Genomic DNA, 112,164 nt, shown 5'->3' with positions numbered 1-112,164 from the left:
AGGAGGCCATCGTGGCTGCTCAATCCAATCTGCTCCCTCAGGGCGTCGCTACTGACGACACCCCGCACCAGACCTTCAACTTTGACCACTTGCCAGTTCGCACGGTCAACCGTGATGGCGAAATCTGGTTTGTTGCCGCTGATGTGTGCGCGGCACTTGCACACACCAACCCACGGATGGCAGTGTCAAGGCTGGATGATGACGAAAAGGGTGTAAGTAATGTTTACACCCCTGGAGGCTCACAGGAAGTGATGATCGTCAGCGAATCGGGCCTGTACAGCCTGATTCTGACCAGCCGCAAGGAAGAGGCCAAGCGGTTCAAGCGGTGGATCACCCACGAAGTTCTTCCAGCCATCCGTAAGACAGGGGGTTACCAGAAATTCGAAGCCGCGCCCGCTTTGGACGTGACAGACGCCCCGTCCATGAAAGTTATGCGTGAGGTAGCCGACGACTACCTCAATGCCTACTACGAGGCGATCAAGGCAGGCAAAACACGCCACCACATTGATGGCGTGCAGACCGAAGTACTCCAGGCCATCTTGGCCCATGCGCTGATGAGTCAGCGCATGTTGGTGTCCTTCAATTCCATCGGTCAAATGAACTGCCGCCTGATTCCTGGTGATGCATCTGTTGTGAGCTTTGCCAAGGATGACTACTTCGACATTGCCCAGCATGTCCCGATGGAGCGACTGCCTGACATGTTGGATGCGCTGAACAAGCGCGTAGCCTGCCATCTTGGCGCTTTTAGCGAGCGCTTGCGCCGCGACTCTTCGAGGAAACTGGCGTGAGTGATCTGGCCATCCCGCAAACGCTTTTGCACCCGCTCAAAGCTACGGTAGTGGGCTTCCATGAGGAAGAGAACGAATACAGCTTCCAGGTGGAATATCCCGACCCCGAGGTTTGCCCTAACTGCGGGACGTGCGGCGAGGTGGTCAGATTCGGCAAGAAGCAGGTGAAGTTCCGTGACCTGCCGCTGCACGGGCGGTGGGTCACGCTCTGGCTGGTTCGCCGCCGCTTCATGTGCCGGGCCTGCAACACCACGTTCAGCCCGGCGCTGCCGGAGATGGCCGAGAGCAACCGGATGACCCGGCGGCTGGCCGACTACATCATCAAGGCCACGGTGGGCCGCACCAATAGTGACGTGGGCCGTGAAGTGGGTGTGAATGAGTCGGTCATCCGTACCTTGTTCCGCGACCACTTCGAGGCGCAGAAAGACCGCTACAAGCCTACCGCACCCCGCGTGCTGGGCATTGATGAGCTGTACCTGCAGCGCACCTATCGCTGCGTGCTTACCAACATCGAGGAGGAGACCATCATCGACCTGCTGGAATCACGCACCAAGCCACAGGTGACGGCCTACCTGTCGCGTCTCAAAGACCGCAAGGACATTGAGATTGTGTGCATGGACATGTGGAACCCCTACCGCGAGGTGACAAAGGCACTGATGCCACAGGCCACCATCGTGGTGGACAAGTTCCACATTCAGCGCATGGCCAATGAAGCCATGGAGAAGATCAGGAAAAGCCTGAAGGCCGGGCTGTCACAGCATCGCCGCAGGGCGCTCAAGGGCGACCGAAAGCTGATGCTAATGCGCGAGCACGACCTGAACCCGATGAACAGGATGGTGGTCGATACCTGGCTCAACCAATTCCCGGAGCTGGGCGCGGCCTACCGTCTCAAGGAGGAGTTCCTGAACATCTGGAATTTGGAAAATGAGTCTGACGCCAAAGAAGAATACCGGCGCTGGCATTCCAGCCTAACGCCGGAGGAGCGTCCGCAGTGGGCACCACTGACCACAGCAATGAGCAATTGGGAGGCGGAAATCTTCGCCTACTTCGGTAACGGGCAGCGCAACACCAATGCCTTCACCGAATCGATGAACCGGCAAATGAAAGACCTGAATAGGCTCACGCGCAGCATGTCCTTCGAGATGTTCCGCGCCAAGATTCTGTTCTCGGTCGAGCACAAGATGAAGCGCAAGGAAAAGCCCCGCCGGGAATCGCCATTCACTATGGGCTACGGCCTCCCGACAGATGCCAACCTTGCAGGGCGGGCGCCCTCTATGCGCGACATGGGGGCGCCCATTCGTCCTCTGCTGGAGTTCCTGCTGGAGCCTCCCATCAACATCAACCCGATGCCTTCGGCTGAGGGTTAGGAAGCTCCTGCATCAACAGGCTTTTATGAATACCCTGAAAGAATTACTCAAGGACAAGAAATTTGAGCTGCCGACCGCGCCCAAGGTAATCCTGTTCGAGCTGCTATTGGTCGCCCTTCGCGACGGCACGATCACCAGCGTTGAATGGGCACTCCTCAAGGAGTTTCAGCTTCACCATCAATTGGAAGACTTCATTTTCGATGATCTCTTGGAGCGTGCAGAAACGCTGAATCAGGAAGTCAGCAAAACCATTTCGATTATTCTCGAGTAAGGAAACGATCATGCCCATTCCTCTGATCATTGGTGCTGTTGCAGCCGCTGCCGGTATATATGGTGCGGCCAAGGGCGTCAGCGGTGCGATAGACCACAGCAACGCCAAAGACATCAATAACGATGCACGCTCCATGGTCGACAGCGCCAATCGAAAGGTTGAAGAGCAACGCAAGGCCACTAACGCCATACTGGAGGATTATGGCCAGCGTAAGCTGCGCGCGTTCAACGGGGTGGTTGCCGAATTTATCGAAACCTTCGAGCGCCTGAAAAATATCGAACTCAGTCAGAGTCCAGAGCTGGATAAACTGAACGCTGGCGATTTTTCCAACAAAACCCTTACTGGTCTGCGGCAGGACTACCAGGCGCTCAAGGACGCGGGTCTCGGTCTAGGCGCAGGCATGGGCGGTGGTGCAGCGCTGGCCTTTGGTGCCTACAACGGCACAATGCTGCTGGCCACCGCCAGCACGGGTACGGCCATCTCCTCGCTCGGCGGCGTGGCAGCCACCAACGCCACGCTTGCCTGGTTGGGCGGCGGTTCGTTGGCAGCCGGTGGCTACGGTATGGCCGGGGGCATGATGGTGCTGGGTGGCATCGTCGCTGGACCGGCGTTGGCCATCTTCGGCCACGTTCTGGGTAACAAGGGCGAAGAAGCCCTGAACACTGCCCGCAGCAACCAGGAACAGGCCCGCACCATTCACGATCAAGCCGAGCTGATGACCGGTAAGCTGCGGGCCATTGAGCAGGTTACCTCCCTGGCGAACGCCACGTTCTCCAAGATCAGCTCGCAACTGCGCCGCACCGTGAGCGAGTTGAAGAAAGTCATCGAGAATAATGGCGTGGATTACCGGACCTTCTCGGATGAAAGCAAGGAGGTCGTTTTCCGCTCGGTCAAGTTTGCTCAGTTACTCAAGGCCATGATCGACACTGCGATCCTGGATCAAGACGGCAATCTGGTTCTGGCAACGGAGAAGCGCATCCAAGACGTCGCAGCTGTGGCTAGCGGACAGAAAGCGGGCCTGGACGCGCCCTCAGCATAGAACAGTGCCCGCGCCCCCGCGCGGGCCTTCCTCAAATGTCCCAGTCGCAACCGGCACCGCTTCAAGGCGGTGATACTTTTATATGTCCAGCCATACCACGCCACCCTCCGCCTTCCCCTGTACCCAATGCGGCTTGTGCTGCCAGCACGTTCATCTGGCTGCCGAAACCCAATTTCTGGATCGTGGCGACGGTACTTGCATGCATTACGATGCACTTCGCAAGCGCTGCACCATTTATGCAGAGCGCCCGAACATCTGCAGGGTGGATCGACAATACACCATGCGCTACGCCCAGCAATACACCTGGGACGAGTACGTCACTCTGAATCTGCAGGTCTGCGTGATTTTACAGACGCAAGAAGAGCAAGCCGTCCTTCTTACGATCAAAACGTAAGCAAGGCGTCTACCAATACGTTGATGACAATAACTCATGCATAAACTGCCTCCGCGCGAAGCTGAACAGGTCATGTCAGCATCGGAAAGTTATCACATTGAGCCACTGACCGAAGACAGGGCCAAACCTCCGATGAAGGTACGAACAACTCGATGACGTCACCTAAAGATAAGGCTTCCTGTGTAACCGAGAAGTCCTCGCATCAACCCTCTCAATTACCGGGATATACCCGCTCGATCTGTTGATCGAACTCTCCGCCATACCCACAGTACTCAAGCGGAATGCGCTCAATATCCTCGGCAATTTGCACGATCACCTCGCGTAACTCCAATTGTTCGAACCACCTCGCAGGAATTGCCGCAGCACCATACTGAGCCCCCAACAGGTGCCCGGCGATCAGTCCAGTGCTGTCACTGTCGCCACCGTGATTCACCGCCGTAATCACGCCCTCCTCGAACGAGCGCGCCGCCAGGGCGCACCACAGGCCAATAGCCAACGCTTCTTCGGCGACCCAACCGCCACCGAGTTCGCCGATGCGTTGCGGGGTGGGCTCGTAGCCTTCGTAAAAGAAGAACAGCACGCGCTCGATGAGACTACGTGTTTCTTCCATACCGGGATTTTGCCCATAATTGGCCAAGCTTTGAGTGACTGCGTGCTCCAGGCTGTCTTGCCGATCGACAATGCGCTGGAGAATATCGGCAAACAGCCCAGCCGCCAGGTAGCCCGTAGGGTGCCCGTGGGTCAGGCGCCCTGACTGGGCAGCGTAGTCAAAGGCGTTAGCAAAGAATGCGCAGGGCGCAACGCGCATTAAGGCGCCACAACCTTTGCTGTTGTTCTCAGCAACAGCGCCCAGCCGCGGACTGGCCTTGAGTGCACCGAGGCAGGTAGTGCCAGGGGCGCGGCGAGACCAGAGCGCCAGTTGCTCGATCAGCCACCCGTCCCTGCTGACAGGCGTCGCCGCAGGGTAATCCTGGGTCATCAGCCAGCGCAGCAACGCATGATGGATAATGCTGGGAACGTGGCAAATCCCTCGCGAACTGCCGCGAACATAAGCCCGCAGCAAGCCTTCTGCGGTGAAAAGCATCATCTGCGTGTCGTCGGTGATGGCGCCGGTGATACCGAAAGCAGGGGCAAAATCAACGATACCTTGTGGACCGAATTTAGCTTCGATTGCAGGCCATTCGAGGAACTCCACCGGGGCGCCCAACGCATCGCCGACGGCACCGCCCAGCAGACAGCCTTTGATCCGTTCAAGTCTGTTCATGTCCTTTCCCTTATCCCTCTGCTGGGATCAATTCCTGCAAAATCACCAGCTTTCTTTGCAACTGCTCGATGTCCGCTTTCTCAGCTCGCAGCGCCGAACGCAGTTCCCGGTTTTCCATTTCCCAAATCCGCGCCCAGCGCACGTCCTTTTGGAAGCCTAGAGCCATTTGCCAGAGTTCACGCAACCTCAGGCACTGCAGCAGAAGCACCAGCAGGATTGCCCCCATCATCACCAATGCACCCGTCGAAACTGCTTCCGACATACTCATGCCCACCTCCTTCCGTGAATTCAATTCATCTAAAAGACAAACACACGATATGTAGTGATTAGCGACAGGTCTAGAATGTAGACTTATACAGGTAAAGTATTCGCGCACATGGAGAGGTTATGAAACGCAAGCAGTCGATCGAACAAGTCCGCTGGGATCTGGCACTTCGCTATCGTTTGATTGAGACCGTTGCCTGGTGGGAGGGCCGGCTGACCACGGGACACTTGATCCAGAGCTTCGGCATCAGCCGCCAGCAGGCGTCGAAAGACATCAATACCTACATCACCGAACATGCGCCCCGAAACTTGACATATGACAAGCAGCTCAAGGGCTACGTCCCGAGCACGCAGTTCAAGCCGCTGTTCATCGACGACAGCGCCAGTGCCTATCTGCACCTGCTTTATCAGAACAACGAGCGAGCCCCGCACATCGAAGGCCTGGCGCTGGCCTATGCCCACACCAAGGTGCTGGAGGTGCCAGATCGCTCAATCAAGCCGGAGATTCTTAGACCGCTGCTCAAGGCTTGCCGCGACCACCTACGCCTGGATATCGACTATGTGTCACTAAACAACCCCGCCCCAGAAGGCCGGCTCATCGCACCACACACCTTGGTCTATACCGGTATGCGTTGGCATGCACGCGCCTATTGCGAGAAGAACGGCCAGTATCGCGACTTTGTACTTAGTCGATTGCGCGGAGCCCCCATCCTGGAAGGAAAATCCAAGAATGTGATTGAAGAGGATGAGGCCTGGAATGCCGAAGTAACATTGGTCATCGAGCCCGATTCGCGACTAACAGATGAGCAGAAGGCGATCATTGAAGCCGATTTCGGCATGCTGAATGGCCAATTACTGATACCTACTCGCAGGGCGCTGGTGAAATATGTATTGCAGCGTTATCAGATCGACCCAACAAAAATGGAGCCCCGGCCAGAAGCGCAGCAAATTGTGGTGAAGAACCTGGGTGAGTTGGAGCCCTGGCTGTACAACTGAAGTGAACTGGTGGCGACCTGTCGCGCAGACAGCACCCATCTTGAATTTGAGACGCAACACCTCTCGAGTTTTAGGCTTGGAGAAGTGCTCCACTGCGAGTGACTTGTTCAAGGACGCGACGCACAGCTTCAAGGGGCAGAAACGGTTTACGGCCCCGACCTGGCTTATTGAGTAAACCGTCCAGCCGCTGAGTTTGAAAGCGCTGACACCAGCAAGCAATAACGGGGAGTGAGAACCCATGCGAGGTGACCTGTGCTTTCAGCAGGCAGCTAGGATTCTTGGACGCAGGACGCGCGATTGAGGGTAAAGCAGCGGTTGCGACAGTCTGGGGCACATAAATGCCAACCCCGTTGCCCCCTGTAAGCCCAGTGTCGTTGGCCGATAGTCGTTTGGCGTAGACCCACCATTCCCCGTTCGTTTTATCGTCAATCCATTGCAGAAAGCTTGTAATGAGCAAATTGCTTATCAACTGAATTTGAAGCGAGATTGTATATCGCAGTCTTCCAGAAATCTGTATGTCATCTGGGAATAGACACCCTACTCGATACCGAGACCTAACCGGCTATCGACGAGGGACGCGGACGTTCAGTCCAATCCGCATCCAAGCTTCGTCCTTCCATGCGCAGTTCCTTACGCAATGTCAGTGTGGGGGATAAATGGGGGGACAAAAATAGTAAATTATAAAATATCTTTATAAATCAATATTTTAAATAAATGATAAAGCCGGCCACAAGCCGGCTTTTTAATGCCCGCCTGTTTTCAATCCCCCTCGAACACCACCGCCTTCATCGCCGCCGTATTCACCTTCAGCGTGAACACATCCGGCCGTGCATAGTGCCCACACACATCAAAATCAAGGTTGCTGGCCTGCCCCACGGTCAGGTCGATCTCGGCGTACAGAATGGCTTCCTGATCAAACACCGGCCCCGCCAGCACCTGTCCAGTGGCACTGACGATCATGCTGCCGCCGTGCATGATGTAGTCCCCTTCCCCGGCTGTAAGGCCGAAGTCTTCCCGATAGGCTGCCGGGTACTCGCCCAGGGTGATCGCCTGGCAGGCTGACAGCACCGGTACGCGTCCTTCGAGCGCGATGTGGACCATGGATGAAGCCCAGGTGGGGCGGTCATCTGCCGTGGGGGCGCAGTAGATCTCGGTGCCCTGGGCGTACATCGCCTGGCGCAAGGCCGGCATGTAGTTTTCCCAGCAGATGACAGTGCCCAACCGGCCAAACGGGGTATCCACCGGGGCAATGCTTGAACCATCGCCGAAACCCCAGATGATGCGTTCCTGGCCGGTGGGCATGAGTTTGCGGTGATAGCCCGCAACGCCCTTGCCCGGTGCCAGGGTTACCGCGGTGCAATACAAGGTGCGCCCCAGGCGTTCGATGATGCCCATCACCACGTGCACACCGGTTTCATTGACTACATCGCAGAGTCCGGCCAGTTCGGGGCCGTCCAGGTTGACGGCGCCCTGTACATAACGCAGGTACTGGGCCCGGCCTACATCGCTGCGGCTGCCAACCACTGTGCCGAACGCCGCGCCCTTGGGGTATCCGCCGAGAAACGCCTCGGGAAACACGGCAAGTTCGACGCCTTGCGCTGCAGACTCGCGTATCAGCCCCGCAGCTTTCTCGGCACTCAGTTGGGGTTCGAACGGAATGGATGAAGCTTGAACAACAGCAACCTTGGTCATGGGTCTTTCCTTGAAGGGTAATGAGAGTCGGCATCAACCGCGCGTGATGTCGCGGTCCTTGGTTTCCGGCAACAGGAACCACAACACGATGAAGCAGATCAGCGAGACGCCGGCCAGATACGCAGCGGGGATGTTCGGGTTGTGGGTAGCCTGGATAAGAGCCACGGCAATGAACGGTCCTGGCCCGGCGAGCAGCGCCAGCGCGACGTTGTGCCCCACCGCGGCGCCAGTAGAGCGAATCGAAGCCGGGAACACTTCCACCAGCAGCACCACATCCATCACTGCGGTAATGGCCACCAGCACGGCCATGATCACCAGCCCGAGCAGGATCGCGGCGAAACTGCCGGTGTTCATCAGCAGGAATACCGGATAGGCCAGTAGCGTCAGCCCCGCCGCCGATGCCAGCACGAACGGGCGACGGCCAAAACGATCACTCAGGCGCCCCACGATGGGGTTGAACAGGGTGTAGAGCACCAGCGCCACACTGCACAACCACAGGGCGGTGGACTTGCCCAGGCCTACGGTTTGGGTCAGGTGGGTGTTGGCGTAGGTGATGAAGTAGTACAGCGACACGCCGAACAGCGCCGAGAAGGCGAAAGAAATCACGAAGGCTCGCTGCTTGGCCTGACGCGACACCGGCTCGAGGGCGTTGGTGGCACGCTTGTGCTCGAGCGCTTCATACACCGGCGTGTCGCCCAGCTTGCGGCGGATGTACATGGCCACACCGGCCATGACAATGGAGGCGACAAAAGGCACGCGCCAGCCCCACGCCATCAGGTCGGCATCCGACAGGCTCGCCGTGATGATCGCGGCGATAGCCGTACCACACAAAAATGCAGCCCCTGCGGTGCCCGTGATCACGCTCGCAGCCGTGGCACGGCGATTGGCCGGGGCGCTTTCTACGATGTAGATCCCGGCGCTGGACCACTCGCCCCCCACCATCATCCCCTGCAAGAAGCGCAAGGCCACCAACAGGATCGGTGCGGCGATACCAATGCTCGCGTAGTCGGGCAGCAGGCCGATCAGGGTGGTGGCCAGCCCCATGCCGAACACGGTGATGATCAACACGGCGCGACGCCCCAGCTTGTCACCTATCGGTCCGAGCACAACGGCGCCCAAGGGGCGTGAGAGGAAACCCACGGCGAAAACCGCCAGGGAGGACAGCAAGGAGACACCCGGTGCCGTGGAAGGAAAGAACAACTGCCCGATCACGGCGGCAAAGTAGCCGTAAATGGCAAAGTCGAACCATTCCATGAAGTTGCCAATGCCAACGGCAATGGCCCGCTTGCGCAGCTCTGCTGCGTCGCTTGATGAGACGGCGCGCTCACCTTTTACCGATTGCACTATTGAATCTTGCATCCCGAGCCACCTGTTTATTGTTGTGTTTACGCAGCTTGAGATTAAGAATGCGCAGGCAAATTAATCAAACGAATACTAGAGATAGCCATGATTAGTGTTGCTAATATCAGCAGGATCGACCTCAACCTGCTTATCGTTTTTCAGTGCCTGATGAACGAGCGCAGCGTGACCCGAACGGCGGCGGTGCTGCATGTCACCCAAGGGGCTGTAAGCTCCTCGCTGAAGCGCCTGCGCGAGCAGTTTCACGATGAGCTGTTCATCCGAACCGGGGCCGGCATGGTGCCCACGCGAAGGGCGTTGGAGATCGCCCCGAAAGTGACCGAAGCGCTGACTGCGGTGGCCGCCATCGTGGACAAACGCCCGCAGTTTTCTGCCGAATCGTCCACGCGGGTGTTCAACATCGCACTGTCGGATGACATTGAAAGCTACCTGTCACCCAGGCTGGTCAATGAAGCAAAGGCCCGCGGGCTCTCGGTGAAATTCGCCTTTCACCAAAGCAACAGCTCGCTGTGGAAAGCATCGCTGGCAGACCCGGACATCGACCTGGTGCTGTGCTCCGAACCCAAGGAACTCACCTCGCACTACAGCTCGCAGGTATTGTTCTCGTCGTCCTATTCCTGCTTGTACGACGGCCCCCGGCTCAACTTGAAAAGCCCGCTCACCCGGGATGAATACCTCATGCACGAGCATGTGAGGATTTCCTTCGATGGCCGCCGCGGCTTCGTGGACGACCTACTGGAAAGCGAAGGCGTCGCCCGCCGCGTATCGGCGTCGTTCACCCATTTCAGTGGTGCCTTGGCAACCCTGGTGCACAGTGACGTGATCGCCACCCTGCCTACCTTCGCGGCGCTGTCTTATGCGCGAATCGCACGCTTGACCGTAAGCCCGGTACCCATTTTCGTCCCGGCGTTCCGGGTGTTCATGGTCTGGGACGTGGAACACAATGACGACCCGCACAACCGCTGGCTACGCAGCTTCATCATCGATACCACCCAGGAGCTACAGCGCGGCTCACTCACTCCGAGCTGAATGACCGGTTACAGGCGCCATTACATTGACATCACTCGTCGTAGCCTCGAAACTTCCCGGCTCCTCAAGATGCTCATCGATATGGAATACAACATGAGAAATCTACTTGTAGCCGCTTTAAGTGCCGTTGTGCTCACTGGCTGTACTGCCGAAATCGACAACGCCGAAGTGATGACCAGAAACGGCCTGATCTACAAGTACGCAGACACTGATCCCTTCAGTGGCCGAGTCATCAATATGCCAATCGGCCTGCCAGGCATTCCAGCCCTCTGTAACACTCAAATAGAAAAGGGACGCTACAGCGGCAAAAGCGAATGTTTCTATAACGCTCAGAAGGTTTACGAAGTCGAGTACGCGGCAGGCAATAAGAACGGCACGGAAACTGTCTACGACGCCAAGTCAGGTACCAGACTATCGGTCAAGAACTGGAAGAACGGTCGCCAGGACGGCGTTGCCGAGGAGTACCAGAACGGCGTAATGACGCATCAACAAACGTTCGCAGAGGGCAAGCCTGATGGCAAGGAAACCCGCTGGAGCACCGATGGAAGCAAGGTGCTTACCGAACTCAGCTGGAACGATGGCAAGAAATTCAGCGGCTACGAGACCGACTCAGGAGGCAAGCACAGCTACGCCAACGGCCAACTGCACGGCGCACAGATTAAATACGGCTACTTTGTCGGCAGCCTGAAGACCTACGTAGAAGCAGAACAGAACTACAAAGACGGCCAGCTGGATGGTGTACAGAAGGCTTATAAAAACACGCTGCACACCGAACTTGTCCAGCAGGCCTCCGAAGTAGTCTACGAAAATGGTACCGCTGTTTCTGGATGGGTCAGGCAGTTCAGTCCGCTGGATGGAACGTTGCTCCAGGAAATAAAGCTCGTGCGTACCGAGCAAGCCGAGGATGAGGACTTCTACAGCGATTATCCGGGCAACCTCGTTCCTGACGGGCACATCCAGTCGTACAGCCCGCAAACCGGCCAGCTTGAAGGCGACGAACGCTGGGTCAATGGCGTGAAGGAGACCGCATCGCCTGGGCTCGCCACGGTTGCAGCGGTCTCTACCGAGACCTGCCAGGATGCCTGGATGAGCGCTTATCGCGCGGAAGTCGGTGAAGACGCGATGATCAACAACGAGCAACTTGGTGAATGGGAACAATGGTGCGCCGAAGGCAAGTTGCCTTGACGGCCACGGCTGAACGGGCATTGAACGAGGGCAGCTCCAGCGCTGCCCTCATTGCCTAACCCTTGACGCACACCACCTGCCGCAACGTATGCACCACCTCCACCAGATCACGCTGCGCCTGCATCACCGCATCAATATCCTTGTAGGCCATGGGAATCTCATCGATCACGTCCTTGTCTTTCCGACACTCGACGTGAGCAGTGGCGCGCACCTGATCCTGCACCGTGAACTGCTGCCTGGCCCTGGTGCGGCTCATCACGCGCCCCGCCCCATGGCTGCAGGAACAGAACGATTCCGGATTGCCCAGGCCGCGAACGATGAAGCTTTTCGCGCCCATCGAGCCTGGAATGATGCCCATCTGCCCCTTTTGCGCTGACACCGCGCCCTTGCGGGTCACCAGGATGTCCTCGCCGAAGTGCCGTTCGCGCTGCACATAGTTGTGATGGCAGTTCACCGCCTCAAGGCTGGCATCAAAAGGTTTGCCCAGTACCTGGCGCGCGGCACCGATCACCGCGTGCATCATCAGGGCGCGGTTCTGGCGGGCAAAGTCCTGGGCCCATTCGACGGCTTCGACATAGTCGGCAAAATGCCGGCTGCCTTCTTTGAAGTAGGCCAGGTCTTTATCCGGGAGATTGGCGATGTGCTGGCGCATGTCGGCCTGGGCCAGTTGGATAAACAGGTTGCCAATGGCATTGCCCACGCCGCGCGAGCCACTGTGGAGCATGAACCAGACGCGCTCGGCTTCATCCAGGCAGACCTCGATGAAGTGATTGCCGCCGCCCAGGGTGCCCAGGTGCGCACGGTTGTTGGTGCGTTCCAGCGTGGGGTATTTGTCGGTAATGGACTTGAAGCGCGTGGCGAGATCCTGCCAGGCACGATCGGCGTGCGCCGGCACCTTGTCCCAGGCACCCTGGTCGCGGCGGCCGAAGGTCTTGCCGTGGGGGACGGCCTGCTCGATGGCGCTGCGCAAGCGGTGCAGGTTGTCTGGCAAGTCGCGGGCATGCAGCGAGGTGCACGCGGCGATCATGCCGCAGCCGATGTCCACACCCACGGCCGCAGGGATGATCGCGCCCAGGGTGGGGATCACACTGCCGATGGTCGAGCCTTTGCCCAGATGCACATCGGGCATCACCGCCAGATGCTTGAAGATAAACGGCATTCTGGCGGTGTTGAACAGTTGCTGGCGGGCTTCGGCTTCCACCGGCACGCCTTGGGTCCAGAGCTTGATCGGTTTGCCGTCAGCCACTTCCAGCAGGTTCATGTCATACCCCTGAGCTCGTCCCGAAGACACGCTCGCTACCTCGGTTGAACGGATTGCGTTGCAAAAAATTTACAGTACAACAGACAGCGTCTAAGGTGTATTTCAGAGGACCGAATCGCGGCTGGCAAAACGCCAGCCGGCACATGCTGAGCAGGTGCCTTCCGGCATCTGGATTTGCCTCTTTTCGAGGGCCGGGATGACGACTCCATGGGGCGCCGCAAGCCAACCCGGAGTCGTCCCCGCCTCTCCTTTTCCCCTGTCGATTTGCTCCCCCCGCCCTGCTCTGCTAGTGTCGCGCCGTTTATACCGCCACCGAGACAGCCGCCATGGCCCGAAAAAAAGCCTCTATTGATTTCGAGCAATCCCTCGCCGATCTGCAAACCCTGGTCGAGCGCCTGGAGAACGGTGAGCTGTCGCTGGAAGATTCGCTGGCCGCGTTCGAGCAAGGAATCAGCCTGACCCGCGATTGCCAGAGTGCACTGGCCCAGGCCGAGCAGAAGGTCCAGGTGCTGCTGGAGCGCGATGGTGAACTGGCTGCAGAACCTTTCGATGCGGACCAGGCAGAATGATTGCTCAGTACCAGGCCAACAGCCAGGCCCGCGTCGACGCGGCACTCGAACAACTGTTCGTGGCACCCTCGCCCGAACTGGATCGCCTGTACGCGGCCATGCGCTACAGCGTCATGAACGGCGGCAAGCGGGTGCGCCCGCTGCTTGCCTACGCCGCCTGCGAGGCCCTTGGCATAGCGCCTGAGCACGCCAACGGCGCCGCCTGCGCCGTGGAGCTGATTCACGCCTACTCGCTGGTACATGACGACCTGCCGGCCATGGACGATGACGACTTGCGCCGCGGCCAGCCAACCACCCACAAAGCCTTCGACGAAGCCTGCGCGATCCTCGCCGGTGACGGCCTGCAGAGCCTGGCCTTCCATGCCTTGCTCGACCCGCAGTTGAGCCCGCAAACCGACACGATCCGCCTGGCCATGGTCCAGACCCTGGCCCTGGCCGCAGGCCCGGCCGGCATGGTCGGCGGCCAGGCCATCGACCTCGGCTCTGTAGGGCTCAAGCTTGACCAGACCGCCCTTGAGTTCATGCACCGGCACAAGACCGGCGCTCTGATCGAGGCCAGCGTCCGTCTCGGCGCCCTGGCCAGTGCCCGCGCCGACCAGCTCCAGTTGCAAGCCCTGCAGACCTACGCCCGGGCCATCGGCCTGGCCTTCCAGGTGCAGGACGATATTCTCGATGTCGAAAGCGATACCGAAACCCTGGGCAAACGCCAGGGCGCCGATATCGCCCGGGACAAGCCGACCTACCCCGCGCTGCTCGGGCTGGACGCCGCCAAGGCCTACGCCCTGGAATTGCGCGACCAGGCCTTGCATGCCCTGCGGCCATTTGACGCGGCAGCTGAACCGCTGCGCGAATTGGCGCGGTATATCGTCGAGCGCCGTAATTAAGGCCTGTTGCGCGGCAAGCTCGCCCCCACACACTCTGTAGGAGCGGGCTTGCCCCGCGAAGCGCCCAAACGGGCAGCCATTACCGCAATAAGGTAAACTGCCGCCTCTTCACACCTATAACGATTCGCCTGATGCCCACGACGTTTCAAGAGATCCCCCGCGAACGCCCGGTCACGCCGCTGCTTGACCGTGCCGATACGCCCGCCGGCCTGCGCCGTCTGGCCGAAGCCGATCTGGAGAGCCTGGCCGACGAACTGCGCCAGGAACTGCTCTATACCGTTGGTCAGACCGGCGGGCATTTCGGTGCCGGCCTGGGCGTCATCGAGCTGACGATTGCCCTGCACTACGTCTTCGATACCCCGGACGACCGCCTGGTGTGGGACGTCGGCCATCAGGCATACCCGCACAAGATCCTCACCGGTCGCCGCCAGCGCATGAACACCCTGCGCCAGAAGGACGGCCTGGCCGCCTTCCCGCGCCGCGCCGAAAGCGAGTACGACACCTTTGGCGTCGGTCACTCCAGCACCTCGATCAGTGCAGCGCTGGGCATGGCCATAGCCGCCCGCCTGCAGAATGATCCGCGCAAGTCCATTGCTGTGATCGGTGACGGTGCGCTGACCGCGGGCATGGCGTTCGAGGCGTTGAACCACGCCCAGGAAGTCGACGCCGACATGCTGGTGATCCTCAACGACAACGACATGTCGATCTCACGCAATGTCGGTGGCCTGTCCAACTACCTGGCCAAGATCCTTTCCAGCCGTACTTATTCGAGCATGCGCGAAGGCAGCAAGAAGGTGCTCTCGCGCCTGCCCGGCGCCTGGGAAATTGCCCGCCGCACCGAAGAGTACGCCAAGGGCATGCTGGTCCCTGGCACCCTGTTCGAAGAGCTGGGCTGGAACTACATCGGCCCAATCGACGGCCACGACCTGCCAACCCTGATCACCACCCTGCGCAACATGCGCGACCTCAAGGGGCCGCAGTTCCTGCACGTGGTGACCAAGAAGGGCAAGGGTTTCGCCCCGGCCGAAGTCGATCCGATCGGCTATCACGCCATCACCAAGCTCGAGCCTGTGGATGCACCGGCGGCGGCACCGAAAAAATCCGCTGGTCCAAAGTATTCCGCGGTGTTCGGCCAGTGGCTGTGTGACATGGCCGCAGCCGATGAGCGCCTGGTCGGCATCACCCCCGCCATGAAGGAAGGCTCGGACCTGGTCGCCTTCAGCGAACGCTACCCGGACCGCTACTTCGACGTCGCCATTGCCGAGCAGCACGCCGTGACCCTGGCAGCCGGCATGGCCTGCGAAGGTGCCAAGCCGGTGGTGGCGATCTACTCGACCTTCCTGCAGCGCGCCTACGATCAATTGATCCATGACGTTGCCGTACAGAACCTCGACGTACTGTTCGCCATCGACCGTGCCGGCCTGGTGGGCGAAGACGGCCCGACCCATGCGGGCAGCTTCGATTTGTCGTTCCTGCGCTGCATCCCCGGCATGCTGGTGATGACCCCAAGCGACGAGAACGAACTGCGCAAGATGCTCAGCACCGGCCACCTGTACAACGGCCCGGCGGCCGTTCGCTACCCGCGCGGCACCGGCCCGAACGCGGCCATCGAGAGCAACCTCGAGCCGCTGGAAATCGGCAAGGGTGTGTTACGCCGCCAAGGCAGCAAGGTTGCCTTGCTGGTCTTCGGTGTACAGCTGGCAGAGGCGCTGAAAGTGGCCGAAGGCCTGGACGCCACCGTGGTCGACATGCGCTTCGTCAAACCGCTGGATGAAGCCCTGGTACGTGAAATCGCCGCCAGCCATGAGCTGCTGGTGACCATCGAAGAGAACGCCATCATGGGTGGCGCCGGCGCTGCGGTCAGCGAGTTCCTCGCCCGCGAAGCCGTGCTCAAGCCGGTGCTTCACCTGGGCTTGCCGGACGTGTATGTCGAGCACGCCAAGCCTGCGCAGATGCTGGCCGAATGCGGGCTGGATGTAGCCGGTATCGACGCCGCGGTACGCGAGCGTATGCAACTGCTTGGTCTTTGAGACCTGATCGCGGGGCAAGCCCGCTCCTACGGCAGAATGTAGGAGCGGGCTTGCCCCGCGATAGTTTTGGAACTGCCATGAAGCTCCTTCGCCTTTCTCTCCTGCTGTGCCTGCCCCCCCCCCTCCTGGCAGACCCCATCGACCGCGACAGCGCCCTGAAGCTGCCCAACACACTGATCAGCGCCAACCGCCAGGTCGAGGACCGCACGCAAACCAGTGCCGCCAACACGGTATTCACCCGCGACGACATCGACCGCCTGCAACCCTCCAGCGTCACTGATCTGCTGAGCCGGGTGCCGGGTGTACAGGTCGCGCCAACAGGCGGACGCGGCAGCGTACCGGGCATCTACATCCGTGGCAGCAAGACGGCCCAAAGCCTGGTGTTGGTGGACGGCGTACGCATCGCCAATGCCACCTCCGGCGATAGCGGCCTGCAGTTTCTCAACGTCGACCAGATAGAGCGGGTGGAAGTACTGCGTGGTTCTCGTTCGGCGGTCTATGGCAGCGACGCCATTGGCGGGGTGATCCAGATCTTCACCCGGCGTAGTGCCCAGCAAGGTCTACAACCGCGCCTGCGCTTGGCCGCCGGCAGCAACCAGAGCTGGGAGCGCGGCCTGGGGCTTTCCGGTGGCGATCGGAACACCCGCTTCAACCTCGGCGCCAGTGTGGATGAAAGCGCCGGTATTGACTGGAGCCACACCTCCTACCCTAGCGATGGCGACCATGATGCGTACCGCAACAAGTCGTTCAACCTGAGCCTGAGCCACAGTTTCAACGACAACGTCGAGGCCGGCCTGAACCTGCTCGACAGCCGTGGCCGCAGTGAATACGACAACCCGTACGGCCGCTTCGACATGGACACATTCCAGAGCTTTGGCCAGGCCCCCTATACCGACTACACCGTCAGCAGCCTGGGTACCTACCTCGGTGCCCAGCTCAACGAACACTGGTACTCGCGCCTGGAACTGGGCCACAGCGAGAACCGCGATAAAAAGCGCGACAAACTCAGCAACGACGCCAGCGAGTTCAATACCTACCGTGACTCGGCCAGTTGGCAGAACGACCTGACGTTCGACGAGCAGAACAGCCTGATGATCGGTGCCGACTGGTATCAGGACCGCGTCCACGGCAGTACCGATTTTGATGAAGACAGCCGCTGGAACCGGGCGGCCTTCGTCCAGCACCGTTTCAAGGGCGAGTGGTTCTCCACAGAGCTTGGCTTGCGCCGCGACCAGAACCAGCAGTTCGGCGGACAGAACACCTGGAGCGGCAGCCTGACCCTGCCGCTCGATGCGGACAACGACCTGCTGATGTCCTACAGCGAAGGGTTCCGCGCCCCGACCTTCAACGACCTTTACTATCCCCAGTACAGCAATCCGAACCTCAAGCCCGAACGCTCGAAAAGCTACGAGTTGCAATGGCGCAGCCAGCTGACTGAAGAAAGCCGCCTTGAAGCCTCGATCTACCGCACCGACCTGCGTGACGCGATCATCTTCGGCGCCGACTCGATTCCCCGCAATGTGGCGTCGGCCCGGGTCAATGGCTTCGAAGCAGCCTTGCATCAAACCTGGTTGGGTTGGCAGAGCAACCTCGGCCTGGCACTGATCGATCCCCGCGACCGCGACAGTGGCCATACCCTGGCCCGTCGCGCCCGCCGCACCTTGAGCCTTGATCTGGACCGCCAGTATGACCAGTTCGGCCTCGGTGCCAGCTGGCAAGCGGTCAGCAGCAGTTTTGACGACGAAGCCAATCGCAACAGGATTGGCGGTTACGGCCTGCTCGGCCTGCGCAGCAGTTGGGCGCTGAATCCTGAGGTAAAGCTGGAGCTCAAGGTCGACAATCTGTTGGACAAGGCCTATTCGCGCGCGTTGTATAGCTATGAAGGCACGCAGTATGGCTACCGCGAAGAAGGCCGCACCTGGCTGCTCGGCGTTACCTGGACACCGGCGCTTTAGTCGCGATCAACTGACACAATCGCGCCGTCGCTTCGATCATCTGCCCGCTGGGTCGCTCCAGGCCCTTGTCCGGCACTTGCAACAGGCGCCCGTTGCGCACGGCATCGACCTGCGGCCAGGCCTTCCAGGCGTCGAGCTGGGCCTGGTCGCCGGCCAGAATCACCTGCGGATCTTGCAACAAAACTGACTCCACACTGACCTGTGGCGCAGGCAGCGTCTGCTCGGCGAACACATTGCGAGCGCCGCACACCGCCAATGCGTCGCTGACGATCTGCCCGCCACCGACGGTGTACAACGGTTTGTCCCAGACCTGATAGAACACCCGCAACGGCTGCTCGCGGTGATAACGCTCGCGCAATCCCTGCACCTGTTCACGCAGCTGCTGCGCACGCCTTTGTCCCTGCTCAGCCCTTCCGAGCTGCGCGCCAATCGCCTCGATCTGCTCGATCAATTCATCGATGCCATGGGGCTCGGCGCTATAGGTGGCGATGCCCAGGCGCTTGAGCTGGTCACGCTGGGCCGCTGGCACGCTGTCGGGCCAGAGCAGCAACAGGTCCGGCTTGAGGCTGAGCAGACGCTCCATGTCGATCTGGCCATAGCGCCCCACCGACGGCAGCGCTGCCAGGGCGGCCGGGCGCTCGCCGCCGTCGAGCACACCCACCAGCAGATCCGTGGCATGCAGCTCGACAACGATTTCCGACAGGGAGGGGGCCAGGCTGACCACCCGAGGGGCGGCCGCCAGCGGCAGGGCCAGTGCCAGCAATGCCAGCAGCAGAGCGCCGCGCATCAGCCGAGCTGACGCGGGATACGGTAGAGGTACAGCAGCACCGCGCTGGAAATGGCCAGGAGGATCTGCGGCACAGCTTCCAGGCCGACGAATACCGACAGGGCCGAGACCCAGGCCGGCAGGCAGGCGAACAGCATGCTCAGGCGCCGGACACGGGCCAGTTCGACCCAGGCCGCCGGTTCTTCAGGGCTATTGAGGGCTTTCTGGGTGGCGATCAGCGCCCGCTTGTAGGCACCGAAACGAGGCAGGCTCAGAAACATCGAAGCCACACCGGCGATGAACACCGGCATGGCCAGGATAGGGATCAGCGCCTGGATGCCACCGAAAGCCCAGGCAAACACCAGCAAAGGTGCCAGCGCCACTACCAGGTACTGCCACCAGGCCAGTTCCAGACGGCGTTTAACCTGCCCCCGGGTCACGCCCGACCGGCCTCACCCTGGTGCTCGTTGCCCATCATGTGGCCGAGCTTGCCGGCCTTGGTGGCCAGGTAGTGCTTGTTGTGCGGGTTATGGCCGGTGTGCAGTGGCACACGCTCGGCCACCGGGATGCCCATACCGGTCAGCGCCTTGACCTTGCGCGGATTGTTGGTCATCAGTCGCAGCGACTTGACGCCCAGGTGCTCGAGCATCGGCTGGCACATGCCATAGTCGCGCTGGTCGGCAGCAAAGCCCAGGCGCTCGTTGGCCTCGACGGTATCGGCGCCGCCATCTTGCAGCTCATAGGCACGGATCTTGTTCAAAAGGCCGATGCCACGACCTTCCTGGCGCAGGTACAACAGCACGCCACGGCCTTCGCGGGCGATGGCCTGCAGGGCGGCTTCAAGCTGGGAGCCACAGTCGCAACGCTGGCTGAACAAGGCATCGCCGGTCAGGCATTCGGAATGCAGGCGCCCCAGTACCGGTTGCCCGTCGGCCACATCACCCAGGCTGAGCACAACGTGCTCGCGGCCGGTGGCTTCATCGAGAAAACCGTGCATGGTGAAAGTCGCAAAGGGGGTAGGCAGCTTGGAAGCGGCAACAAAGACGACGGGCACGTTGTGCTCCTGATCAGTAACTTGAAAATTGACGTGGGCGATTGTATCAGCAGCGCCGCCGTGCTGCTTAGGCTGAATTATTGGCCATACCGATCCAGAAGTTTGATAACACCTACCGTGAGGTACTGGCCTCATCGAACGGATAGGGTTGCTGCCAGTGTTTGAAGATCGCCCGCAACTCGCCACTGGCCACCAGTTTGTCCATGCGCTGGTCGAACAAGGCGCGCAGCGCTTCGCCTTTGCCGGTGTGCGAAAAAGCCAGGAACAACGGCAGCTCGACCAGGTGCGTACGGCGAAACTCCCCGGGCTCGCTCGCCTGGTTGAGCACATAGTCGACTTCGGTCAGGGCATCGATGTAGAAGTCCACCCGGTCATGCTCAAGCATCGGCAGGATGCCTTCGCGGCGCTGGATTTCACGGAAATGATCGACGTTGGGCAGGTAGTTCTGATAGTCATAGCCCCGCACCCAGGCCAGGCGATACTGGCCAAGGTTGCTCAAGGTGGGTAGCGGTTTGCTCGCCAGCCCCAGGGCATAGATGTGATCCAGGTCGAAGTGCCAGCGCGGGTAGAGGTTTTCAGGCTCTTCCTCTTTATAGGAACCGACCCAGGCATCGGCCTCGCCACGCTTGACCAGGCCGACCGCTCGACTATAGGGAACGCTCTGGATACGGACGCTGACACCCGCAGGCTCGAACACCTTGCGCAGGACGTCCCAGGCCAGGCCCGAGCCATCGGCGTTGGTGTAGTCGAGCCACTCCTCGCTGACCAGATGGATCTGTGCAGGTGTCGCAGGTGACGACTCCGCCGCCCGCACCACGCCTGCCACCAGGACCAACAGCAACAGCCCCAATCGCCATCCAGTCATCGCCTTACTCCCTTAAGTAAAACTCCATACCAGAACTTGCATGCCCAACCAGGCGAACACCCCCGCCAGCACATCGTCGAGCATGATACCGACGCCGCCATGCACATGCCGGTCAACCCAGCGAATCGGCCAGGGCTTGAGGATGTCGAAGAAACGGAACATCAAAAAGCCCGCCAACAACCATTGCCACCCTTCGGGCACCAGCCACAGGGTGATCCACATGCCGACCATCTCGTCCCAGACAATGCCTTCGTGGTCATGCACACGCAAGTCATCGGCAACCTTGCCGCACAGCCAGAAGCCGAACAGCATGGTCAGGCCGAGCATCAGCCAATAGCCCCAGTCGGGCAACATCTGCCACAACGGGATGAAGGGTAGAGCGACCAGTGAACCCCAGGTTCCCGGTGCCTTGGGCAAGGTCCCGGAGCCGAAGCCAAAGGCCAGAAAATGCCACGGATTACGCCAGACCGACGGCGGAACGTTCTCCGCAGGCACCTGATTGGGGTGATCGGTCACAGTTGCTCCCTAAAATGTTGATAACCCCGTGTTGTAGGGGTGATGTCTTGCCCTTGGCCATCCACCAGGCTGACGCCAGAACCAGTGATTGCACGGCCCACCACCCGGATCGACCAGCCAGCCGCCAGCAAAGGTGCAAGCTCGGCTTCGGGCAGGGTGAAGGCCAGGACGTAGTCGTCGCCACCGGTCAGCGCGGCATGCTGGGCACCTTCACGCCCCAACAGCGCCTGCAACGCAGCAGACAACGGTAGTCGATCCAGCTCGACCTGCAGGGCCAGTTGCGACGCCTTGGCGATATGCCCGCAATCGGCCAGCAGGCCATCGGAGATATCCAGCGCCGCTGTCGCCTTGCCGCGCAGCGCCTGCCCCAGCGCGAACTGAGGCTTGGGCGACCAGTAATGGGCGAGCAGCGGGTCGGCAATGGCTGCATCGGCCTGACGCTCACCCAACACCAGCGGCAAGGCTCCGGCGGCATTGCCCAGCTCGCCGCCGACACACAGCAGGTCACCGGCACGAGCAGCGCCGCGGGTCAGGGCCTGGCCTGCCGGCACCCGGCCGAACACGGTCATGGTCAGGCTCAAGGGGCCACGGGTAGTGTCGCCCCCGATCAGGCTGAGCCGGCAGGCCTGGGCCATCTGGTTCAAGCCCCGGGCATAGGCTTGCAGCCAGTCGGCGCGCACCTCTGGCAGGGTCAGGGCAAGGGTAAAGCCGATTGGGGTGGCCCCCATGGCAGCCAGGTCACTGGCGGCTACAGCCAGCGAACGCTGACCGAGCAGAAAAGGATCGCAGACAGCCGGGAAATGCACCCCGGCCACCAGCGTGTCGGTGGAGATCGCCACCTGTTCGCCAGGCGGCAGGCTGAGCAAGGCGCAATCGTCGCCAATGCCCAGTGCGACCGCTTCGCCGCCTTGCGCACAGGGCGCGGCAGCGAAGTAGTGGCGAATCAGCTCGAACTCACCCATCAGCAGCAAGCGCCAGGATCAGCGCTTGAACGCCTTGACTTCGGCTTCACGAAGCCGTGGAGCCAGCTTGTCGAGCACACCGTTGACGAACTTGTGTCCGTCAGTGGCACCGAACACCTTGGCCAGCTCGACGCCTTCGTTGATAACGACGCGATACGGTACATCGGCGCGCATCATGAACTCCCAGGTGGACAGGCGCAGAACCGCCAGTTCAACCGGGTCGAGCTCTTCGAGCGCCAGGTCCAGGCACGGCTTGAGCGCTTCGTCGATCTCCGCCTTTTTCACCGGAACCCCATGAAGGATTTCGCGGAAGTAGGCACCGTCGACATCGGTGAAATCGTTATCGACCCGGAACTGCGCTTCGATCTCGTTCAGCGACTGCTTGGCCATGTGCCACTGATACAGGGCCTGAGTCGCGAGCTGACGGGCTTCGCGACGCTTGGCGCTCTTCGATGGTTTGCCAGCATCCGCAGGTTTTGGATCGCGCGGGTTGAAACGATCGCTTTCGTCGCTAATCACTTGGCCTCCAACTGCGCCAGCAGGCTGACCATTTCCAGAGCGGACAGGGCAGCTTCGGCGCCTTTGTTGCCGGCTTTGGTGCCGGAACGCTCAATGGCCTGTTCGATCGAGTCGACTGTCAGGACACCGAAGGCAACCGGTACGCCGAACTCCATGGACACCTGGGCCAGGCCCTTGGTGCACTCGCCCGCCACGTATTCGAAATGCGGGGTACCGCCACGGATCACGGCGCCCAGGGCGATGATCGCGGCGTATTCGCTTTGCTGGGCGACTTTCTGTGCCACCAGCGGGATTTCAAAGGCACCCGGGGCACGGATGATGGTGATGTCGCTTTCGCTGACACCGTGGCGAACCAGGGCGTCAACTGCACCGCTCACCAGGCTTTCGACGACGAAGCTGTTGAAGCGGCCAACCACCAAAGCATAGCGACCTTTGGGGGCAATGAAGGTACCTTCGATGGTCTTCAGGGTCATTGCGGAGTTCTCATCTTAAAGAGCCAGGCCGCAAATAGGCGGCCTGTGAGGGTTTGGGACACGAATGGCAGCGCGACAAACCGCCTGCTTTATTCGGAGGGCACGTATTCTACAACTTCCAGATCGAATCCGGATATCGCATTGAACTTCATTGGCGAACTCATCAGGCGCATTTTGCGTACGCCCAGGTCGCGCAGAATCTGCGAACCGGCACCGACAGTGCTGTAGGTGGTCGGGGTTTTGGCCTGGGAAGCCTCGGCGCTTTCCCGGATATGCGCCAGCAGCACATCGCCGTCGAGCGGATGACCGAGCAGCAGCACGACACCGCTGCCGGCCTCTGCAACCGCGCTCATGGCGGCGCGCAGGCTCCAGCGCCCCGGTTGCTTGACCATCAGCAGGTCGCGCAGCGGGTCCATGTTGTGAACCCGTACCAGGGTCGGTTCTTCGGCGCAGATGTCGCCCAGGGTCAGGGCCATGTGCACGTCGCCTTCGACCGAGTCACGGTAGGTGACCAGGTTGAAATGACCCAGCTCGCTGTCCAGCGGCTGCTCGGAAACCCGCTGAACGGTACGTTCGTGGATCATCCGGTAGTGGATCAGGTCGGCAATGGTGCCGATCTTGATGTTGTGCTCGGCGGCGAAGGCTTCGAGTTCCGGGCGACGGGACATGGTGCCGTCGTCGTTCATCACCTCGCAGATCACCCCGCTCGGCTCAAAGCCGGCCATGCGCGCCAGGTCGCAGGCCGCTTCGGTGTGGCCGGCGCGGGCCAGGGTACCGCCAGGCTGGGCCATCAGCGGGAAGATGTGGCCAGGGCTGACGATGTCTTCGGCCTTGGCATCGCGCGCAGCGGCCGCTTGCACGGTGCGCGCGCGGTCAGCGGCGGAGATGCCGGTGGTCACGCCTTCGGCGGCTTCGATCGAGACGGTGAACTTGGTGCCGAAGCCCGATCCGTTACGCGGTGCCATCAGCGGCAGCTTGAGCGTTTCGCAACGCTCGCGCGACATCGGCATGCAGATCAGGCCACGGGCGTGCTTGGCCATGAAGTTGATGTGCTCGGCCTTGCAGCACTCGGCGGCCATGATCAGGTCGCCTTCGTTCTCGCGGTCTTCGTCATCCATGAGGATGACCATTTTGCCCTGGCGGATGTCTTCTACCAGTTCTTCGATGCTGTTGAGCGCCACGCGGCACCCCCTTTCAAATCAGGATTTCAGGTAGCCGTTGGCGGCCAGGAAACTTTCGGTGATGCCGCCGGTGCTCGGCTCGGCGGCCTTGTCACCCAGCAGCAAGCGCTCCAGGTAACGGGCCAGCAGGTCGACCTCAAGGTTTACCCGACGACCTGGACGGTAGTCGGCCATGATGGTTTCGGCCAGGGTGTGCGGGACGATGGTCAGTTCGAACTCGGCGCCATCGACAACGTTGACGGTCAGGCTGGTGCCATCGACCGTGATCGAGCCCTTGTGGGCGATGTACTTGGCCAGTTCCTTGGGGGCTCGAATGCGGAACTGGATGGCGCGGGCGTTATCGCTGCGCGAAACCACTTCGCCGACGCCGTCGACGTGACCGCTGACCAGGTGCCCACCCAGGCGGGTGGTCGGTGTCAGGGCTTTTTCCAGGTTGACCCGGCTGCCGCTTTTCAGGTCGTCGAACGCGGTGCAATCCAGCGTTTCGCGGCTGACGTCAGCCCAGAAGCCATCGCCTGGCAGCTCGACCGCGGTCAGGCAGACACCGTTGACGGCGATGCTGTCGCCAAGTTTGACGTCGCCCAGATCGAGCTTGCCGGTTTCGACATACACCCGCACATCACCGCCTTTGGGGGTGAGCGAACGGATGCTGCCAATCGATTCGATGATGCCGGTGAACATGAAGTCCTCCTGGGGAACGGGGCTGCGCAGGGCGCTAGCCGCAAATTATACGCCGGCCGCGGGGTTCGGCACTGCAGTGACTCGCCAGTCATCGCCTACTGCGCGCATTTCGGTAATTTTCAAGGGTACTGCTTCGTTCATGTGGTTCAGCGGCAAGTCCAGCAAAGGCCGGGCACTGGAGCCCAGGAACTTGGCGGCGACAAAAATCTGGTATTGATCGATCAGGCCGCGCTGGGCAAAAGCCCCGACCAGGCCGGCACCGGCCTCAAGCAACACTTCATTGACGCCCCGGCCGGCCAGCTCATGCAGCAGCGCAGGCAGATCGACCTTGCCGCCCTCGCCCGGCAGGCTCAGCAGCTCGTGGCCGGCATCGGCGTAGCGCGGATCGACGGCACATGCCGTCACCACCAGCGCAGGGCCTGCCTTGAAGAAGGGTGCATCCAGCGGCAGGCGCAGGCGCCCGTCGATCAGTACGCGCAACGGCGGGCGCGCCAGGGCCAGGGCGGTGGTCTGTTCATCCAGGCCCAGCTCATCGCCGCGCACGGTCATCCGTGCGTTGTCGGCCAGCACGCTTTGGGCACTGGTCAGCACCACGCTCGAGCGGGCACGCAGGCGCTGGACTGCAGAGCGGGCAGCAGGCCCGGTGATCCACTGGCTCTCGCCATTGGCCATGGCCGTACGACCATCCAGGCTCATCGCCAGCTTGGCGCGAACAAATGGCAGGCCGAACTCCATACGCTTCAGAAAGCCCGGGTTCAGCGCCCGCGCCTCGGCTTCCAGCACACCGCTGGCCACCTCGATACCCACTTCGGCCAGACGCTTGAGCCCCTGCCCCGCCACTTGCGGGTTGGGGTCCTGCATGGCGGCAACCACCCGCGCCACACCGGCCTTGACCAGCGCCTCGGCACAAGGCGGCGTGCGCCCGTGGTGGCTGCAGGGTTCAAGGGTCACGTAGGCGCAGGCGCCGCGGGCCAGTTCACCGGCCTGGCGCAGGGCATGGACTTCGGCATGGGGTTCGCCAGCGCGCACATGCCAGCCTTCGCCGACGATCTGGCCGTCGCGGGCAATCACGCAGCCTACGCGCGGATTCGGGTGAGTCGAGTACAGGCCCTTGCGGGCCAACTCCAGGGCCCGGGACATATAGTAGGCGTCGAGTACCGCGCGTTCGCTGGACATGCTCACTCTTTAGCCGGCACACGGGCCAGGCGGTCGATTTCTTCACGGAACTCGTTGAGGTCCTGGAAGCGCCGGTAGACAGAGGCAAAGCGGATATAGGCCACTTCATCGAGCTTTTGCAGCTCGGCCATGACCAACTCACCGACAACCAGCGACTTGATCTCGCGCTCGCCAGTGGCTCGCAGCTTGTGCTTGATGTGCGCCAGCGCCGCTTCCAGGCGCTCGACGCTGACCGGACGTTTTTCCAGGGCGCGCTGCATTCCGGCGCGCAGCTTTTCTTCGTCGAAGGGCTGGCGGCTGCCGTCTTGCTTGATCAGACGGGGCAGCACCAGTTCGGCGGTCTCGAAGGTGGTGAAGCGCTCACCGCAGGCTACGCATTCGCGCCGACGGCGCACTTGCTCGCCCTCGGCGACCAGTCGCGAGTCGATGACCTTGGTGTCGTTGGCACCGCAGAAGGGACAGTGCATGGTGGCAGGCAACAAAAAAAGGGAGGGCCATGGTAGCGCATCCCACTGGCAAGACAAGCCAAAGGGGTTACCATCCACTGAGGAAATACACCGCGAAGGAATTCCCCATGCCATTTCGAGCGCTCGTTGTGCTCAGTTGTGCCGCCTTGCTGGTGGCCTGCAGCAGTGACAAATCCCAACCTGCACCCGCACCGAAAGCCCCGGTCGCCAGCAAGACCAAGGAGCTGGGCCCCTTGCCTGCCTATCAGCGCGAACTGAGCGGCACCCTGCTCAACATCCCTGCTGGCGCCGAAGTCGAACTGGCCCTGCTGGTCATCGATGACCGCGGTCGGCCACAACGCCTGCTCGCCAATAGCACGCTGAACGGCAACGGCCTGGACCTGCCCTATCAATTGCGCTTCAACCCCGAGGCCTTTCCCGCCGGCGCCCGGGTCGAGTTGCGTGGCCGCGCCAGCAAATCCGGGCAACTGATCCTGCACCTGCCGCCGGTACGTATCTCCCAGGCCCAGTCCCAGGCCACCGGCCCGCTGCGCTTTGAAAAGGCGCCATGATGGCCCCTGCCCCCCTGCAACTAGCCCTTGGCGAGCTGCTCGGCGACGCCCGCCTGGTGGTCAGCGAGCTGCCTGAGTGCGCGCTCAAACTGTGGCTGATCGACGCGCAGAACATGGACCGCGAGTTCAGCCCCGAAGAAACCCGGCGCATCCTCCACGAGCCACCTTACTGGAGTTTTTGCTGGGCCAGCGGCCTGGCGATGGCGCGCTACCTGGCCAAGCACCCCGAGTGGGTGGCCGGTAAGCGGGTGCTGGATTTTGGCGCGGGCTCCGGCATCGCCGGCATTGCCGCCGCACGGGCCGGCGCGCTGGAGGTAGTGGCCTGCGACCTGGACCCGCTGGCGCTGGATGCCTGCCGGGCCAACGCTGCACTCAATGGCGTGGAGCTGAGCTACTCCAGCGACTTTTTTCAGGAGGCCGACCGCTTCGACCTGATTCTGGTGGCGGATGTGCTGTATGACCGGGCCAACCTGCCGCTGCTCGATGCGTTCCTCAGCCGAGGCCGCCAGGCACTGGTGGCCGACTCGCGCGTCCGGGACTTCAGTCACCCGTTGTACCAGCCGCTGGGCGTGCTTGAAGCCCTGACCTTGCCAGACCTGGCCGAGCCCCACGAATTCCGCCGGGTCAGCCTGTACCACGCCAGCCGCTGAGCTTTATAGTGATGCCATTCACCGATTTTCGAGAGTTGTGATGAGCCAAGACACCCCCTACGTTTTCGATACCACCGTTGCCGATTTCGATCAGTTGGTGATCGCCAACTCCCACCACAAACCGGTACTGGTGGATTTCTGGGCCGAGTGGTGCGCGCCGTGCAAAGCGCTGATGCCGCTGCTTGCGCAGATCACCGAGAGCTACCAGGGCGAGCTGTTGCTGGCCAAGGTCAACTGCGACATCGAGCAGGACATCGTCGCCCGCTTTGGCATCCGCAGCCTGCCCACCGTGGTGCTGTTCAAGGATGGCCAGCCGGTGGACGGCTTTGCCGGCGCCCAGCCTGAGTCGGCCATCCGCGCCCTGCTCGAGCCCCATGTGCAAATGCCCCCGCCTGCCGCTGCCGACCCTCTGGAGCTGGCCCAGGGACTGTTCGCCGATGGTCGATTCAGCGAAGCCGAAGCCACCCTCAAGGCCTTGCTCGGTGAAGACAACAGCAACGCCGGCGCGCTGATCCTGTATGCCCGTTGCCTGGCCGAACGCGGCGAACTGGGTGAAGCGCAGACCGTACTGGACGCGGTCAAGAGTGATGAGCACAAGGCCGCCCTTGCAGGTGCCAAGGCCCAGCTGACCTTCCTGCGCCAGGCTGCCAATCTGCCGGAAGTCGCTGACTTGAAGGCGCGTCTGGCGCAGAACGGCGAAGACGATGAAGCAGCTTATCAGCTGTGCATCAAGCAGCTGTCGCGTCAGCAGTACGAAGCGGCGCTGGACGGCTTGCTGAAGCTGTTCAGCCGTAACCGGGGCTACGAGGGCGGACTGCCGCACAAGACACTGCTGCAGGTGTTCGAGCTGTTGGGCAACGATCATCCGCTGGTGGGGACGTACCGCCGCAAGTTGTTTGCTGCCTTGTATTGATTCTGCAGGCGCATCGCGGGGCGAGCCCGCTCCTACACCCCGCGATGACGGGTCACCCCACCCAGTGATATACCGGCGCATCTGCGCCGCTTTCCACCTTCACTTCGGCACTGTGGCGCAAGCGCACCAGCAGGCGCTTGCCCGCCGCGGTGTTACCTGCCAGCCCTTCCAGCTGTTCAAGCAACGCGGGGCCATTGAGCTGCCCCGCCTTGCGCAGCACGTCCCGTGCGGCCTGCCACAGCGCATCGTCCGGGCGCGTGTTGGGTAATGACGCGGCTGCAGCGGCAGTGGCAACCGGCGCCACAGCCGTGAGTTGGCCACCCAGTTGCGCCCATTCCGCGGGGTCCAGTTCCAGGGTCAGGTCCACCGGCCAGTCGCCGATATGTCCACGAATTCGCACGGTCTTTTCCTCTGCTCAGTGACGGGCTCCATGCTCCCACGCTGACGATCTGCCGCCAAGCACGCTGGCATGCACGGAACAAGTTGTTATAACATCACAAAATCATACTCGTGCCCTCGTGGAGTTTGCCCATGCGTCGTCTGCTGCTTGCCTTGCCGTTCGCGTTGTTACCCCTGGCCATCGCTCATGCCCATGAAGATCACGACCATGACCACGATCATGCCCACGGCAGCCTCGCCGCACATGAGCACGGGGTTGCCCGTCTCAATGTAGCCCTCGATGGCAAGGCGTTGGAACTGGAGCTGGAAAGCCCGGCGATGAACCTGGTTGGCTTCGAGCACACCGCCAGCAGCGATGCCGACAAGGCCAAGGTCGCCGCCGCACGCGCCCAGCTGGAAAAGCCCCTGGCCCTGTTCGCCCTGGCCAAGGCGGCCAACTGCAGCGAGTCTGACCAGGCGCTTGAAAGCCCGCTGTTTGGTGACAAGCCGGCAGCCGATGACGACGGCCATGCACACGAAGCCGGCCACAGCGAGGTCCATGCGCATTACCGGCTCGTCTGCGCGAAGCCCGAGCATCTCACCACCCTGGACCTGGGCCCACTGTTCAAAGCCTTTCCCGCTACCCAGAAAATTCAGCTACAACTGATCGGGCCCAATGGCCAGCAGGGTGTCGAAGCGACCCCGGCCAACGCCTCGATCACCTTCTGACCGCCCTTTTGCAGCGAAGCGCCCGGGGTAACCCGGGCGTTCATTTATGAGCCAGGCACTGATTGAACTGACCGACCTGGGCTTTGCCTGGCCGGGCCAAGCCCCCTTGCTGGATATCCCCACCTTGCGCCTTGAGGCCGGTGAATCACTGTTTCTCAAAGGTCCCAGCGGCAGCGGCAAGACCACCCTGCTCGGTCTGCTGGGCGGGGTTCAAAAACCCGACCGCGGCAGCGTCCGCCTGCTCGGCCAGGACCTGAGCGAGTTGAAACTGGCCGCCCGCGATCGCTTTCGGGTCGACCACACCGGCTACATCTTCCAGCAGTTCAACCTGCTGCCGTTTCTCTCGGTACGAGAAAACGTCGAATTGCCCTGCCGCTTCTCACGCAGCCGCGCGCACCGCGCATGCGAACGCCATGGCAGCATCGACCAGGCCGCCGCCACACTCCTTGCCCACCTGGGCCTGAAAGACCCGGCCCTGCTCGCTCGCCGCGCCGACAGTTTGTCTATCGGCCAGCAGCAGCGCGTTGCCGCCGCTCGTGCGCTGATCGGCCAGCCGGAGCTGGTGATCGCCGACGAGCCTACTTCGGCCCTCGATGCCGACACCCGCGAAGCCTTCATTCGCCTGTTGTTCGCCGAATGCCGGGACGCCGGCTCCAGCCTGTTGTTCGTCAGTCACGATCAGAGCCTGGCCCCGCTGTTCGATCGCCAGCTGTCACTGGCCGAACTCAACCGCGCGGCCGTTGCGGCCAATGACCTGGAGGCCTGATGTACCTGCTTCGTCTTGCCCTGGCGAGCCTCGCCAATCGCCGCTTTACCGCCTTCCTGACCGCCTTCGCCATCGCCCTCTCGGTGTGCCTGCTGCTGGCCGTGGAACGCGTGCGTACCGAAGCCCGCGCCAGCTTTGCCAGCACCATCAGCGGCACCGACCTGATTGTCGGCGCCCGTTCCGGCTCGGTGAATCTGCTGCTGTATTCGGTGTTCCGTATCGGCAATGCCACCAACAACATTCGTTGGGACAGCTATGAGCACTACGCCAATGACAAACGCGTGAAATGGGCCATTCCCATCTCGCTCGGTGATTCCCATCGCGGCTATCGGGTGATGGGTACCACCGCCAGTTACTTCGAGCATTACCAGTACGGTCGCAAACAGAATTTGCAACTGGCCCAGGGCCGACCTTTCGCCACCGATCCGTTCGAAGTGGTATTGGGTGCCGAAGTCGCCGATGCCTTGCACTACAAGCTGGGCGACAAACTGGTACTGGCCCACGGCGTGGCCGCCATCAGCCTGGTCAAGCACGACGATAAGCCCTTCACCGTGGTCGGTGTGCTGCAACGTACCGGCACGCCGGTGGACCGCACCCTGCATATCAGCCTGGGCGGCATGGAGGCGATCCACATCGACTGGCACAACGGCGTTCCCGCTCGTGGTGCCGGCAAGGTCAGCGCCGAGCAGGCGCGCAACATGGACCTTGCACCTGCGGCCATCACCGCGTTCATGCTGGGCCTGAACAACAAGATCGCCACCTTCAGCCTACAGCGCGAGATCAATGAGTTTCGTGGCGAACCGTTATTGGCGATTCTCCCAGGCGTCGCCCTGCAGGAGTTGTGGAGCCTGATGGGCACGGCCGAGCAGGCCTTGTTCGTGGTTTCGTTGTTTGTGGTGCTGACCGGCCTGATCGGCATGCTCACGGCCATTCTCACCAGCCTGAACGAGCGGCGACGAGAGATGGCCATCCTGCGCTCGGTCGGCGCTCGCCCGTGGCACATTGCCGGGCTGCTGGTGCTCGAGGCGCTGGCCCTGGCCCTGGCCGGTATCGCCGCTGGCCTGGGCCTGCTGTACCTGGGCATCGCCCTGGCCCAAGGCTATGTACAAGCCAACTACGGACTGTTCCTGCCGCTGGCCTGGCCCAGCGCGCACGAATGGAGCCTGTTGGCGATTATTCTGGGCGCCGCGCTGCTGATGGGTAGCGTGCCGGCCTGGCGTGCCTACCGGCAATCCTTGGCCGATGGCCTGTCCATACACCTGTGAGAATTTCGATGCCGCGCCTTTTGCCGTTGATCCTGCTGCTGGTGGCCACTTCTTCATGGGCGGGCGAGCCACGTACGTTGGAATGGTCGCAACTGATTCCCAGTGGCGCGCCGGTAATCCAGGCGCAGTTGGCGCCGATGCATGACCTCGCGCAACTGAGCGACGCGTTGGCCTCGGAGTCAGCGCCAGCGGCTCAGCAGCAAGTGCCGAACGCCCCTGTGGTCAAGGCCCTGGATGGCCAACACGTGAAGTTGCCGGGCTACATCGTGCCCCTGGAAGTCAGTGAAGAGGGGCGCACCACCGAGTTCCTGCTGGTGCCCTACTACGGCGCCTGCATCCATGTGCCGCCACCACCGTCGAACCAGATCGTGCATATCGTCAGCGAAATGGGGGTCAGGGTCGAGGACCTGTATCAACCCTACTGGATCGAAGGGCAGTTGCAGGTGAAGAACACCAGCAGCGAACTGGCCGATGCCGGCTACCAGATGGATGCCGAGAAAATCTACGCGTATGAACTGGAGTGAGTGCTCTGTAGCACGGCGTTGACGCTTTCATTGAGCTACGTCAAATCGCCGTTCCTGCGGGCCTTTACCATTGGACGCATTCAATTCTAAACGTCCTTTGGGAGCTTCCATGAACAAGTCCTTGCTCAGCGCCTCGCTCATTGCCCTGGCGCTCGCAGCCCCTGTTGCCCACGCCCACCAGGCTGGCGACTTCATCCTGCGTGCCGGCGCCATCACCACCGCTCCCAACGAGAACAGCGGTGATATCAAGCTCGACGGCACCAAGATGTCCGGCACCAAGGCAACCCTGGACAGCGACACCCAACTGGGCCTGGCATTCGCCTACATGCTGACCGACCACATCGGCCTGGAGCTGCTGGCGGCCACGCCGTTCCAGCACACGGTTGGCGTCAAGGGCCTGGGCGCAGGCCTGGACGGCAAGCTGGGTGACATCAAACAACTGCCACCGACCCTGTCGCTGCAGTACTACCCACTGGAGCCAACCTCCAAGTTCCAGCCATACGCCGGTATCGGTCTGAACTACACCATGTTCTTCGACGAAGACCTGAGCAGCAACCGCAAGGCCCAGGGCTTCAGCAACATGAAGCTCAAGGATTCGGTTGGCCTGGCCGGTCAACTGGGCATGGACTACATGATCACCGACAACATCCTGGTCAACGCTGCGGTCTGGTACATCGACATCGACACCAAGGCCAGCATCGACGGCCCGAGCGCCCTGGGCGTGGGCAAGACCAAGGTCGACGTGGATGTCGATCCGTGGGTCTATATGGTGGGTGTGGGTTACAAGTTCTGAGTCAGCGCTAATGTAAATCGCGGGGCAAGCCCGCTCCTACCGGACAGGTAGGAGCGGGCTTGCCCCGCGATGCATTCAACGCTCCAACAAGCGCGCCAGCCCTTGGACAAAGGGTGTCGGCTCGGCAAACTCGAATCGCGCCAGCAGGCGCTGATTGTTCGCCCGCGAATGACGGATATCCCCCGAGCGCGCCGGCCCGTGGCTGATCGCCGGCAGGTCGCCCAGTACCGACTTCAATGCTGCCAGCAGTTGGTTCAGCGAAGTGGCCTGGCTCAGGCCGATATTCACCGCCCCTTCTTCGACCTGCGCCAGTTCCAGCGCCTGGACCATCACGTTGACCAGGTCACCGACATAGACAAAGTCGCGGGTCTGCTCGCCATCTCCGAACAGGGTGATCGGCTGCCCGCCCAGGGCGCGCTCGCAGAAGATGCTGATCACCCCCGAGTACGGTGAAGACGGATCCTGGCGTGGACCGAAGATGTTGAAAAAGCGAAACACCACCGGCTCCAGGCCATGCTGGCGGCGGTAGAAGTCCAGGTATTGCTCGCTGGCCAGCTTGTCGACGGCATAGGGCGTCAGCGGGGCCTTGGGCGTGTCTTCATCAATCGCCAGGCCTTCGCCATTGTTGCCATACACGGCTGCACTGGAGGCAAACAGCACCCGCTTGATGCCATTGATGCGCATGGCCTCGCAGACATTCAGGGTGCCAATGAAATTGCTCTGGTGGGTTTTGACCGGGTCATCGACCGAGGCTTGCACCGATGCCACCGCCGCCAGGTGAACCACTGCCTGGCAACCCGCCGCCACGCGCTTGACCAGTTCGGCATCGGCCACATCGCCTTCGATCAGCTCAAGCTGGGAGTGATCCATTTGCAGGTTGGCCGGCTTGCCGGTGGACAGATCATCGAGGATTCGCACCGCGTAACCTTTTTCCAGCAACGCGTCGCTCAGGTGGGAGCCGATAAAACCGGCGCCACCGGTGATCAGAATGGGGGCATCAGCCATGACGGTAGAAACGGTCCAGTAAGGGCGGCAAGCCGGCGCGCCAGGCGCGGGGCTTGATACCGAAAGTGTGCAGGATTTTCTTGCAGGCCAGCACTGCATGCTGCGGTTCTTCGCTGGCATCGGGGCGCGCGGCATGGGCCTGCGCGGTCGGCTCGGTGACGGCCAGCTTGTGCAGCAACGACGCCTCGCTGAGGATTGCCTGCCCCAGCGCCAGCGGCGTGGTGGCCTCGTTGCCGGCGTAATGGTAGGTGCCCCACAGCGGCGCGGCACAATCGAGCTGCTTGAGCACCGAAAGGATCACCCGCGCAGCGTCGTCCACCGGGGTCGGGTTGCCGCGACGGTCGTCGGCCAACAGCAGCTCCTGGGGCTGCTCGGCGCGAGTCAGGAAGCGCCCGAGCACACCATCGATACTCTCGTCGAGCAGCCAGCCGAAGCGCAGCAGCACATGCTGCGGACAGGTCGCACGCACGCTCTGCTCGATCCGCCACAGCGCCTGGCCACGCTGGCCCAGGGGTATCGGTTCGTCTTTTTCGCTGTAGGCGGTGGCGCGCGAGCCATCGAACACCCGGTAGCTCGATGGCTGCACCAGAATGATGTTGTGGTGCTGACACAGCTCGGCCAGGCGTTCCACCGAGCGCTCCTGCTGGGCCAGGCGCTGTTCGCTGACCGACTCTGCCTGGAACCAGTCGAAGTAGTAGGCCAGGTTCACCAGGGCGTCGGGGCGTGTGTCGTCCAGCAGCTGGGTCAGGCTGGCCGGGTCCCAGCCCTGGTCGGGCGGGCGCGGTGCCAGAAAGCCGATATCTTCCTCGGCCCCGAGTCGAATCAGCGCTTGCCCGAGGGCATTTCCACCACCCAACAGCATCAGGCGCATTCGCATAGAGTCAGCAGGTCCGATCAGATAAATGAGGTGAATGGCACATTTTGCGTTTTCCGGCAGGGAAAGTCTAACGCTGGCCCGTCACGGCGCTGCGTTGTGGATAAAGATCAAGCATTCGGTATGCGGTGCATTTCGGTCCTAGACTGATCAGGCCATCGTTCCCTGCCGGCAACCTGCGGGGGTGAATGGCTGCATCTTCAGGTCAACTAGGCGGTGCCCATGCAACTCGACACGATGTCAACCATACGCTCCACCTGGCAATACGATGAACCCAGCCCCGGAGTAGAACACTTCATCACCGAAACCTTCGACACTTATCAACAGCAGGCCCGGCTGCTGGTGCCCGACGCGGAACGGGCGCCGCCCTTGTTCGTGGTGGGCGGGGCTCGCTCGGACTTCACCCGTCTCAACCCCCTGCTCTATAGGCTGCAGGCGCTGGGCATTGGCTCGCTGACGGCCAATCTGTCGGGACACAGCCTTGCCAGCGAACCAGGTGCGATCGCGCCTTCGCTCACCACCAACCGTGAAGAAGCCTTGCGCTTTCAGCGGCACATCGCACCGCGCTGCCGGACCCTGGTCGGCCACAGCCTGGGCGCGTCAATTGCCCTGAAACTGGCGGCCCGGCAGCCGGCTGTGGACAAGTTGATTCTCATCTGTCCTGCCGTGTATCCGGACAACGCTCACGATGCCCCCTTCGGGCCGGCCTTCAAGGCAGCGATCAGCAAGCCCTACGGCTTTCTGGACTGCGACAGCTTCGAGTTCCTGCGCAAGTTTCCCGGCCGTGTGTTGTTGGTGATGGGCGAGTTCGACGGGCTTAATTCCCAAGCCTACGGGCAAGGTGCCGGCACGTCGGCCGGTACGCTCTGGCTGGCGGGCGCCCAGCGCTACAGCCCCATCCCCGAAGAGGTCACCCGCGCGTTGCTCGCCTCGGTACCTCCGCCGCACCTGGAGTGTTTGTTGCTTTCGGACTGCGATCACGGCATCGCCGCCCACTTGCGTGAAACGCCTGGGGTGGCGGATCAGGTGGCACAAACGGTCGCAGAGTTCGTCCTCGACGGAAGGTGATCACTCGATTCAGGCGGATGCTCAGGGGAATATGGCGGAAGGCAGCGGGAGTCGAACCTGCCCGGGAACGGTTGCCGTCCCCAACCGGGTTTGAAGCCCGGCCGCGCCACCGGGCGCGATTGCCTTCCTTGAACTCAGGGCCCTGGCGATTGTGCCAGGGCGTTGTCTGCACGAATCTGACGCCGATCACCCATCCGCCGCGTCAGGCCGATACGATCAAAGTACTCCAGCACCTGAATGCTGCGTTTGCGGCCGATTCCCAGCACATCACGAAAGGCCGTCACCTGCACTACCGGATCGTCGCTGGCCAGCTGCAAGAGCATAGACGCCATTTGTCGGATAGTGGCCTCAGGATAGAACAGATCGCGCACCACCTGGTGCACCTGCCCCAAACGCGCCAGTTTTCGCAGCAATAAACGAACCTCGGCCTCATCCACCGACACGGCCTTGGCCAGGTCCCGCACCCAGGGTGGGTTGAATTGGCCCTGCTCGAGCAGCGGCTGCAGCTGTTGCCACAGTGCCGTGTCGGTGTCGCTCAGGCGCACCTGGTGCTCGGGCAGGTGCAGCCAGGGCCCGTTGCCGACCATTGACCCACTGGCGAGCAATTCGTCGAGCAGGCTGATGAAGGCCGGACGCTCCAAGGGGAGTGCGGCAAAGCGGCGTAGACGATCACGGTCAGGGCCGAGCTGGTCCGGCTCCTGCTCATGAAACCGCGCCAGTTGTTCCAGTACCGTGCGCTTTAGGCATTGCCAGCGCACCGTGGTGAACAGCAACGGCCCCTGGCGGGTGGCGATGACCTGCACCTGCGCCGGCAATTTCCAGCTACTGCGCAGGCGGTTGAACTGCCGTTCCAGGTGCTGCGGGTCAAGCCCTGTCTCGTCGTTGGCAAGCAGCGCCGGCAAGGCCTGCTCCAGGCCATCGACGCCAGCCAGCGCCTGCAACTGCGCCAGGCGTGCCTCGCTACGACGCTGGCGCGCCGGGGCGAAGGGGTCAAGCACCTTGCCACCGCCAAGGGTACGTTGTGCACTGTGGTCGCGCAGCACCAGGCGATCACCATGCACCGCCTGCAATGGTGCATTGAGCTGCAACTGGGCAAACATGCGCCCACCGGGCAGCAACAGTTCGCCTTGCAACAGGGCTACCCGGGCCGTGACGTCCTGGGTGCCCAGGTGCACATGCACCGGGCTGAAGTGCGTGAAGTTGCGGATTTCACCGGGTAGCAACTGCATCTCGATGTCCACCCGCTGGGTCGGCCCGTGCAGCCATTGTGCAAGCAACCAGTCACCCCGGTGGATATGCTCGAGTTCCAGGCGTTCGGCGCTGATGTTGAGCGCCACCCGTTGCCCGGCCCAGGCCTCGCTCACCGCCTGGTTCTGGGCATGCAGCCCACGAACCCGAACCGGTTTGCCGGCCTTGCCCAGCGCCAGGGTATCGCCCAATTGCACCTGGCCCGCCAGCGCCGTGCCGGTGACTACGATGCCAGCCCCGGACACGGCAAAAGCGCGGTCGATGGCCAAGCGAAAACCGCCCCGTCGACCGCGCTCACGTACCTCTCCCTGGGCCCTGAGCAACGCCAGACGCAAGGCATCGACGCCATCACCGGTCACGCTGGACAACGCAAACTGTGCAGCACCCGCATACGGCCCGGCTGCGAGCAGGACAGCGACTTGCGCCTGGACCTCCTTGACCCGCTGCGGCTCGACCCGGTCGCACTTGCTGATCGCGACCAGCGCCCTGGGTATGCCCAGCAGCTCGACAATGGCCAGGTGCTCGCGTGTCTGCGGCATCACGCCGTCATCGGCGGCCACCACCAGCAGCACCAGGTCGATGCCTTGGGCGCCCGCCAGCATGTTGTGGATAAATCGCTCATGGCCCGGCACATCGATAAAGCCGGTCAACGGTGCCCCGGGCTCGAGCGACGCGTAGCGGTAGCCCAGGTCGATGGTCATGCCCCGCTCGCGCTCTTCTCGACGGTGGTCGCCTGCCTCCCCGGTCAGGGCTTCGAGCAAGGATGTCTTGCCGTGGTCGATGTGCCCGGCGGTACCCACGATCACCCGCAGACCTCCGACCATTGCAACGTGGGCAACTGCGCCAGCCAACCCGCCTCATCGTCGAGCTGGCGCAGGTCGAGCCACAGCGCATCGTCATCGATGCGTCCGAGCACCGGGATCGACAGCAGGCGCAGGGCTTGCTCCAGGCCCTGCAGGCAACGACCGCGCAAGCGCCTGGACACCTGCGGGCGCAGGCACAGGGCGGCGCTGGGCAGGCGTGCGACCGGCTGGCTGCCGCTACCGATCATGCTCAGGGCCGGCACAGCCATGACCTGCCATTGCTCGCCCAGCTGCTGCGCCAGCACCGGCGCCAGGCGCTCGGCCTGGGCGAGGATTTCGTTCTGGGGACGTGTCAGCAAGCGCAGGCTGGGCAGTCGTTGGGCCAATAGATCAGGGTTGCGGTACAAGCCCAGCACCGCCTCCAGGGCAGCCAGGGTCATCTTGTCGACGCGCAGGGCACGCTTGAGCGGGTTCTTCTTGATGCGGGCGATCAGTGCCTTGCTGCCCACGATGATCCCGGCCTGGGGCCCACCGAGCAGTTTGTCACCGCTGAAGGTGACGATATCCGCCCCGTCGGCCAGGGCCTGGCGAACCGTGGGTTCGGCAGGCAATCCCCAACGGGTCAGGTCGAGCAGGCTGCCACTGCCCAGGTCTTCGAGCAACGGCAATTCGTGCTGATGAGCCAACTGGGCAAGCGTGGCGGTCGGCACCTGGGTGGTAAAACCCTGGATGCTGTAGTTGCTGCAGTGCACCCGCATCAACAGGCCGCTGCGTGGGCCAATGGCCGCTTCATAGTCACGGGCATGGGTGCGGTTGGTGGTACCGACCTCGTGCAGCTTTACCCCGGCCCGGGCCATGATGTCGGGAATGCGGAAGGCGCCACCGATCTCGATCAGCTCCCCGCGAGAAATGATGCCCTCCTTGCGGGCGCCCAGGCTGTTGAGCGCCAGCAGTACGGCTGCCGCGTTGTTGTTGACCACAGTGACGGCCTCGGCGCCGGTCATTTCGCGAATCAGGCCCTCGATGAGATCGTCGCGGTCGCCCCGCTTGCCGGTGTTCAGGTCGAACTCGAGGTTCAGCGGATAACGCGCGGCCATCCGCACGGCCTCGATGGCTTCATCGGGCAGCAGCGCCCGGCCCAGGTTGGTGTGCAAGACCGTACCGGTAAGGTTGAACACCCTGCGCACCTGGCTGCGGTGCTGGGTGGCCAGGCGTTCGCCGGCACGTCCTGCCAGCACCGGCATGGCCAGCTCGGCGGCTTCCAGCTGCCCCTGCCGGGCGGGCTCACGCAGGTCATCGAGCAGTTGGCGAAGTGTAGCCAGCACGGCATCGCGGCCGTAGCGATCCAGCAGAGGCTGGCAGGCGGGGTGGCGTAGCAAGGTGTCGATGGAGGGTAAGCGGGCGGGAAGCTTGGCAAGATTGGAGGGCATTCGGGGGACTACCTTCAACAATTTTCTTTGGCTGGGGAGCGGCTATCGCGGGGCAAGCCCGCCCATACCGCTGGAACGGGCTTGCCCCGCGATGAGTGTAGACGCTGGCCTCACTCCCCTCCTGGCGCCAGCATCAGGTTCGGAGCCATGCGTTGATAACCCTCCTCGTCCAGGCGTATGTCCAGGGCCAGGCTGGCGAGGTCCGCCGACAACGCTTCTGCCCCGGCGTCGTTCTCCAGGTAGATCTGCTTGAGGTAGCACTTGCAGCCTGGACAACACTCGGCACGCAAGGGCGCCTTGCCGGCAGCGTAGCGATCATCCTCCAGGTTGAAGTACTCCAGCCCCTTGCTCTGCTCGCAATACACGCACTTGACCCGCACCACATGCCACTCGCAGGCACAGAGCGAACACACCAGGTAGCGAAGCCCATTGTGCTTGCCCCGGTGGCGGATGACCCCGGCCATGGCCGGCGAGCCACAGCCCGGGCACTGGCAGAGGCTGTCGCCCGCCTTGAGCTCGGCGCCTGGCAGGTTCAACAGCCAGTGGCTCCAGGCCGCTTGCAGTGCCGCGCCAAGAAACGGCACCAGTGCTGGCGGAACAACGCTGTACTGTCCTGTCAGCAAGGCGATACCCCAGAGTTTGCGTTGCTCGTCACGGGCGTCGCGCAGGCTGTTGACGGCAGCCGCCAATTCGGCGGCCGCCGGCATGGGGTAGCGTTCGAGCAAGGCGCTCAGATACGCCAGCCAATGTCCTTCGCGAACCAGGCTGTCGGCTGCCAGCGGCGGCAGGCCGTGCTCCAGGCATAAGCGCTGGCGTTCGCTGTGTTCCGGTGCCGGCAACGGGGGATCGTCGAGCAGGCCTTGCTGAACGCGGCAAAGGCTGGCGATCAGCTGCAGGTAGTCGCCCAGCGCATTGCCCTGGGCCAGGGCCTCCAGGCGCTCGGCGCGCAACGCGAACAGGTTTGCGGGGGGCAGGTAGAGAAACGGCGGCGCGCTGGCCGCCGCTTCGATTTGCCCAGGTTCCAGAATAGTGCTCAAGAGGTCATCCTTTTTTGCTGGTCCGCGGGCCCGGCGGATCCTCGCGGGTCACTTCCCGATACCAGAGTTCATGGTGTTTTTTCGCCCAGGCACGGCTGACCCAACCATGCAACATCGCGCTGACCGAACCCTTGATCCAGATCCCGGCATAGATATGCACGATGATGCTCAGCACCAGCACGAACGCCGCCAGTGCATGCAGCAGGGTCGCCAGACGAATCGCACCGATATCGAAGTACTGGCTGAACCAGGCGCGCCAGATCACGATACCGCTCAACAACAGAATCAACATGCAGATCAGCAAGGTCCAGAACAGCAGCTTCTGCCCCGGGTTGTACTTGCCGATTGGCGGCACACCCTCCTCTTCGTTACGCATCACCCGGTCAATGCGCCGCAACCACAAGCGGTCGTTGCCGCTGATGAAGTTGGCGCGCCAGAAGCGAAACACCAGGCCGAGGAAAAACACGAACATGGCCACACCCAGGAACGGGTGCAGGATTCGCGTCCAGGGCCCGCCGCCGAACAAGTGACTGAGCCAGAACAACGCCGGATGAAACAGCGCCAGCCCCGACAACCCGGCAAAGATGAACAGGATCGCCACGATCCAGTGATTGGTCCGTTCGTTGGCGTTGTAGCGCAGGATGGGTTTGTCGTTCATGGTCGCTCCTCCCCTTGCGCACCTGGCTGGCCCGGGTCAAACACATGGACCGCCGGATCGACCACATGCACGCTGGTATCCGGCGGGGCTGGGTGTTCATCCTCCTCCACCCGCTGTGGACCGATCCGTACATAGTGGAAGAACCCGGCCAGCACCGCCGCCCCCATCGCCAGAAGCGCCAGCGGCTTGCTCACGCCCTTCCACAGCCCCACCAGCGGGCTGATCACCGGCTGGTCCGGCAAACCGGCGTACAATTTCGGTGAGTCGGCGTGGTGCAGCACGTACATCACATGGGTGCCGCCGACTCCATCGGGGTCGTACAGACCGGCGTTGTCGAAACCACGCGATTTGAGGTCAACGATACGCTCGGCAGCATGCTCCTTCATGTCTTCCTTGCTGCCGAACACGATCGCCCCGGTCGGGCAGGTTTTCACGCACGCAGGCTCTAGCCCCACCGCAACGCGGTCGGAGCACAAGGTGCACTTGTAGGCCTTGTGGTCCTTCTGCGAAATCCGCGGGATGTTGAACGGGCAGCCGGTGATGCAGTAGCCGCAACCGATGCAATGGTCCTGGTTGAAATCGACGATGCCATTGGCGTGCTTGATGATTGCCCCAGGGCTGGGACAGGCCTTCAGGCAGCCAGGATCGGCGCAGTGCATGCAGCCATCCTTGCGGATCAACCACTCCAGGTTACCGTCGGTGTTTTCATGCTCGGTGAAGCGCATCAAGGTCCAGGTTTCAGCGCTCAGGTCGTGGGGGTTGTCGTAGGTGCCATAGCTGTGACCTACCTCGTCGCGCAGCTCGTTCCACTCCGAGCACGCCACCTGGCAGGCCTTGCAGCCGATGCACTTGGTGGTGTCGATCAGCTTGGCCACTTCCTCCTGCTGGCGGATCGACGGCGGCGGTGTGGTGGTGGCCGAACGGGCAATGATGTCTTGGCTGGCCATCAGATTTTCTCCACGTTGACCAAGAACGACTTCGATTCCGGCGTCTGGGTATTACCGTCACCGAGGAACGGCACCAAGGTGTTGGTCAGGTAGCCGTGTCGCGTCACCCCGGTGAAGCCCCAGTGCAGCGGAATGCCGATCTGGTGCACGGTCTGGTTGTTGACCTGCAGCGGTCGAATCCGCTTGGTCACCACCGCCACGGCCTCGATATGCCCGCGCTTGCAGGTGACACGCACTCGGTCGCCTGCGGCAATGCCCTTCTCCTTGGCCAGTACTTCGCCGATCTCGACGAACTGTTCCGGCTGGGTCACGGCGTTGATCGGACAGTGCTTGGTCCAGAAGTGGAAGTGCTCGGTCAGTCGGTACGTGGTAGCGGCATACGGGAAGTCCTTGGCTTGCCCCAGGGAATCCCATACCGAATCGAATACCCGGCCCGCCGGGTTGCTGGTCGCCTTCTTGTTGTTGGGGTGCAACGGGTTGACCCCGATAGGTGTTTCGAACGGCTCGTAGTGCTCCGGGAACGGCCCTTCGTTCATCTTGTCCAGGGCAAAGAAACGCGCCACGCCTTCGGGGTTCATGATGAACGGGTTCATGCCCGCTTCCGGCGGCACGTCGACCTTGTAGTCCGGCACGTCGGTGCCACCCCAGGCCTTGCCGTTCCACCACACCAGGCGCTTGTTCGGCGACCAGGGCTTGCCCTGCACATCCGCCGATGCGCGGTTGTAGAGAATCCGCCGGTTCGCTGGCCATGCCCAGGCCCAGCCCAGGTTCTGCTTCATGCCGAACGGGTCGGCATTGTCACGCCGGGCCATCTGATTACCCTGCTCGGTCCAACTGCCGCAGAAGATCCAGCAGCCCGACGCGGTACTGCCATCGTCCTTGAGCTGGGCAAAACCGGCCAGTTGCTGCCCGGCCTTGAGGGTCGCGCCGGTGGCATCGGTGACATCGGCCACCGCATAGCCGTTGAACTCCTTGGCGATCTCTTCCGGCGTCGGCTCGTCGGGTACTTTGTACGGCCAACTAAGCTTGAGGATCGACTCGGCCCAGGCCCCGCCTTCCTTCTGGTAGCGTTCGCGCAGGCGCAGGAACAGCGCACTCATGATCCACACGTCGGTCCGGGCCTGGCCCGGTCCGTCGGCGCCTTTCCAGTGCCATTGCAACCAGCGGCTGCTGTTGACCAGCGAACCGTCTTCCTCGGCAAAACAGGTGGTGGGCAGGCGGAACACTTCGGTTTGCACGTTCGTCGAGTCGACATCGTTGTACGGCCCGGCATTGCGCCAGAACTCCGAAGTCTCGGTGGCCAGCGGGTCCATCACCACCAACCACTTGAGCTTGCTCAATGCAGCGGTGACACGGTTCTTGTCCGGCAAGGCGGCAATCGGATTGAAGCCCTGGCAGAAGTAACCGTTGACCTGCTCCTTGGCCATCATGTCGAACATCTTCAACACGTCGTAGCCGGGAATATCCAGCTTGGGCAGGTAGTCGTAGCCCCAGTTGTTCTCGACCGTGGCATTGGCGCCGTACCAGGCCTTCATCAGGCTGACATGGAACTTGCCGTAGTTCTGCCAGTAGGACATCTGTCCCGGTCGCAACGGCTTGGAGGCACGCTTGGCGATGTAGGCGTTGTAGTCCTGTTCGGCATCCGACGGCAGGGTCAGGTAGCCCGGCAACAGGTTGGACAACAAGCCAAGGTCGGTCAGACCCTGGATATTGGAGTGCCCGCGCAAGGCGTTGACCCCACCGCCCGGCATGCCGACGTTACCCAGCAGCAACTGCACCATGGCCGCACTGCGGATGATCTGCGAGCCGATCGAATGCTGGGTCCAGCCCAGGGCATAGAGGATCGTCATGGTCTTGCCCGGTTGCGAGCAGGTGGCGATCTCTTCCCAGATCTTGCGCATGCTGTCCACCGGCATGCCGCAGATCTGGCTGGCCAGTTCCGGGGTGTAGCGGCTGTAATGCTGCTTCATCAACTGGAACACGCAGCGCGGGTCTTGCAGGGTCGGGTCGACCTTGGCAAAACCGTCCTCTCCGATTTCATAGCTCCAGCCGGATTTGTCGGTGTAGCTGCGCTTGTCGGCGTCATAGCCGCTGAACAAGCCGTCCTCGAAGGTGAAGCCTTCTTTGACGATGAACGAGACGTCGGTGTAGTTGTGGACGTACTCGTGCTGGATCTTGTCATTGCTGATCAGGTAGTTGATCAGCCCGCCCATGAACGCGATATCCGTGCCGGTACGAATCGGCGCGTAATAGTCGGCCACCGAAGCGGTTCGGGTAAAACGCGGGTCGACCACGATCAACCGGGCCTTGTTATGGGCCTTGGCCTCGGTCACCCATTTGAAGCCGCATGGATGGGCTTCTGCAGCGTTGCCACCCATCACCAGGATCAGGTTCGCGTTAGCGATATCTGTCCAGTGGTTGGTCATGGCTCCACGGCCGTACGTCGGGGCAAGACTTGCCACCGTCGGGCCATGTCAGACACGTGCCTGGTTATCGAACCCCAGCATGCCAAGACTGCGAATGACTTTATGGGTCATGTAGCCCGCTTCGTTGGAGGACGCCGAAGCGGCCAGGAAGCCTACGCTTAGCCAGCGATTGACGGTCTGGCCCTGGGCGTTCTTCTCGATGAAGTTGGCATCGCGGTCGGCCTTCATCAGCTCAGCGATACGGTCCAACGCCTCATCCCAGGAAACTCGCGTCCACTCCGTGCTGCCCGCCTTGCGTACCTGCGGGTACTGCAGGCGGTTGGGGCTGTGGATAAAGTCGAGCAAGCCCGCGCCTTTGGGGCACAGGGTGCCGCGGTTTACCGGGTGGTCGGCATCACCCTCGATGTGGATGATATTCTGGGCGACGTTCTTGGCCCCATCACCCTGGCTGTACATGATCAAGCCGCAACCCACCGAGCAGTACGGGCAGGTGTTGCGGGTTTCTTTGGTATGCGCCAACTTGAAGTGACGCACCTGCTCGGCGAAGGCCGCGGTCGGGGCCATCCCCAACGCAGCCAGGCTCGAGCCTCCAAGGCCGATTGCGGCGACCTTGAAGAACTGCCGACGGTTGAGATCCATCGTGCACTCCTGATCAGGTGGTGGACGCGCGGGACGTTGCCGGCGTCTCTTGAACGATCACGGTGGCGACATTTACAGCAGTCACCAGTTGATACTCTAGTCAAGATTTCAGGAGAGGGCGCGAGGACAACCAGAAAGTTCTGACACCAAGCAGGGAAATAGGACTACTTATCACTGCGAAACGGCCTGCTACGTTGGCAAAACGTAATCAAGGATCGCAACGCACCATGAAAACAGCACGTAAGCTCGCAGCGCTCATTGCAGTGATTGCACCATTGATGCTCGCAGGCCCCGCACAGGCTGCACCGCCTTCCATCACCGCGCAGATGGCGCAGTCGATGGCCGAAGCCGCAGCGCAGGCCGCCCAGGAAAAAGGGTTCTCGATCGTTGTCAGCGTTGTCGACAACCATGGCAACCTCAAGCACTTCCATCGCATGGACAACACCAGCGTCGGCAGCATCGAAGTGTCCCGGCTCAAGGCATCGACCTCCGCCCAATTCCCGGTATCAACCAAAGTGCTGGCAGAACGAAGTGCCGCGATGCCGGCAAATCCTTACACCGCTATCCCAGGCTTCCTGCTACTGGAAGGTGGATTGCCGATCATGTCCAAAAGTGGCGTGCACATCGGCGGTATTGGTATCAGCGGTGCAACGCCAGAGCTGGACGGCCAATTTGCCCAAGCGGCAATTGATCAACTGGGCCACTGAATTAACGCCTTGGGATAAAAAAAGCCCGGGGCACAAGGCCACGGGCTTTTGGGACAGCAGAATCAGGCAACTGATCAGAACGGGATATCGTCATCAAAGCTGTCGAAATCCGGAGCCGGCTGCGGTGCGGCCTGCTGAGGCGCCGGGCGCTGCTGGGGTGCCGACTGCTGCGGGCGCGGAGCCTGCTGGCGCGGCGCCTGGTTGTAGTTGTTGCCGCCCTGCTGCTGGGAACCGTCCTGGTTCTGCGGACGACCGCCGAGCAGCTGCATGGTGCCCTGCATGTCGACGATGATTTCGGTGGTGTAACGCTTGATGCCGTCTTTTTCCCACTCGCGGGTCTGCAGCTTGCCTTCGATGTAGACCTGCGAACCTTTACGCAGGTACTCGCCGGCGATCTCGGCAACTTTGCCGAACATCGAGACGCGGTGCCACTCGGTGCGCTCGACCTTCTGGCCGGTCTGCTTGTCGGTCCACTGCTCGCTGGTGGCCAGGCTCAGGTTGGTCACGGCGTTACCGTTGGGCAGGTAGCGGACTTCGGGATCCTGACCGCAGGTACCGACCAGAATGACTTTGTTAACCCCACGGGCCATAACGTTCTCCTAGGCTTCACACGCTTCGGAGGCCGGGTTTACCAGGCGCTCCAGGGTCGTGCGATCCAAAATTTGTGTATCAAGTTTGATATAGATGGCGGCTTCATCGGCCACCACCACTGCGTCGGTCACACCCGGCACGGCCAGCAACCGCTCGGTCAGTCCGGCTTCACGGACCGCCTCGGCTGACAACGGCATGCGCAGGCTGGTGACATACGGCGGTTCACGCATGCTCAGGGCCACGATCCACCACAGTGCACACAAGGCTGCACAACCCAGGAACACCGTACTCAGGCCACCGTGCTGGAACAACCAGCCACCGAGAATTCCTCCCAGCGCGGCGCCAAGGAACTGGCTGGTGGAGTAAACCCCCATGGCCGTACCCTTGCCGCCGGCGGGCGACACCTTGCTCACCAGCGAAGGCAAAGATGCCTCCAGCAGGTTGAAGGCAGTAAAGAATATCACGGTGCCGATCACCAGTTCGTGCAAGTTGTCTGCTGACAGCCAGAAGAACAGCTCGGTGAGCATCAACACACTGACCGCGCCCAGCAGGACACGTTTCATCTTGCGCTTTTTCTCGCCGTAGATGATGAACGGGATCATTGCAAAAAATGAGACCAGCAAGGCGGTCAGATATACCCACCAGTGCTCTTCCTTGGGCAGGCCGCCCCGCTCGACGAGCGCCAGGGGCAAGGCAACGAAGCTGGCCATCAGGATGGCGTGCAGGACGAAGATCCCCACATCCAGGCGCAGCAGGTCGGGATGTCGCAAGGTCGGTCCCAACGCCTGTTTGGCGACACCTGACTCACGGTGCTGAAGGGCGCCATGGGACGCCGGCACGATGAATGCGATGATGGCGATTCCCACCAGCGCCAGGGCGGCCGTGGCCAGGAACAAGCCAGACAGACCGAAGGCACGGGTCAGCAAAGGCCCGACCACCATGGCCACAGCAAAGGACAAGCCGATGCTCATGCCGATCATGGCCATGGCCTTGGTCCGGTGCTGCTCACGGGTAAGGTCCGACAGCAACGCCATCACCGCGGCAGAAATCGCACCAGCCCCCTGCAGGATTCGTCCGGCGATCACACCCCAGATCGAGTCGGCCTGAGCCGCGAGCACACTGCCCAGTGCAAAGATGACCAGGCCCAGGTAAATCACCGGGCGACGGCCAATGCGGTCGGAAATGACCCCGAATGGAATCTGCAGGAATGCCTGGGTCAGGCCATAGGCACCTATGGCCAGGCCGATCAGTGCCGGCGTGGCGCCAGCCAGGTCCATGCCATAAGTCGCCAGCACCGGCAGGACCATGAACATGCCCAGCATGCGGAAGGCGAACACCATGGCCAGGCCGCCTGCGGCGCGGGTTTCGCTGCCACTCATGCGTTCGCTGTGGGTATCGTGCATGGATAAACCTCGTGTGAACCGGCGGCGATTCTACCAGTCCCATCGCTTAACGGCATATACGCGACGCTTTGCCGCGTAATGGCAGTGAGCCGTATACTCAACCGTTTATGCCCGCCGAGCGAGGCCGCAGTGGACAAGATCCTGATTCGTGGGGCAAGAACCCACAACCTGAAGAACATTGACCTGACCCTGCCCCGGGACAAGCTGATCGTCATTACCGGCCTGTCCGGTTCCGGCAAGTCGTCATTGGCCTTCGACACCCTCTACGCAGAAGGCCAGCGTCGCTACGTCGAATCGCTGTCGGCCTATGCCCGGCAGTTCCTGTCGATGATGGAAAAGCCCGACGTCGACACCATCGAGGGCCTGTCACCGGCCATTTCGATCGAGCAGAAATCGACTTCGCACAACCCCCGCTCTACCGTCGGCACCATTACCGAGATCTACGACTACCTGCGCTTGCTCTATGCCCGCGTCGGCACCCCACGCTGCCCGGATCACGACATTCCGCTGGAAGCCCAGACCGTCAGCCAGATGGTCGACCTGGTGCTGGCCCAGCCCGAAGGCAGTAAGCTGATGCTGCTGGCCCCGGTGATTCGCGAGCGCAAGGGCGAGCACCTGGCCGTGTTCGACGAACTGCGCGCCCAAGGTTTTGTGCGGGCCCGGGTCAATGGCAAGCTCTACGAGCTCGATGAACTGCCGAAACTGGACAAGCAGAAAAAGCACACCATCGACGTAGTGGTCGATCGCTTCAAGGTGCGTGAAGACCTGCAACAGCGCCTGGCCGAGTCCTTCGAAACCGCACTGAAGCTGGCCGATGGCATCGCCCTGGTTGCCTCGATGGACGACGAACCGTTCGAAGAGATGATCTTTTCGGCGCGCTTTGCCTGCCCGATCTGCGGTCATGCCATCAGCGAACTCGAACCCAAGCTGTTCTCCTTCAACAACCCGGCAGGCGCCTGCCCGACCTGTGACGGCCTGGGGGTCAAGCAGTTCTTCGACACCAAGCGACTGGTCAATAGCGAGCTGACCCTGGCCGAAGGCGCCATACGCGGCTGGGACAGGCGCAACGTCTACTACTTCCAGATGCTCGGTTCGCTGGCCGCGCACTATGGCTTCAGCCTCGAAGTACCCTTCGGCGAGCTGCCTGCCGAGCAGCAGAAAGTCATCCTGCACGGTAGCGGCAAGCAGAACGTCGACTTCAAGTACCTCAACGACCGTGGCGACATCGTCAAGCGCTCGCACCCCTTCGAAGGCATCGTGCCGAATCTGGAGCGCCGCTATCGCGAGACGGAATCGGCCACCGTCCGTGAAGAACTGGCCAAGTTTCTCAGCACTCAACCCTGCCCGGACTGCCGCGGCACGCGCCTGCGCCGTGAGGCGCGACACGTCTGGGTGGGCGAAAAGACGCTGCCGGCGGTCACCGGGCTGCCGATTGGCGATGCCAGCGACTACTTCGGCGGCCTTAAACTGACCGGACGCCGCGGCGAGATCGCCGACAAGATCCTCAAGGAAATCTGTGAACGCCTGCAGTTCCTGGTCAACGTCGGCCTCGACTACCTGACCCTGGATCGCAGCGCCGATACGCTTTCCGGTGGCGAAGCGCAGCGTATTCGCCTGGCCAGCCAGATCGGCGCAGGCCTCGTCGGGGTGATGTACATCCTCGACGAGCCCTCCATCGGCCTCCACCAGCGCGATAACGACAGGCTGCTGGCAACCCTCAATCACCTGCGCGACATCGGCAACACGGTGATCGTGGTCGAGCACGACGAAGATGCCATTCGCCTGGCCGACTATGTCGTGGACATCGGCCCGGGCGCTGGCGTCCACGGCGGCCAGATCGTCGCCGAAGGCTCGCCGGCCGAGGTGATGGCACACCCCGACTCGCTCACCGGCAAGTACCTGTCCGGGCGAGTCAAGATTGCCGTACCGGCCAAACGCACCCCGCGCAACAAGAAGCTTTCACTCAAGCTCAAGGGCGCACGGGGCAACAACCTGCAGAATGTAGACCTGGAAATCCCGATTGGCCTGCTGACCTGTGTCACCGGCGTCTCCGGCTCGGGGAAGTCGACGCTGATCAACAACACCCTGTTCCCGCTGAGTGCGACCGCCCTCAATGGCGCCAGCACGCTGGAGGCGGCCCCGCATGACAGCTGCGACGGCCTGCAGCACCTGGACAAGGTAGTCGACATCGACCAGAGCCCGATCGGCCGTACACCGCGCTCGAACCCGGCGACCTACACCGGGTTGTTCACCCCCATTCGTGAACTGTTCTCCGGCGTGCCGGAATCACGCTCCCGCGGCTATGGCCCGGGGCGTTTCTCGTTCAACGTCAAGGGCGGTCGCTGCGAAGCCTGTCAGGGCGACGGCCTGATCAAGGTTGAAATGCACTTTTTGCCGGACATCTATGTGCCCTGCGACGTGTGCAAGAGCAAGCGCTACAACCGCGAAACCCTGGAGATCAAGTACAAGGGCAAGAACATCCACGAGGTCCTGGAAATGACTATCGAGGAGGCCCGTGAGTTCTTCGATGCCGTACCGGCCCTGGCGCGCAAGCTGCAGACCCTGATGGATGTCGGCCTGTCCTATATCAAACTGGGGCAATCGGCGACCACCCTGTCTGGTGGCGAGGCGCAGCGGGTAAAACTGTCGCGCGAGCTGTCCAAGCGAGATACCGGCAAGACGCTGTACATCCTCGACGAACCGACCACCGGCCTGCACTTCGCCGACATCCAGCAACTGCTCGATGTGTTGCATCGCCTGCGTGATCACGGCAATACCGTGGTGGTGATCGAACACAATCTGGACGTGATCAAGACCGCCGACTGGATTGTCGACCTCGGCCCTGAGGGCGGCTCCAAAGGAGGCCAGATCATTGGGTACGGCACGCCAGAAGAGGTTGCCGAAATGAAGCAGTCCTATACCGGCTACTACCTCAAACCGCTGCTGTTGCGCGACCGCGCGTAGGAGCAGGCTTGCCCAGTGACGTTCGTAATGAGGTAAGCCCGCCCCAGCGAAATCGAGTAGGAGGCGGATTCACACCCGCCGTCCTCTCACACCACCGTGCGTACGGTTCCGTACACGGCGGTTCAGGTTACGCGGCTAAGCCGGTTAATCGTATCCAGTATCGAGACCAGCCCGAGCCGGTCCCACAGTTTCTTTGGCAGCGCGTAGTTCATATGTTGCGCTCCCGAATTCCACCATGGACCTCGGCCATTGAAGGCTGACTTGTTGGCACGCTCCTCGCTCAACCCCAGGCGCATCAAGTTTCTCAGCCTCGTGGGAGGCTGCTTCCATTGACGCCAGATGACGCAGCGGAGTTTGTGCCTGACCCAACCATCCAGTTCCTCAAGCGGCCGCTTGCTCTGGCTGAGCTTGAAGTAGCTAGCCCAGCCTCTCAGGACGGGGTTGATCCGCTCGATGACAGTCGCCATTTTGCGAGCCCGTACGCTGCGCAGCAGCATTCTGAGCCGGTCGCGTAAGCGGTCTAGGCTCATCCTTGCCACGCGCAGCCTTGGCTGCTGGTGCCAGCTTATCCCATAGCCTAGGTAGTCGCACTTCCACGCCCTTGCCACTTGGCTTTTCTTCCTGTTCACCGTCAGCTTCAGACGTTCTCTCAGGAAGCGCTCGACGCTGACCAACACCCGTTCGCCGGCCCGGGGACTGCGTACATAGATGTTCGCATCATCGGCATAACGTACGAAGCGATGGCCCCGTCGCTCCAGCTCGCGGTCGAGTTCGTCGAGCAGGATGTTCGACAGCAACGGCGAAAGCGGGCCGCCTTGCGGCGTCCCCTCCTGCCGTGGGCTGACGACACCGCCCGACATGATCCCGGCTTCAAGGTAGCGGCGGATAAGCCTGAGTACGCACTTGTCTTTGATCCGACGTTCGATGCAGGCCATGAGGATGTCGTGATTGACCCGATCGAAAAACTTCTCCAGATCGAGTTCCACGCACCAGCGGTGTCCCGCTGTCACATGAGCACGAGCCATCTCGATGGCTTGATGCGTACTTCTGCCCGGACGAAAACCATAGCTGTAGTCCGAGAACAGTGGGTCGAAGATAGGTGTGAGCTGCTGCTGCAGTGCTTGCTGGATCAGGCGATCCACGACGCTGGGGATTCCCAGTTGCCGTGTGCCGCCCTGCGGCTTGGGAATTTCAACCGCTCGCACTGCTTGGGGCTGGTATTCACCGGCCAGTAACCTGGCCTTGAGGGTTGGCCAATACTGTCTCACGTAGCCCGCCAAGTCAGCAACCGTCATGCCATCGGCACCCGGTGCTCCCTTGTTGCTGACCACGCGTTGATACGCACGTCTGAGGTTGGCCGGTGCAAGCACCCGCTCCATCAGCGTGTCCGGCTCCGCGTTCGTCCACGTCACGGACGCCGTCGATACCTTTGCACTGTCAGGCGTCACCCTCGGCTTCTGGCCGGAGCTCGGGATGACAGTTTCCGCTGTGGGAAATTTCTGCATTACGGTTACCAACGAGACGGCGACGCCTACTGGCGGCATAACCTGTTCGGCCCTTGGTGGCGCGGTTAACCGCCACTTACTACGGCTTCGGCTGACTTCTGCACGCTCATCCCGTCGCCTTTCGACGCGCGGTAGCACAATGGCAAACGTACAGATCTCCCAGGGTAATTCGCGCGACCTTCCTGCTTATGCCTGTCGGATCTACGTCACAGCGTTCCGTGCAAGTATTGGGCTTTGGCGATTTGTGCCACCTCACCCCGCTGTGCCGCCTCTATCCGCTTCCTGTTCGTCAGGCCAGCATTTTGCCTCGGGCTTCCTTCAGATTCGCGGTCACCCGCGACACCCTTGCCTCCGGCTAACACTTCCCCTTGCCGGGTGTGTAGAGGACTTTCACCTCCAAGTCACCCGCTTGGCCACCACAGCCAAGCGGGTTGCGCTTACGCGCAACGCGCCATGCCTGGCGCACACAAAAAAGCCCCGCACTGGCGGGGCTTCTTTTTGTTCCAAGAAAATTACATCTGCGATTGCAGGTAATTCTCCAAGCCAATCGACTTGATCAGGCCCTGCTGCTTTTCCAGCCAGTAGGTGTGATCTTCTTCGGTGTCGGCCAACTGCAGGCGCAGGATGTCGCGACTGATGTAATCCTTGTGCAGCTCGCACAGCTCGATCCCTTTGCACAACGCAGCGCGGACCTTGTACTCCAGGCGCAGGTCGGCAGCGATCATGTCGGGTACGGTAGCGCCGACATCGAGATCGTCAGGACGCATACGCGGGGTACCTTCAAGCATGAGGATGCGACGCATCAGGGCATCGGCGTGTTGCGCCTCTTCTTCCATCTCGTGGTTGATACGCTCGTAGAGCTTGCTCAAGCCCCAGTCTTCGTACATCCGCGAATGAATGAAGTATTGGTCGCGTGCCGCCAGTTCGCCCGTCAGCAACGTGTTGAGATAATCGATTACGTCCGGGTGACCTTGCATCGCCCTGCCTCTCCCTGTTTGAAAGTCTTAGTTTGAACCAGGATGATCGCGGGGTCACTGAGATTTACGCAATAAAGTGGAAAAAAGTCGGTAAACGGTAGTGATATTCATTGAAAAACCGCCCAAATGAGGGCGGTTCTGTTTATCACTTCGACTTAGGCGAGTTTTATGCCCAATGCGTTGGCAATCCCGTCGCCATAGGCCGGATCAGCCTTGAAGAAGTGTTGCAACTGGCGCTGAACTACATCCTCGGATACGCCTGCCATGGCGCCGGCAATGTTGCTGATCAGAAGAGCCTTCTGATCGTCGTTCATCAACCGGAACAGTGCACCGGCATGGCTGTAGTAGTCGGTGTCTTCACGGTGATCGTAGCGATCGGCAACGCCGTTGAGCGCAAGTGGGGGCTCCGCGAACTGCGGTGCTTGTTTCGGGGCGTTGGCGTAGCTGTTTGGCTCATAGTTCGGCGCCGCGCCACCATTGCTGCCAAATGCCATGGCTCCATCGCGCTGGTAGCTGTTGACCGGACTACGTGGGGCGTTTACCGGCAGTTGCTGATGGTTGGTACCAACCCGGTAGCGATGAGCGTCTGCATAGGCGAATACGCGCCCCTGGAGCATGCGGTCTGGTGAAAGGCCGACACCTGGCACCATGTTGCTTGGGCCGAACGCTGCCTGCTCGACCTCTGCAAAGTAGTTGAGCGGGTTGCGGTTGAGCTCCAGCTCACCGATTTCGATCAGCGGGTAATCCTTCTGCGACCAGGTCTTGGTAACGTCGAAAGGGTTCTCATCGCGGGAAGCTGCTTCTTCTTCACTCATGACCTGGATGCAGACCGCCCACTTGGGGAAGTCACCGCGCTCGATGGCTTCGAACAGATCGCGTTGAGCGTAGTCAGGGTCGGTGCCTGCCAGGCGTGCAGCCTCAGCCGGAGCCAGGTTCTTGATCCCCTGCTTGGTCTTGAAATGCCACTTGACCCACGTGCGCTCACCCTGAGCATTAATCAGGCTGTAAGTGTGGCTGCCAAAGCCGTGCATGTGACGGTAACCATCCGGAATACCACGGTCGGAGAACAGAATGGTGACCTGGTGCAGGGCTTCAGGCGAATGCGACCAGAAATCCCACATCATCTGTGCGCTCTTCAGGTTGCTTTGTGGCAGGCGCTTCTGGGTATGGATAAAGTCTGGAAACTTGAGCGGGTCACGAATGAAGAATACGGGGGTGTTGTTGCCAACAATGTCCCAGTTACCTTCTTCGGTGTAGAACTTCAGGGCGAAACCGCGCGGATCTCGCTCAGTGTCGGCCGAGCCACGCTCACCGCCGACGGTGGAAAAACGCAGGAAGGTCTCGGTCTGCTTGCCGACAGTGCTGAACAGTTTGGCGCAACTGTACTGGGTGATGTCACGGGTTACCGTGAAGGTGCCGTAAGCCCCCGAACCTTTGGCATGCACGCGACGCTCAGGAATGTTCTCGCGGTTGAAATGCGCGAGCTTCTCGATCAGGTGGAAATCGTCCAGCAACAACGGGCCTCTCGGGCCTGCCGAGCGCGAATTCTGGTTGTCGGCGACTGGCGCTCCGCTAGCGGTGGTCAGTATTGTCTTCTGGCTCATGCTCTATCTCCCTATCGGTCTTGAACGGCCGGCTAATCGGCTTGGGATTGAGTATCGACCAGTACTATGACAACACCAAATTCATTACATGACTCAGATCAATAGATTAATACAATACGTGCAGATCGAGTAGGAGGCGGATTCACACCCGCCGTCCTCTCACACCACCGTGCGTACGGTTCCGTACACGGCGGTTCAGGTTACGCGGCTAAGCCGGTTAATCGTATCCAGTATCGAGACCAGCCCGAGCCGGTCCCACAGTTTCTTTGGCAGCGCGTAGTTCATATGTTGCGCTCCCGAATTCCACCATGGACCTCGGCCATTGAAGGCTGACTTGTTGGCACGCTCCTCGCTCAACCCCAGGCGCATCAAGTTTCTCAGCCTCGTGGGAGGCTGCTTCCATTGACGCCAGATGACGCAGCGGAGTTTGTGCCTGACCCAACCATCCAGTTCCTCAAGCGGCCGCTTGCTCTGGCTGAGCTTGAAGTAGCTAGCCCAGCCTCTCAGGACGGGGTTGATCCGCTCGATGACAGTCGCCATTTTGCGAGCCCGTACGCTGCGCAGCAGCATTCTGAGCCGGTCGCGTAAGCGGTCTAGGCTCATCCTTGCCACGCGCAGCCTTGGCTGCTGGTGCCAGCTTATCCCATAGCCTAGGTAGTCGCACTTCCACGCCCTTGCCACTTGGCTTTTCTTCCTGTTCACCGTCAGCTTCAGACGTTCTCTCAGGAAGCGCTCGACGCTGACCAACACCCGTTCGCCGGCCCGGGGACTGCGTACATAGATGTTCGCATCATCGGCATAACGTACGAAGCGATGGCCCCGTCGCTCCAGCTCGCGGTCGAGTTCGTCGAGCAGGATGTTCGACAGCAACGGCGAAAGCGGGCCGCCTTGCGGCGTCCCCTCCTGCCGTGGGCTGACGACACCGCCCGACATGATCCCGGCTTCAAGGTAGCGGCGGATAAGCCTGAGTACGCACTTGTCTTTGATCCGACGTTCGATGCAGGCCATGAGGATGTCGTGATTGACCCGATCGAAAAACTTCTCCAGATCGAGTTCCACGCACCAGCGGTGTCCCGCTGTCACATGAGCACGAGCCATCTCGATGGCTTGATGCGTACTTCTGCCCGGACGAAAACCATAGCTGTAGTCCGAGAACAGTGGGTCGAAGATAGGTGTGAGCTGCTGCTGCAGTGCTTGCTGGATCAGGCGATCCACGACGCTGGGGATTCCCAGTTGCCGTGTGCCGCCCTGCGGCTTGGGAATTTCAACCGCTCGCACTGCTTGGGGCTGGTATTCACCGGCCAGTAACCTGGCCTTGAGGGTTGGCCAATACTGTCTCACGTAGCCCGCCAAGTCAGCAACCGTCATGCCATCGGCACCCGGTGCTCCCTTGTTGCTGACCACGCGTTGATACGCACGTCTGAGGTTGGCCGGTGCAAGCACCCGCTCCATCAGCGTGTCCGGCTCCGCGTTCGTCCACGTCACGGACGCCGTCGATACCTTTGCACTGTCAGGCGTCACCCTCGGCTTCTGGCCGGAGCTCGGGATGACAGTTTCCGCTGTGGGAAATTTCTGCATTACGGTTACCAACGAGACGGCGACGCCTACTGGCGGCATAACCTGTTCGGCCCTTGGTGGCGCGGTTAACCGCCACTTACTACGGCTTCGGCTGACTTCTGCACGCTCATCCCGTCGCCTTTCGACGCGCGGTAGCACAATGGCAAACGTACAGATCTCCCAGGGTAATTCGCGCGACCTTCCTGCTTATGCCTGTCGGATCTACGTCACAGCGTTCCGTGCAAGTATTGGGCTTTGGCGATTTGTGCCACCTCACCCCGCTGTGCCGCCTCTATCCGCTTCCTGTTCGTCAGGCCAGCATTTTGCCTCGGGCTTCCTTCAGATTCGCGGTCACCCGCGACACCCTTGCCTCCGGCTAACACTTCCCCTTGCCGGGTGTGTAGAGGACTTTCACCTCCAAGTCACCCGCTTGGCCACCACAGCCAAGCGGGTTGCGCTTACGCGCAACGCGCCATGCCTGGCGCACACACAAAAAACCGGGCACTAGGCCCGGTTCCTTGTTACAGACTGTTCGTCTTACTCAGCAGCTTCTACCGAGCCACCGACAGGACGATCAACCAGCTCGACGTACGCCATAGGTGCGTTATCGCCAGCGCGGAAACCGCACTTGAGGATACGCAGGTAGCCGCCCTGACGGGTGGCATAGCGCTTGCCCAGATCGTTGAACAGCTTGCCGACGATTTCTTTCGAACGGGTACGGTCGAAAGCCAGGCGACGGTTAGCTACGCTGTCTTCCTTGGCCAGGGTGATCAGCGGCTCGGCAACGCGGCGCAGTTCCTTGGCTTTTGGCAGGGTAGTTTTGATCAGCTCGTGCTCGAACAGCGACACCGCCATGTTCTGGAACATAGCCTTGCGGTGAGAGCTGGTACGGCTCAGGTGACGTCCACTTTTACGATGACGCATGATTCATTCCTTACCAAACACTACGTTCGGTGATTACGACGATCAGGCAGTCGCCTTGTCGTCTTTCTTAAGACTTGCAGGCGGCCAGTTGTCGAGGCGCATGCCGAGGGACAGACCACGGGAGGCCAGAACGTCCTTGATTTCAGTCAGGGACTTCTTGCCCAGGTTCGGAGTCTTCAACAGTTCTACTTCGGTGCGCTGAATCAGATCGCCGATGTAGTAAATGTTCTCCGCCTTAAGGCAGTTGGCCGAACGCACGGTCAATTCCAGATCGTCAACCGGACGAAGCAGGATCGGATCGATCTCGTCTTCCTGTTCGACTACCACAGGTTCGCTGTCACCTTTGAGGTCGACGAACGCAGCCAGCTGCTGTTGCAGGATGGTTGCAGCACGACGGATAGCCTCTTCAGGATCCAGAGTACCGTTGGTTTCCAGATCAATTACCAGCTTGTCCAGGTTGGTACGCTGCTCGACACGGGCGTTTTCCACCACGTATGCGATACGGCGAACTGGGCTGAACGAAGAGTCGAGCTGCAAGCGACCAATGCTGCGGCTTTCGTCTTCATCGCTCTGACGCGAATCGGCCGGTTCATAACCACGACCACGAGCTACGGTGAGCTTCATGTTCAGGGCGCCGTTGGACGCCAGGTTAGCGATTACGTGATCGGGATTAACGATCTCGACATCATGATCCAGCTGAATATCGGCAGCGGTAACCACCCCCGAACCCTTTTTCGACAAGGTCAGCGTAACTTCGTCACGACCGTGCAGTTTGATAGCCAGGCCTTTCAGGTTCAACAGGATTTCAATGACATCTTCCTGTACACCTTCGATTGCCGAGTACTCGTGGAGTACACCGTCAATCTCGGCCTCGACTACTGCACAGCCAGGCATGGAGGACAACAGGATGCGGCGCAGCGCGTTGCCCAGGGTATGGCCAAAGCCACGCTCGAGAGGCTCGAGCGTGATTTTAGCGCGGGTTGGACTGACGACCTGCACATCGATATGGCGGGGCGTCAGGAACTCATTTACCGAAATCTGCATGGATGCACCTATTTTCTAGCCCTTACTTGGAGTAGAGCTCGACAATCAGGCTTTCGTTGATGTCGGCGGACAGGTCGCTGCGAGCAGGAACGTTCTTGAAAACGCCCGACTTCTTAGCAGCATCCACATCTACCCACTCAACGCGGCCACGCTGGGCGCACAGTTCAAGGGCTTGAACAATGCGCAGCTGGTTCAGCGACTTCTCGCGAACCGCGACCACGTCACCCGGACGAACTTGGTAGGACGGAACGTTTACAGTCTTGCCGTTTACGCTGATCGCTTTGTGCGAAACCAGCTGACGGGATTCGGCACGAGTAGCGCCAAAGCCCATGCGATAAACGACGTTATCCAGACGGCATTCGAGCAATTGCAGCAGGTTCTCGCCGGTAGCACCCTTCTTGGAGGCTGCTTCCTTGTAGTAACCGCTGAACTGACGCTCGAGAACGCCATAGATGCGACGTACTTTTTGCTTCTCACGCAGCTGGGTGCCGTAGTCGGACTGACGACCACGACGCTGACCGTGGATACCTGGGGCTGCTTCGATGTTGCACTTCGATTCCAGAGCGCGAACGCCGCTCTTCAGGAACAGATCGGTGCCTTCACGACGAGACAGTTTGCATTTTGGACCAATGTAACGTGCCATTTATCTGTCTCCTGATTACACGCGGCGCTTCTTCGGCGGACGGCACCCGTTATGCGGGATTGGCGTCACGTCGGTGATGCTGGCGATCTTATAGCCACAACCGTTCAAAGCACGAACAGCGGACTCACGACCTGGACCTGGACCCTTGACGTTGACGTCGAGGTTCTTCAGACCATATTCCAGCGCAGCTTGACCAGCACGCTCAGCAGCTACTTGAGCAGCGAACGGGGTGGACTTGCGGGAACCGCGGAAACCCGAACCGCCGGAGGTAGCCCAGGACAGAGCGTTACCTTGACGATCGGTGATGGTCACGATGGTGTTGTTAAAAGACGCGTGGATGTGGGCGATGCCATCAACCACTGTCTTTTTGACTTTTTTACGAGGACGAGCAGCAGGTTTTGCCATTTCTAAATTCCTGTCGATTCGCTGGTGCGATTACTTGCGGATCGGCTTACGCGGGCCCTTACGGGTACGCGCGTTGGTCTTGGTACGCTGACCGCGTACTGGCAGACCCCGACGATGACGCAGGCCGCGGTAGCAACCCAGGTCCATCAACCGCTTGATTTTCATGTTGATGTCACGACGCAGATCACCTTCGGTGATGTACTTCGCAACTTCAGTACGCAGCGATTCAACCTGCTCGTCGCTCAGATCCTTGATCTTAGCGGCTGGGTTGACCCCAGTCTCTACACAGATTTTCTGTGCAGTAGTGCGACCAACACCATAGATGTAGGTCAGCGAGATAACAGTGTGCTTGTTATCTGGAATGTTGACGCCTGCAATACGGGCCATTCAGTGGGACTCCAATTGACAGCTACCTACGCCCCGGAAGCCAAGAAATAGGGCGCGAGATAATATCGCTGTAGAAACAAATAATCAACCCAGCAGCGCACTAGCTGCTGGGTTTGAAGCGCAGATCACACTCAGCCTTGGCGCTGCTTGTGACGTGGTTCCGCACTGCAAATTACTCGAACAACACCTTCGCGGCGAATAATTTTGCAGTTACGGCACAGCTTTTTCACCGATGCACGAACTTTCATCACCAACTCCTCGAACCTTAAGGGTCTCTCAGCGCAGCAAACCGCTGCCGCCGTAGCCTTTCAGGTTGGCTTTCTTCATCAGGGATTCGTACTGGTGCGAAACGAGGTGCGATTGTACTTGGGACATGAAGTCCATCACAACCACTACCACAATCAGCAACGAGGTCCCGCCAAGGTAGAACGGAACGTTTGCCGCAACCACCAGGAACTGGGGAAGCAGACAGACGGCCGTCATATAAAGAGCACCGAACATGGTCAAGCGGGTCAGAACGCCATCAATGTAGCGCGCCGACTGCTCACCTGGACGGATACCCGGAATAAAGGCACCGGACTTCTTCAGGTTCTCCGCTACGTCTTTCGGATTGAACATCAACGCCGTATAGAAGAAGCAGAAGAAAATAATCCCTGCACTAAACAGCAGAATATTCAACGGCTGACCAGGAGCGATCGACTGCGAGATGTCCTGCAACCAGCCCATACCTTCGGACTGACCGAACCAGGCACCCAGCGAAGCCGGGAACAGCAAGATGCTGCTCGCGAAAATGGCAGGAATAACACCCGCCATGTTCACTTTCAGCGGCAAGTGGCTAGTCTGCGCAGCGAAGACCTTACGGCCCTGCTGACGCTTGGCGTAGTGAACGGCGATACGACGCTGACCACGCTCAATGAACACCACGAAACCGATAATCGCTACTGCCAGCAAACCGATAGCGACCAGAGCGAAAATGTTGATATCGCCCGTACGTGCAGACTCGAAAGACTGCCCGATTGCTCTCGGAAGACCGGCGACGATACCTGCGAAGATCAACATCGAGATACCGTTGCCTACACCGCGCTCCGTGATCTGCTCACCCAGCCACATCATGAACATCGCGCCAGCCACAAACGTGGATACCGCAACGAAATGGAAGCCAAAATCAGCAGAAAACGCCACGCCCTGACCGGCCAGACCAATGGACATGCCAATGGCCTGGACCAGCGCCAGGATTACGGTGCCGTAGCGGGTGTACTGGCTGATCTTGCGACGGCCAGCTTCACCTTCCTTCTTCAACTGCTCCAGCTGCGGGCTGACGGCGGTCATCAGTTGCATGATGATCGATGCCGAAATGTACGGCATGATCCCCAGTGCAAAGATGCTCATCCGTTCCAGCGCGCCGCCGGAAAACATGTTGAACAAGCTAAGAATGGTCCCCTCATTCTGTCGAAACAGTTCCGCCAGCCGGTCCGGATTGATACCTGGAACTGGGATGTGTGCGCCTATCCGATAGACGATGATCGCCAGAAACAGAAAACGCAGACGAGCCCAAAGTTCAGACATCCCGCCTTTGCCGAGCGAAGAGAGAGCACCTTGCTTAGCCATTTATTCCTCGAACTTGCCGCCAGCTGCTTCGATAGCCGCACGCGCACCTTTGGTGGCTGCGATACCCTTGATGGTGACCGCGCGAGTAACTTCGCCCGACAGCATGATTTTCACACGCTGTACGTTCTGGTTAATCACGTTGGCATCCTTCAAGGATTGCACGGTGACAACGTCGCCTTCCACTTTGGCCAGTTCGGACAGACGCACTTCTGCGCGGTCCATGGCTTTCAGGGAAACGAAGCCGAACTTCGGCAGACGACGGTGCAGCGGCTGTTGACCGCCTTCAAAGCCTGGAGCGATGGTGCCACCGGAGCGGGAGGTTTGACCTTTGTGACCACGGCCACCAGTCTTACCCAAACCACTACCGATACCACGACCCGGACGATGCTTCTCGCGACGGGAACCCGGCGCTGGACTCAGATCATTGAGTTTCATCGATTAACCCTCGACGCGCAGCATGTAGTAAGCCTTGTTGATCATCCCGCGGTTCTCGGGAGTATCCAGGACTTCTACAGTGTGACCGATGCGGCGCAGACCCAGACCCTTAACACACAGCTTGTGGTTAGGGAGACGGCCGGCGGTGCTTTTGATCAGCGTAACTTTAACGGTAGCCATGATCAGCGGATCTCCTCAACGCTCTTGCCGCGCTTGGCAGCAATGGACTCAGGAGATTGCATAGCCTTCAGACCCTTGAAAGTGGCGTGAACCACGTTTACTGGGTTGGTCGAGCCATAGCACTTGGCCAGGACGTTCTGAACGCCAGCAACTTCCAGGACGGCACGCATAGCGCCACCGGCGATGATACCGGTACCTTCGGAGGCAGGCTGCATGTACACCTTCGACGCGCCATGGGCGGACTTGGTGGCGTACTGCAGGGTGGTGCCGTTCAGGTCAACCTGAATCATGTTGCGACGAGCAGCTTCCATGGCTTTCTGGATCGCAGCAGGTACTTCGCGCGACTTGCCACGGCCGAAGCCGACACGACCTTTACCATCACCAACCACGGTCAACGCGGTGAAGGTGAAGATACGGCCGCCTTTTACGGTTTTGGCAACGCGGTTAACTTGAACCAGCTTCTCGATGTAGCCTTCGTCGCGCTTTTGATCGTTATTTGCCATAACTTAGAACTCCAGCCCGCCTTCACGAGCAGCATCAGCCAGCGCCTTGACGCGGCCGTGGTACTTGAAGCCGGAACGGTCAAAGGCAACTTGAGATACACCGGCGGCTTTCGCGCGCTCAGCTACCAGCTTGCCAACCTTAGTGGCCGCGTCGATGTTGCCGGTGGCGCCATCACGCAGTTCTTTGTCCAAAGTCGAGGCGCTGGCCAGGACTTTGCTGCCGTCGGCCGAAATGACCTGGGCATAGATGTGCTGCGAGGAGCGGAACACGCAGAGACGCACGACTTCGAGTTCGTGCATTTTCAGGCGTGCTTTGCGAGCGCGACGCAGTCGAGTAACTTTTTTGTCGGTCATTTGCTAGGCCCTACTTCTTCTTGGCTTCTTTACGACGGACGACTTCGTCCGCGTAACGCACACCCTTGCCTTTGTACGGCTCTGGTGGACGGAAGTCGCGGATTTCAGCGGCCACCTGACCTACCAGCTGCTTGTCGATACCCTTGATCAGGATATCGGTCTGGCTTGGGGTCTCAGCGGTGATACCTGCCGGCAGTTCGTAATCCACTGGATGCGAGAAGCCGAGCGCCAGGTTCAGCACGGTGCCTTTGGCTTGTGCTTTGTAACCAACACCGACCAGCTGGAGCTTACGCTCGAAGCCTTGGCTTACGCCTTGGACCATGTTGTTTACCAGGGCACGGGTAGTACCGGCCATAGCGCGGGTTTGTTGATCGCCATTGCGAGCAGCAAAACGCAGCTCACCGGCTTCTTCAATCACTTCTACGGACGAGTGAACGTTCAGTTCGAGAGTGCCCTTGGCACCCTTCACCGAAAGCTGCTGGCCGACGAATTTTACTTCGACACCGGCTGGCAGCTTAACGGGGTTCTTAGCGACGCGAGACATGCTTATCCCCCCTTAGAACACTGTGCAGAGAACTTCGCCGCCGACACCGGCAGCGCGCGCAGCACGATCAGTCATCACACCTTTGTTGGTGGAGACGATAGACACGCCCAGACCGCCACGTACTTTCGGCAGTTCTTCGACGGACTTGTACTGACGCAGGCCTGGACGACTTACGCGCTTGACTTCCTCGATGACCGGACGGCCTTCGAAGTATTTCAGCTCGATGGAAAGCGATGGTTTTACTTCGCTGCTGACCTGATAGCCAGCGATGTAACCTTCGTCTTTCAGAACTTTGGCTACCGCAACCTTCAGAGTCGACGAAGGCATGCTTACGACGGACTTTTCAGCCATCTGGGCATTACGGATGCGAGTTAGCATGTCCGCTAACGGGTCCTGCATACTCATGGGCTAGACGCTCCTGATACAAGAAAAATTAGCCTCTCGGCTACTACAGTCGCCTGAACGCGCAGGGTCAAAAAACCCGGGCTCAGGAGAGCCGGTCATTCTAGACAGATCCCAGAAACGAAACAAGCCCCAGAAGGGGCTTGTTTCGATGCAATGTCACCGGTGGTCGGAAGATTGCTCTTCCGCCACCTGGACGCTGCCGGTACGTCTTACCAGCTGGCTTTAACCAGACCTGGAACGTCACCGCGCATTGCTGCTTCACGCAGCTTGTTACGGCCGAGGCCGAACTTGCGGTAAACGCCGTGTGGACGACCGGTGATGCGGCAGCGGTTACGCAGGCGCGAGGCGCTAGCGTCACGTGGCTGCTTCTGCAGAGCTACGACAGCGGTAAAACGCTCTTCTGGAGTTGCTTCCAGGTTAACGATGGTCGCTTTCAGCTCGGCACGCTTCTTGGCGTACTTGGCAACAGTGAGCTGACGCTTCAGCTCACGGTTTTTCATGCTCTTCTTGGCCATTTTCCTACTCCAATCAGTTGCGGAACGGGAATTTGAAAGCACGCAGCAAAGCGCGGCCTTCGTCATCGTTCTTGGCAGTGGTGGTCAGGGTAATGTCCAGACCGCGCAGAGCATCGATCTTGTCGTAGTCGATTTCCGGGAAAATGATCTGCTCTTTCACGCCCATGCTGTAGTTGCCACGACCATCGAAGGACTTGGCATTCAGGCCGCGGAAGTCGCGAACCCGAGGCAGGGAGATCGCCAGCAGGCGGTCCAGGAATTCATACATACGATCACGGCGCAGAGTAACTTTAACGCCGATCGGCCAGCCCTCACGGACTTTGAAGCCCGCGATGGATTTCCGAGCGAAAGTCACAACGGCTTTCTGACCGGTGATCTTCTCCAGGTCAGCAACAGCGTGCTCGATGACTTTTTTGTCGCCGACAGCTTCGCCCAGACCCATGTTCAGGGTGATCTTGGTAACGCGCGGAACTTCCATCACGTTCGCCAGCTTAAGTTCTTCCTTAAGCTTGGGAGCAATTTCCTTCCGGTAAATCTCTTTCAGTCGTGCCATGGTCTTCTACCTAGCAGTGTTCAAGCATCAACCGCTTTTTGGGTCGACTTGAAGACACGAATTTTCTTGCCGTCTTCTACTTTGAAACCAACGCGGTCAGCCTTGTTGGTTTCGCCGTTGAAAATGGCGACGTTGGAAGCGTGCAGTGGCGCTTCTTTCTCGACGATACCGCCTTGTACGCCCGACATCGGGTTAGGCTTGGTATGACGCTTCACCAGGTTGATCCCACCAACGACCAGACGGTCGTCAGCGAGAACCTTGAGCACCTTACCGCGCTTACCTTTGTCTTTGCCGGCGATCACGATGATCTCGTCGTCACGACGAATCTTTTGCATGTCGGATCTCCTTACAGCACTTCTGGGGCGAGCGAGACGATCTTCATGAACTTCTCAGTACGAAGTTCACGGGTCACTGGCCCAAAGATACGGGTGCCGATCGGCTCTTGCTTGTTGTTCAGCAGAACAGCAGCATTGCCATCAAAGCGGATGATGGAGCCGTCAGCACGACGGACACCGTGGCGAGTGCGGACTACAACAGCAGTCATCACTTGGCCTTTCTTCACTTTACCGCGCGGAATTGCTTCCTTGACGGTTACCTTGATGATGTCACCGATGCCGGCGTAACGGCGGTGCGAACCGCCGAGAACCTTGATGCACATGACGCGACGAGCGCCGCTGTTATCGGCCACATCGAGCATGGATTGAGTCTGAATCATAAAATTTCTCCGACCCTTAGCCCTTAGACTTCAACAGCGCGTTCGAGAACTTCAACCAGTGCCCAAGCTTTGGTCTTGGCCAGCGGACGAGTCTCACGGATGGAGACCTTGTCGCCGATATGGCACTGATTGGTTTCGTCGTGCGCGTGCAGCTTAGTCGAACGCTTAACGTATTTACCGTAGATCGGGTGCTTTACGCGACGCTCGATCAGTACGGTGATGGTTTTGTCCATCTTGTCGCTGACGACACGGCCAGTCAGCGTACGGACGGTTTTTTCAGCTTCAGCCATGATTACTTACCTGCCTGCTGGTTGAGCACAGTTTTCACGCGAGCGATGTCACGCTTAACTTGCGAGAGCAGGTGCGACTGCCCCAACTGGCCAGTTGCTTTCTGCATACGCAGATTGAACTGGTCGCGCAGCAAGCCGAGCAGTTGCTCGTTCAGCTGCTGTGCTGATTTTTCACGAAGTTCATTCGCTTTCATCACATCACCGTCCGCTTAACAAAGGAGGTGGCGAGAGGCAGCTTTGCAGCCGCCAAGGCGAAAGCCTCACGCGCCAGCTCTTCAGAAACACCCTCGATCTCGTACAGGACTTTGCCTGGCTGGATCTGGGCAACCCAGTACTCCACGGAACCTTTACCTTTACCCATCCGCACTTCGAGAGGCTTCTTGGAGATCGGCTTGTCCGGGAACACACGGATCCAGATCTTACCGCCACGTTTTACGTGACGAGTCAGGGCACGACGTGCCGATTCGATCTGGCGAGCGGTGAGACGACCGCGAGCAACAGCTTTCAGAGCAAACTCGCCGAAGCTAACTTTGCTACCGCGCAGTGCCAGACCACGGTTGTGGCCAGTCATCTGCTTGCGGAATTTTGTACGCTTTGGTTGCAACATTTGGCGTACCCCTTACTTAGCAGCTTTTTTACGAGGCGCTGGTGCTTGTGGTTTCAGTTCTTCTTGGCGACCACCAATAACTTCGCCTTTGAAAATCCAAACCTTCACACCGATCACACCGTAAGTGGTGTGAGCTTCGTAAGTGGCATAGTCGATGTCAGCACGCAGGGTGTGCAGCGGCACACGACCTTCGCGATACCATTCAGTACGTGCGATTTCAGCACCACCGAGACGACCGCTCACCTGGATCTTGATGCCTTTGGCACCAATGCGCATGGCGTTCTGTACGGCGCGCTTCATGGCGCGACGGAACATCACACGACGCTCCAGCTGCTGAGCTACGCTCTGAGCTACCAGCATACCGTCGAGTTCCGGCTTGCGGATCTCTTCGATATTGATGTGCACAGGCACACCCATTTGCTTGGTCAGGTCCTGACGCAGTTTTTCAACATCCTCACCTTTCTTCCCGATAACGATACCTGGACGAGCGGTGTGGATGGTGATGCGTGCAGTTTGAGCCGGGCGATGGATATCGATACGGCTAACGGACGCGCTTTTTAGTTTGTCTTGGAGGTACTCACGCACATTCAGATCTGCGAGCAAATAGTCCGCATAAGTCCGACCGTCTGCGTACCAGACGGAGGTGTGCTCCTTGACGATTCCCAGGCGAATGCCAGTGGGATGTACTTTCTGACCCATCTGATCGACTCCGTTACTTGTCCGCAACCTTGACAGTGATATGGCAAGACCGCTTGACGATGCGATCAGCGCGGCCTTTGGCACGCGGCATGATGCGCTTCAGCGAACGCCCTTCGTTGACGAAAACGGTGGAGACCTTCAGGTCATCAACGTCTGCGCCTTCGTTATGCTCGGCGTTGGCTACGGCCGACTCGAGGACTTTTTTCATGATTTCAGCGGCTTTTTTGCTGCTGAAAGCCAACAGGTTGAGCGCTTCGCCCACCTTCTTCCCGCGGATCTGGTCGGCGACCAAGCGGGCTTTCTGGGCGGAGATTCGAGCGCCCGACAACTTAGCGGCTACTTCCATTTCCTTACCCCTTAACGCTTGGCTTTCTTGTCAGCCACGTGCCCACGATAAGTGCGGGTACCGGCAAACTCGCCCAGTTTATGGCCGACCATGTCTTCGTTCACGAGAACTGGGACGTGTTGGCGACCGTTGTGTACCGCGATGGTCAGACCGACCATTTGTGGCAGGATCATCGAACGACGCGACCAGGTCTTAACTGGTTTGCGATCGTTCTTTTCCGCCGCCACTTCGATCTTCTTCAGTAGGTGAAGATCGATAAAAGGACCTTTTTTCAGAGAACGTGGCACTGTCGTATCCCTCTATTTACTTGCGACGACGGACGATCATGTTGTCGGTACGCTTATTACCACGAGTCTTCGCGCCCTTAGTCGGGAAGCCCCATGGCGATACCGGATGACGACCACCGGAGGTACGACCTTCACCACCACCATGTGGGTGGTCAACCGGGTTCATGGCAACACCACGAACGGTTGGGCGAACGCCACGCCAGCGTTTGGCACCAGCTTTACCCAGCGAACGCAGGCTGTGCTCGGAGTTCGAGACTTCACCCAGGGTCGCACGGCATTCAGCCAGGACTTTACGCATCTCGCCGGAGCGCAGACGAACGGTCACGTAGACGCCTTCGCGAGCGATCAGCTGAGCCGAGGCACCAGCGGAACGAGCGATTTGTGCACCTTTGCCCGGCTTCAGTTCGATGCCGTGAATGGTGCTACCCACTGGAATGTTGCGCAGTTGCAGGGAGTTACCTGGCTTGATTGGAGCCAGTGCACCCGCGATCAGCTGGTCGCCAGCACTCACGCCTTTAGGGGCGATGATGTAGCGGCGCTCGCCGTCTGCGTAGCAGAGCAGTGCGATGTGAGCAGTACGGTTTGGATCGTATTCGATACGCTCGACAGTGGCGACGATGCCATCTTTGTCGTTGCGACGGAAATCGACCATACGGTAATGCTGCTTATGACCACCGCCTACGTGACGAGTAGTGATGCGGCCATTGTTGTTACGACCACCAGACTTCGACTTCTTCTCGAGCAGCGGTGCGTGAGGAGCGCCTTTGTGCAGCTCCTTGTTGACCACCTTGACCACGAAACGGCGGCCAGGGGAAGTCGGTTTGCATTTAACGATTGCCATGATGCACCCCTTCCTTACTCAGCACTGCTGCTGAAATCGAGATCTTGGCCTGGCTGAAGGGAGACGATCGCCTTCTTCCAGTCATTGCGCTTGCCCAGACCACGTGCGGTACGCTTGGTTTTACCCAGAACGTTTACAGTCGACACGTTTTCGACTTTTACGCCGAACAGGCCTTCGACAGCTTTCTTGATTTCCAGCTTGGTTGCATCAGTAGCAACCTTGAATACGAACTGGCCTTTTTTCTCAGCCAGAACGGTAGCCTTCTCGGAAACATGCGGGCCAAGGAGGACTTTAAATACGCGTTCCTGGTTCATCCCAGCAGCTCCTCGAATTTCTTCACGGCCGACACAGTGATCAACACTTTGTCGTATGCGATCAGACTGACCGGATCGGAACCCTGTACGTCACGTACATCGACGTGCGGCAGGTTGCGAGCAGCCAGGTACAGATTCTGATCAACAGCGTCAGAAACGATCAGTACGTCGCTCAGACCCATGCCGTTCAGCTTGTTCAGCAGGTCTTTGGTTTTCGGCGCTTCAACAGCGAAGTCCTGAACCACGACCAGACGGTCGGTACGCACCAGCTCAGCGAGGATGGAACGCATTGCTGCGCGGTACATCTTCTTGTTGAGCTTCTGCGAGTGGTCTTGAGGACGAGCTGCGAAAGTGGTACCGCCGCCACGCCAGATTGGGCTACGGATAGTACCGGCACGAGCACGACCAGTACCTTTCTGACGCCATGGGCGCTTACCGCCACCAGCAACGTCGGAACGGGTTTTCTGCTGCTTGGTGCCCTGACGGCCGCCGGCCATGTAGGCCACGACTGCTTGGTGAACCAGCGTCTCGTTGAATTCGCCACCGAAAGTCAGTTCGGAAACTTCGATCGCTTGAGCGTCATTTACATTTAGTTGCATGTCAGCTTCCCCTTAACCGCGAGCCTTGGCAGCCGGACGCACAACCAGATCACCGCCAGTAGCGCCAGGAACGGCACCCTTGACCAGCAACAGATTGCGTTCAGCGTCGACGCGCACTACTTCCAGGGACTGAACGGTCACGCGCTCGGCGCCCATATGACCGGACATTTTTTTGCCCTTGAATACACGACCAGGAGTCTGGCACTGGCCGATAGAGCCCGGGACGCGGTGGGAAACGGAGTTACCGTGGGTATTATCTTGACCGCGGAAATTCCAACGCTTGATGGTACCGGCAAAGCCTTTACCTTTCGACTGACCGGTAACATCTACCATTTGGCCAGCAGCGAAGATTTCTGCATTGATCAAGTCGCCAGCCTGGTAGTCGCCTTCTTCAAGACGGAACTCCCAGACACCGCGACCAGCGGCAACGTTCGCTTTAGCGAAGTGACCTGCTTGAGCAGCAGTCACACGCGAAGCACGACGCTCACCAACAGTGACCTGCACTGCACGGTAGCCATCAGTTTCTTCGGTTTTGAACTGGGTGACGCGATTCGGCTCGATCTCAATGACCGTGACCGGAATGGAGACACCTTCTTCGGTGAAAATGCGGGTCATACCGCACTTACGACCGACTACACCAATAGTCATGTTGTAAACCTCATGAGTGTACGGGGCTTTCACCCGCTATGGCCGCCCATTTCAGAGCGTTACACGACTAAGACCCGAGTCTTAGCCGAGGCTGATCTGCACTTCCACACCTGCCGCAAGATCAAGCTTCATAAGAGCATCAACGGTTTTATCCGTTGGCTGGACGATGTCCAGAACGCGCTTATGAGTACGGATCTCGTACTGGTCACGCGCGTCTTTGTTGACGTGCGGGGAGACCAGAACGGTGAACCGCTCTTTACGAGTAGGCAGTGGAATTGGACCACGCACTTGAGCACCAGTACGTTTCGCGGTTTCCACGATTTCCTGGGTGGATTGGTCGATCAGGCGATGGTCGAAAGCCTTCAACCTGATACGGATTTGCTGATTTTGCATTGGATTTCAGACTCCAGGCTGCTATTCCCACCGGGCGCACTACGCCCGTTAAAAGGAGGCGTGATTCTATAGACGCCCCTATTGGGTGTCAACCCAATAAAAAAAGCCCCCGCTGAGCGGGGGCTTTTTCAACCTATCGAGAATTACTCGATGATTTTGGCTACGACGCCAGCGCCGACGGTACGACCGCCTTCACGGATAGCGAAACGCAGACCATCTTCCATTGCGATGGTTTTGATCAGAGTGACAGTCATCTGGATGTTGTCACCTGGCATTACCATTTCAACGCCTTCTGGCAGCTCGCAGTTACCGGTCACGTCAGTAGTACGGAAGTAGAACTGTGGACGGTAGCCTTTGAAGAACGGAGTATGACGGCCGCCTTCTTCCTTGCTCAGAACGTAAACTTCTGCGGTGAACTTGGTGTGCGGCTTAACCGAACCTGGCTTAACCAGAACCTGACCACGCTCAACGTCGTCACGCTTGGTACCACGCAGCAGAACGCCACAGTTCTCGCCAGCACGACCTTCGTCCAGCAGCTTGCGGAACATCTCAACACCGGTGCAGGTGGTGGTGGTGGTGTCACGCAGACCAACGATTTCCAGGGCGTCCTGAACGCGGACGATACCACGCTCGATACGACCGGTAACTACGGTACCACGACCCGAGATCGAGAATACGTCTTCGATTGGCATCAGGAACGGCTTGTCGATAGCACGCTCTGGCTCTGGGATGTAGCTGTCCAGAGTTTCAACCAGGCGCTTGACAGCGGTGGTACCCATTTCGTTGTCGTCTTTGCCTTCCAGCGCCATACGAGCCGAACCGATGATGATCGGAGTGTCGTCGCCTGGGAAGTCATAGGTGGACAGCAGGTCGCGAACTTCCATCTCAACCAGTTCCAGCAGCTCAGCGTCGTCTACCAGGTCAGCCTTGTTCAGGAAGACCACGATGTACGGAACGCCAACCTGACGGGACAGCAGGATGTGCTCACGGGTTTGTGGCATCGGACCATCGGCGGCCGAGCAAACCAGGATCGCGCCGTCCATCTGGGCAGCACCGGTGATCATGTTCTTCACGTAGTCAGCGTGACCTGGGCAGTCAACGTGAGCGTAGTGACGAATGTTCGAGTTGTACTCGACGTGCGCGGTGTTGATGGTAATACCGCGAGCTTTCTCTTCTGGAGCGCTGTCGATCTTGTCGAATTCGACGACGGCCGAACCGAAAACTTCGGAGCAGACGCGAGTCAGAGCTGCGGTCAGAGTGGTTTTACCGTGGTCAACGTGACCGATGGTGCCAACGTTGACGTGCGGAAGGGAACGATCAAATTTTTCTTTAGCCACGACAGTGAACCTCTTGCCTAAAGGGCTGGATTAGCCTTGTTTTTTAACGAGTGCTTCGACGATATTCGACGGAGCTTCGGCGTATTTGGAGAATTCCATGGAGTAGCTCGCGCGACCCTGAGACATGGAACGAACGTCGGTTGCATAACCGAACATCTCTCCGAGCGGAACTTCAGCACGGACAACCTTGCCGGACACCGAATCTTCCATACCCTGGATCAGACCACGACGACGGTTCAGGTCACCCATCACGTCACCCATGTAGTCCTCAGGAGTAACAACTTCTACCTTCATGATCGGCTCAAGCACTTTACCGCCGCCTTTGGCAGCCAGCTGCTTGGTCGCCATGGAGGCCGCCACCTTAAACGCCATCTCGTTGGAGTCGACGTCGTGGTAGGAACCATCAAACACGGTAGCCTTCAGGCCGATCAGCGGATAGCCGGCAACAATGCCGTTCTTCATCTGCTCTTCGATACCCTTCTGGATCGCCGGGATGTATTCCTTAGGAACCACACCACCTACAACCTCGTTGGTGAATTCCAGGCCTTCGGTGATGTTGCCCTTGTCGTCCACTGTTGGCTGCGAGAAGCGAATCCAGCAGTGACCGAACTGACCGCGACCACCGGACTGACGAACGAACTTACCTTCGATCTCGACGTTGTCCTTGGTGATCTGCTCGCGGTAGGAAACCTGCGGCTTACCGATGTTGGCTTCGACGTTGAATTCGCGCTTCATGCGGTCAACGAGGATGTCCAGGTGAAGCTCGCCCATACCCGAGATAATGGTCTGACCGGTTTCTTCGTCAGTCTTGACGCGGAACGACGGGTCTTCCTGGGCCAGCTTGCCCAGTGCGATACCCATCTTCTCCTGGTCTTGCTTGGTTTTCGGCTCTACAGCTACCGAAATTACCGGCTCAGGGAAGTCCATACGCTCGAGGATGACTGGCTTGTCGGCGTTGCACAGGGTGTCACCAGTGGTGACGTCCTTCATGCCGATCAGCGCAGCGATGTCGCCCGCGAGAACTTCTTTGATTTCTTCACGCTGGTTGGCGTGCATTTGCACCATACGACCAACGCGCTCTTTCTTGCCCTTTACCGAGTTGATCACGGAGTCGCCAGACTGCAGCATGCCCGAGTAAACGCGCACGAAAGTCAGGGTACCCACGAACGGGTCAGTAGCAATCTTGAACGCCAGAGCCGAGAACGGCTCGCTGTCGTCGGCGTGACGCTCGATTTTCGGAGCGTTTTCGTCGTCGACGTGGTCCGGGTGGATACCCTGAATCGCAGGGATCTCGGTCGGAGCCGGCAGGAAGTCGATGACAGCATCGAGAACCAGAGGAACGCCCTTGTTCTTGAAGGAAGAACCGCAGACAGCCGGAACGATCTCGCTGGCCAGGGTGCGCGCACGCAGACCGGCTTTGATTTCTTCGACGCTCAGCTCACCTTCTTCAAGGTATTTGTTCATCAGCTCTTCGTTGGCTTCAGCAGCGGCTTCGACCATATTGGCGCGCCACTCGTTAGCCAGGTCCAGCATATCGGCAGGAATTTCTTCCTCGCGATAAGTGGTGCCCTTGTCGTCGTCGTTCCAGTAGATAGCCTTCATCTTGATCAGATCGACCTGACCCTGGAAGTTATCTTCCGAACCGATGGCCAGCTGAACAGGAACCGGGGTGTGACCCAGGCGGTTCTTGATCTGACCTACGACGCGCAGGAAGTTGGCACCAGCACGGTCCATCTTGTTCACGTAAACAACACGTGGAACACCGTACTTGTTGGCCTGACGCCATACGGTTTCGGACTGAGGCTCAACGCCGGAGGTGCCACAGAACACAACGACCGCGCCGTCGAGTACGCGCAGCGAACGTTCTACTTCAATAGTGAAGTCAACGTGGCCAGGGGTATCGATGACGTTTACGCGGTAGTTGTCGTACTGGCCACGGGAACCTTTCCAGAAGGTGGTAACAGCAGCGGAGGTAATGGTAATACCCCGCTCCTGCTCCTGCACCATCCAGTCGGTGGTCGCGGCGCCGTCATGCACCTCGCCCATCTTGTGGCTCAGACCTGTGTAGAACAGGATCCGCTCGGTAGTGGTAGTTTTGCCCGCGTCAACGTGCGCGCAAATACCAATGTTACGGTAGCGGTTGATTGGTGTAGTACGAGCCATAGAGCCCTCGCAAAAATAGTGATGCCAGAATTAGAAGCGGTAGTGCGAGAAAGCCTTGTTGGCTTCGGCCATACGGTGTACATCTTCACGCTTCTTGACTGCAGCACCTTTGCCTTCAGCGGCATCCAGCAGCTCGCCAGCCAGGCGCAGAGCCATGGACTTCTCGCCACGCTTGCGGGCGTAGTCTACCAACCAGCGCATTGCCAGGGCGTTACGACGGGATGGACGAACTTCAACAGGAACCTGGTAAGTGGCACCGCCAACACGGCGCGACTTAACTTCGACCAGCGGAGCGATGGCGTCGAGAGCTTTCTCGAAGATTTCCAGGGGATCGCTGTTCTTGCGTTCTTTCACCTTGTCCAACGCACCGTAAACGATACGCTCGGCAACGGCTTTCTTGCCGCTTTCCATTACGTGGTTCATGAACTTGGCGAGGATCTGGCTTCCGTATTTTGGATCGTCCAGAATCTCACGCTTGGCTGCTACACGACGTCTTGGCATTGATAAGCCCTCAAACGGTCTTCAGGTTAGCCCGGGACAGTTGACCCAAAGGGTGCGTGCCCGACCTTACTCTTATCGACTCAATAAAATGAATATCTGCAAACTGCTGCAAACGGCCGATTACTTCGGACGCTTGGTACCGTACTTCGAACGACCTTGGTTACGACCTTTAACACCGGAGGTATCCAGGGAGCCGCGAACGGTGTGGTAACGAACACCTGGCAAGTCTTTTACACGACCGCCGCGGATCAGTACGACGCTGTGCTCTTGCAGGTTGTGGCCTTCACCACCGATGTACGAGGAAACCTCGAAACCGTTGGTCAGACGCACACGGCATACTTTACGCAGTGCCGAGTTAGGTTTTTTCGGCGTAGTGGTGTACACACGGGTGCACACGCCACGACGTTGCGGGCAGTTCTGCAGCGCAGGAACGTCGGATTTCTCGACGATACGCTTACGCGGCTGACGTACCAGCTGGTTGATAGTTGCCATCTACTAGCTCCACTGTTGTCTTGCGACGCTATTGTCTTGCAAGAAAAGCAAAAATTGGCGGGACGGAGTCCCACCAAATTTAGGGGTACAAGAGTCTAAAGAGGATCTTGCCCCCAGTCAAGACGAGGCCCCAGCCTCCCTCCTCCGGTCATCGGCAACATTTTATGTCGCCAATGACCAGATCGGGTAAGCCAGGGCCCTGTCCTACTTTCAGTTACCGCTGGAATTCAGCGCTTCGGTCAGTGCGGCTTCCACCTCACTGGCACTTACGCGCAGCGGCTTGTCTGCATCACGGCGACGCTTACGCTCGCTGTGGTATGCCAGACCGGTACCAGCCGGGATCAGACGACCCACGACCACGTTTTCTTTCAGGCCGCGCAGGTAGTCACGCTTGCCAGTTACCGCCGCTTCGGTCAGAACACGGGTGGTCTCCTGGAAGGAGGCCGCCGAGATGAACGACTCGGTCGACAGCGAAGCCTTGGTGATACCCAACAGTACACGAGTGAACTTGGAGACAAACTTGTCTTCCGCGCTGAGGCGCTCGTTCTCTACCAGTACCTGGGTCAACTCCATTTGGTCGCCCTTGATGAAGCTGGAGTCACCCGACTCGGCAATCTCAACCTTGCGCAGCATCTGACGCAGGATGGTTTCGATGTGCTTGTCGTTGATCTTCACGCCTTGCAGACGGTAAACGTCCTGAATCTCGTTGACGATGTACTTGGCCAGCGCGCTTACACCCAGCAGACGCAGGATGTCGTGCGGGTCGCTAGGACCGTCGGAGATAACTTCGCCGCGGTTCACTTGCTCGCCTTCGAAGACGTTCAGGTGACGCCACTTCGGAATCAGCTCTTCATACGGATCGCTACCGTCGTTCGGCGTAATGACCAGACGGCGCTTGCCTTTGGTCTCTTTACCGAATGCGATGGTGCCGCTGACTTCAGCCAGGATCGAGGCTTCTTTCGGACGACGGGCTTCGAACAAGTCGGCAACCCGAGGCAGACCACCGGTGATGTCACGGGTCTTCGACGTTTCTTGCGGGATACGCGCGATAACATCACCGACACCGATCTGGGCACCGTCAGCCACACCAACCAGGGCGTTCGCCGGCAGGAAGTACTGAGCTGGTACGTCGGTACCTGGCAGCAGCAGATCCTTACCATTGGCGTCGACCATCTTGATTGCAGGACGGATTTCCTTACCTGCAGCCGGACGGTCTTTAACGTCCAGAACTTCAATGTTGGTCAAACCAGTCAATTCGTCAGTCTGACGCTTGATGGTAATACCTTCTTCCATGCCCACGAAGGTCACGGTACCTTTCATTTCGGTAACGATCGGGTGGGTGTGCGGATCCCATTTGGCGACGATTGCGCCAGCGTCGACCTTGTCGCCTTCCTTCACCGAAATCACTGCACCGTAAGGCAGCTTGTAGCGCTCACGCTCACGACCGAATTCGTCGGCAATCGCCAACTCACCGGAACGCGATACGGCAACCAGGTTACCGTCGGCGCGCTCAACCTGCTTCAGGTTGTGCAGGCGAACCATACCGCCGTTCTTCACCTGGACGCTGTCGGCAGCCGAGGTCCGGCTTGCAGCACCACCGATGTGGAACGTACGCATGGTCAACTGGGTACCCGGCTCACCGATCGACTGTGCAGCGATAACGCCGACAGCTTCACCGATGTTCACCTGGTGACCGCGAGCCAGATCACGACCGTAACACTTGGCGCAGATGCCGTAGCGGGTTTCGCAGCTGATCGGCGAACGGACGATCACTTCGTCGATGCTGTTCAGCTCGATGAACTCGACCCACTTCTCGTCCACCAGGGTGCCGGCAGGAACGATAACGTCGTCAGTGCCTGGCTTGAACACGTCACGGGCAATAACTCGACCCAGTACGCGCTCACCCAAAGGCTCTACTACGTCGCCGCCTTCAATGTGCGGCGTCATCAGCAGGCCTTGCTCGGTGCCGCAGTCGATCTCGGTAACGACCAGATCCTGTGCAACGTCTACCAGACGACGAGTCAGGTAACCGGAGTTAGCGGTTTTCAACGCGGTATCCGCAAGACCCTTACGAGCACCGTGAGTCGAGATGAAGTACTGGAGTACGCTCAGGCCTTCACGGAAGTTCGCGGTAATTGGCGTCTCGATGATCGAGCCGTCCGGCTTGGCCATCAGACCACGCATACCGGCCAACTGACGAATCTGAGCTGCCGAACCCCGAGCACCGGAGTCAGCCATCATGTACATCGAGTTGAAGGACTCTTGCTCGACTTCGTCGCCATTGCGGTCAATGACCTTCTCTTTCGAGAGGTTGGCCATCATCGCCTTGGAAACTTCATCGTTCGCCTTGGACCACAAGTCGATGACTTTGTTGTACTTCTCGCCCTGGGTTACCAGGCCGGAGGCGTACTGGCTCTCGATCTCTTTCACTTCGTCGGTAGCGGTACCGATGATGCGTGCTTTTTCATCCGGGATAACGAAGTCGTTAACACCGATGGAAACGCCGGAGATGGTCGAGTAGGCAAAGCCGGTGTACATCAGCTGGTCAGCGAAGATCACGGTCTCTTTCAGACCAACCACGCGGTAGCACTGGTTGATCAGCTTGGAGATCGCCTTTTTCTTCATTGGCTGGTTGACCACGTCGTACGAAAGACCTGGTGGAACAACCTGGAACAGCAAAGCACGGCCGACGGTGGTGTCGACGATACGGGTGTTCTTGACGCTGCCGCCATCGCGATCGTTAACGGTTTCGTTGATACGAACCTTGATCTTGGCGTGCAAGGCAGCTTCGCCGGCGCGGAATACGCGGTCGACTTCCTGCAGGTCGGCAAATACGCGACCTTCGCCCTTGGCGTTGATGGCTTCACGGGTCATGTAGTACAGACCCAGTACAACGTCCTGCGAAGGAACGATGATTGGCTCACCGTTGGCTGGCGACAGAATGTTGTTGGTCGACATCATCAGCGCACGCGCTTCGAGCTGGGCTTCCAGCGTCAGCGGCACGTGAACGGCCATCTGGTCACCGTCGAAGTCGGCGTTGTACGCAGCACAGACCAGTGGGTGCAGCTGAATAGCCTTACCTTCGATCAGTACCGGTTCAAACGCCTGGATACCCAAACGGTGAAGGGTCGGTGCACGGTTGAGCAGTACCGGGTGTTCGCGAATCACTTCGGCGAGAACGTCCCACACCTCTGGCAGCTCGCGCTCGACCATCTTCTTGGCGGCCTTGATGGTGGTCGCCAGACCACGCATTTCCAGCTTGCCGAAAATGAACGGCTTGAACAGCTCGAGCGCCATCTTCTTCGGCAGACCGCACTGGTGCAGACGCAGGGTCGGGCCTACGGTAATTACCGAACGGCCGGAGTAGTCAACACGCTTACCGAGCAAGTTCTGACGGAAACGACCCTGCTTACCCTTGATCATGTCAGCCAGGGATTTCAGAGGACGCTTGTTGGAACCGGTAATGGCACGACCGCGACGGCCGTTATCCAGCAGTGCGTCGACAGCTTCCTGCAGCATGCGCTTTTCGTTGCGCACGATGATGTCCGGTGCGGACAGATCGAGCAGGCGCTTCAGGCGGTTGTTACGGTTGATCACCCGACGATAGAGATCGTTCAGGTCGGAAGTCGCGAAGCGACCGCCATCCAGCGGAACCAATGGGCGCAGATCTGGCGGCAGAACCGGCAGAACGGTCAGGACCATCCACTCAGGCAGGTTGCCCGAACCCTGGAAGGCTTCCATCAGTTTCAGACGCTTGGACAGCTTCTTGATCTTGGTTTCCGAGTTGGTCTGCGGAATCTCTTCGCGCAGGCGGCCAATCTCGTGCTCCAGGTCGATAGCGTGCAGCAGTTCACGGACAGCCTCGGCACCCATACGGGCGTCGAAGTCATCACCAAACTCTTCCAGCGCTTCGAAGTACTGCTCATCATTGAGCAACTGACCTTTTTCCAGCGTGGTCATGCCTGGATCGATAACGACATAGCTCTCGAAATAGAGAACGCGCTCGATATCACGCAGGGTCATGTCCATCAGCAGGCCGATACGGGACGGCAGCGATTTCAGGAACCAGATGTGGGCAACCGGAGAGGCCAGCTCGATGTGCGCCATGCGCTCACGACGAACTTTGGCCAGGGCGACTTCAACGCCGCACTTCTCGCAGATCACGCCACGGTGCTTCAGGCGCTTGTACTTACCGCACAGGCACTCGTAGTCCTTGACTGGGCCAAAGATCTTGGCGCAGAACAGACCGTCACGCTCAGGCTTGAACGTACGGTAGTTGATGGTTTCCGGCTTTTTAACTTCACCGAACGACCACGAACGGATCATCTCAGGCGAGGCCAATCCGATACGGATGGCGTCGAACTCTTCGACTTGACCCTGGTTTTTCAGCAAATTCAGTAGGTCTTTCAAGGCCTTTCCTCCTGGCGGAGCAGGGAGCGGGCTTTTCAGCCACGCTCCCGATTCGCGTCACGTGTTATTCGGTTTCCAGATCGATATCGATACCGAGCGAACGAATCTCTTTGATCAACACGTTGAAGGACTCGGGCATGCCCGGCTCCATACGGTGATCGCCGTCCACGATGTTTTTGTACATCTTGGTCCGACCGTTCACGTCGTCCGACTTCACTGTGAGCATTTCTTGCAGGGTGTATGCCGCGCCGTATGCTTCCAGCGCCCACACTTCCATCTCCCCGAAACGCTGACCACCGAACTGCGCCTTACCACCCAGCGGCTGCTGGGTAACCAGGCTGTAAGAACCAGTGGAACGCGCGTGCATCTTGTCGTCCACCAAGTGGTTCAGCTTGAGCATGTACATGTAACCAACGGTCACATGGCGCTCGAACTTGTTGCCGGTACGACCATCGAACAGCTGCATCTGACCGCTTTCTGGCATGTCTGCCAGTTTCAGCATGGCCTTGATCTCGCTTTCCTTCGCACCGTCGAAAACTGGTGTAGCCATAGGCACACCACCTTTGAGGTTCTTCGCCAGATCCAGGATTTCCTGGTCGGAGAAGGTCTCAAGGCTTTCCTGACGACCACCGATCTCGTTATAGATCTCGGTGAGGAACTTGCGCAGTTCGATGACCTTGCGCTGCTCTTCGAGCATGCGGTTGATCTTCTCGCCCAGACCCTTGGCTGCGAGGCCCAGGTGGGTTTCGAGGATCTGACCAACGTTCATACGCGATGGTACACCCAACGGGTTGAGTACCACGTCAACCGGCGTACCGTTGGCGTCGTGCGGCATGTCTTCGACGGGCATGATCACGGAGACCACACCTTTGTTACCGTGACGACCGGCCATCTTGTCGCCCGGCTGGATGCGACGACGGATTGCCAGGTAGACCTTGACGATCTTCAGTACGCCCGGTGCCAGGTCATCGCCCTGCTGCAGCTTGCGCTTCTTGTCTTCGAACTTGTCATCCAGCAGACGGCGACGATCAACGATGTAGGCCTGAGCCTTCTCGAGTTGTTCGTTCAGCGCGTCTTCGGCCATGCGCAGCTTGAACCACTGGCCATGCTCCAGGCCGTCCAGTACTTCGTTGGTGATGACAGTACCCTTCTTCAGGCCTGCACCACCGTCGACGACCTGACCGTTCAGGGCAGAACGCAGACGCTCGAAGGTTGCACCTTCTACGATACGGAACTCTTCGTTCAGGTCCTTGCGGATCTCGTCGAGCTGCATCTTCTCGATGGACAGCGCACGGCTGTCGCGCTCAACGCCGTCACGGGTGAAGACCTGTACGTCGATGACAGTACCTTTGGTGCCGGTTGGCACGCGCAGGGAGGTGTCTTTAACGTCGCTGGCCTTCTCACCGAAGATCGCACGCAGCAGCTTCTCTTCTGGAGTCAGCTGGGTTTCGCCTTTTGGCGTGACCTTGCCGACCAGGATGTCGCCGGCGCCAACTTCAGCACCAACATAGACGATACCAGCCTCATCCAGCTTGTTCAGAGCGGCTTCACCGACGTTCGGAATGTCCGCGGTGATTTCCTCTGGGCCAAGCTTGGTGTCACGGGCCACACAGGTCAGTTCCTGGATGTGGATCGTGGTGAAGCGGTCTTCCTGAACTACACGCTCGGACAGGCAGATGGAGTCTTCGAAGTTGAAGCCGTTCCATGCCATGAACGCGATGCGCATGTTCTGACCCAGTGCCAGTTCACCCATATCGGTGGACGGGCCGTCGGCCATGATGTCGCTACGCTGGACCACATCACCCTTGCGTACCAGCGGACGCTGGTTGATGCAGGTGTTCTGGTTCGAGCGGGTGTATTTGGTCAGGTTGTAGATGTCGACACCAGCTTCGCCGGTTTCAACTTCGTCATCCGCAACACGAACCACAATACGACTGGCATCGACGGAATCGATCACACCACCACGACGAGCCACGACGCAAACGCCGGAGTCACGGGCAACGTTACGCTCCATACCGGTACCGACCAGCGGCTTGTCGGCGCGCAGGGTTGGTACAGCCTGACGCTGCATGTTCGAACCCATCAACGCACGGTTGGCGTCGTCGTGCTCGAGGAACGGAATCAGCGACGCGGCGACCGAAACTACCTGCTTCGGCGAAACGTCCATCAAGGTGACGTCTTCCGGCGCCTTGACGGTGAACTCGTTCAGGTGACGAACGGCTACCAGCTCGTCGATCAGTTGCTTCTTCTCGTTCATCGCGGCCGAAGCCTGAGCGATGACGTGATCCGCTTCTTCAATCGCCGACAGGAACACGATCTCGTCGGTAACCACACCCTCTTTCACCACGCGATACGGGCTTTCGAGGAAGCCGTACTGGTTGGTGCGGGCATAAGCTGCCAGGGAGTTGATCAGACCGATGTTCGGACCTTCAGGGGTCTCGATCGGGCAGACACGGCCGTAGTGAGTCGGGTGCACGTCACGGACTTCAAAGCCTGCGCGCTCACGAGTCAAACCACCAGGGCCGAGTGCAGAGACACGACGCTTGTGAGTAATCTCGGAGAGCGGGTTGTTCTGGTCCATGAACTGCGAGAGCTGGCTGGAGCCAAAGAACTCTTTCACTGCCGCCGCAACCGGCTTGGCGTTGATCAGGTCCTGAGGCATCAGGCCTTCGCTTTCAGCCATCGACAGACGCTCTTTGACCGCACGCTCTACGCGTACCAGGCCAACGCGGAACTGGTTCTCGGCCATCTCGCCGACGCAACGAACGCGACGGTTACCCAGGTGGTCGATGTCGTCGACGATGCCTTTGCCGTTACGGATATCGACCAGGGTCTTGAGGACCTCGACGATGTCTTCCTTGCTCAGCACGCCCGAACCTTCGATTTCGGTACGACCGATACGACGGTTGAACTTCATGCGACCAACAGCCGACAGATCGTAACGCTCGGCGCTGAAGAACAGGTTGTTGAACAGGGTCTCGGCGGCATCCTTGGTTGGCGGCTCGCCAGGACGCATCATCCGATAGATTTCGACCAGCGCTTCCAGCTGATTGCTGGTGGAGTCGATCTTCAGGGTATCGGAGATGAATGGACCACAGTCGATATCGTTGGTGTACAGGGTCTCGATGCGGACTACCTGAGCCTTGGCGATCTTGATCAGCAGCTCGGTATTCAGCTCGGTGTTGCACTCGGCCAGGATTTCGCCGGTAGCCGGATGCACAATGGCTTTGGCGGTAGTACGGCCCAGGACGTATTCCATAGGAACGTCCAGTTGCTTAACACCGGCCTTTTCCAGCTGGTTGATGTGACGAGCGGTAATACGACGACCCTGCTCGACAATCACCTTGCCGGTTTCGTCATGGATATCCATGACCGCAACTTCACCACGCAGGCGCTGAGGCACCAGCTCCAGGCTCAGCTTCTCGCCCGATACGTGGAAAACGTTGGTGGTGTAGAAGGCATCCAACACTTCTTCAGTGCTGTAACCCAGTGCACGCAGCAGTACCGACGCAGGCAGTTTGCGACGACGGTCGATACGGACGAATACACAGTCTTTCGGATCGAATTCGAAGTCCAGCCACGAGCCACGGTAAGGAATGATCCGAGCCGAGTACAGCAGCTTGCCCGAGCTGTGAGTCTTGCCACGGTCGTGGTCGAAGAACACACCTGGCGAACGGTGCAGCTGGGAAACGATAACACGCTCGGTACCATTGATTACGAAGGTACCGTTTTCAGTCATCAGGGGGATTTCACCCATGTAGACTTCTTGCTCTTTGATGTCCTTGATCGCTTTGTTCGACGATTCTTTGTCGAAAATGATCAGGCGCACTTTCACCCGCAGTGGTACGGCGTAGGTTACGCCGCGCAGTACGCATTCTTTGACATCAAAAGCTGGTTCGCCCAAACGATAGCCAACGTACTCCAGGGCAGCATTGCCGGAGTAGCTGATGATCGGGAAAACCGATTTGAAGGCCGCATGCAGGCCCACGTCGCGGAACTGATCTTTGGTCGCTCCCGCTTGCAAGAATTCACGATACGAATCCAGCTGGATGGCCAGGAGGTAAGGCACATCCATGACGTCCGGCAACTTGCTAAAGTCCTTGCGGATACGTTTTTTCTCAGTGTATGAGTAAGCCATCAGCGTTCCCCAGCTTGGTCACCTGCTTGTTTGGCTTCTCCCGACGGGAGCAGCCAGAAAATCGTGCAAACCCCTTGGTTTGCGCCACCATCATTGGTGGTTGCAGCTCGTTATCGGCGCCGACCTAGTCAGCTGCCAATAACGGAAAAAGGCCGGTGGCAAGAGCCACCAGCCATCAGCCGTTTGCTTAGCGCTCGGGCTGGAGTCGCAAAGTCGAAATTACTTGAGTTCGACTTTAGCGCCTGCTTCTTCCAGCTTCTTCTTGGCGTCTTCAGCAGCTTCTTTCGAAACGCCTTCAGCGACAACCTGAGGAGCGCCGTCAACTTTCTCTTTGGCTTCTTTCAGGCCCAGACCGGTCAGTTCACGAACGGCCTTGATCACGTTGACTTTCTTCTCGCCGGCTTCAACCAGAACAACGTTGAATTCGGTTTGCTCTTCAACAACGGCAGCGGCAGCAGCTGGGCCGGCAGCGGCAACAGCAGCGGTAACGCCGAAGGTTTCTTCCATTGCTTTGATCAGCTCAACAACTTCCAGAACGGTTTTCTGGCCGATTGCTTCGATGATTTGCTCGTTAGTCAGAGACATGACTTAAATCCTGTATTGGGGTGACAGCCTACGCAGCTATCAAATTAAACGTATGATTTCGAAAGCGCTTTCTGTGCCTTAGGCAGCAGTAGCTTCTTTCTGGTCGCGAATAGCTGCCAAAGTACGAGCCAGCTTGCTGGTAGCGCCTTGGATCACGCTCATCAGCTTCGCGATGGCTTCGTCGCGGGTCGGCAGGGTAGCCAACACGTCGATTTCGTTTGCGGCAAGGAACTTGCCGTCGAACGCAGCTGCCTTGATCTCGAACTTGTCCTGACCCTTGGCGAACTCTTTGAACAGACGAGCAGCAGCGCCCGGGTGTTCATTGGAGAAAGCGATCAGGGTCGGGCCAGTGAAGGCGTCGTTGAGGACACTGAATTCAGTGTCAGCAACAGCGCGCTTGAGCAGGGTGTTACGTACGACACGTACGTATACGCCAGCTTCACGAGCCTCTTTACGGAGTCCGGTCATTGCGCCTACAGTCACACCACGGGCATCAGCCACGACAGCGGACAGAGCGACTTTGGCAGCCTCGTTGACTTCAGCGACGATGGCCTTCTTGTCTTCGAGTTTAATTGCCACGGGTAAAACTCCTGCTTGTTACCGTTTCATCTGGCCGAAGCCGGATGTCGTTTTGGTGTCTGATTCGGTAAGGAACCGGGAGCACCATCTGCGTAGGCTTTAGGTTTAAGGCTTGCGCCGCCTACGGTCTTGGATAGCCCCCGCCAGGCAGGGACCCCAATTTTTTAAGCCGACGCGATCGCTCGCATCGGCTTTTGTCTTACGCGTTCAGCGAGCTCTGGTCGATGACCAGACCTGGGCCCATAGTGGTGCTCAGGGTAACGCGCTTAACGTAGATACCTTTCGAGGAAGCTGGCTTGATACGCTTCAGATCAGCGATCAGGGCTTCAACGTTTTCCTTCAGCTTGCCAGCTTCAAAGCCGACCTTGCCAACGGAGGTGTGGATGATGCCGTTTTTGTCGGTGCGATAACGAACCTGACCAGCCTTGGCGTTTTTAACCGCAGTGGCTACGTCTGGAGTTACGGTACCGACTTTCGGGTTAGGCATCAGGCCGCGAGGACCCAGAACCTGACCCAGCTGACCTACAACACGCATTGCGTCCGGGGAAGCAATTACGACGTCATAGTTCAGGTCGCCGCCTTTCATTTCGGCAGCCAGATCGTCCATACCTACACGGTCAGCGCCGGCAGCCAGAGCGGCCTCAGCAGCTGGACCCTGAGTGAAGACAGCAACGCGTACGGTCTTGCCAGTGCCGTGCGGCAGCACAGTAGCGCTACGAACAACCTGGTCGGATTTACGCGGGTCAACACCGAGGTTGACAGCAACGTCGAAGGATTCGCTGAACTTCACAGTGGACAGTTCGGCCAGCAGCACTGCTGCGTCTTCGAAATTGTAGACTTTGCCAGCTTCGAGCTTCGAAGCAATGGCCTTTTGGCGCTTGGTCAGCTTAGCCATTACACACCCTCCACGTTGAGGCCCATGCTGCGAGCAGAACCGGCGATGGTACGCACGGCTGCTTCCATGTCAGCGGCAGTCAGATCAGCATTTTTGGTTTTTGCGATCTCTTCCAGCTGAGCACGAGTCACAGTACCGACTTTAACGGTGTTCGGACGTGCCGAACCGCTGGTCAGGCCAGCTGCTTTCTTCAGCAGAACCGAAGCAGGGGTGCTTTTGGTTTCGAAGGTGAAGCTACGATCACTGTAAACAGTGATGATCACAGGAGTCGGCAGGCCGGCTTCTTGACCCTGAGTACGGGCGTTGAAGGCCTTGCAGAATTCCATGATGTTCACACCGTGCTGACCCAGTGCTGGGCCAACGGGTGGGCTTGGGTTGGCCTGGCCGGCCTTTACTTGCAGCTTGATGTAAGCCTGAATCTTCTTAGCCATGAGCTACTCCAATATCGGGTACGAACGCCTGAAGGCTCCCCGGATGACTTGCGTTTTATCCCAGTGACGACAAAACCCCGCAGCACATAGGGCTGCGGGGTCAGGGATGCTTTGTTCGGCTAGACCTTCTCGACCTGGCTGAACTCAAGCTCTACCGGGGTAGAGCGACCGAAAATAAGCACGGCCACTTGGATCCGGCTCTTCTCGTAGTTAACTTCTTCAACAGTACCGTTGAAATCAGCGAACGGACCATCGATAACACGGACAACTTCGCCCGGCTCGAACAGCGTCTTCGGCTTAGGCTTGTCGCTGCCATCGGCAACACGGCGCAGAATGGCCTCAGCTTCTTTATCGGTAATTGGTGCAGGTTTATCTGCAGTACCACCAATGAAGCCCATGACGCGAGGGGTATCCTTGACCAAGTGCCAAGTCCCTTCGTTCATGTCCATCTGGACCAGCACATAACCCGGGAAGAACTTACGCTCGCTCTTGCGCTTCTGGCCGTTGCGCATCTCAACCACTTCTTCAGTGGGGACCAGAATTTCGCCGAAACCGTCTTCCATGCCAGCCAGCTTTACGCGCTCGATCAGCGAGCGCATTACATGCTTCTCGTAACCCGAGTAAGCATGCACAACGTACCAACGCTTAGCCACGGGACACCCTTAGCCAACAATCAAGGAAATCAACCAACCGAGCAGGGAGTCGAGACCCCACAGCAGCAGCGCCATCACCAGGACAACCGCCACTACGATGAGTGTGGTTTGCATGGTTTCTTGACGGGTTGGCCATACGACTTTACGAATCTCGGTGCGAGCTTCCTTTGCCAGCGCAAAGAACGACTTGCCCTTGGCAGTCTGAAGGGCAATAAAGCCAGCGACAGCAGCAAGTGCGAGAAGTGCGAGTACGCGATACAGAATCGGCGAAGCGGAGTAATATTGATTACCCACCACACCAACGACTACCAAAGCGACAACAGCCAGCCACTTGAGCAGGTCAAAACGAGAGTCTTGGGCTTCAGCCTTGGGAGTCATCTAGGAAAATCCTGTGAAAAGAAAGCCAGACACACGAGGTGAATCTGGCAGGTCAGGAGGGAATCGAACCCCCAACCTACGGTTTTGGAGACCGTCGCTCTGCCAATTGAGCTACTGACCTAAAAGCTTATCAGGCCGGCCATTATGCCGACCTGATCGAGAGAAATCAACTACTTATTCGATTACTTTGGCTACGACGCCAGCGCCGACGGTACGACCGCCTTCACGGATAGCGAAACGCAGACCATCTTCCATTGCGATGGTTTTGATCAGAGTGACAGTCATCTGGATGTTGTCACCTGGCATTACCATTTCAACGCCTTCTGGCAGCTCGCAGTTACCGGTCACGTCAGTAGTACGGAAGTAGAACTGTGGACGGTAGCCTTTGAAGAACGGAGTATGACGGCCGCCTTCTTCCTTGCTCAGAACGTAAACTTCTGCGGTGAACTTGGTGTGCGGCTTAACCGAACCTGGCTTAACCAGAACCTGACCACGCTCAACGTCGTCACGCTTGGTACCACGCAGCAGAACGCCACAGTTCTCGCCAGCACGACCTTCGTCCAGCAGCTTGCGGAACATCTCAACACCGGTGCAGGTGGTGGTGGTGGTGTCACGCAGACCAACGATTTCCAGGGCGTCCTGAACGCGGACGATACCACGCTCGATACGACCGGTAACTACGGTACCACGACCCGAGATCGAGAATACGTCTTCGATTGGCATCAGGAACGGCTTGTCGATAGCACGCTCTGGCTCTGGGATGTAGCTGTCCAGAGTTTCAACCAGGCGCTTGACAGCGGTGGTACCCATTTCGTTGTCGTCTTTGCCTTCCAGCGCCATACGAGCCGAACCGATGATGATCGGAGTGTCGTCGCCTGGGAAGTCATAGGTGGACAGCAGGTCGCGAACTTCCATCTCAACCAGTTCCAGCAGCTCAGCGTCGTCTACCAGGTCAGCCTTGTTCAGGAAGACCACGATGTACGGAACGCCAACCTGACGGGACAGCAGGATGTGCTCACGGGTTTGTGGCATCGGACCATCGGCGGCCGAGCAAACCAGGATCGCGCCGTCCATCTGGGCAGCACCGGTGATCATGTTCTTCACGTAGTCAGCGTGACCTGGGCAGTCAACGTGAGCGTAGTGACGAATGTTTGAATCGTACTCGACGTGCGCAGTATTAATGGTAATACCGCGAGCCTTCTCTTCCGGGGCGCTATCGATCTTGTCGAAGTCGACCTTGGCCGAACCGAAAACCTCGGAACAAACGCGAGTCAGCGCAGCTGTCAACGTGGTCTTGCCATGGTCTACGTGACCAATGGTGCCAACGTTTACGTGCGGCTTGTTACGTTCGAACTTTTCCTTAGCCATCGAGATTATCCCCCGGTAGAAGTAATAAGCAGATCAAACAGACCATTAAAACAAAGGCAGATATTTTCATATCTGCCTTGTTATATGGAGCTCTTGAGCGGATTTGAACCGCTGACCTCACCCTTACCAAGGGTGTGCTCTACCAACTGAGCTACAAGAGCGTAACACTGTGCAAAAACAGCAAACCTGGAGCGGGTAGCGGGAATCGAACCCGCATCATCAGCTTGGAAGGCTGAGGTTCTACCACTAAACTATACCCGCGGAGCTTGCGGCTCTCGCTAAACTGGTGGAGGGGGAAGGATTCGAACCTTCGAAGTCGTAGACGTCAGATTTACAGTCTGATCCCTTTGGCCGCTCGGGAACCCCTCCTAAGCGTGGGCGGCATTTTCAACTCTTGCCGTCCTACTGTCAAGCTTTTTCTCATTAAAATCTTGAGGTTAGCTAATTTGACAGCTACTTCTCAGTTCAACCACTCAGTGGTCATCCCTGTGAAGCGGGCGCCATTCTATCAAGCTATTCGCCAGTTGCAATACCCTCGCACAACATTATTTTATGTTTTAAGTCTTTGAAATCTCGGGAAAGTACTCCAAGCAGGGTTTGGTCCAGCAAACGCCGGCTTTGTGGAGCGACCTGCAACCACAAGCCCCCTGAGTCACCCAGCCTGCCAATAACCGGTAGCGCTTCGACATCCAATGCCAGAAGACGCTGACGCAGGGCATTGAGCTGCTCCTTGGTGGCGAGCCCCCCAACATACAGGCACTCCTGATCACCTTCGGACGGGCGCTTATCCTGCTCAGATTCGCTCAATAGCCGAATCCCCTGCTGACTACCCTTATAGAGCGACAGAGGCGCCACTTCCTTGGCCTTCAAGGGTGCCTCTTGCTGATGCCAGACGTAATAAACGCCATTGAGCACCACCAACAACAGAAACAACCAACGCATAGTCACCTCAATCCAGCGGACAGGCCAACGCCAAGCCCACAAACACCAGGTCAGGCACGACTCGGGCATGTGGGACCGCCTCTTGCACCAGTGGCGCATCACCACCTGTCAGCAGCACTGTGAAATCATCCCCCCACAACGCCTTCGCGTGATCGATCTGAGAACGAGCAAACCCCTGGAGCATGTGAACGCAACCACGCTCCACAGCCTCCACTGTCGAACGCCCTGGCGTCATGCTCGACAGAGCGCGTTCTGCCGATGCGTCGTCATAGCGAATCCGGCGGGTATGGGTACGCAACTGGCTACGCATCAGCGGCATTCCAGGGCATATGAAGCCCCCCAGGTGCTCGCCGTCAGCGGCGACGAAGTCAGCCTTTGCCGCAGTCCCGAAGTCCATTACGAGACAGGCCCGCTTGGCCAGGTGATACCCCCCCAGCAAGGCAAGCCAGCGGTCCAGCCCCAGGCGCTCATAGTCGTCATAGCCATTACGCACAACACCCACCTCTCTGGCGGGCTGGGCAACCATTACGTCAATCCCGAACTGGCGCGACAACAGCGCGCCAAGACTTTCGGTTTCCTCTTCACTCCTGACACTTACCAGGCGACAGCGCTCAGGAGGACTTGCCAGCGCCGTGATTGCCGCAATGAGAGCCTGATCAGAATCGACTACACCGCCCGCTACGATCGTCGCAAATGCGCTACGCACAATGCGCCACTTGATGAAGCTATTACCGCAATCGAGCTCAAGAATCATCACGCAACCTCAAACTGAGCTCACCACCGCTGAAGCTCTTCTCCACACCATCGACGTCAAGACGCAAAGCACCCTGACCATCGACGCCCAATACTTTGCCGTCAATCCTATTGACCCCGGCGATCAAAGATACCGCTTGCCCCTGCCAGAGATGGGCGTGCTCCCACTCCTGCTGGAAGGTGGCGAATCCGCCATGCCGGTGCCGCTCCAAATCTGATTGCAAATTCTGATTGAGCCGGGCGACCAGCATATTACGATCAACATTCAAGCCGGTCTCGCGACGCATTGAGGTCCACGCCTGGTCGATCTCACCGGCCGACTGCATGTTTACATTGACTCCCACACCCAGCACTACATGACACACATCCGCCGGATCACCGACCAGCTCCAAGAGAATACCGGCGATCTTTTGATTATTGACCAGCACATCATTCGGCCACTTCAAACCCGCATCAGCAACGCCGAATGCGTGCAAGGTACGCATCACCGCAAGCCCAACGACCAAGCTGAGGCCTTCGAGCTGACGCATGCCACCCTCAATGCGCAACACGAGGCTGTAATAGAGGTTTTCAGCGAAGGGGCTGACCCACTGTCGTCCTCGTCGCCCACGACCGGCTGTCTGCCGCTCGGCCAGCACCAGGAACGGTGCAGCCTGCCCCTCGCTAATAGAGCGCAAAGCTTGGGCATTGGTCGAATCAATAGAATCGAATATCAGGGCAGGCCAATTCTCGCCCTGGGCATACTCGGCAATAGCCGGCGCCTCCAGCAGCGATAACGGCGCAGCCAGCTGATAGCCGCGACCGCGCACTTTATGAATGGGCAGATTCAATTCAGCCTCGAGGTGCTGTAACTGTTTCCAGACAGCACTACGGCTTACGCCAAGGGCGACCCCCAGATCCTGCCCGGAATGGAACCGGCCATCCTTGAGGAGCTTCAACAACTTCAGCATGCCAATCTCGACTCGTAATGAGGTTCGCATGATATCCATGCGGGTGGGGATTGCATAGAAATCTGAGGAGACTGGGTCGACGCGAAATGAGATCGCATGCCGAGCAAAGATGTGAGGGGGCGAGCTATCCCTATGATTGCTCCTGACCCTTGATCCCAAACGGTGGGGCAAGCCCACCCCTGCAGATCGATATTTAGCGGCCCAGAAAAGACAAAACCCCTACCTGCGTACGCAGATAGGGGTTTCGGATTTTAATCTTGACGATGACCTACTCTCACATGGGGAAACCCCACACTACCATCGGCGATGCATCGTTTCACTGCTGAGTTCGGGATGGGATCAGGTGGTTCCAATGCTCTATGGTCGTCAAGAAATTCTGTTGCCAGAAGGTCTTGTGCAGACACTCCAGCGAATCGGGTATGTGACAATCTGTGGTTTTTTTGAACTTTCGGTTCAATGCGTCTTCACCACCACAATCTGCGCTGCAGATTGCTTGGGTGTTATATGGTCAAGCCTCACGGGCAATTAGTATTGGTTAGCTCAACGCCTCACAGCGCTTACACACCCAACCTATCAACGTCGTAGTCTTCGACGGCCCTTCAGGGAGCTCAAGGCTCCAGTGAGATCTCATCTTGAGGCAAGTTTCCCGCTTAGATGCTTTCAGCGGTTATCTCTTCCGAACATAGCTACCCGGCAATGCCACTGGCGTGACAACCGGAACACCAGAGGTTCGTCCACTCCGGTCCTCTCGTACTAGGAGCAGCCCCTCTCAAATCTCAAACGTCCACGGCAGATAGGGACCGAACTGTCTCACGACGTTCTAAACCCAGCTCGCGTACCACTTTAAATGGCGAACAGCCATACCCTTGGGACCGGCTTCAGCCCCAGGATGTGATGAGCCGACATCGAGGTGCCAAACACCGCCGTCGATATGAACTCTTGGGCGGTATCAGCCTGTTATCCCCGGAGTACCTTTTATCCGTTGAGCGATGGCCCTTCCATACAGAACCACCGGATCACTAAGACCTACTTTCGTACCTGCTCGACGTGTCTGTCTCGCAGTCAAGCGCGCTTTTGCCTTTATACTCTACGACCGATTTCCGACCGGTCTGAGCGCACCTTCGTACTCCTCCGTTACTCTTTAGGAGGAGACCGCCCCAGTCAAACTACCCACCATACACTGTCCTCGATCCGGATAACGGACCTGAGTTAGAACCTCAAAGTTGCCAGGGTGGTATTTCAAGGATGGCTCCACGCGAACTGGCGTCCACGCTTCAAAGCCTCCCACCTATCCTACACAAGCAAATTCAAAGTCCAGTGCAAAGCTATAGTAAAGGTTCACGGGGTCTTTCCGTCTAGCCGCGGATACACTGCATCTTCACAGCGATTTCAATTTCACTGAGTCTCGGGTGGAGACAGCGCCGCCATCGTTACGCCATTCGTGCAGGTCGGAACTTACCCGACAAGGAATTTCGCTACCTTAGGACCGTTATAGTTACGGCCGCCGTTTACCGGGGCTTCGATCAAGAGCTTCGCGTTAGCTAACCCCATCAATTAACCTTCCGGCACCGGGCAGGCGTCACACCCTATACGTCCACTTTCGTGTTTGCAGAGTGCTGTGTTTTTAATAAACAGTCGCAGCGGCCTGGTATCTTCGACCGGCATGAGCTTACGGAGCAAGTCCTTCACCCTCACCGGCGCACCTTCTCCCGAAGTTACGGTGCCATTTTGCCTAGTTCCTTCACCCGAGTTCTCTCAAGCGCCTTGGTATTCTCTACCCAACCACCTGTGTCGGTTTGGGGTACGGTTCCTAGTTATCTGAAGCTTAGAAGCTTTTCTTGGAAGCATGGCATCAACCACTTCGTCGCCTAATGGCAACTCGTCATCAGCTCTCGGCCTTAAGATCCCGGATTTACCTAAGATCTCAGCCTACCACCTTAAACTTGGACAACCAACGCCAAGCTGGCCTAGCCTTCTCCGTCCCTCCATCGCAATAACTAGAAGTACAGGAATATTAACCTGTTTTCCATCGACTACGCTTTTCAGCCTCGCCTTAGGGACCGACTAACCCTGCGTCGATTAACGTTGCGCAGGAAACCTTGGTCTTTCGGCGTGGGAGTTTTTCACTCCCATTGTCGTTACTCATGTCAGCATTCGCACTTCTGATACCTCCAGCAAGCTTCTCAACTCACCTTCACAGGCTTACAGAACGCTCCTCTACCGCATCACCTAAGTGATACCCGTAGCTTCGGTGCATGGTTTGAGCCCCGTTACATCTTCCGCGCAGGCCGACTCGACTAGTGAGCTATTACGCTTTCTTTAAAGGGTGGCTGCTTCTAAGCCAACCTCCTAGCTGTCTAAGCCTTCCCACATCGTTTCCCACTTAACCATGACTTTGGGACCTTAGCTGACGGTCTGGGTTGTTTCCCTTTTCACGACGGACGTTAGCACCCGCCGTGTGTCTCCCATGCTCGGCACTTGTAGGTATTCGGAGTTTGCATCGGTTTGGTAAGTCGGGATGACCCCCTAGCCGAAACAGTGCTCTACCCCCTACAGTGATACATGAGGCGCTACCTAAATAGCTTTCGAGGAGAACCAGCTATCTCCGAGCTTGATTAGCCTTTCACTCCGATCCACAGGTCATCCGCTAACTTTTCAACGGTAGTCGGTTCGGTCCTCCAGTCAGTGTTACCTAACCTTCAACCTGCCCATGGATAGATCGCCCGGTTTCGGGTCTATACCCAGCGACTAAGCGCCCTATTAAGACTCGCTTTCGCTACGCCTCCCCTATTCGGTTAAGCTCGCCACTGAATATAAGTCGCTGACCCATTATACAAAAGGTACGCAGTCACCTAACAAAGTAGGCTCCCACTGCTTGTACGCATACGGTTTCAGGTTCTATTTCACTCCCCTCTCCGGGGTTCTTTTCGCCTTTCCCTCACGGTACTGGTTCACTATCGGTCAGTCAGTAGTATTTAGCCTTGGAGGATGGTCCCCCCATATTCAGACAAAGTTTCTCGTGCTCCGTCCTACTCGATTTCATGACTAAGAGATTTTCGCGTACAGGGCTATCACCCACTATGGCCGCACTTTCCAGAGCGTTCCGCTAATCTCAAAGCCACTTAAGGGCTAGTCCCCGTTCGCTCGCCACTACTAAGGGAATCTCGGTTGATTTCTTTTCCTCAGGGTACTTAGATGTTTCAGTTCCCCTGGTTCGCCTCTTGCACCTATGTATTCAGTACAAGATACTCAGCTTATGCTGAGTGGGTTCCCCCATTCAGAGATCTCCGGATCAAAGTCTGTTTGCCGACTCCCCGAAGCTTATCGCAGGCTACCACGTCTTTCATCGCCTCTGACTGCCAAGGCATCCACCGTATGCGCTTCTTCACTTGACCATATAACCCCAAGCAATCTGGTTATACTGTGAAGACGACATTCGCCGAAAATTCATGAAAACTCACAAATTTTACCTTAGCCTGAACAATCACCAGTGAAAGTGTTGTCCAGTCTATCTTTCTATCACATACCCAAATTTTTAAAGAACGATTCTGAAAAAGTTCAGAAATCAATATTCGACGCGAATATTCATTTCTAAGCTTTGACACGGTAGCAAGGGGTGGTGGAGCCAAGCGGGATCGAACCGCTGACCTCCTGCGTGCAAGGCAGGCGCTCTCCCAGCTGAGCTATGGCCCCAACAAGAAACTGGTGGGTCTGGGCAGATTCGAACTGCCGACCTCACCCTTATCAGGGGTGCGCTCTAACCAACTGAGCTACAGACCCAGTTAAGAGCTGTTACCGATATCGTCTTCTTCAATGAATCAAGCAATTCGTGTGGGAGCTTATAAGACAGCTGATGTCTGTCGATTAAGGAGGTGATCCAGCCGCAGGTTCCCCTACGGCTACCTTGTTACGACTTCACCCCAGTCATGAATCACACCGTGGTAACCGTCCTCCCGAAGGTTAGACTAGCTACTTCTGGTGCAACCCACTCCCATGGTGTGACGGGCGGTGTGTACAAGGCCCGGGAACGTATTCACCGCGACATTCTGATTCGCGATTACTAGCGATTCCGACTTCACGCAGTCGAGTTGCAGACTGCGATCCGGACTACGATCGGTTTTGTGAGATTAGCTCCACCTCGCGGCTTGGCAACCCTCTGTACCGACCATTGTAGCACGTGTGTAGCCCAGGCCGTAAGGGCCATGATGACTTGACGTCATCCCCACCTTCCTCCGGTTTGTCACCGGCAGTCTCCTTAGAGTGCCCACCATAACGTGCTGGTAACTAAGGACAAGGGTTGCGCTCGTTACGGGACTTAACCCAACATCTCACGACACGAGCTGACGACAGCCATGCAGCACCTGTGTCAGAGTTCCCGAAGGCACCAATCCATCTCTGGAAAGTTCTCTGCATGTCAAGGCCTGGTAAGGTTCTTCGCGTTGCTTCGAATTAAACCACATGCTCCACCGCTTGTGCGGGCCCCCGTCAATTCATTTGAGTTTTAACCTTGCGGCCGTACTCCCCAGGCGGTCAACTTAATGCGTTAGCTGCGCCACTAAAATCTCAAGGATTCCAACGGCTAGTTGACATCGTTTACGGCGTGGACTACCAGGGTATCTAATCCTGTTTGCTCCCCACGCTTTCGCACCTCAGTGTCAGTATGAGCCCAGGTGGTCGCCTTCGCCACTGGTGTTCCTTCCTATATCTACGCATTTCACCGCTACACAGGAAATTCCACCACCCTCTGCCCTACTCTAGCTCGCCAGTTTTGGATGCAGTTCCCAGGTTGAGCCCGGGGATTTCACATCCAACTTAACGAACCACCTACGCGCGCTTTACGCCCAGTAATTCCGATTAACGCTTGCACCCTCTGTATTACCGCGGCTGCTGGCACAGAGTTAGCCGGTGCTTATTCTGTCGGTAACGTCAAAACACTAACGTATTAGGTTAATGCCCTTCCTCCCAACTTAAAGTGCTTTACAATCCGAAGACCTTCTTCACACACGCGGCATGGCTGGATCAGGCTTTCGCCCATTGTCCAATATTCCCCACTGCTGCCTCCCGTAGGAGTCTGGACCGTGTCTCAGTTCCAGTGTGACTGATCATCCTCTCAGACCAGTTACGGATCGTCGCCTTGGTGAGCCATTACCTCACCAACTAGCTAATCCGACCTAGGCTCATCTGATAGCGCAAGGCCCGAAGGTCCCCTGCTTTCTCCCGTAGGACGTATGCGGTATTAGCGTTCCTTTCGAAACGTTGTCCCCCACTACCAGGCAGATTCCTAGGTATTACTCACCCGTCCGCCGCTGAATCAAGGAGCAAGCTCCCGTCATCCGCTCGACTTGCATGTGTTAGGCCTGCCGCCAGCGTTCAATCTGAGCCATGATCAAACTCTTCAGTTCAATACTGCTTGGGTTTTGAGAAAACCCTAAACTTGGCTCAGCAATCTCAAATGACTTATTCGAAGTCTTTCGACTTCTCGTGTAGTCACTTGTGATGCTGATAATCTTTTTGACTATCAGTCTGAGCTCACAAGCACCCACACGAATTGCTTGATTCGATTGTTAAAGAGCGTTGGCTGAAGTCTTTCGCTTCAACCGAGGCGCGCATTCTACGCTTTCCTCAGAGTGTGTCAAGCGTTTATTTTGAAGTTTTTAGCAAAAAGCCTTTCAACTTCAACCGCTTAACTCGCTGCGATCTCTCGTCAGCGGGAGGCGAATTCTACAGCGTTTCAATTCGCTGTCAACCACCTTTTTCACCGCTGCCGATCTTTCGATCGAAGCCCCTCCAGCACCACCTGAAACCGCTAACTCTTTGAAACTCAAGGAGTTTTCGGTTCCGACTACGCCGGAAGTGGGGCGAATTATAGAGATATAAAACGGGGCGTCAAGGGTTAATTTCAAAGAACCCCAAATCAACCTGCGCCCCACTCTATATATAGGTAATTTACTCAGCCTTCAGCGTGATGCGAGCGAATGCCTTCTTGCCTGCCTGGCAAACATGGGTAGCACCCAGCGCGAATACAAAACCCCGATCAACCACTTCGCCATCCACGCGCACACTACCGGCCGCCAGCAAATCACGGGCCGCCGCCGAGTTCTTCACCAGGCCTGCCTTATTAAGAACAGCCGAAATCGGCATTTCTTCGCTTGCGAGCACTTCGACCTCTGGCAGGTCTTCTGGCAACTCGCCTTCTTTCATGCGATTGCCTGCAGCGCGATGAGCGTTGGCCGCAGCCTCTTCACCATGGAAACGAGCAACGATCTCTTCAGCCAGCTTGATCTTGATGTCGCGCGGGTTCGCACCTGCAGCCACATCGGCACGGAACGCGTCGATTTCTTCCATCGAGCGGAAGCTAAGCAGCTCGAAGTAACGCCACATCAGGGTATCCGGGATCGACACCAGCTTGCTGTACATCACGCCCGGCGCTTCCTGGATACCTACATAGTTACCCAGCGACTTGGACATCTTCTTCACGCCGTCGAGCCCCTCGAGCAGCGGCATGGTCACAATGTTCTGCGCTTCCTGACCATAAGCACGCTGAAGCTCGCGTCCCATCAGCAAGTTGAACTTCTGATCGGTACCACCCAGCTCGACATCACACTTGAGCGCGACCGAGTCGTAGCCCTGCACCAGCGGGTAGAGGAACTCGTGGATGGCGATCGGCTGGTTGGTGGTGTAGCGCTTGTCGAAGTCATCGCGCTCAAGCATGCGCGCCACGGTGTACTGCGAAGCCAGGCGAATGAAATCAGCCGGCGTCAGCTTGTCCATCCAGGTGGAGTTGAAAGCGACCTCGGTCTTGGCCGGATCGAGAATCTTGAACACCTGCTGCTTATAGGTCTCGGCATTGTCCAGCACCTGCTCGCGGGTCAGCGGCGGACGCGTGGCACTTTTGCCGCTCGGGTCACCGATCATGCCGGTGAAATCGCCGATCAGGAAGATGACCTGATGCCCCAGATCCTGGAACTGGCGCAGCTTGTTAATAAGGACGGTATGCCCCAAGTGCAGGTCGGGCGCGGTCGGATCGAAACCCGCCTTGATCCGCAACGGCTGCCCACGCTTGAGCTTCTCGACCAATTCGGACTCTACCAGTACCTCTTCCGCACCACGCTTGATCAGCGCTAGCTGCTCTTCAACCGACTTCATAACAGACCCGCAAGGCTCAGATTCAAAGGGCCCCAACCATACAAGATCAGCCATCAATTACAAGTTTTTGCCCCGGATGTGACCTCGAAGCCGACTGATGACGTCTGCGCGCTTGCGCCGAAGGGGATTTGGTTATATTTTATACAGTTATTTCATCTTCATCATGTCATTCATCTTTTCCAATTCATCTATTTCAAAGTCAATTCATCTATGACCAACGAACCGCCTAAAGCGCCCCCGCTTTATCCGAAGAGCCATCTGTTGGCCGCCAGCGGCATCGCCGCCTTACTCAGTCTGGCCTTGCTGGTGTTCCCCTCCAGCGAGGTAGAAGCCAAGAAGACCACCCTTAACCTGGAGCTGGAGAGCCCTGCCGAGCAGCTCAAGCAGGAGCCGGAAGCGCCGCTGACCCAAAGCGCCAGCGCTGCAGACGCTTCTCCATTCGCGCAGATCGACGATGGCGCCGCCCCGGCAGAGAACACTGCCAAGGCCGAGCCAGCAACTGCGCCGGCCCCGGAAGCGGCCCCCGCCAAAGACCCAAGCCACCGCGAAGTCACCGTCAGCCGCGGCGATACGCTGTCGACCCTGTTCGCCAAAGTTGGCCTGCCGTCGGCCGCAGTGCATGAAGTGCTGGCGAGCAACAAGCAAGCCAAGCAGTTCAGCCAGCTCAAAAGCGGCCAGGTCCTGCAGATCGAGCTGGACAAGGACGGCCAGCTGGCCAGCCTGCACAGCAAAGTCAGCAATCTCGAAACCATCCGCTTGACCAAAAGCGCAAACGGTTACGCCTTCAATCGTGAAATCAGCAAGCCGGTGGTGCGTTCTGCATACGCTCACGGCACCATCAAGAGTTCGCTGTCGGCATCCGGCCAACGCGCCGGCCTGTCCCATAGCCTGACCATGGATATGGCGCGAATCTTCGGCTACGACATCGATTTCGCCCAGGACATCCGCCAGGGTGACGAGTTCGACGTCATCTATGAGCAGAAGGTCATGGACGGCAAGGTCGTCGGTACCGGCAATATTCTCTCCGCCCGCTTCACCAACCGCGGCAAGACCTTTACCGCCGTTCGCTACACCAACAAGCAGGGCAACACCAACTACTACACCGCCGACGGCAACAGCATGCGCAAGGCCTTCATCCGTACCCCGGTTGATTTCGCCCGCATCAGCTCGCGCTTCTCGGCTGGCCGCAAGCACCCGATCCTCAACAAGATCCGCGCTCACAAAGGTGTCGATTACGCCGCACCACGCGGCACGCCTATCAAGGCAGCAGGTGATGGCAAGGTATTGCTGGCCGGACGTCGTGGCGGCTACGGCAACACCGTTATCATCCAGCACGGCAACCGCTACCAGACCCTCTACGGGCACATGCAGGGCTTCGCCAAAGGCGTGAAGACCGGCGGCACCGTCAAGCAGGGCCAGGTGATCGGCTATATCGGTACCACCGGCCTGTCGACTGGTCCACACCTGCACTACGAGTTCCAGGTCAATGGTGTCCACGTCGACCCACTGGGCCAGAAGCTGCCGATGGCCGACCCCATCGCCAAGGCCGAGCGCCCGCGCTTCCTGCAGCAAAGCCAGCCGCTGGTTGCGCGCATGAACCAGGAAAAGGCTACCATGCTCGCGTCCAACAAGCGCTAAGCGATGGCTCTTTATCTGGGAGTGATGTCCGGGACCAGCCTTGATGGCCTGGACATCGCATTGATCGAGCAAGAGCAGCACACCCGGCTGCTCGCCACCAATTACATCCCCATGCCCGCCAGCCTGCGCCAGGACCTTTTGGCTCTGTGCGCCAGTGGCGCTGACGAGATAGCTCGCGCAGCCCTGGCCGAAAACCAATGGGTACGCCTCGCGGCCCAAGGCATCGAGCACTTGTTGGCCGCGCAGAACCTCAAGCCTGCAGATGTGCGCGCCATTGGCAGTCACGGCCAGACCATCCGCCATGAGCCATCGCGCGGGTTTACCGTGCAGATCGGCAACCCGGCGCTGCTCGCCGAACTCAGCGGCATCTGCGTGGTGGGTGACTTTCGTCGCCGTGATGTGGCTGCCGCAGGCCAGGGCGCACCGCTCGTGCCTGCCTTTCATGAAGCTTTGTTCGAGCATCAGGGACAGCGCCTGGCGGTGCTCAACGTCGGCGGGTTCAGCAACCTCAGCCTGATAGAGCAGGACAAGCCCGTCAGCGGTTTCGACTGCGGCCCGGGCAACGTACTGCTCGACGCCTGGATTCATGAGCGACATGGCCACAGCTACGACGCCGATGGCGCCTGGGCTGCCAGTGGCAACGTCGATCCAGGCTTGCTGGCCGCCCTGCTCAGTGATCCATTCTTCGCCGGTACCGGCCCCAAGAGCACCGGCCGGGAAGTGTTCAACCTGCCGTGGCTCAAGCAGCACCTGGCAGAACTACCGGCGATTGCAGACGTGGACGTCCAGGCAACGCTGCTCGAGCTCACAGCTCACAGCATCGTCAGTTCCCTGCAAGCCGCCCAGCAGGACACCCAGGCATTGCTGGTATGCGGTGGCGGCGCCCACAACGGCGCACTGATGCGTCGCCTGGCCGCGCTGCTACCTGATGCCCATGTCGACAGCACCGCCGCCCATGGCATTGATCCTGACTGGGTCGAGGCCATGGCATTCGCCTGGCTTGCCCATTGCTGCTTGCATGGCATCCCGGCCAATCGCCCCAGCGTCACCGGCGCCCGTGGCCTGCGAGTGCTTGGCGCCATCTACCCAGCCTGACCTGCACACAGCAAAACGCCGCGCATTAGCGCGGCGTTTTGCTGTGTAACCTACCCTGCGATCAGATCGAGAACGATGAGCCGCAACCACAAGTGGTGCTGGCATTCGGGTTCTTGATGACGAAACGCGAGCCTTCCAGGCCTTCCTGGTAATCCACTTCGGCTCCTGCCAGATACTGGAAGCTCATCGGGTCGACCACCAGAGCCACGCCTTCGCGCTCGACGATGGTGTCGTCTTCGGCGACGTCTTCATCGAAAGTGAAACCGTACTGAAAACCCGAGCAACCGCCGCCTGTCACGAACACTCGCAACTTCAGGCGATCATTGCCTTCTTCATCGACCAGGGTCTTCACCTTGTGCGCTGCACCCTCTGTGAACTGCAAAGCCACTGGGGTGAAGGATTCGACGCTCATGCTGACTATCTCCCGGCGCTATGCCGCCATAATGCGTGATGACGCGCATTATCCGCTTCTCCGAGAAAAGCGGTCAACAATACATAAGCCGCAAGTGGGTAGCTGCAAGCTATAAGCAGATCGCGAGTCGGCCGGCTTGCAGCGGGTTATCGAGACTTAAGGCAGCAGGCCGGCGTGGGACAGGCCCATGCGCTCGTCCAGCCCGAACAGGATGTTGAGGTTCTGTACCGCCTGGCCCGAGGCGCCTTTGACGAGGTTGTCGATCACCGACAACACCACAACCAGATCGCCATCCTGCGGCCGGTGCACGGCAATACGGCAGACGTTGGCGCCCCGCACGCTGCGGGTTTCCGGATGGCTGCCGGCTGGCATCACGTCGACGAACGGTTCATCGGCATAGCGTTTCTCGAACAGCGCCTGCAGATCGACCGAAGTGTCGGCGACCGCTGCATACAGAGTGGAGTGGATGCCGCGGATCATTGGCGTGAGGTGAGGCACGAAGGTCAGGCCGACATCGCCCCCGGCAGCCCGGCGCAGGCCCTGGGTGATTTCTGGCAGGTGGCGATGGCCTTTGACCGCATAGGCCTTCATGCTTTCGCCGGCCTCGCAGAACAGCGAACCGACAGAGGCGCCGCGGCCAGCGCCACTGACACCCGACTTGCAGTCGGCGATAAGGCGCGAGGCATCGGCGATACCGGCCTCCAGCAGCGGCAGGAACCCCAGTTGGGTGGCCGTCGGGTAGCAACCCGGTACGGCGATAAGGCGTGCCTGGCGAATCTGCTCGCGGTTGACTTCAGGCAAGCCGTAGACCGCATCCTTGAGCAGTTCCGGCGCGCCATGGGGCTGGCCGTACCATTTCGCCCACTCATCAGCGTCCTGCAGGCGGAAGTCGGCTGACAGGTCGATGACTTTGGTACCCGCGGCCAGCAGCTCACCGGCCAGTGCATGGGCAACGCCGTGCGGCGTGGCAAAGAACACCACATCGCAGGCAGCCAGGGTTTTCACGTCCGGTACGCTGAAGGCCAGGCCGTCGTAGTGGCCGCGCAGATTCGGGTACATATCGGCAACTGCCAGGCCAGCTTCGGAGCGCGAGGTGATGACCGCCACCTCTGCCTGTGGATGCTGTGCCAACAGACGCAGCAGCTCGACCCCGGTGTAACCCGTGCCACCGACGATACCGACCTTGACCATAACGCGTGCCCCTTATCAACGAACCGACTGGAAAGCCCACGATAATAAGGGCCCCGGCACCGCCGTCACAACTGTTGAGATGGCCCGCCAGGCGCCTAGCCTCTACTATCTGACGACCGTGAACCCTGAAGGAACTCAACCTCATGCTTTTTCTCTGGATCAAAGCCCTGCACATCGTCAGTGTGGTCTGCTGGTTTGCCGGCCTGTTCTATTTGCCACGACTGTTTGTCTATCACGCCCAGAGCCAGGACAGCATCAGCCAGGAGCGCTTCGTAACCATGGAGCGCAAGCTGTACCGCGGCATCATGGGGCCGGCAATGATTGCCACCTTCGTCTTCGGTATCTGGCTGCTGAGCCTGACCCCGGGCTTCCTCAGCCAGGGCTGGATGCACGCCAAGCTCACCCTGATTGTGCTGCTCACCGGTTACCACCACATGTGCGGGGCCCAGCTCAAGCGCTTCGCCCGCGGCGAAAACACCCGCAGTCACGTCTACTATCGCTGGTTCAATGAGGTACCGGTGGTGATCCTGCTCGCCATCGTAATTCTGGTGGTGGTCAAACCGTTCTAACCTCAGTTATCACTCAGTCTCGGGAAACCTGTCATGTCATTGCCTGCCCTGCTCGAACAACGCTTGCGCCTGCCAGTGGTTGCAGCGCCGATGTTTCTGATCTCCAACCCGCAATTGCTCCTGGCCTGCTGTGCCAATGGCGTAGTCGGAAGTTTTCCGGCGCTCAACCAGCGTGACAGCGCAGGCTTCAAGGCCTGGCTGGAAGAGATCGAGGCTGGCCTTGAGGCCATGACCAACCCTGCCCCGTACGCGGTCAACCTGATCGTCCATCAGAGCAACCCACGCCTGCAGGCCGACCTGGCGATCTGTGTAGAACACAAAGTACCCATCGTGATCACCAGCCTGGGTGCGGTTAAAGAGTTGGTCGATGCAGTGCACAGCTATGGCGGGCTGGTATTCCATGACGTGACGACCCGTCGTCACGCCGAGAAAGCCGCCGAAGCCGGCGTCGATGGATTGATTGCCGTGGCTGCCGGCGCGGGTGGTCATGCCGGGACGTGGAGCCCGTTCGCCCTGATCGCCGAAATCCGCCAGTTTTTCGACAAGACCCTGCTGTTGGCCGGCTGCCTGAACCGTGGCCATGAAATTTTCGCGGCGCAGCTGCTCGGCGCAGATCTCGCCTATCTCGGTACGCGCTTTATCGCCACCCACGAAAGCCGCGCCCCGGATGCCTACAAAGAAATGATGCTGGCCGCCAAGGCAGCCGATATCATCCACACCCCTGCGGTGTCCGGGGTGCCGGCCAGCTTCATGCGCCAAAGCCTGGAGAACGCCGGCTTCGACATGGCCGCCCTGCGCGGTAATGTCGAGACCAAACTCAAACCCATTGACGACGAAGCCAAGGCCTGGAAAACCGTCTGGTCTGCCGGGCAAGGTGTCGGCGCCATCGATGCGCTGTGCTCCACCGAGCAATTGATCGCTCGCCTGGACGCCGAATACCGCCAGGCCCAGGCCTCGGCCGCAACCCTGAGCCGGCGCTGGCCGCACTGACTCCTGTAAACTCTGCGCCCTGGCCCCTATCCCACTGGAGAACTGCATGACCCGTTACGCCATGATCACCGGTGCCTCCAGCGGTCTGGGCCTGGCACTGGCCGAGGCGCTGGCACGTCGGGGGCGCAATCTGATTCTGGTGGCACGTCAGCGCGACCTGCTGGAAAGCATTGCCATCGAGCTCACCCAACGCTTTGGGGTCGAAGTACTGTTCCGCGCCTGCGACCTGGGTGAGCCTTTGCGCCTCTCCGGCTTTTTGCTGGAGCTCGAAGAAGGCGAGCGGCAGATCGACTTGCTGGTCAACTGTGCCGGCATCCGCACCTATGGCCCATTCCTGGCGCAGGAGTGGGGTGATGAACAGGACCTCATCGAGGTCAACATCCTCGCCCTGACGCGCCTGTGCCATGCATTGGGCAACGCCATGGCCGTGCAAGGAGGTGGGCAGATCCTCAACGTTGCCTCGCTGGCCGCCTTCGCCCCCGGCCCCTGGATGACCAGCTATGCGGCCAGCAAGGCCTATGTACTGAGTTTTTCCGAAGGCCTGCGCGAGGAACTCAAGCGTACCGGTATCAAGGTTTCAGTACTGTGCCCGGGCCCGGTTCGCTCGCCTCTGCGACGCATTCCCCGCCTGGAGAAACGCCAACGCTGCCTGAGTCCCGAAGAGGTGGCCCTGTACACCGTTCGAGCGCTGGAAAAAAACCGCGCACTGATCATTCCAGGCCGTCGAAACCGCTGGCTGGCCTTCAGTCCACGACTTCTCTCGCGCTGGTTGGCCCGCAAGCTCGCAGGCGTCATCAATCAGGCTTATTGCCCGCGTTGACCGGCCCAGGGCTGGGCGGCGCCCCCCAGCCTGAGTACACTCAGGCCCGACCCCCATCATGGAGCAACCGTAGTGGAAACTCTGTTCACCAAGATCATCAACCGGGAAATCCCGGCCAAGATCATCTACGAGGACGACCAGGTTCTGGCCTTCCACGATATCGCCCCACAGGCGCCGGTACATTTTCTGGTTATCCCGAAAAAGCCGATTCGCACGCTCAACGACCTGACCGAAGAAGATAAGGGCCTGGCCGGACACATTCTGTTCACCGCACAGCGCCTGGCCAAGGAACTGGGTTGTGAGGACGGCTTCCGCGTGGTCATGAACTGCAATGAGCAGGGCGGCCAGACCGTCTACCACATTCATATGCATGTGCTGGGTCAGCGCCAGATGCACTGGCCACCGGGCTGATCCAGGGCAAGCCCGATCAACTCGATTGCGGTAAACTGTCGGGCACATTCTTGCGGAGGTGCCCGATGGCTACCGAACGTCACTATTCGCCGCTCGACCGCTTGTTGCTGCAGGCCGATACCGCCATGCGCACCTTGCTTCCCTTCAGCGGCCAACCTTCCCGCCCATCGCCGGCCATCATCCAGCCGGACGTCGACCTGGACGATACCCAGACCCGCCACGTGGCCGGGCTGATGCGTATCAACCACACCGGTGAAGTCTGCGCCCAGGCGCTGTACCAGGGCCAGGCCCTGACCGCCAAGCTGCCGCAGGTACGCAAGGCCATGGAGCACGCCGCCGAAGAAGAAATCGACCACCTGGCCTGGTGCGAGCAACGTATCCGCCAGCTGGGCAGCCACCCCAGCGTGCTCAATCCGCTGTTCTACGGTATGTCGTTCGGCATCGGCGCCCTTGCAGGGCTTGTCAGCGACAAGGTCAGCCTGGGATTCGTCGCCGCTACCGAGCATCAGGTGTGCAAGCACCTGGACGAGCATCTGGAGCAGATCCCGGCCGAGGATGAAAAATCCCGGGCTATCCTGGAACAGATGCGCGTTGACGAAGAGCAACACGCCGAGTCGGCCCTGGAAGCCGGCGGCTTCCGCTTCCCTGCCCCCGTGCGCTTTGGAATGAGCCTGATGGCCAAGGTCATGACCAAGAGCACCTACCGAATCTAGGACACGCCATGACGGAACGCTTCGATGCCAAGGACCTGGCCCGCGCCGTCAGCGCAGGTGTTCTGAACCCCGGCCAGGACCAGGCCCTGCTTGAGTTCCTCAAGCGCCAGCCCACCACCCGCGCCAGTTTCCAGCTGGCCGATGTGGCCTTCTACTTTGGTGCCCTACTGATCATGGGCGCCATGGGCTGGCTACTCAGCGAAGCCTGGATGCGCATTGGCGACAGCGCCCTGCTGATCATCGCCCTCCTCTACATTGGCGGCCTGACCCTGGCCGGGCTGCTCTTGCAGCGACGTGGCCAGGTTATTCCTGCCGGCGTCCTCGCCGCGGTTGCAGTCAGTATCGTGCCGCTGGCGGTGTTTTCCGTGGAGCGGCTAACTGGTTTCTGGCCACTGGACGACAGCCAGGGCAACTACCACAACTACTACACCTATGTGCAGGGCGGCTGGCTGTTGATGGAAGCCGCTACGGTTGTCGCAGGTTTGTTGATGCTGCGCCTGATTCCTTTCCCCTTCATCGTGATGCCGATTGCCGGGGCACTGTGGTTCATGTCCATGGACCTGAGCGAGTGGGTTTACGGCGACGCCTTCAACTGGGATCAGCGGCTCACTGTTTCGCTGTGGTTCGGCCTGGGCTTGTTGCTGGTATTTCTGGTAGTCGACGGCCGTACCCACCAGGACTATGCCTTCTGGGGCTATCTGGCAGGCTTGCTGGCGTTCTGGCTGGGGCTGAGCCTGATGGAAAGCGACAGCGAACTGAGCAAGGCGCTTTACTGCCTGATCAATCTCGGTTTGATGGGCTTGGCGGTATTGCTACGCAGGCCCATGTTCATGGTGTTCGGGGCCATGGGCGTGGCCGCGTACCTGGGTTACCTGTCGTATGAAGTGTTTGCCGATTCGCTGCTGTTCCCGGTGGTACTGACCTTGATCGGCCTGGGTGTCATCGGGTTGGGGCTCAAGTACCAGAAGCATCGTGAGGGCCTGAGCATACGCTTTCGCGCGTGCGTACCCAGTGGGCTGCTGAAGCTACTGCCGGGACTGCGTCGCTGAACGGCTCGCGGGGCAAGCCTGCTCCTACGGATTGCGTAGGAGTGGGCTTGCCCCGCGATGCATTCAACTCAACCTAGCTCGACAATCTCATAGCTATGGGTGATCTCCACCCCTGCCCGCCCGAGCATGATCGAAGCCGAGCAGTACTTCTCTGCAGACAATTCAACCGCACGCTTGACCTGGGCTTCCTTCAAGCCACGACCTTTGACCACGAAGTTCAGGTGGATCTTGGTGAACACCTTCGGATCCTCGCTGGCACGCTCGGCTTCGAGGAAGGCTTCGCAGCTTTCCACCGCCTGGCGGGATTTTTTCAGGATGCTGACCACATCGAAGTTGCTGCAACCACCCAGGCCCAGCAAGAGCATTTCCATGGGCCGTACGCCCAGGTTGCGACCGCCCGCCTCCGGTGGACCGTCCATGACCACGACATGGCCACTACCCGATTCGCCCAGAAACATGGCTTCGCCTGCCCACTGGATACGTGCCTTCATCATCCGGACTCCCTTGCTAGAAAAAAGGCTGCCAGCTTAGACCCAGAAGGGCTGGTGGAAAAGCTCAAGCGCAAGATGAATTCTGCCGATACACCAATAAGTGTCTGATAAGCTGACGCCAAATCACTGGCACTTTTAGCCAGACTACCTATAAAAGTGTTCACGCGTTGCCTCTTACCAGGATTCAGCCATGGTTGCATCAGCCCTATCAGCCAAGATAAAGAACATCGACAAGCTGCTCGCCCACTGCCAGCGGCGCCGCTACGCGGCCAAAAGCAACATCATCTGTGCCGGCGACAAGGCCGAGACGCTGTCATTCATCGTCAAGGGCTCAGTGACCATCCTGATCGAAGACGATGACGGCCACGAGATGATCATCGCCTACCTCAACAGCGGCGACTTTTTCGGCGAGCTTGGCCTGTTCGAACAATCAGGGCAGGAGCAACAGCGCAGCGCCTGGGTACGCGCCAAGAGTGAATGTGAAGTTGCAGAAATCAGCTACGAGAAATTTCGCGAACTGGCGCGCCAGGATCCGGACATTCTCTATGCCCTGGGCAGCCAGATGGCCCAGCGCCTGCGCAACACCACGCGCAAGGTCGGTGACCTGGCCTTCTTCGACGTCACCGGACGCGTCGCGCGCTGCCTGCTCGAACTGTGCAAGCAACCCGACGCAATGACCCACCCCGACGGAATGCAGATCAAGATCACCCGCCAGGAGATCGGTCGAATCGTGGGCTGCTCGAGGGAGATGGTCGGCCGCGTACTCAAGGATCTTGAAGAACGCAGCCTGGTTCACGTCAAAGGCAAGACCATGGTGGTCTACGGCACCCGTTAATCGCGGGCGATGCCCTTGATCACTTCAGCATAAGCCTGGCCGAGGCGCTCGAGCAGCGGCGCTTCAGGCACGACTTCGTGCAAGGCGATGTGGCTGTCTGCCAGGCAGCGCTGGTCTAGCTCGCAGCATTCATTGAAGCGATTGACCGCCGCCACCATCGACTCGCGTTCGTTGTCGAGCAACAGCGCACCGTGCACCAGCACCACCGGACGCTTGCCGCCCAGGCCCTGGCGCCAGCGCTGTGCGGTACCGACCAGCTTGCGACCGTTGAGGTTGACGTTGTAGCGGCCATCACAGAACGCGCCTTCGATCTCGCCTACCGAAGCCAGCCCGCCCCACTCGCGCAGTACCTCGCACAACGGCAAGCACAGACGCTCGTAGGCATTCTCGATACGACCGTGATCGCCTTCGCTGCGCGGCGCCACATAGACCAGCGCGATATTGATCACCGCAGGCGACTGCGGCACTGGCTCACCGCCGGTTTCACGCAGCAGCACCGGCCAGCCGGAAATTGCCAGCTCCGCACAGGCGGCCTCGAAACCCTCCAGGCGGCTCATGCGCCGCGGCATCACCAACGCGTGGTCGGTCGGGCGCCAGAACAACACACCGCTGTCTTGTTCACCCTTGCACACGGCCGCCAGCAGCGCTTGCTCGGCCTGCAGGCCCGCCTCGACAGTCACATCCATTAATTGATCAGTCATCGCAATAACCTTATAGGTACAAAAAAGCCGGCAATGCCGGCTTCAAAGTTCGAATCAATCCAGTCCTTGCAGCGGATTCTGCACCGCCCGCTCGGGGAAGAACAGGCGCTGCAGCTCCAGGCCTGGGTGCTCGGCGCGCATGAACGCTTCGCCCACCAGGAACGAGTAAACCTCGTTGATTTCCATAAGCTCGACATCGGCGCGATTGAGAATGCCGCTCTCGGTGATGGCCAGGCGATCACGGGGAATTCGCGGCAACAGGTCGAGGGTGGTTTCCAGGCTGACATCGAAGGTGTGCAGGTTGCGGTTGTTGACGCCGACCAACGGGGTGTCGAGGGTTTTCAGCGCCCGCTCCAGCTCGTCGCCGTCGTGCACTTCGACCAGCACATCGAGGCCGACGCTTTTCGCAGTGGCCGCAAGCTCCGCCATTCTCACATCGTCCAGCGCGGCAACGATCAGCAGCACGCAATCGGCGCCCAGCGCGCGGGCTTCGACGATCTGGTAGGGATCGATCATGAAGTCCTTGCGAATCACCGGCAGCTTGCAGGCCGAACGAGCCTGCTGCAGGTAAACATCGGCGCCCTGGAAATAGTCGACGTCGGTCAGTACCGACAGGCAGGTCGCACCGCCCTTCTCGTAGCTGACGGCAATCTCGGCGGGAACGAAGTGCTCGCGGATCACACCCTTGCTCGGGGAGGCCTTCTTGATTTCGGCAATCACCGCCGGCTGCTTGCGCTTGGCCTGCTCGATCAGGGCATTGGCGAAACCGCGTGGCGCATCGGCGCCAGCGGCCAGGCGCTCCAGTTCGGCCAGGCTGACGCGGGCGCTGCGCTCGGCAACTTCCTGAACCTTGCGCGCCAGGATGTTTTCAAGAACCGTTGGCACACTCATCCTTCATTCTCCTGCTTGAATACGGCGGTGAAAGCGCCCAGTTCTTCGAGTTTTTCCCGGGCAAGGCCGGTGTGCAGGGCATCGTGAGCAAGCTCGACACCTTGCTTGAGGGTCATCGCGTGATCAGCGGCATACAGCGCCGCACCGGCATTGAGCACGATCATCTCGGCCGCTTTTTGACCATTCTCGGTCTTGCGCCGCCCCAGGGCATCGCGAATCAGCTCCAGGGACTTGGCCGGACTCTCCACCGCCAGGCCGTGCAGGCTCTGGCTCTTCATACCGAGGTCTTCGGGCTCGACCCAATACTCGGTGATCTGGTCATTCTTCAGCTCGGCGACAAAGGTAGGCGCGGCCAGGCTGAATTCGTCCAGCCCATCCTTGGAGTGCACCACCAGCACATGCTTGCTGCCCAGGCGCTGCAGCACCTCGGCCAATGGCCGGCAAAGCGCCTGGGTGAACACGCCGACCACCTGGTGTTTCACACCGGCCGGATTCGTAAGCGGGCCAAGCATGTTGAACAGGGTACGCAGCCCCAGGTCGCGGCGCGGGCCAGCGGCATACTTCATCGCTTTGTGGTGAGTCTGGGCGAACATGAAACCGATACCGACACTGTCGATGCAGCGCGCCACTTGCACAGGCGTCAGGTTCAGGTAGATACCGGCAGCTTCCAGCAGGTCGGCGCTGCCGCTCTTGCCCGAGACCGCACGATTGCCATGCTTGGCCACGGTGCAGCCGGCGGCGGCGACCACAAAGGCAGAAGCGGTGGATACGTTGAAAATGTTGGCGCCGTCACCGCCCGTGCCGACCACATCGACCACTTGGTCGAGGGTGTTGAGCTCGACCTTGTCGGCCAGCTCGCGCATCACCGAGACTGCACCGACGATTTCGTCAATGCTTTCGCTCTTCATGCGCATGCCCATCATGAAGGCACCGATCTGCGCTTCACTGCACTGGCCGGTCATGATTTCGCGCATCACATCGCGCATTTCTTCAGTGCTCAGGTCCAGGTGACCGACGATGCGGCCAAGCGCGCTCTTGATATCCATGGTCAATCCTTAACGGCGGCCGCCGGTCTGCTTGAGGAAGTTGGCGAACAGCTCGTGGCCCTGCTCGGTGAGGATCGACTCGGGGTGGAACTGCACCCCTTCGATGTTCAGCTCTTTGTGGCGAAGACCCATGATTTCGTCCACCGAACCGTCTTCAAGCGCGGTCCAGGCGGTCAGCTCCAGGCAGTCGGGCAGGGTTTCGCGCTTGACCACCAGCGAGTGGTAGCGGGTGACAGTCAGCGGGTTGTTCAGGCCGGCGAATACGCCAAGGTCTTTATGGAACACCGGGCTGGTCTTGCCGTGCATCACCTGGCGCGCACGTACCACATCACC

116 protein-coding genes, 7 tRNA genes, 3 rRNA genes and 2 pseudogenes (1 of these 128 running past the window's edge) are annotated in these 112,164 nt (G+C 59.2%); 32 read left to right on the top strand and 96 right to left on the bottom strand.

All coding sequences use genetic code 11. From position 1 onward, the window contains the following. Window positions 1-11 precede the first annotated feature (11 nt). From NPS58_RS06940 to NPS58_RS06920, 5 genes are all read left to right on the top strand, one after another. Window positions 12-788, top strand: a complete 777-nt coding sequence (locus tag NPS58_RS06940; protein ID WP_274114620.1) for a BRO-N domain-containing protein — start codon at window positions 12-14, stop codon at window positions 786-788. Then, a complete protein-coding gene (locus NPS58_RS06935) occupies window positions 785-2,155 on the top strand; it encodes an ISL3 family transposase (RefSeq protein WP_274112684.1) in 1,371 nt (456 codons plus the stop codon). Before NPS58_RS06940 ends, NPS58_RS06935 begins: the two co-directional genes overlap by 4 nt. Window positions 2,156-2,180: 25 nt before the next feature. Beyond that, window positions 2,181-2,426 (top strand): hypothetical protein, encoded by a 246-nt coding sequence (locus NPS58_RS06930; RefSeq protein ID WP_274114618.1) that lies wholly within the window; start codon window positions 2,181-2,183, stop codon window positions 2,424-2,426. A 10-nt stretch (window positions 2,427-2,436) separates the two neighbouring features. After that, window positions 2,437-3,465: a hypothetical protein gene (locus NPS58_RS06925; RefSeq protein WP_274114617.1), complete on the top strand. Its 1,029-nt coding sequence runs from the start codon at window positions 2,437-2,439 to the stop codon at window positions 3,463-3,465. 82 nt (window positions 3,466-3,547) lie between these two features. Continuing rightward, the gene (locus NPS58_RS06920; RefSeq protein ID WP_274114615.1) at window positions 3,548-3,859 is read left to right on the top strand and encodes a YkgJ family cysteine cluster protein; all 312 of its coding nucleotides are present in this window, start codon (window positions 3,548-3,550) and stop codon (window positions 3,857-3,859) included. A gap of 211 nt (window positions 3,860-4,070) precedes the next feature. Here the strand turns inward: NPS58_RS06920 and NPS58_RS06915 are convergent, their stop codons facing one another. Together NPS58_RS06915 and NPS58_RS06910 are read right to left on the bottom strand one after the other, a co-directional pair. Then, a complete protein-coding gene (locus NPS58_RS06915) occupies window positions 4,071-5,123 on the bottom strand; it encodes an ADP-ribosylglycohydrolase family protein (protein ID WP_274114614.1) in 1,053 nt (350 codons plus the stop codon). 10 nt (window positions 5,124-5,133) lie between these two features. Further along, window positions 5,134-5,391, bottom strand: a complete 258-nt coding sequence (locus NPS58_RS06910; protein ID WP_274114612.1) for a hypothetical protein — start codon at window positions 5,389-5,391, stop codon at window positions 5,134-5,136. A 119-nt stretch (window positions 5,392-5,510) separates the two neighbouring features. Here NPS58_RS06910 and NPS58_RS06905 point away from each other — a divergent pair, with 119 nt between their 5' ends. Next, window positions 5,511-6,383 (top strand): WYL domain-containing protein, encoded by an 873-nt coding sequence (locus tag NPS58_RS06905; RefSeq protein WP_274114610.1) that lies wholly within the window; start codon window positions 5,511-5,513, stop codon window positions 6,381-6,383. Between the two features lie 94 nt (window positions 6,384-6,477). Here the strand turns inward: NPS58_RS06905 and NPS58_RS06900 are convergent. From NPS58_RS06900 to NPS58_RS06890, 4 genes and pseudogenes are all read right to left on the bottom strand, one after another. Then, window positions 6,478-6,618 (bottom strand): annotated as a pseudogene (locus NPS58_RS06900) (IS630 family transposase); the annotation flags it as partial. Window positions 6,619-6,624: 6 nt separating this feature from the next. Continuing rightward, window positions 6,625-6,840, bottom strand: a pseudogene (locus NPS58_RS29555) (EcoRII N-terminal effector-binding domain-containing protein); the annotation flags it as partial. Between the two features lie 302 nt (window positions 6,841-7,142). Further along, window positions 7,143-8,075 carry a carbon-nitrogen hydrolase family protein gene (locus NPS58_RS06895; RefSeq protein WP_274114608.1) on the bottom strand — a complete coding sequence of 311 codons (933 nt, stop codon included), beginning with the start codon at window positions 8,073-8,075 and terminating at the stop codon, window positions 7,143-7,145. A gap of 33 nt (window positions 8,076-8,108) precedes the next feature. Continuing rightward, the gene (locus tag NPS58_RS06890; RefSeq protein ID WP_274114606.1) at window positions 8,109-9,434 is read right to left on the bottom strand and encodes an MFS transporter; all 1,326 of its coding nucleotides are present in this window, start codon (window positions 9,432-9,434) and stop codon (window positions 8,109-8,111) included. A gap of 87 nt (window positions 9,435-9,521) precedes the next feature. Between NPS58_RS06890 and NPS58_RS06885 the strand changes: the two genes are divergently transcribed. Together NPS58_RS06885 and NPS58_RS06880 are read left to right on the top strand one after the other, a co-directional pair. Beyond that, the gene (locus NPS58_RS06885) at window positions 9,522-10,463 is read left to right on the top strand and encodes a LysR family transcriptional regulator (RefSeq protein ID WP_274114604.1); all 942 of its coding nucleotides are present in this window, start codon (window positions 9,522-9,524) and stop codon (window positions 10,461-10,463) included. Between the two features lie 69 nt (window positions 10,464-10,532). After that, window positions 10,533-11,648: a toxin-antitoxin system YwqK family antitoxin gene (locus tag NPS58_RS06880; protein WP_274114602.1), complete on the top strand. Its 1,116-nt coding sequence runs from the start codon at window positions 10,533-10,535 to the stop codon at window positions 11,646-11,648. Between the two features lie 55 nt (window positions 11,649-11,703). On the opposite strand, the gene NPS58_RS06875 is transcribed toward NPS58_RS06880, so the two are convergent. After that, on the bottom strand, window positions 11,704-12,909 hold the full coding sequence (locus NPS58_RS06875) for an RtcB family protein (protein ID WP_274114600.1): 1,206 nt from the start codon (window positions 12,907-12,909) through the stop codon (window positions 11,704-11,706). 326 nt (window positions 12,910-13,235) lie between these two features. Here NPS58_RS06875 and NPS58_RS06870 point away from each other — a divergent pair, with 326 nt between their 5' ends. The 4 genes from NPS58_RS06870 to NPS58_RS06855 all read left to right on the top strand — a co-directional run bounded on the left by NPS58_RS06870 (window position 13,236) and on the right by NPS58_RS06855 (window position 18,347). Then, complete coding sequence (locus tag NPS58_RS06870; RefSeq protein WP_274114598.1) at window positions 13,236-13,478, top strand: exodeoxyribonuclease VII small subunit; 243 nt, start codon at window positions 13,236-13,238, stop codon at window positions 13,476-13,478. Further along, window positions 13,475-14,362 (top strand): polyprenyl synthetase family protein, encoded by an 888-nt coding sequence (locus NPS58_RS06865; protein WP_274114596.1) that lies wholly within the window; start codon window positions 13,475-13,477, stop codon window positions 14,360-14,362. Before NPS58_RS06870 ends, NPS58_RS06865 begins: the two co-directional genes overlap by 4 nt. 131 nt (window positions 14,363-14,493) lie before the next feature. Then, window positions 14,494-16,392, top strand: coding sequence for a 1-deoxy-D-xylulose-5-phosphate synthase (gene dxs / locus NPS58_RS06860; RefSeq protein WP_274114594.1), 1,899 nt, complete (start codon window positions 14,494-14,496; stop codon window positions 16,390-16,392). Between the two features lie 77 nt (window positions 16,393-16,469). Next, a complete protein-coding gene (locus NPS58_RS06855; protein ID WP_274114576.1) occupies window positions 16,470-18,347 on the top strand; it encodes a TonB-dependent receptor domain-containing protein in 1,878 nt (625 codons plus the stop codon). Here the strand turns inward: NPS58_RS06855 and NPS58_RS06850 are convergent. The 12 genes from NPS58_RS06850 to nrdR all read right to left on the bottom strand — a co-directional run bounded on the left by NPS58_RS06850 (window position 18,325) and on the right by nrdR (window position 27,007). Further along, window positions 18,325-19,134: a cobalamin-binding protein gene (locus NPS58_RS06850; RefSeq protein ID WP_274114574.1), complete on the bottom strand. Its 810-nt coding sequence runs from the start codon at window positions 19,132-19,134 to the stop codon at window positions 18,325-18,327. The genes NPS58_RS06855 and NPS58_RS06850 overlap by 23 nt on opposite strands. Next, window positions 19,134-19,553 (bottom strand): MFS transporter, encoded by a 420-nt coding sequence (locus NPS58_RS06845; RefSeq protein WP_274114572.1) that lies wholly within the window; start codon window positions 19,551-19,553, stop codon window positions 19,134-19,136. The genes NPS58_RS06850 and NPS58_RS06845 overlap by 1 nt, the downstream gene beginning before the upstream one ends. Further along, the gene (ribA, locus tag NPS58_RS06840; protein ID WP_010222848.1) at window positions 19,550-20,167 is read right to left on the bottom strand and encodes a GTP cyclohydrolase II; all 618 of its coding nucleotides are present in this window, start codon (window positions 20,165-20,167) and stop codon (window positions 19,550-19,552) included. Before ribA ends, NPS58_RS06845 begins: the two co-directional genes overlap by 4 nt. Before the next feature lie 112 nt (window positions 20,168-20,279). Further along, window positions 20,280-21,032: a substrate-binding periplasmic protein gene (locus tag NPS58_RS06835; protein WP_274114570.1), complete on the bottom strand. Its 753-nt coding sequence runs from the start codon at window positions 21,030-21,032 to the stop codon at window positions 20,280-20,282. Between the two features lie 12 nt (window positions 21,033-21,044). Then, window positions 21,045-21,548 carry a phosphatidylglycerophosphatase A family protein gene (locus NPS58_RS06830; protein ID WP_028944443.1) on the bottom strand — a complete coding sequence of 168 codons (504 nt, stop codon included), beginning with the start codon at window positions 21,546-21,548 and terminating at the stop codon, window positions 21,045-21,047. Then, window positions 21,545-22,510, bottom strand: a complete 966-nt coding sequence (thiL, locus tag NPS58_RS06825; RefSeq protein WP_274114567.1) for a thiamine-phosphate kinase — start codon at window positions 22,508-22,510, stop codon at window positions 21,545-21,547. Before thiL ends, NPS58_RS06830 begins: the two co-directional genes overlap by 4 nt. Window positions 22,511-22,528: 18 nt before the next feature. Continuing rightward, window positions 22,529-23,029 (bottom strand): transcription antitermination factor NusB, encoded by a 501-nt coding sequence (nusB, locus tag NPS58_RS06820; RefSeq protein WP_028944445.1) that lies wholly within the window; start codon window positions 23,027-23,029, stop codon window positions 22,529-22,531. Then, on the bottom strand, window positions 23,026-23,502 hold the full coding sequence (gene ribH, locus NPS58_RS06815; RefSeq protein WP_028944446.1) for a 6,7-dimethyl-8-ribityllumazine synthase: 477 nt from the start codon (window positions 23,500-23,502) through the stop codon (window positions 23,026-23,028). Before ribH ends, nusB begins: the two co-directional genes overlap by 4 nt. Before the next feature lie 89 nt (window positions 23,503-23,591). Next, entirely contained in the window at window positions 23,592-24,683 is a 1,092-nt protein-coding gene (gene ribBA, locus NPS58_RS06810) for a bifunctional 3,4-dihydroxy-2-butanone-4-phosphate synthase/GTP cyclohydrolase II (RefSeq protein ID WP_274114566.1), read from the bottom strand. A gap of 18 nt (window positions 24,684-24,701) precedes the next feature. Further along, window positions 24,702-25,364 carry a riboflavin synthase gene (locus NPS58_RS06805; RefSeq protein WP_274114564.1) on the bottom strand — a complete coding sequence of 221 codons (663 nt, stop codon included), beginning with the start codon at window positions 25,362-25,364 and terminating at the stop codon, window positions 24,702-24,704. 45 nt (window positions 25,365-25,409) lie between these two features. After that, entirely contained in the window at window positions 25,410-26,540 is a 1,131-nt protein-coding gene (ribD, locus tag NPS58_RS06800; protein ID WP_274114562.1) for a bifunctional diaminohydroxyphosphoribosylaminopyrimidine deaminase/5-amino-6-(5-phosphoribosylamino)uracil reductase RibD, read from the bottom strand. Between the two features lie 2 nt (window positions 26,541-26,542). Next, entirely contained in the window at window positions 26,543-27,007 is a 465-nt protein-coding gene (gene nrdR / locus NPS58_RS06795) for a transcriptional regulator NrdR (protein WP_010222838.1), read from the bottom strand. Window positions 27,008-27,114: 107 nt separating this feature from the next. Between nrdR and NPS58_RS06790 the strand changes: the two genes are divergently transcribed. From NPS58_RS06790 to trxA, 3 genes are read left to right on the top strand one after another with little or no spacing between them, the layout of a single operon-like run. After that, window positions 27,115-27,558 carry a hypothetical protein gene (locus NPS58_RS06790; protein WP_274114560.1) on the top strand — a complete coding sequence of 148 codons (444 nt, stop codon included), beginning with the start codon at window positions 27,115-27,117 and terminating at the stop codon, window positions 27,556-27,558. Further along, on the top strand, window positions 27,558-28,208 hold the full coding sequence (locus NPS58_RS06785; RefSeq protein ID WP_274114558.1) for a class I SAM-dependent methyltransferase: 651 nt from the start codon (window positions 27,558-27,560) through the stop codon (window positions 28,206-28,208). Before NPS58_RS06790 ends, NPS58_RS06785 begins: the two co-directional genes overlap by 1 nt. 40 nt (window positions 28,209-28,248) lie before the next feature. Beyond that, entirely contained in the window at window positions 28,249-29,121 is an 873-nt protein-coding gene (gene trxA / locus NPS58_RS06780; RefSeq protein ID WP_274114556.1) for a thioredoxin, read from the top strand. A 52-nt stretch (window positions 29,122-29,173) separates the two neighbouring features. Here trxA and NPS58_RS06775 read toward each other — a convergent pair whose 3' ends face one another. Continuing rightward, window positions 29,174-29,521, bottom strand: coding sequence for a hypothetical protein (locus NPS58_RS06775; RefSeq protein ID WP_274114554.1), 348 nt, complete (start codon window positions 29,519-29,521; stop codon window positions 29,174-29,176). 131 nt (window positions 29,522-29,652) lie between these two features. Between NPS58_RS06775 and NPS58_RS06770 the strand changes: the two genes are divergently transcribed. The 5 genes from NPS58_RS06770 (at window position 29,653) to NPS58_RS06750 (ending at window position 33,576) form a co-directional block, all read left to right on the top strand. Beyond that, entirely contained in the window at window positions 29,653-30,228 is a 576-nt protein-coding gene (locus NPS58_RS06770; protein WP_274114553.1) for a DUF2796 domain-containing protein, read from the top strand. 46 nt (window positions 30,229-30,274) lie between these two features. After that, the gene (locus NPS58_RS06765) at window positions 30,275-30,994 is read left to right on the top strand and encodes an ABC transporter ATP-binding protein (protein WP_274114551.1); all 720 of its coding nucleotides are present in this window, start codon (window positions 30,275-30,277) and stop codon (window positions 30,992-30,994) included. After that, window positions 30,994-32,259 (top strand): ABC transporter permease, encoded by a 1,266-nt coding sequence (locus NPS58_RS06760; RefSeq protein WP_274114549.1) that lies wholly within the window; start codon window positions 30,994-30,996, stop codon window positions 32,257-32,259. Before NPS58_RS06765 ends, NPS58_RS06760 begins: the two co-directional genes overlap by 1 nt. An 8-nt stretch (window positions 32,260-32,267) precedes the next feature. Then, window positions 32,268-32,783, top strand: a complete 516-nt coding sequence (locus tag NPS58_RS06755) for a DUF3299 domain-containing protein (RefSeq protein WP_274114547.1) — start codon at window positions 32,268-32,270, stop codon at window positions 32,781-32,783. 109 nt (window positions 32,784-32,892) lie between these two features. After that, entirely contained in the window at window positions 32,893-33,576 is a 684-nt protein-coding gene (locus NPS58_RS06750) for an OmpW/AlkL family protein (RefSeq protein ID WP_274114545.1), read from the top strand. Window positions 33,577-33,651: 75 nt separating this feature from the next. Here the strand turns inward: NPS58_RS06750 and NPS58_RS06745 are convergent, their stop codons facing one another. After that, window positions 33,652-34,581, bottom strand: a complete 930-nt coding sequence (locus NPS58_RS06745) for an NAD-dependent epimerase/dehydratase family protein (protein ID WP_274114543.1) — start codon at window positions 34,579-34,581, stop codon at window positions 33,652-33,654. Continuing rightward, the gene (locus NPS58_RS06740; protein ID WP_274114541.1) at window positions 34,574-35,458 is read right to left on the bottom strand and encodes a sugar nucleotide-binding protein; all 885 of its coding nucleotides are present in this window, start codon (window positions 35,456-35,458) and stop codon (window positions 34,574-34,576) included. The genes NPS58_RS06745 and NPS58_RS06740 overlap by 8 nt, the downstream gene beginning before the upstream one ends. Before the next feature lie 219 nt (window positions 35,459-35,677). Between NPS58_RS06740 and NPS58_RS06735 the strand changes: the two genes are divergently transcribed. Beyond that, a complete protein-coding gene (locus NPS58_RS06735) occupies window positions 35,678-36,523 on the top strand; it encodes an alpha/beta hydrolase (protein ID WP_274114539.1) in 846 nt (281 codons plus the stop codon). A gap of 32 nt (window positions 36,524-36,555) precedes the next feature. Here NPS58_RS06735 and NPS58_RS06730 read toward each other — a convergent pair. The 7 genes from NPS58_RS06730 to fdnG all read right to left on the bottom strand — a co-directional run bounded on the left by NPS58_RS06730 (window position 36,556) and on the right by fdnG (window position 45,711). Continuing rightward, window positions 36,556-36,651 (bottom strand) — tRNA-Sec (locus NPS58_RS06730). A gap of 6 nt (window positions 36,652-36,657) precedes the next feature. Next, complete coding sequence (gene selB / locus NPS58_RS06725; RefSeq protein ID WP_274115370.1) at window positions 36,658-38,577, bottom strand: selenocysteine-specific translation elongation factor; 1,920 nt, start codon at window positions 38,575-38,577, stop codon at window positions 36,658-36,660. Then, complete coding sequence (gene selA, locus NPS58_RS06720; RefSeq protein ID WP_274114537.1) at window positions 38,574-40,004, bottom strand: L-seryl-tRNA(Sec) selenium transferase; 1,431 nt, start codon at window positions 40,002-40,004, stop codon at window positions 38,574-38,576. The genes selB and selA overlap by 4 nt, the downstream gene beginning before the upstream one ends. A gap of 110 nt (window positions 40,005-40,114) precedes the next feature. Beyond that, window positions 40,115-41,041 carry a formate dehydrogenase accessory protein FdhE gene (gene fdhE, locus NPS58_RS06715; protein ID WP_274114535.1) on the bottom strand — a complete coding sequence of 309 codons (927 nt, stop codon included), beginning with the start codon at window positions 41,039-41,041 and terminating at the stop codon, window positions 40,115-40,117. A 4-nt stretch (window positions 41,042-41,045) separates the two neighbouring features. Continuing rightward, window positions 41,046-41,699 (bottom strand): formate dehydrogenase subunit gamma, encoded by a 654-nt coding sequence (locus NPS58_RS06710; protein WP_274114533.1) that lies wholly within the window; start codon window positions 41,697-41,699, stop codon window positions 41,046-41,048. After that, on the bottom strand, window positions 41,696-42,646 hold the full coding sequence (gene fdxH, locus NPS58_RS06705) for a formate dehydrogenase subunit beta (protein ID WP_274114531.1): 951 nt from the start codon (window positions 42,644-42,646) through the stop codon (window positions 41,696-41,698). Before fdxH ends, NPS58_RS06710 begins: the two co-directional genes overlap by 4 nt. Continuing rightward, window positions 42,646-45,711, bottom strand: a complete 3,066-nt coding sequence (gene fdnG, locus NPS58_RS06700; RefSeq protein ID WP_274114529.1) for a formate dehydrogenase-N subunit alpha — start codon at window positions 45,709-45,711, stop codon at window positions 42,646-42,648. Before fdnG ends, fdxH begins: the two co-directional genes overlap by 1 nt. 227 nt (window positions 45,712-45,938) lie before the next feature. On the opposite strand from fdnG, the gene NPS58_RS06695 reads away from it, so the two are divergent. Next, complete coding sequence (locus NPS58_RS06695) at window positions 45,939-46,418, top strand: GlcG/HbpS family heme-binding protein (protein ID WP_274114527.1); 480 nt, start codon at window positions 45,939-45,941, stop codon at window positions 46,416-46,418. Between the two features lie 74 nt (window positions 46,419-46,492). Here NPS58_RS06695 and NPS58_RS06690 read toward each other — a convergent pair whose 3' ends face one another. Both NPS58_RS06690 and NPS58_RS06685 read right to left on the bottom strand, forming a co-directional pair. Next, window positions 46,493-47,008, bottom strand: coding sequence for a single-stranded DNA-binding protein (locus NPS58_RS06690; protein ID WP_107024803.1), 516 nt, complete (start codon window positions 47,006-47,008; stop codon window positions 46,493-46,495). A gap of 9 nt (window positions 47,009-47,017) precedes the next feature. Continuing rightward, a complete protein-coding gene (locus NPS58_RS06685) occupies window positions 47,018-48,412 on the bottom strand; it encodes an MFS transporter (RefSeq protein ID WP_274114524.1) in 1,395 nt (464 codons plus the stop codon). A 129-nt stretch (window positions 48,413-48,541) separates the two neighbouring features. Between NPS58_RS06685 and uvrA the strand changes: the two genes are divergently transcribed. Beyond that, entirely contained in the window at window positions 48,542-51,376 is a 2,835-nt protein-coding gene (uvrA, locus tag NPS58_RS06680; RefSeq protein WP_274114522.1) for an excinuclease ABC subunit UvrA, read from the top strand. 122 nt (window positions 51,377-51,498) lie between these two features. Here uvrA and ltrA (NPS58_RS06675) read toward each other — a convergent pair whose 3' ends face one another. The 58 genes from ltrA (NPS58_RS06675) to tyrS form a co-directional block, all read right to left on the bottom strand. Then, entirely contained in the window at window positions 51,499-52,920 is a 1,422-nt protein-coding gene (gene ltrA, locus NPS58_RS06675; RefSeq protein ID WP_003253430.1) for a group II intron reverse transcriptase/maturase, read from the bottom strand. A 473-nt stretch (window positions 52,921-53,393) separates the two neighbouring features. Beyond that, window positions 53,394-53,858, bottom strand: coding sequence for a bacterioferritin (gene bfr / locus NPS58_RS06670; protein ID WP_028944474.1), 465 nt, complete (start codon window positions 53,856-53,858; stop codon window positions 53,394-53,396). 155 nt (window positions 53,859-54,013) lie between these two features. Then, window positions 54,014-55,462, bottom strand: coding sequence for a catalase (locus NPS58_RS06665; RefSeq protein WP_274114519.1), 1,449 nt, complete (start codon window positions 55,460-55,462; stop codon window positions 54,014-54,016). Window positions 55,463-55,657: 195 nt separating this feature from the next. Continuing rightward, a complete protein-coding gene (ltrA, locus tag NPS58_RS06660) occupies window positions 55,658-57,079 on the bottom strand; it encodes a group II intron reverse transcriptase/maturase (protein WP_003253430.1) in 1,422 nt (473 codons plus the stop codon). A gap of 477 nt (window positions 57,080-57,556) precedes the next feature. Continuing rightward, entirely contained in the window at window positions 57,557-57,943 is a 387-nt protein-coding gene (gene rplQ / locus NPS58_RS06655; RefSeq protein ID WP_002555463.1) for a 50S ribosomal protein L17, read from the bottom strand. A 42-nt stretch (window positions 57,944-57,985) separates the two neighbouring features. Continuing rightward, the gene (locus NPS58_RS06650; protein ID WP_003186012.1) at window positions 57,986-58,987 is read right to left on the bottom strand and encodes a DNA-directed RNA polymerase subunit alpha; all 1,002 of its coding nucleotides are present in this window, start codon (window positions 58,985-58,987) and stop codon (window positions 57,986-57,988) included. A gap of 22 nt (window positions 58,988-59,009) precedes the next feature. Beyond that, window positions 59,010-59,630: a 30S ribosomal protein S4 gene (rpsD, locus tag NPS58_RS06645; protein ID WP_028944476.1), complete on the bottom strand. Its 621-nt coding sequence runs from the start codon at window positions 59,628-59,630 to the stop codon at window positions 59,010-59,012. A 15-nt stretch (window positions 59,631-59,645) separates the two neighbouring features. Next, window positions 59,646-60,035 (bottom strand): 30S ribosomal protein S11, encoded by a 390-nt coding sequence (gene rpsK / locus NPS58_RS06640; protein ID WP_002555466.1) that lies wholly within the window; start codon window positions 60,033-60,035, stop codon window positions 59,646-59,648. A 30-nt stretch (window positions 60,036-60,065) separates the two neighbouring features. Next, complete coding sequence (gene rpsM, locus NPS58_RS06635; RefSeq protein WP_028944477.1) at window positions 60,066-60,422, bottom strand: 30S ribosomal protein S13; 357 nt, start codon at window positions 60,420-60,422, stop codon at window positions 60,066-60,068. Between the two features lie 131 nt (window positions 60,423-60,553). Then, on the bottom strand, window positions 60,554-60,670 hold the full coding sequence (gene rpmJ, locus NPS58_RS06630; protein WP_002555468.1) for a 50S ribosomal protein L36: 117 nt from the start codon (window positions 60,668-60,670) through the stop codon (window positions 60,554-60,556). A 28-nt stretch (window positions 60,671-60,698) separates the two neighbouring features. Beyond that, on the bottom strand, window positions 60,699-62,030 hold the full coding sequence (gene secY, locus NPS58_RS06625; RefSeq protein ID WP_010220319.1) for a preprotein translocase subunit SecY: 1,332 nt from the start codon (window positions 62,028-62,030) through the stop codon (window positions 60,699-60,701). Then, the gene (gene rplO / locus NPS58_RS06620; RefSeq protein ID WP_010220318.1) at window positions 62,031-62,465 is read right to left on the bottom strand and encodes a 50S ribosomal protein L15; all 435 of its coding nucleotides are present in this window, start codon (window positions 62,463-62,465) and stop codon (window positions 62,031-62,033) included. It abuts the gene before it with no gap. A 3-nt stretch (window positions 62,466-62,468) separates the two neighbouring features. Further along, window positions 62,469-62,645, bottom strand: a complete 177-nt coding sequence (gene rpmD / locus NPS58_RS06615) for a 50S ribosomal protein L30 (RefSeq protein WP_010220317.1) — start codon at window positions 62,643-62,645, stop codon at window positions 62,469-62,471. 2 nt (window positions 62,646-62,647) lie between these two features. After that, on the bottom strand, window positions 62,648-63,148 hold the full coding sequence (gene rpsE / locus NPS58_RS06610; RefSeq protein ID WP_010220316.1) for a 30S ribosomal protein S5: 501 nt from the start codon (window positions 63,146-63,148) through the stop codon (window positions 62,648-62,650). 3 nt (window positions 63,149-63,151) lie between these two features. Further along, complete coding sequence (rplR, locus tag NPS58_RS06605; RefSeq protein WP_009397496.1) at window positions 63,152-63,502, bottom strand: 50S ribosomal protein L18; 351 nt, start codon at window positions 63,500-63,502, stop codon at window positions 63,152-63,154. A gap of 10 nt (window positions 63,503-63,512) precedes the next feature. Further along, the gene (gene rplF / locus NPS58_RS06600; protein WP_028944479.1) at window positions 63,513-64,046 is read right to left on the bottom strand and encodes a 50S ribosomal protein L6; all 534 of its coding nucleotides are present in this window, start codon (window positions 64,044-64,046) and stop codon (window positions 63,513-63,515) included. Between the two features lie 12 nt (window positions 64,047-64,058). Further along, window positions 64,059-64,451, bottom strand: coding sequence for a 30S ribosomal protein S8 (gene rpsH, locus NPS58_RS06595; RefSeq protein WP_010220313.1), 393 nt, complete (start codon window positions 64,449-64,451; stop codon window positions 64,059-64,061). A gap of 209 nt (window positions 64,452-64,660) precedes the next feature. Continuing rightward, window positions 64,661-64,966 (bottom strand): 30S ribosomal protein S14, encoded by a 306-nt coding sequence (rpsN, locus tag NPS58_RS06590; protein WP_274114515.1) that lies wholly within the window; start codon window positions 64,964-64,966, stop codon window positions 64,661-64,663. Window positions 64,967-64,979: 13 nt separating this feature from the next. Continuing rightward, a complete protein-coding gene (gene rplE / locus NPS58_RS06585; protein ID WP_028944480.1) occupies window positions 64,980-65,519 on the bottom strand; it encodes a 50S ribosomal protein L5 in 540 nt (179 codons plus the stop codon). Window positions 65,520-65,539: 20 nt separating this feature from the next. Continuing rightward, entirely contained in the window at window positions 65,540-65,854 is a 315-nt protein-coding gene (rplX, locus tag NPS58_RS06580; RefSeq protein WP_009397501.1) for a 50S ribosomal protein L24, read from the bottom strand. Between the two features lie 11 nt (window positions 65,855-65,865). Then, window positions 65,866-66,234 (bottom strand): 50S ribosomal protein L14, encoded by a 369-nt coding sequence (gene rplN, locus NPS58_RS06575; RefSeq protein WP_002555479.1) that lies wholly within the window; start codon window positions 66,232-66,234, stop codon window positions 65,866-65,868. 23 nt (window positions 66,235-66,257) lie between these two features. Next, the gene (rpsQ, locus tag NPS58_RS06570; RefSeq protein WP_028944481.1) at window positions 66,258-66,524 is read right to left on the bottom strand and encodes a 30S ribosomal protein S17; all 267 of its coding nucleotides are present in this window, start codon (window positions 66,522-66,524) and stop codon (window positions 66,258-66,260) included. A gap of 2 nt (window positions 66,525-66,526) precedes the next feature. Then, complete coding sequence (rpmC, locus tag NPS58_RS06565; RefSeq protein ID WP_002555481.1) at window positions 66,527-66,718, bottom strand: 50S ribosomal protein L29; 192 nt, start codon at window positions 66,716-66,718, stop codon at window positions 66,527-66,529. Beyond that, window positions 66,718-67,131: a 50S ribosomal protein L16 gene (gene rplP, locus NPS58_RS06560; protein ID WP_003255479.1), complete on the bottom strand. Its 414-nt coding sequence runs from the start codon at window positions 67,129-67,131 to the stop codon at window positions 66,718-66,720. The genes rpmC and rplP overlap by 1 nt, the downstream gene beginning before the upstream one ends. A 12-nt stretch (window positions 67,132-67,143) precedes the next feature. After that, the gene (gene rpsC / locus NPS58_RS06555) at window positions 67,144-67,830 is read right to left on the bottom strand and encodes a 30S ribosomal protein S3 (protein WP_010220308.1); all 687 of its coding nucleotides are present in this window, start codon (window positions 67,828-67,830) and stop codon (window positions 67,144-67,146) included. Between the two features lie 13 nt (window positions 67,831-67,843). Further along, the gene (rplV, locus tag NPS58_RS06550) at window positions 67,844-68,176 is read right to left on the bottom strand and encodes a 50S ribosomal protein L22 (RefSeq protein ID WP_003103908.1); all 333 of its coding nucleotides are present in this window, start codon (window positions 68,174-68,176) and stop codon (window positions 67,844-67,846) included. Window positions 68,177-68,187: 11 nt separating this feature from the next. Then, complete coding sequence (gene rpsS, locus NPS58_RS06545; RefSeq protein ID WP_002555486.1) at window positions 68,188-68,463, bottom strand: 30S ribosomal protein S19; 276 nt, start codon at window positions 68,461-68,463, stop codon at window positions 68,188-68,190. A 16-nt stretch (window positions 68,464-68,479) separates the two neighbouring features. Next, entirely contained in the window at window positions 68,480-69,304 is an 825-nt protein-coding gene (gene rplB / locus NPS58_RS06540; RefSeq protein ID WP_028944482.1) for a 50S ribosomal protein L2, read from the bottom strand. A gap of 14 nt (window positions 69,305-69,318) precedes the next feature. Then, on the bottom strand, window positions 69,319-69,618 hold the full coding sequence (rplW, locus tag NPS58_RS06535; RefSeq protein WP_010220306.1) for a 50S ribosomal protein L23: 300 nt from the start codon (window positions 69,616-69,618) through the stop codon (window positions 69,319-69,321). Next, window positions 69,615-70,217: a 50S ribosomal protein L4 gene (gene rplD / locus NPS58_RS06530; RefSeq protein WP_010220305.1), complete on the bottom strand. Its 603-nt coding sequence runs from the start codon at window positions 70,215-70,217 to the stop codon at window positions 69,615-69,617. The genes rplW and rplD overlap by 4 nt, the downstream gene beginning before the upstream one ends. Before the next feature lie 12 nt (window positions 70,218-70,229). Further along, window positions 70,230-70,865, bottom strand: coding sequence for a 50S ribosomal protein L3 (gene rplC / locus NPS58_RS06525; protein WP_028944484.1), 636 nt, complete (start codon window positions 70,863-70,865; stop codon window positions 70,230-70,232). Between the two features lie 81 nt (window positions 70,866-70,946). After that, the gene (gene rpsJ, locus NPS58_RS06520; RefSeq protein WP_003186070.1) at window positions 70,947-71,258 is read right to left on the bottom strand and encodes a 30S ribosomal protein S10; all 312 of its coding nucleotides are present in this window, start codon (window positions 71,256-71,258) and stop codon (window positions 70,947-70,949) included. Window positions 71,259-71,401: 143 nt separating this feature from the next. Next, entirely contained in the window at window positions 71,402-72,595 is a 1,194-nt protein-coding gene (tuf, locus tag NPS58_RS06515) for an elongation factor Tu (RefSeq protein WP_105642145.1), read from the bottom strand. 30 nt (window positions 72,596-72,625) lie between these two features. Then, window positions 72,626-74,758, bottom strand: a complete 2,133-nt coding sequence (gene fusA / locus NPS58_RS06510; RefSeq protein WP_274114511.1) for an elongation factor G — start codon at window positions 74,756-74,758, stop codon at window positions 72,626-72,628. A 30-nt stretch (window positions 74,759-74,788) separates the two neighbouring features. Beyond that, entirely contained in the window at window positions 74,789-75,259 is a 471-nt protein-coding gene (rpsG, locus tag NPS58_RS06505; RefSeq protein ID WP_008089143.1) for a 30S ribosomal protein S7, read from the bottom strand. 120 nt (window positions 75,260-75,379) lie between these two features. Continuing rightward, complete coding sequence (rpsL, locus tag NPS58_RS06500) at window positions 75,380-75,751, bottom strand: 30S ribosomal protein S12 (protein ID WP_003186084.1); 372 nt, start codon at window positions 75,749-75,751, stop codon at window positions 75,380-75,382. A 210-nt stretch (window positions 75,752-75,961) separates the two neighbouring features. Then, complete coding sequence (rpoC, locus tag NPS58_RS06495; protein WP_028944941.1) at window positions 75,962-80,161, bottom strand: DNA-directed RNA polymerase subunit beta'; 4,200 nt, start codon at window positions 80,159-80,161, stop codon at window positions 75,962-75,964. A gap of 64 nt (window positions 80,162-80,225) precedes the next feature. Then, complete coding sequence (gene rpoB / locus NPS58_RS06490) at window positions 80,226-84,299, bottom strand: DNA-directed RNA polymerase subunit beta (RefSeq protein ID WP_274114509.1); 4,074 nt, start codon at window positions 84,297-84,299, stop codon at window positions 80,226-80,228. A gap of 219 nt (window positions 84,300-84,518) precedes the next feature. Continuing rightward, on the bottom strand, window positions 84,519-84,884 hold the full coding sequence (gene rplL, locus NPS58_RS06485; protein ID WP_007957596.1) for a 50S ribosomal protein L7/L12: 366 nt from the start codon (window positions 84,882-84,884) through the stop codon (window positions 84,519-84,521). 78 nt (window positions 84,885-84,962) lie between these two features. Then, window positions 84,963-85,463, bottom strand: a complete 501-nt coding sequence (rplJ, locus tag NPS58_RS06480; RefSeq protein WP_028944939.1) for a 50S ribosomal protein L10 — start codon at window positions 85,461-85,463, stop codon at window positions 84,963-84,965. A gap of 199 nt (window positions 85,464-85,662) precedes the next feature. Next, window positions 85,663-86,358 (bottom strand): 50S ribosomal protein L1, encoded by a 696-nt coding sequence (rplA, locus tag NPS58_RS06475; protein WP_028944938.1) that lies wholly within the window; start codon window positions 86,356-86,358, stop codon window positions 85,663-85,665. Beyond that, entirely contained in the window at window positions 86,358-86,789 is a 432-nt protein-coding gene (rplK, locus tag NPS58_RS06470) for a 50S ribosomal protein L11 (protein ID WP_028944937.1), read from the bottom strand. The genes rplA and rplK overlap by 1 nt, the downstream gene beginning before the upstream one ends. Before the next feature lie 119 nt (window positions 86,790-86,908). Beyond that, a complete protein-coding gene (nusG, locus tag NPS58_RS06465; RefSeq protein WP_010220294.1) occupies window positions 86,909-87,442 on the bottom strand; it encodes a transcription termination/antitermination protein NusG in 534 nt (177 codons plus the stop codon). A 9-nt stretch (window positions 87,443-87,451) separates the two neighbouring features. Continuing rightward, window positions 87,452-87,820, bottom strand: a complete 369-nt coding sequence (gene secE, locus NPS58_RS06460) for a preprotein translocase subunit SecE (RefSeq protein ID WP_274114506.1) — start codon at window positions 87,818-87,820, stop codon at window positions 87,452-87,454. Between the two features lie 45 nt (window positions 87,821-87,865). Beyond that, a tRNA-Trp gene (locus NPS58_RS06455) sits at window positions 87,866-87,941 on the bottom strand. 53 nt (window positions 87,942-87,994) lie between these two features. Beyond that, on the bottom strand, window positions 87,995-89,188 hold the full coding sequence (tuf, locus tag NPS58_RS06450) for an elongation factor Tu (RefSeq protein ID WP_100634181.1): 1,194 nt from the start codon (window positions 89,186-89,188) through the stop codon (window positions 87,995-87,997). Window positions 89,189-89,273: 85 nt separating this feature from the next. Further along, window positions 89,274-89,349 (bottom strand) — tRNA-Thr (locus NPS58_RS06445). A gap of 26 nt (window positions 89,350-89,375) precedes the next feature. After that, a tRNA-Gly gene (locus NPS58_RS06440) sits at window positions 89,376-89,449 on the bottom strand. 23 nt (window positions 89,450-89,472) lie between these two features. After that, window positions 89,473-89,557: transfer RNA gene (locus NPS58_RS06435), tRNA-Tyr, on the bottom strand. Between the two features lie 144 nt (window positions 89,558-89,701). Next, on the bottom strand, window positions 89,702-90,130 hold the full coding sequence (locus NPS58_RS06430) for a hypothetical protein (protein ID WP_274114504.1): 429 nt from the start codon (window positions 90,128-90,130) through the stop codon (window positions 89,702-89,704). A 7-nt stretch (window positions 90,131-90,137) separates the two neighbouring features. Beyond that, complete coding sequence (locus tag NPS58_RS06425) at window positions 90,138-90,884, bottom strand: pantothenate kinase (RefSeq protein WP_274114502.1); 747 nt, start codon at window positions 90,882-90,884, stop codon at window positions 90,138-90,140. Continuing rightward, a complete protein-coding gene (gene birA, locus NPS58_RS06420; protein ID WP_274114500.1) occupies window positions 90,874-91,833 on the bottom strand; it encodes a bifunctional biotin--[acetyl-CoA-carboxylase] ligase/biotin operon repressor BirA in 960 nt (319 codons plus the stop codon). The genes NPS58_RS06425 and birA overlap by 11 nt, the downstream gene beginning before the upstream one ends. 255 nt (window positions 91,834-92,088) lie before the next feature. After that, window positions 92,089-92,204: ribosomal RNA gene (gene rrf, locus NPS58_RS06415) — 5S ribosomal RNA — on the bottom strand. 133 nt (window positions 92,205-92,337) lie between these two features. After that, window positions 92,338-95,228, bottom strand: a 23S ribosomal RNA gene (locus NPS58_RS06410). Between the two features lie 222 nt (window positions 95,229-95,450). Then, window positions 95,451-95,526, bottom strand: a tRNA-Ala gene (locus NPS58_RS06405). Between the two features lie 10 nt (window positions 95,527-95,536). Then, a tRNA-Ile gene (locus NPS58_RS06400) sits at window positions 95,537-95,613 on the bottom strand. A gap of 85 nt (window positions 95,614-95,698) precedes the next feature. Next, window positions 95,699-97,235: ribosomal RNA gene (locus tag NPS58_RS06395) — 16S ribosomal RNA — on the bottom strand. The 16S, 23S and 5S rRNA genes sit together here with 2 tRNA genes alongside, the layout of an rRNA operon. A gap of 544 nt (window positions 97,236-97,779) precedes the next feature. Next, window positions 97,780-98,979, bottom strand: a complete 1,200-nt coding sequence (gene tyrS, locus NPS58_RS06390) for a tyrosine--tRNA ligase (protein ID WP_274114498.1) — start codon at window positions 98,977-98,979, stop codon at window positions 97,780-97,782. 210 nt (window positions 98,980-99,189) lie between these two features. Between tyrS and NPS58_RS06385 the strand changes: the two genes are divergently transcribed. Both NPS58_RS06385 and NPS58_RS06380 read left to right on the top strand, forming a co-directional pair. Beyond that, on the top strand, window positions 99,190-100,617 hold the full coding sequence (locus tag NPS58_RS06385) for a peptidoglycan DD-metalloendopeptidase family protein (RefSeq protein ID WP_274114496.1): 1,428 nt from the start codon (window positions 99,190-99,192) through the stop codon (window positions 100,615-100,617). 3 nt (window positions 100,618-100,620) lie between these two features. Then, a complete protein-coding gene (locus NPS58_RS06380) occupies window positions 100,621-101,712 on the top strand; it encodes an anhydro-N-acetylmuramic acid kinase (protein WP_274114494.1) in 1,092 nt (363 codons plus the stop codon). A 61-nt stretch (window positions 101,713-101,773) separates the two neighbouring features. Here NPS58_RS06380 and erpA read toward each other — a convergent pair whose 3' ends face one another. Together erpA and argC are read right to left on the bottom strand one after the other, a co-directional pair. Continuing rightward, a complete protein-coding gene (gene erpA, locus NPS58_RS06375; RefSeq protein WP_028942121.1) occupies window positions 101,774-102,124 on the bottom strand; it encodes an iron-sulfur cluster insertion protein ErpA in 351 nt (116 codons plus the stop codon). Between the two features lie 156 nt (window positions 102,125-102,280). Next, the gene (gene argC / locus NPS58_RS06370) at window positions 102,281-103,315 is read right to left on the bottom strand and encodes an N-acetyl-gamma-glutamyl-phosphate reductase (RefSeq protein ID WP_274114492.1); all 1,035 of its coding nucleotides are present in this window, start codon (window positions 103,313-103,315) and stop codon (window positions 102,281-102,283) included. A gap of 143 nt (window positions 103,316-103,458) precedes the next feature. On the opposite strand from argC, the gene hemJ reads away from it, so the two are divergent. The 6 genes from hemJ (at window position 103,459) to NPS58_RS06340 (ending at window position 107,867) form a co-directional block, all read left to right on the top strand. Beyond that, on the top strand, window positions 103,459-103,884 hold the full coding sequence (gene hemJ, locus NPS58_RS06365; RefSeq protein ID WP_274114490.1) for a protoporphyrinogen oxidase HemJ: 426 nt from the start codon (window positions 103,459-103,461) through the stop codon (window positions 103,882-103,884). 33 nt (window positions 103,885-103,917) lie between these two features. Then, window positions 103,918-104,874 carry an NAD(P)H-dependent flavin oxidoreductase gene (locus tag NPS58_RS06360; RefSeq protein ID WP_274114488.1) on the top strand — a complete coding sequence of 319 codons (957 nt, stop codon included), beginning with the start codon at window positions 103,918-103,920 and terminating at the stop codon, window positions 104,872-104,874. Between the two features lie 46 nt (window positions 104,875-104,920). Continuing rightward, on the top strand, window positions 104,921-105,694 hold the full coding sequence (locus tag NPS58_RS06355; RefSeq protein WP_274114486.1) for an SDR family NAD(P)-dependent oxidoreductase: 774 nt from the start codon (window positions 104,921-104,923) through the stop codon (window positions 105,692-105,694). Window positions 105,695-105,766: 72 nt separating this feature from the next. Further along, window positions 105,767-106,105 carry a histidine triad nucleotide-binding protein gene (locus NPS58_RS06350; protein ID WP_038998468.1) on the top strand — a complete coding sequence of 113 codons (339 nt, stop codon included), beginning with the start codon at window positions 105,767-105,769 and terminating at the stop codon, window positions 106,103-106,105. 65 nt (window positions 106,106-106,170) lie between these two features. Beyond that, window positions 106,171-106,818, top strand: a complete 648-nt coding sequence (gene coq7, locus NPS58_RS06345) for a 2-polyprenyl-3-methyl-6-methoxy-1,4-benzoquinone monooxygenase (protein ID WP_274114483.1) — start codon at window positions 106,171-106,173, stop codon at window positions 106,816-106,818. An 8-nt stretch (window positions 106,819-106,826) separates the two neighbouring features. Beyond that, a complete protein-coding gene (locus NPS58_RS06340) occupies window positions 106,827-107,867 on the top strand; it encodes a DUF2157 domain-containing protein (RefSeq protein WP_274114481.1) in 1,041 nt (346 codons plus the stop codon). Window positions 107,868-107,935: 68 nt separating this feature from the next. On the opposite strand, the gene NPS58_RS06335 is transcribed toward NPS58_RS06340, so the two are convergent. Beyond that, complete coding sequence (locus NPS58_RS06335; protein ID WP_010221469.1) at window positions 107,936-108,358, bottom strand: OsmC family protein; 423 nt, start codon at window positions 108,356-108,358, stop codon at window positions 107,936-107,938. 190 nt (window positions 108,359-108,548) lie between these two features. Here NPS58_RS06335 and crp point away from each other — a divergent pair, with 190 nt between their 5' ends. Then, the gene (gene crp, locus NPS58_RS06330; protein WP_274114478.1) at window positions 108,549-109,193 is read left to right on the top strand and encodes a cAMP-activated global transcriptional regulator CRP; all 645 of its coding nucleotides are present in this window, start codon (window positions 108,549-108,551) and stop codon (window positions 109,191-109,193) included. On the opposite strand, the gene NPS58_RS06325 is transcribed toward crp, so the two are convergent. The 4 genes in view from NPS58_RS06325 to NPS58_RS06310 are tightly spaced (at most 54 nt apart) and all read right to left on the bottom strand, a layout consistent with a single transcriptional unit that may run on beyond the window. Beyond that, window positions 109,190-109,894 (bottom strand): lipoate--protein ligase family protein, encoded by a 705-nt coding sequence (locus tag NPS58_RS06325; protein WP_274114476.1) that lies wholly within the window; start codon window positions 109,892-109,894, stop codon window positions 109,190-109,192. The two genes, crp and NPS58_RS06325, sit on opposite strands and share 4 nt — an antisense overlap. A 54-nt stretch (window positions 109,895-109,948) precedes the next feature. Beyond that, window positions 109,949-110,785 carry an indole-3-glycerol phosphate synthase TrpC gene (gene trpC / locus NPS58_RS06320; protein ID WP_274114474.1) on the bottom strand — a complete coding sequence of 279 codons (837 nt, stop codon included), beginning with the start codon at window positions 110,783-110,785 and terminating at the stop codon, window positions 109,949-109,951. Further along, on the bottom strand, window positions 110,782-111,831 hold the full coding sequence (gene trpD, locus NPS58_RS06315) for an anthranilate phosphoribosyltransferase (RefSeq protein WP_274114472.1): 1,050 nt from the start codon (window positions 111,829-111,831) through the stop codon (window positions 110,782-110,784). The genes trpC and trpD overlap by 4 nt, the downstream gene beginning before the upstream one ends. Before the next feature lie 9 nt (window positions 111,832-111,840). Next, window positions 111,841-112,164, bottom strand: the 3' portion of a protein-coding gene (locus NPS58_RS06310) for an aminodeoxychorismate/anthranilate synthase component II (RefSeq protein ID WP_274114470.1). The gene runs 273 nt beyond the window's last position; 324 of the gene's 597 nt are visible here — the last part of the coding sequence; its start codon lies beyond the right edge, outside the window; it ends in the stop codon at window positions 111,841-111,843.

This window comes from Pseudomonas putida (assembly GCF_028682455.1).
Classification (GTDB): domain Bacteria; phylum Pseudomonadota; class Gammaproteobacteria; order Pseudomonadales; family Pseudomonadaceae; genus Aquipseudomonas; species Aquipseudomonas putida_AA.
Note: the sequence above shows the minus strand (reverse complement) of the source record. Positions and strands in the feature narration are given on the sequence as shown.

Bases quoted from the DNA above. Each gene is read 5' to 3' on its own strand.
- NPS58_RS06740 (WP_274114541.1), bottom strand. From the start codon at position 35,458: ATGCGAATGCGCCTGATGCTGTTGGGTGGTGGAAATGCCCTCGGGCAA.
- NPS58_RS06805 (WP_274114564.1), bottom strand. From the start codon at position 25,364: ATGTTCACCGGCATCATCGAATCGATTGGCAGCATCCGTTCGCTCACC.
- trpD (WP_274114472.1), bottom strand. From the start codon at position 111,831: ATGGATATCAAGAGCGCGCTTGGCCGCATCGTCGGTCACCTGGACCTG.
- rplP (WP_003255479.1), bottom strand. From the start codon at position 67,131: ATGTTGCAACCAAAGCGTACAAAATTCCGCAAGCAGATGACTGGCCAC.
- rplB (WP_028944482.1), bottom strand. From the start codon at position 69,304: ATGGCAATCGTTAAATGCAAACCGACTTCCCCTGGCCGCCGTTTCGTG.
- NPS58_RS06380 (WP_274114494.1), top strand. From the start codon at position 100,621: ATGGCTCTTTATCTGGGAGTGATGTCCGGGACCAGCCTTGATGGCCTG.
- erpA (WP_028942121.1), bottom strand. From the start codon at position 102,124: ATGAGCGTCGAATCCTTCACCCCAGTGGCTTTGCAGTTCACAGAGGGT.
- crp (WP_274114478.1), top strand. From the start codon at position 108,549: ATGGTTGCATCAGCCCTATCAGCCAAGATAAAGAACATCGACAAGCTG.
- rpsK (WP_002555466.1), bottom strand. From the start codon at position 60,035: ATGGCAAAACCTGCTGCTCGTCCTCGTAAAAAAGTCAAAAAGACAGTG.
- rpsD (WP_028944476.1), bottom strand. From the start codon at position 59,630: ATGGCACGTTACATTGGTCCAAAATGCAAACTGTCTCGTCGTGAAGGC.
- rplV (WP_003103908.1), bottom strand. From the start codon at position 68,176: ATGGAAGTAGCCGCTAAGTTGTCGGGCGCTCGAATCTCCGCCCAGAAA.
- secY (WP_010220319.1), bottom strand. From the start codon at position 62,030: ATGGCTAAGCAAGGTGCTCTCTCTTCGCTCGGCAAAGGCGGGATGTCT.
- rpsC (WP_010220308.1), bottom strand. From the start codon at position 67,830: ATGGGTCAGAAAGTACATCCCACTGGCATTCGCCTGGGAATCGTCAAG.
- rplW (WP_010220306.1), bottom strand. From the start codon at position 69,618: ATGAACCAGGAACGCGTATTTAAAGTCCTCCTTGGCCCGCATGTTTCC.
- NPS58_RS06855 (WP_274114576.1), top strand. From the start codon at position 16,470: ATGAAGCTCCTTCGCCTTTCTCTCCTGCTGTGCCTGCCCCCCCCCCTC.
- NPS58_RS06710 (WP_274114533.1), bottom strand. From the start codon at position 41,699: ATGAACGACAAACCCATCCTGCGCTACAACGCCAACGAACGGACCAAT.
- birA (WP_274114500.1), bottom strand. From the start codon at position 91,833: ATGCTGAAGTTGTTGAAGCTCCTCAAGGATGGCCGGTTCCATTCCGGG.
- rpsG (WP_008089143.1), bottom strand. From the start codon at position 75,259: ATGCCAAGACGTCGTGTAGCAGCCAAGCGTGAGATTCTGGACGATCCA.
- NPS58_RS06785 (WP_274114558.1), top strand. From the start codon at position 27,558: ATGGCCCCTGCCCCCCTGCAACTAGCCCTTGGCGAGCTGCTCGGCGAC.
- fusA (WP_274114511.1), bottom strand. From the start codon at position 74,758: ATGGCTCGTACTACACCAATCAACCGCTACCGTAACATTGGTATTTGC.
- NPS58_RS06650 (WP_003186012.1), bottom strand. From the start codon at position 58,987: ATGCAGATTTCGGTAAATGAGTTCCTGACGCCCCGCCATATCGATGTG.
- rplC (WP_028944484.1), bottom strand. From the start codon at position 70,865: ATGACTATTGGTGTAGTCGGTCGTAAGTGCGGTATGACCCGCATTTTC.
- trpC (WP_274114474.1), bottom strand. From the start codon at position 110,785: ATGAGTGTGCCAACGGTTCTTGAAAACATCCTGGCGCGCAAGGTTCAG.
- selA (WP_274114537.1), bottom strand. From the start codon at position 40,004: ATGCCCTCCAATCTTGCCAAGCTTCCCGCCCGCTTACCCTCCATCGAC.
- fdxH (WP_274114531.1), bottom strand. From the start codon at position 42,646: ATGGCCAGCCAAGACATCATTGCCCGTTCGGCCACCACCACACCGCCG.
- rplF (WP_028944479.1), bottom strand. From the start codon at position 64,046: ATGTCTCGCGTCGCTAAGAACCCCGTTAAGCTGCCAGCCGGTGTCGAA.
- rpsQ (WP_028944481.1), bottom strand. From the start codon at position 66,524: ATGGCTGAAGCTGAAAAAACCGTCCGTACGCTGACTGGCCGTGTCGTC.
- NPS58_RS06835 (WP_274114570.1), bottom strand. From the start codon at position 21,032: ATGACTGGATGGCGATTGGGGCTGTTGCTGTTGGTCCTGGTGGCAGGC.
- NPS58_RS06385 (WP_274114496.1), top strand. From the start codon at position 99,190: ATGACCAACGAACCGCCTAAAGCGCCCCCGCTTTATCCGAAGAGCCAT.
- trxA (WP_274114556.1), top strand. From the start codon at position 28,249: ATGAGCCAAGACACCCCCTACGTTTTCGATACCACCGTTGCCGATTTC.
- rplL (WP_007957596.1), bottom strand. From the start codon at position 84,884: ATGTCTCTGACTAACGAGCAAATCATCGAAGCAATCGGCCAGAAAACC.
- thiL (WP_274114567.1), bottom strand. From the start codon at position 22,510: ATGGGTGAGTTCGAGCTGATTCGCCACTACTTCGCTGCCGCGCCCTGT.
- NPS58_RS06750 (WP_274114545.1), top strand. From the start codon at position 32,893: ATGAACAAGTCCTTGCTCAGCGCCTCGCTCATTGCCCTGGCGCTCGCA.
- NPS58_RS06865 (WP_274114596.1), top strand. From the start codon at position 13,475: ATGATTGCTCAGTACCAGGCCAACAGCCAGGCCCGCGTCGACGCGGCA.
- rpsH (WP_010220313.1), bottom strand. From the start codon at position 64,451: ATGAGTATGCAGGACCCGTTAGCGGACATGCTAACTCGCATCCGTAAT.
- NPS58_RS06340 (WP_274114481.1), top strand. From the start codon at position 106,827: ATGACGGAACGCTTCGATGCCAAGGACCTGGCCCGCGCCGTCAGCGCA.
- NPS58_RS06895 (WP_274114608.1), bottom strand. From the start codon at position 8,075: ATGACCAAGGTTGCTGTTGTTCAAGCTTCATCCATTCCGTTCGAACCC.
- rplD (WP_010220305.1), bottom strand. From the start codon at position 70,217: ATGCAACTAAATGTAAATGACGCTCAAGCGATCGAAGTTTCCGAACTG.
- rpmJ (WP_002555468.1), bottom strand. From the start codon at position 60,670: ATGAAAGTTCGTGCATCGGTGAAAAAGCTGTGCCGTAACTGCAAAATT.
- rpsJ (WP_003186070.1), bottom strand. From the start codon at position 71,258: ATGCAAAATCAGCAAATCCGTATCAGGTTGAAGGCTTTCGACCATCGC.
- NPS58_RS06770 (WP_274114553.1), top strand. From the start codon at position 29,653: ATGCGTCGTCTGCTGCTTGCCTTGCCGTTCGCGTTGTTACCCCTGGCC.
- NPS58_RS06355 (WP_274114486.1), top strand. From the start codon at position 104,921: ATGACCCGTTACGCCATGATCACCGGTGCCTCCAGCGGTCTGGGCCTG.
- NPS58_RS06850 (WP_274114574.1), bottom strand. From the start codon at position 19,134: ATGCGCGGCGCTCTGCTGCTGGCATTGCTGGCACTGGCCCTGCCGCTG.
- NPS58_RS06360 (WP_274114488.1), top strand. From the start codon at position 103,918: ATGTCATTGCCTGCCCTGCTCGAACAACGCTTGCGCCTGCCAGTGGTT.
- NPS58_RS06765 (WP_274114551.1), top strand. From the start codon at position 30,275: ATGAGCCAGGCACTGATTGAACTGACCGACCTGGGCTTTGCCTGGCCG.
- rplN (WP_002555479.1), bottom strand. From the start codon at position 66,234: ATGATTCAGACTCAATCCATGCTCGATGTGGCCGATAACAGCGGCGCT.
- NPS58_RS06915 (WP_274114614.1), bottom strand. From the start codon at position 5,123: ATGAACAGACTTGAACGGATCAAAGGCTGTCTGCTGGGCGGTGCCGTC.
- NPS58_RS06685 (WP_274114524.1), bottom strand. From the start codon at position 48,412: ATGCACGATACCCACAGCGAACGCATGAGTGGCAGCGAAACCCGCGCC.
- secE (WP_274114506.1), bottom strand. From the start codon at position 87,820: ATGACTCCCAAGGCTGAAGCCCAAGACTCTCGTTTTGACCTGCTCAAG.
- ltrA (WP_003253430.1), bottom strand. From the start codon at position 57,079: ATGCCGCCAGTAGGCGTCGCCGTCTCGTTGGTAACCGTAATGCAGAAA.
- rplQ (WP_002555463.1), bottom strand. From the start codon at position 57,943: ATGCGTCATCGTAAAAGTGGACGTCACCTGAGCCGTACCAGCTCTCAC.
- rplE (WP_028944480.1), bottom strand. From the start codon at position 65,519: ATGGCACGACTGAAAGAGATTTACCGGAAGGAAATTGCTCCCAAGCTT.
- rplO (WP_010220318.1), bottom strand. From the start codon at position 62,465: ATGAAACTCAATGATCTGAGTCCAGCGCCGGGTTCCCGTCGCGAGAAG.
- tuf (WP_100634181.1), bottom strand. From the start codon at position 89,188: ATGGCTAAGGAAAAGTTCGAACGTAACAAGCCGCACGTAAACGTTGGC.
- bfr (WP_028944474.1), bottom strand. From the start codon at position 53,858: ATGCAAGGTCACCCGGACGTAATCGATTATCTCAACACGTTGCTGACG.
- NPS58_RS06335 (WP_010221469.1), bottom strand. From the start codon at position 108,358: ATGAAGGCACGTATCCAGTGGGCAGGCGAAGCCATGTTTCTGGGCGAA.
- NPS58_RS06870 (WP_274114598.1), top strand. From the start codon at position 13,236: ATGGCCCGAAAAAAAGCCTCTATTGATTTCGAGCAATCCCTCGCCGAT.
- NPS58_RS06665 (WP_274114519.1), bottom strand. From the start codon at position 55,462: ATGAGCCAGAAGACAATACTGACCACCGCTAGCGGAGCGCCAGTCGCC.
- rpsM (WP_028944477.1), bottom strand. From the start codon at position 60,422: ATGGCCCGTATTGCAGGCGTCAACATTCCAGATAACAAGCACACTGTT.
- NPS58_RS06890 (WP_274114606.1), bottom strand. From the start codon at position 9,434: ATGCAAGATTCAATAGTGCAATCGGTAAAAGGTGAGCGCGCCGTCTCA.
- ltrA (WP_003253430.1), bottom strand. From the start codon at position 52,920: ATGCCGCCAGTAGGCGTCGCCGTCTCGTTGGTAACCGTAATGCAGAAA.
- rpmD (WP_010220317.1), bottom strand. From the start codon at position 62,645: ATGGCTACCGTTAAAGTTACGCTGATCAAAAGCACCGCCGGCCGTCTC.
- rplX (WP_009397501.1), bottom strand. From the start codon at position 65,854: ATGCAAAAGATTCGTCGTGACGACGAGATCATCGTGATCGCCGGCAAA.
- rpsL (WP_003186084.1), bottom strand. From the start codon at position 75,751: ATGGCAACTATCAACCAGCTGGTACGTCAGCCGCGTAAGCGTATCGTC.
- NPS58_RS06910 (WP_274114612.1), bottom strand. From the start codon at position 5,391: ATGAGTATGTCGGAAGCAGTTTCGACGGGTGCATTGGTGATGATGGGG.
- NPS58_RS06925 (WP_274114617.1), top strand. From the start codon at position 2,437: ATGCCCATTCCTCTGATCATTGGTGCTGTTGCAGCCGCTGCCGGTATA.
- NPS58_RS06875 (WP_274114600.1), bottom strand. From the start codon at position 12,909: ATGAACCTGCTGGAAGTGGCTGACGGCAAACCGATCAAGCTCTGGACC.
- rplR (WP_009397496.1), bottom strand. From the start codon at position 63,502: ATGACCGACAAAAAAGTTACTCGACTGCGTCGCGCTCGCAAAGCACGC.
- rpsN (WP_274114515.1), bottom strand. From the start codon at position 64,966: ATGGCCAAGAAGAGCATGAAAAACCGTGAGCTGAAGCGTCAGCTCACT.
- rpsE (WP_010220316.1), bottom strand. From the start codon at position 63,148: ATGGCAAATAACGATCAAAAGCGCGACGAAGGCTACATCGAGAAGCTG.
- NPS58_RS06790 (WP_274114560.1), top strand. From the start codon at position 27,115: ATGCCATTTCGAGCGCTCGTTGTGCTCAGTTGTGCCGCCTTGCTGGTG.
- dxs (WP_274114594.1), top strand. From the start codon at position 14,494: ATGCCCACGACGTTTCAAGAGATCCCCCGCGAACGCCCGGTCACGCCG.
- NPS58_RS06760 (WP_274114549.1), top strand. From the start codon at position 30,994: ATGTACCTGCTTCGTCTTGCCCTGGCGAGCCTCGCCAATCGCCGCTTT.
- NPS58_RS06745 (WP_274114543.1), bottom strand. From the start codon at position 34,581: ATGGCTGATGCCCCCATTCTGATCACCGGTGGCGCCGGTTTTATCGGC.
- NPS58_RS06920 (WP_274114615.1), top strand. From the start codon at position 3,548: ATGTCCAGCCATACCACGCCACCCTCCGCCTTCCCCTGTACCCAATGC.
- NPS58_RS06695 (WP_274114527.1), top strand. From the start codon at position 45,939: ATGAAAACAGCACGTAAGCTCGCAGCGCTCATTGCAGTGATTGCACCA.
- NPS58_RS06885 (WP_274114604.1), top strand. From the start codon at position 9,522: ATGATTAGTGTTGCTAATATCAGCAGGATCGACCTCAACCTGCTTATC.
- NPS58_RS06930 (WP_274114618.1), top strand. From the start codon at position 2,181: ATGAATACCCTGAAAGAATTACTCAAGGACAAGAAATTTGAGCTGCCG.
- rplK (WP_028944937.1), bottom strand. From the start codon at position 86,789: ATGGCTAAGAAGATTCAGGCTTACATCAAGCTGCAAGTAAAGGCCGGC.
- NPS58_RS06690 (WP_107024803.1), bottom strand. From the start codon at position 47,008: ATGGCCCGTGGGGTTAACAAAGTCATTCTGGTCGGTACCTGCGGTCAG.
- ribD (WP_274114562.1), bottom strand. From the start codon at position 26,540: ATGTCCAGCGAACGCGCGGTACTCGACGCCTACTATATGTCCCGGGCC.
- NPS58_RS06905 (WP_274114610.1), top strand. From the start codon at position 5,511: ATGAAACGCAAGCAGTCGATCGAACAAGTCCGCTGGGATCTGGCACTT.
- tyrS (WP_274114498.1), bottom strand. From the start codon at position 98,979: ATGAAGTCGGTTGAAGAGCAGCTAGCGCTGATCAAGCGTGGTGCGGAA.
- rplA (WP_028944938.1), bottom strand. From the start codon at position 86,358: ATGGCTAAGCTGACCAAGCGCCAAAAGGCCATTGCTTCGAAGCTCGAA.
- rpmC (WP_002555481.1), bottom strand. From the start codon at position 66,718: ATGAAAGCGAATGAACTTCGTGAAAAATCAGCACAGCAGCTGAACGAG.
- argC (WP_274114492.1), bottom strand. From the start codon at position 103,315: ATGGTCAAGGTCGGTATCGTCGGTGGCACGGGTTACACCGGGGTCGAG.
- coq7 (WP_274114483.1), top strand. From the start codon at position 106,171: ATGGCTACCGAACGTCACTATTCGCCGCTCGACCGCTTGTTGCTGCAG.
- rpoB (WP_274114509.1), bottom strand. From the start codon at position 84,299: ATGGCTTACTCATACACTGAGAAAAAACGTATCCGCAAGGACTTTAGC.
- nrdR (WP_010222838.1), bottom strand. From the start codon at position 27,007: ATGCACTGTCCCTTCTGCGGTGCCAACGACACCAAGGTCATCGACTCG.
- NPS58_RS06425 (WP_274114502.1), bottom strand. From the start codon at position 90,884: ATGATTCTTGAGCTCGATTGCGGTAATAGCTTCATCAAGTGGCGCATT.
- NPS58_RS06430 (WP_274114504.1), bottom strand. From the start codon at position 90,130: ATGCGTTGGTTGTTTCTGTTGTTGGTGGTGCTCAATGGCGTTTATTAC.
- NPS58_RS06880 (WP_274114602.1), top strand. From the start codon at position 10,533: ATGCTCATCGATATGGAATACAACATGAGAAATCTACTTGTAGCCGCT.
- NPS58_RS06735 (WP_274114539.1), top strand. From the start codon at position 35,678: ATGCAACTCGACACGATGTCAACCATACGCTCCACCTGGCAATACGAT.
- NPS58_RS06755 (WP_274114547.1), top strand. From the start codon at position 32,268: ATGCCGCGCCTTTTGCCGTTGATCCTGCTGCTGGTGGCCACTTCTTCA.
- hemJ (WP_274114490.1), top strand. From the start codon at position 103,459: ATGCTTTTTCTCTGGATCAAAGCCCTGCACATCGTCAGTGTGGTCTGC.
- ribH (WP_028944446.1), bottom strand. From the start codon at position 23,502: ATGACCCTGAAGACCATCGAAGGTACCTTCATTGCCCCCAAAGGTCGC.
- NPS58_RS06325 (WP_274114476.1), bottom strand. From the start codon at position 109,894: ATGACTGATCAATTAATGGATGTGACTGTCGAGGCGGGCCTGCAGGCC.